105 protein-coding genes, 4 tRNA genes, 3 rRNA genes and 3 pseudogenes (2 of these 115 running past the window's edge) are annotated in these 115,343 nt (G+C 40.7%); 74 read left to right on the plus strand and 41 right to left on the minus strand.

The genetic code is table 11. The features are described 5' to 3' along the window. From EGS71_RS13685 to EGS71_RS13715, 7 genes are all read left to right on the plus strand, one after another. Positions 1–1,441 carry the 3' portion of a CoA-acylating methylmalonate-semialdehyde dehydrogenase gene (locus EGS71_RS13685; protein ID WP_001092389.1) on the plus strand. 77 nt of this gene lie to the left of the window's left edge, so the window shows 1,441 of its 1,518 coding nt (coding positions 78–1,518); its start codon lies off the left edge, out of view; its stop codon occupies positions 1,439–1,441. Between the two features lie 11 nt (positions 1,442–1,452). Continuing rightward, positions 1,453–2,343 (plus strand): 3-hydroxyisobutyrate dehydrogenase, encoded by an 891-nt coding sequence (gene mmsB / locus EGS71_RS13690; RefSeq protein WP_001017303.1) that lies wholly within the window; start codon positions 1,453–1,455, stop codon positions 2,341–2,343. Positions 2,344–2,424: 81 nt separating this feature from the next. Beyond that, the gene (locus tag EGS71_RS13695; RefSeq protein WP_002009580.1) at positions 2,425–4,074 is read left to right on the plus strand and encodes an AMP-binding protein; all 1,650 of its coding nucleotides are present in this window, start codon (positions 2,425–2,427) and stop codon (positions 4,072–4,074) included. Between the two features lie 11 nt (positions 4,075–4,085). After that, positions 4,086–5,213: an acyl-CoA dehydrogenase family protein gene (locus EGS71_RS13700; protein WP_001160766.1), complete on the plus strand. Its 1,128-nt coding sequence runs from the start codon at positions 4,086–4,088 to the stop codon at positions 5,211–5,213. Positions 5,214–5,234: 21 nt separating this feature from the next. Further along, positions 5,235–6,008: an enoyl-CoA hydratase gene (locus EGS71_RS13705; RefSeq protein ID WP_001198683.1), complete on the plus strand. Its 774-nt coding sequence runs from the start codon at positions 5,235–5,237 to the stop codon at positions 6,006–6,008. Between the two features lie 12 nt (positions 6,009–6,020). After that, positions 6,021–7,046: an enoyl-CoA hydratase/isomerase family protein gene (locus tag EGS71_RS13710; protein ID WP_001091040.1), complete on the plus strand. Its 1,026-nt coding sequence runs from the start codon at positions 6,021–6,023 to the stop codon at positions 7,044–7,046. Positions 7,047–7,165: 119 nt separating this feature from the next. After that, the gene (locus EGS71_RS13715; RefSeq protein ID WP_001193285.1) at positions 7,166–8,518 is read left to right on the plus strand and encodes an MFS transporter; all 1,353 of its coding nucleotides are present in this window, start codon (positions 7,166–7,168) and stop codon (positions 8,516–8,518) included. A gap of 93 nt (positions 8,519–8,611) precedes the next feature. Here the strand turns inward: EGS71_RS13715 and abaI are convergent, their stop codons facing one another. Then, complete coding sequence (abaI, locus tag EGS71_RS13720; protein WP_000387874.1) at positions 8,612–9,178, minus strand: acyl-homoserine-lactone synthase AbaI; 567 nt, start codon at positions 9,176–9,178, stop codon at positions 8,612–8,614. A gap of 63 nt (positions 9,179–9,241) precedes the next feature. Beyond that, positions 9,242–9,658 (minus strand): DUF4902 domain-containing protein, encoded by a 417-nt coding sequence (locus EGS71_RS13725; protein ID WP_000253661.1) that lies wholly within the window; start codon positions 9,656–9,658, stop codon positions 9,242–9,244. Positions 9,659–10,416: 758 nt separating this feature from the next. Here EGS71_RS13725 and abaR point away from each other — a divergent pair. The 9 genes from abaR (at position 10,417) to EGS71_RS13770 (ending at position 27,286) form a co-directional block, all read left to right on the plus strand. Beyond that, positions 10,417–11,133, plus strand: a complete 717-nt coding sequence (abaR, locus tag EGS71_RS13730) for a LuxR family transcriptional regulator AbaR (RefSeq protein WP_000446790.1) — start codon at positions 10,417–10,419, stop codon at positions 11,131–11,133. 605 nt (positions 11,134–11,738) lie between these two features. Beyond that, entirely contained in the window at positions 11,739–13,628 is a 1,890-nt protein-coding gene (locus EGS71_RS13735; RefSeq protein WP_000290082.1) for a fatty acyl-AMP ligase, read from the plus strand. A gap of 50 nt (positions 13,629–13,678) precedes the next feature. Beyond that, positions 13,679–15,454 carry an acyl-CoA dehydrogenase gene (locus EGS71_RS13740; RefSeq protein ID WP_085944006.1) on the plus strand — a complete coding sequence of 592 codons (1,776 nt, stop codon included), beginning with the start codon at positions 13,679–13,681 and terminating at the stop codon, positions 15,452–15,454. Next, on the plus strand, positions 15,451–15,711 hold the full coding sequence (locus tag EGS71_RS13745; protein ID WP_001030690.1) for an acyl carrier protein: 261 nt from the start codon (positions 15,451–15,453) through the stop codon (positions 15,709–15,711). The genes EGS71_RS13740 and EGS71_RS13745 overlap by 4 nt, the downstream gene beginning before the upstream one ends. Next, the gene (locus tag EGS71_RS13750; protein WP_025464948.1) at positions 15,708–19,667 is read left to right on the plus strand and encodes a non-ribosomal peptide synthetase; all 3,960 of its coding nucleotides are present in this window, start codon (positions 15,708–15,710) and stop codon (positions 19,665–19,667) included. Before EGS71_RS13745 ends, EGS71_RS13750 begins: the two co-directional genes overlap by 4 nt. Positions 19,668–19,691: 24 nt before the next feature. Next, positions 19,692–23,342, plus strand: coding sequence for an outer membrane lipoprotein-sorting protein (locus EGS71_RS13755; protein WP_025464949.1), 3,651 nt, complete (start codon positions 19,692–19,694; stop codon positions 23,340–23,342). Next, a complete protein-coding gene (locus tag EGS71_RS13760) occupies positions 23,339–24,610 on the plus strand; it encodes a DUF1302 family protein (protein ID WP_002009472.1) in 1,272 nt (423 codons plus the stop codon). The genes EGS71_RS13755 and EGS71_RS13760 overlap by 4 nt, the downstream gene beginning before the upstream one ends. A 53-nt stretch (positions 24,611–24,663) precedes the next feature. Further along, a complete protein-coding gene (locus EGS71_RS13765; RefSeq protein ID WP_002009535.1) occupies positions 24,664–26,529 on the plus strand; it encodes an alpha/beta fold hydrolase in 1,866 nt (621 codons plus the stop codon). Then, positions 26,522–27,286 (plus strand): 4'-phosphopantetheinyl transferase family protein, encoded by a 765-nt coding sequence (locus EGS71_RS13770; protein WP_001286031.1) that lies wholly within the window; start codon positions 26,522–26,524, stop codon positions 27,284–27,286. The genes EGS71_RS13765 and EGS71_RS13770 overlap by 8 nt, the downstream gene beginning before the upstream one ends. Before the next feature lie 94 nt (positions 27,287–27,380). On the opposite strand, the gene EGS71_RS13775 is transcribed toward EGS71_RS13770, so the two are convergent. Both EGS71_RS13775 and EGS71_RS13780 read right to left on the minus strand, forming a co-directional pair. Next, positions 27,381–27,456 (minus strand) — tRNA-Gly (locus tag EGS71_RS13775). Between the two features lie 45 nt (positions 27,457–27,501). Continuing rightward, a tRNA-Gly gene (locus EGS71_RS13780) sits at positions 27,502–27,577 on the minus strand. 230 nt (positions 27,578–27,807) lie between these two features. Here EGS71_RS13780 and EGS71_RS13785 point away from each other — a divergent pair. The 5 genes from EGS71_RS13785 to EGS71_RS13805 all read left to right on the plus strand — a co-directional run bounded on the left by EGS71_RS13785 (position 27,808) and on the right by EGS71_RS13805 (position 30,642). Next, the gene (locus EGS71_RS13785; protein ID WP_000051227.1) at positions 27,808–28,116 is read left to right on the plus strand and encodes a BolA family protein; all 309 of its coding nucleotides are present in this window, start codon (positions 27,808–27,810) and stop codon (positions 28,114–28,116) included. An 11-nt stretch (positions 28,117–28,127) separates the two neighbouring features. Then, the gene (locus EGS71_RS13790) at positions 28,128–28,520 is read left to right on the plus strand and encodes a SirB2 family protein (protein WP_000338675.1); all 393 of its coding nucleotides are present in this window, start codon (positions 28,128–28,130) and stop codon (positions 28,518–28,520) included. A 76-nt stretch (positions 28,521–28,596) separates the two neighbouring features. Next, positions 28,597–29,439: a ParA family protein gene (locus EGS71_RS13795; protein ID WP_002009601.1), complete on the plus strand. Its 843-nt coding sequence runs from the start codon at positions 28,597–28,599 to the stop codon at positions 29,437–29,439. Between the two features lie 10 nt (positions 29,440–29,449). Then, the gene (locus tag EGS71_RS13800; protein ID WP_000677531.1) at positions 29,450–29,836 is read left to right on the plus strand and encodes a hypothetical protein; all 387 of its coding nucleotides are present in this window, start codon (positions 29,450–29,452) and stop codon (positions 29,834–29,836) included. Between the two features lie 215 nt (positions 29,837–30,051). Continuing rightward, on the plus strand, positions 30,052–30,642 hold the full coding sequence (locus EGS71_RS13805; protein WP_000573143.1) for a LysE family translocator: 591 nt from the start codon (positions 30,052–30,054) through the stop codon (positions 30,640–30,642). A gap of 7 nt (positions 30,643–30,649) precedes the next feature. Here EGS71_RS13805 and EGS71_RS13810 read toward each other — a convergent pair whose 3' ends face one another. Next, on the minus strand, positions 30,650–31,291 hold the full coding sequence (locus tag EGS71_RS13810; RefSeq protein ID WP_000421340.1) for a DedA family protein: 642 nt from the start codon (positions 31,289–31,291) through the stop codon (positions 30,650–30,652). A 193-nt stretch (positions 31,292–31,484) separates the two neighbouring features. Between EGS71_RS13810 and EGS71_RS13815 the strand changes: the two genes are divergently transcribed. Next, entirely contained in the window at positions 31,485–31,922 is a 438-nt protein-coding gene (locus EGS71_RS13815) for a DoxX family protein (RefSeq protein WP_000483007.1), read from the plus strand. Positions 31,923–31,980: 58 nt separating this feature from the next. On the opposite strand, the gene EGS71_RS13820 is transcribed toward EGS71_RS13815, so the two are convergent. Further along, positions 31,981–33,198: a DUF445 domain-containing protein gene (locus EGS71_RS13820; RefSeq protein ID WP_169518027.1), complete on the minus strand. Its 1,218-nt coding sequence runs from the start codon at positions 33,196–33,198 to the stop codon at positions 31,981–31,983. 387 nt (positions 33,199–33,585) lie between these two features. Here EGS71_RS13820 and guaA point away from each other — a divergent pair, with 387 nt between their 5' ends. The 7 genes from guaA to EGS71_RS13855 all read left to right on the plus strand — a co-directional run bounded on the left by guaA (position 33,586) and on the right by EGS71_RS13855 (position 39,413). Then, entirely contained in the window at positions 33,586–35,154 is a 1,569-nt protein-coding gene (guaA, locus tag EGS71_RS13825; RefSeq protein ID WP_000210748.1) for a glutamine-hydrolyzing GMP synthase, read from the plus strand. Between the two features lie 65 nt (positions 35,155–35,219). Next, complete coding sequence (locus EGS71_RS13830) at positions 35,220–36,008, plus strand: aminoglycoside nucleotidyltransferase ANT(3'')-IIa (RefSeq protein ID WP_001279068.1); 789 nt, start codon at positions 35,220–35,222, stop codon at positions 36,006–36,008. A gap of 222 nt (positions 36,009–36,230) precedes the next feature. Continuing rightward, positions 36,231–36,758 carry a PadR family transcriptional regulator gene (locus EGS71_RS13835; RefSeq protein ID WP_001249795.1) on the plus strand — a complete coding sequence of 176 codons (528 nt, stop codon included), beginning with the start codon at positions 36,231–36,233 and terminating at the stop codon, positions 36,756–36,758. Positions 36,759–36,818: 60 nt separating this feature from the next. Then, a complete protein-coding gene (locus tag EGS71_RS13840; protein ID WP_000809281.1) occupies positions 36,819–37,124 on the plus strand; it encodes a DUF3861 domain-containing protein in 306 nt (101 codons plus the stop codon). 156 nt (positions 37,125–37,280) lie between these two features. Beyond that, entirely contained in the window at positions 37,281–38,228 is a 948-nt protein-coding gene (locus EGS71_RS13845; RefSeq protein WP_000069626.1) for a pirin family protein, read from the plus strand. Beyond that, on the plus strand, positions 38,225–38,632 hold the full coding sequence (locus tag EGS71_RS13850) for an OsmC family protein (protein WP_000127662.1): 408 nt from the start codon (positions 38,225–38,227) through the stop codon (positions 38,630–38,632). Before EGS71_RS13845 ends, EGS71_RS13850 begins: the two co-directional genes overlap by 4 nt. Before the next feature lie 112 nt (positions 38,633–38,744). Continuing rightward, positions 38,745–39,413 carry a glutathione S-transferase gene (locus EGS71_RS13855; protein ID WP_000626445.1) on the plus strand — a complete coding sequence of 223 codons (669 nt, stop codon included), beginning with the start codon at positions 38,745–38,747 and terminating at the stop codon, positions 39,411–39,413. A gap of 43 nt (positions 39,414–39,456) precedes the next feature. On the opposite strand, the gene EGS71_RS13860 is transcribed toward EGS71_RS13855, so the two are convergent. Together EGS71_RS13860 and argS are read right to left on the minus strand one after the other, a co-directional pair. After that, positions 39,457–40,083, minus strand: a complete 627-nt coding sequence (locus EGS71_RS13860) for an SPOR domain-containing protein (protein ID WP_000467262.1) — start codon at positions 40,081–40,083, stop codon at positions 39,457–39,459. A 153-nt stretch (positions 40,084–40,236) separates the two neighbouring features. After that, entirely contained in the window at positions 40,237–42,027 is a 1,791-nt protein-coding gene (gene argS, locus EGS71_RS13865) for an arginine--tRNA ligase (RefSeq protein WP_001090288.1), read from the minus strand. 495 nt (positions 42,028–42,522) lie between these two features. Between argS and EGS71_RS13870 the strand changes: the two genes are divergently transcribed. Then, positions 42,523–44,220, plus strand: a complete 1,698-nt coding sequence (locus EGS71_RS13870) for an NAD-dependent malic enzyme (protein ID WP_000623101.1) — start codon at positions 42,523–42,525, stop codon at positions 44,218–44,220. Positions 44,221–44,264: 44 nt separating this feature from the next. Here EGS71_RS13870 and EGS71_RS13875 read toward each other — a convergent pair whose 3' ends face one another. Continuing rightward, a complete protein-coding gene (locus tag EGS71_RS13875; protein WP_000126814.1) occupies positions 44,265–45,185 on the minus strand; it encodes a Dyp-type peroxidase in 921 nt (306 codons plus the stop codon). Between the two features lie 157 nt (positions 45,186–45,342). Between EGS71_RS13875 and EGS71_RS13880 the strand changes: the two genes are divergently transcribed. Beyond that, positions 45,343–45,969 (plus strand): LysE family transporter, encoded by a 627-nt coding sequence (locus EGS71_RS13880; RefSeq protein WP_000058352.1) that lies wholly within the window; start codon positions 45,343–45,345, stop codon positions 45,967–45,969. Between the two features lies 1 nt (position 45,970). Here EGS71_RS13880 and znuB read toward each other — a convergent pair whose 3' ends face one another. Genes znuB through EGS71_RS13895 form a run of 3 tightly spaced genes read right to left on the minus strand, consistent with a single transcriptional unit; the run spans position 45,971 to position 48,042 of the window. Next, a complete protein-coding gene (gene znuB / locus EGS71_RS13885) occupies positions 45,971–46,780 on the minus strand; it encodes a zinc ABC transporter permease subunit ZnuB (protein WP_000970829.1) in 810 nt (269 codons plus the stop codon). A gap of 3 nt (positions 46,781–46,783) precedes the next feature. Next, entirely contained in the window at positions 46,784–47,572 is a 789-nt protein-coding gene (gene znuC, locus EGS71_RS13890; RefSeq protein ID WP_001112013.1) for a zinc ABC transporter ATP-binding protein ZnuC, read from the minus strand. Further along, positions 47,545–48,042: a transcriptional repressor gene (locus EGS71_RS13895; protein ID WP_000093118.1), complete on the minus strand. Its 498-nt coding sequence runs from the start codon at positions 48,040–48,042 to the stop codon at positions 47,545–47,547. The genes znuC and EGS71_RS13895 overlap by 28 nt, the downstream gene beginning before the upstream one ends. Positions 48,043–48,169: 127 nt before the next feature. Between EGS71_RS13895 and EGS71_RS13900 the strand changes: the two genes are divergently transcribed. The 10 genes from EGS71_RS13900 to EGS71_RS13945 all read left to right on the plus strand — a co-directional run bounded on the left by EGS71_RS13900 (position 48,170) and on the right by EGS71_RS13945 (position 56,345). Continuing rightward, positions 48,170–49,009, plus strand: a complete 840-nt coding sequence (locus tag EGS71_RS13900; RefSeq protein ID WP_000490202.1) for a metal ABC transporter solute-binding protein, Zn/Mn family — start codon at positions 48,170–48,172, stop codon at positions 49,007–49,009. Positions 49,010–49,178: 169 nt separating this feature from the next. Next, positions 49,179–49,577 (plus strand): ATP synthase subunit I, encoded by a 399-nt coding sequence (locus EGS71_RS13905; protein ID WP_000084237.1) that lies wholly within the window; start codon positions 49,179–49,181, stop codon positions 49,575–49,577. Between the two features lie 104 nt (positions 49,578–49,681). Then, on the plus strand, positions 49,682–50,557 hold the full coding sequence (gene atpB / locus EGS71_RS13910) for a F0F1 ATP synthase subunit A (RefSeq protein ID WP_000718586.1): 876 nt from the start codon (positions 49,682–49,684) through the stop codon (positions 50,555–50,557). 84 nt (positions 50,558–50,641) lie between these two features. Further along, positions 50,642–50,887, plus strand: a complete 246-nt coding sequence (atpE, locus tag EGS71_RS13915) for a F0F1 ATP synthase subunit C (protein WP_000424060.1) — start codon at positions 50,642–50,644, stop codon at positions 50,885–50,887. A gap of 38 nt (positions 50,888–50,925) precedes the next feature. Beyond that, on the plus strand, positions 50,926–51,396 hold the full coding sequence (locus EGS71_RS13920) for a F0F1 ATP synthase subunit B (protein WP_001024691.1): 471 nt from the start codon (positions 50,926–50,928) through the stop codon (positions 51,394–51,396). Positions 51,397–51,408: 12 nt separating this feature from the next. Continuing rightward, positions 51,409–51,945, plus strand: coding sequence for a F0F1 ATP synthase subunit delta (locus EGS71_RS13925; RefSeq protein WP_000818995.1), 537 nt, complete (start codon positions 51,409–51,411; stop codon positions 51,943–51,945). Between the two features lie 46 nt (positions 51,946–51,991). Next, positions 51,992–53,536, plus strand: a complete 1,545-nt coding sequence (gene atpA / locus EGS71_RS13930) for a F0F1 ATP synthase subunit alpha (protein WP_001186635.1) — start codon at positions 51,992–51,994, stop codon at positions 53,534–53,536. Between the two features lie 77 nt (positions 53,537–53,613). Beyond that, the gene (gene atpG, locus EGS71_RS13935; RefSeq protein ID WP_001284971.1) at positions 53,614–54,483 is read left to right on the plus strand and encodes a F0F1 ATP synthase subunit gamma; all 870 of its coding nucleotides are present in this window, start codon (positions 53,614–53,616) and stop codon (positions 54,481–54,483) included. A gap of 30 nt (positions 54,484–54,513) precedes the next feature. Continuing rightward, positions 54,514–55,908, plus strand: coding sequence for a F0F1 ATP synthase subunit beta (atpD, locus tag EGS71_RS13940; protein ID WP_000094481.1), 1,395 nt, complete (start codon positions 54,514–54,516; stop codon positions 55,906–55,908). A 17-nt stretch (positions 55,909–55,925) separates the two neighbouring features. Then, positions 55,926–56,345, plus strand: a complete 420-nt coding sequence (locus tag EGS71_RS13945; RefSeq protein ID WP_000224542.1) for a F0F1 ATP synthase subunit epsilon — start codon at positions 55,926–55,928, stop codon at positions 56,343–56,345. Positions 56,346–56,406: 61 nt separating this feature from the next. On the opposite strand, the gene EGS71_RS13950 is transcribed toward EGS71_RS13945, so the two are convergent. From EGS71_RS13950 to EGS71_RS13965, 4 genes and pseudogenes are all read right to left on the minus strand, one after another. Beyond that, positions 56,407–57,006 (minus strand): hypothetical protein, encoded by a 600-nt coding sequence (locus EGS71_RS13950; protein WP_000757144.1) that lies wholly within the window; start codon positions 57,004–57,006, stop codon positions 56,407–56,409. 145 nt (positions 57,007–57,151) lie between these two features. Beyond that, positions 57,152–57,696 (minus strand): annotated as a pseudogene (locus EGS71_RS13955) (glutathione peroxidase). A gap of 122 nt (positions 57,697–57,818) precedes the next feature. After that, positions 57,819–58,583: an AraC family transcriptional regulator gene (locus tag EGS71_RS13960; RefSeq protein ID WP_000786954.1), complete on the minus strand. Its 765-nt coding sequence runs from the start codon at positions 58,581–58,583 to the stop codon at positions 57,819–57,821. Positions 58,584–58,604: 21 nt separating this feature from the next. After that, entirely contained in the window at positions 58,605–59,819 is a 1,215-nt protein-coding gene (locus EGS71_RS13965) for an MFS transporter (RefSeq protein WP_000372838.1), read from the minus strand. Positions 59,820–59,955: 136 nt separating this feature from the next. Between EGS71_RS13965 and EGS71_RS13970 the strand changes: the two genes are divergently transcribed. Both EGS71_RS13970 and EGS71_RS13975 read left to right on the plus strand, forming a co-directional pair. Further along, the gene (locus EGS71_RS13970) at positions 59,956–60,606 is read left to right on the plus strand and encodes a TetR/AcrR family transcriptional regulator (protein WP_012300783.1); all 651 of its coding nucleotides are present in this window, start codon (positions 59,956–59,958) and stop codon (positions 60,604–60,606) included. Between the two features lie 105 nt (positions 60,607–60,711). Continuing rightward, entirely contained in the window at positions 60,712–61,632 is a 921-nt protein-coding gene (locus EGS71_RS13975) for a DMT family transporter (protein WP_000084546.1), read from the plus strand. 391 nt (positions 61,633–62,023) lie between these two features. Here the strand turns inward: EGS71_RS13975 and EGS71_RS13980 are convergent, their stop codons facing one another. From EGS71_RS13980 to EGS71_RS13990, 3 genes are read right to left on the minus strand one after another with little or no spacing between them, the layout of a single operon-like run. Then, complete coding sequence (locus EGS71_RS13980) at positions 62,024–62,593, minus strand: L-threonylcarbamoyladenylate synthase (protein WP_000633612.1); 570 nt, start codon at positions 62,591–62,593, stop codon at positions 62,024–62,026. Between the two features lie 50 nt (positions 62,594–62,643). Beyond that, positions 62,644–63,774, minus strand: a complete 1,131-nt coding sequence (gene dprA / locus EGS71_RS13985) for a DNA-processing protein DprA (RefSeq protein WP_002009557.1) — start codon at positions 63,772–63,774, stop codon at positions 62,644–62,646. 20 nt (positions 63,775–63,794) lie between these two features. Further along, positions 63,795–64,949 carry a LysM peptidoglycan-binding domain-containing protein gene (locus tag EGS71_RS13990; RefSeq protein WP_000755280.1) on the minus strand — a complete coding sequence of 385 codons (1,155 nt, stop codon included), beginning with the start codon at positions 64,947–64,949 and terminating at the stop codon, positions 63,795–63,797. A gap of 122 nt (positions 64,950–65,071) precedes the next feature. Here EGS71_RS13990 and def point away from each other — a divergent pair, with 122 nt between their 5' ends. The 4 genes from def to EGS71_RS14010 all read left to right on the plus strand — a co-directional run bounded on the left by def (position 65,072) and on the right by EGS71_RS14010 (position 68,477). Further along, positions 65,072–65,602: a peptide deformylase gene (def, locus tag EGS71_RS13995; protein ID WP_001196539.1), complete on the plus strand. Its 531-nt coding sequence runs from the start codon at positions 65,072–65,074 to the stop codon at positions 65,600–65,602. Positions 65,603–65,638: 36 nt separating this feature from the next. Next, complete coding sequence (locus EGS71_RS14000) at positions 65,639–66,067, plus strand: DUF2946 family protein (RefSeq protein ID WP_000231981.1); 429 nt, start codon at positions 65,639–65,641, stop codon at positions 66,065–66,067. A gap of 72 nt (positions 66,068–66,139) precedes the next feature. Beyond that, positions 66,140–68,221, plus strand: coding sequence for a TonB-dependent copper receptor (locus tag EGS71_RS14005; RefSeq protein ID WP_001120682.1), 2,082 nt, complete (start codon positions 66,140–66,142; stop codon positions 68,219–68,221). Between the two features lie 49 nt (positions 68,222–68,270). Beyond that, positions 68,271–68,477 carry a hypothetical protein gene (locus tag EGS71_RS14010; RefSeq protein ID WP_000182542.1) on the plus strand — a complete coding sequence of 69 codons (207 nt, stop codon included), beginning with the start codon at positions 68,271–68,273 and terminating at the stop codon, positions 68,475–68,477. A 69-nt stretch (positions 68,478–68,546) separates the two neighbouring features. Here EGS71_RS14010 and EGS71_RS14015 read toward each other — a convergent pair whose 3' ends face one another. Continuing rightward, positions 68,547–69,761 carry an oxygenase MpaB family protein gene (locus tag EGS71_RS14015; RefSeq protein WP_001177956.1) on the minus strand — a complete coding sequence of 405 codons (1,215 nt, stop codon included), beginning with the start codon at positions 69,759–69,761 and terminating at the stop codon, positions 68,547–68,549. Positions 69,762–69,848: 87 nt separating this feature from the next. Between EGS71_RS14015 and EGS71_RS14020 the strand changes: the two are divergent. The 8 genes and pseudogenes from EGS71_RS14020 (at position 69,849) to cysK (ending at position 78,196) form a co-directional block, all read left to right on the plus strand. Continuing rightward, a pseudogene (locus EGS71_RS14020) lies at positions 69,849–70,419 on the plus strand (TetR/AcrR family transcriptional regulator). Between the two features lie 519 nt (positions 70,420–70,938). After that, positions 70,939–72,474 (plus strand): 16S ribosomal RNA (locus tag EGS71_RS14025). Positions 72,475–72,533: 59 nt separating this feature from the next. After that, a tRNA-Ile gene (locus tag EGS71_RS14030) sits at positions 72,534–72,610 on the plus strand. 55 nt (positions 72,611–72,665) lie between these two features. After that, positions 72,666–72,741 (plus strand) — tRNA-Ala (locus tag EGS71_RS14035). A gap of 340 nt (positions 72,742–73,081) precedes the next feature. Next, a 23S ribosomal RNA gene (locus EGS71_RS14040) occupies positions 73,082–75,973 on the plus strand. Between the two features lie 184 nt (positions 75,974–76,157). Continuing rightward, positions 76,158–76,272, plus strand: a 5S ribosomal RNA gene (gene rrf, locus EGS71_RS14045). Together the 16S, 23S and 5S rRNA genes with 2 tRNA genes alongside form the textbook arrangement of a ribosomal RNA operon. A 176-nt stretch (positions 76,273–76,448) precedes the next feature. Continuing rightward, on the plus strand, positions 76,449–76,991 hold the full coding sequence (locus EGS71_RS14050; RefSeq protein WP_001159746.1) for a GNAT family N-acetyltransferase: 543 nt from the start codon (positions 76,449–76,451) through the stop codon (positions 76,989–76,991). 206 nt (positions 76,992–77,197) lie between these two features. Beyond that, entirely contained in the window at positions 77,198–78,196 is a 999-nt protein-coding gene (gene cysK, locus EGS71_RS14055) for a cysteine synthase A (protein ID WP_000102362.1), read from the plus strand. Positions 78,197–78,251: 55 nt separating this feature from the next. On the opposite strand, the gene EGS71_RS14060 is transcribed toward cysK, so the two are convergent. The 3 genes from EGS71_RS14060 to EGS71_RS14070 all read right to left on the minus strand — a co-directional run bounded on the left by EGS71_RS14060 (position 78,252) and on the right by EGS71_RS14070 (position 80,237). Further along, a complete protein-coding gene (locus EGS71_RS14060) occupies positions 78,252–78,860 on the minus strand; it encodes a lytic transglycosylase domain-containing protein (RefSeq protein ID WP_002018049.1) in 609 nt (202 codons plus the stop codon). A gap of 308 nt (positions 78,861–79,168) precedes the next feature. Further along, a complete protein-coding gene (locus EGS71_RS14065) occupies positions 79,169–79,735 on the minus strand; it encodes a flavodoxin family protein (RefSeq protein WP_000859327.1) in 567 nt (188 codons plus the stop codon). Positions 79,736–79,751: 16 nt separating this feature from the next. Beyond that, positions 79,752–80,237, minus strand: coding sequence for a DUF2938 domain-containing protein (locus EGS71_RS14070; protein WP_001098165.1), 486 nt, complete (start codon positions 80,235–80,237; stop codon positions 79,752–79,754). 81 nt (positions 80,238–80,318) lie between these two features. Here EGS71_RS14070 and EGS71_RS14075 point away from each other — a divergent pair, with 81 nt between their 5' ends. The 4 genes from EGS71_RS14075 to EGS71_RS14090 all read left to right on the plus strand — a co-directional run bounded on the left by EGS71_RS14075 (position 80,319) and on the right by EGS71_RS14090 (position 85,537). Further along, positions 80,319–80,723: a helix-turn-helix domain-containing protein gene (locus EGS71_RS14075; RefSeq protein WP_000350996.1), complete on the plus strand. Its 405-nt coding sequence runs from the start codon at positions 80,319–80,321 to the stop codon at positions 80,721–80,723. A gap of 147 nt (positions 80,724–80,870) precedes the next feature. Then, positions 80,871–82,130, plus strand: coding sequence for an esterase-like activity of phytase family protein (locus tag EGS71_RS14080; RefSeq protein WP_000039479.1), 1,260 nt, complete (start codon positions 80,871–80,873; stop codon positions 82,128–82,130). 214 nt (positions 82,131–82,344) lie between these two features. After that, on the plus strand, positions 82,345–84,723 hold the full coding sequence (locus EGS71_RS14085; RefSeq protein WP_000102052.1) for a YgiQ family radical SAM protein: 2,379 nt from the start codon (positions 82,345–82,347) through the stop codon (positions 84,721–84,723). A 313-nt stretch (positions 84,724–85,036) separates the two neighbouring features. Next, positions 85,037–85,537 (plus strand): DUF2726 domain-containing protein, encoded by a 501-nt coding sequence (locus EGS71_RS14090; protein WP_000291528.1) that lies wholly within the window; start codon positions 85,037–85,039, stop codon positions 85,535–85,537. 146 nt (positions 85,538–85,683) lie between these two features. Here the strand turns inward: EGS71_RS14090 and EGS71_RS14095 are convergent, their stop codons facing one another. The 5 genes from EGS71_RS14095 to creB form a co-directional block, all read right to left on the minus strand. Continuing rightward, entirely contained in the window at positions 85,684–86,037 is a 354-nt protein-coding gene (locus tag EGS71_RS14095) for a RidA family protein (RefSeq protein WP_000116122.1), read from the minus strand. 75 nt (positions 86,038–86,112) lie between these two features. Further along, positions 86,113–86,316 (minus strand): hypothetical protein, encoded by a 204-nt coding sequence (locus EGS71_RS14100; protein WP_000285049.1) that lies wholly within the window; start codon positions 86,314–86,316, stop codon positions 86,113–86,115. Positions 86,317–86,372: 56 nt separating this feature from the next. Next, on the minus strand, positions 86,373–87,767 hold the full coding sequence (creD, locus tag EGS71_RS14105; RefSeq protein ID WP_001253829.1) for a cell envelope integrity protein CreD: 1,395 nt from the start codon (positions 87,765–87,767) through the stop codon (positions 86,373–86,375). A 75-nt stretch (positions 87,768–87,842) separates the two neighbouring features. Further along, positions 87,843–89,309: a two-component system sensor histidine kinase CreC gene (gene creC, locus EGS71_RS14110; protein WP_000021645.1), complete on the minus strand. Its 1,467-nt coding sequence runs from the start codon at positions 89,307–89,309 to the stop codon at positions 87,843–87,845. Between the two features lie 3 nt (positions 89,310–89,312). Then, a complete protein-coding gene (creB, locus tag EGS71_RS14115; RefSeq protein ID WP_002009395.1) occupies positions 89,313–90,035 on the minus strand; it encodes a two-component system response regulator CreB in 723 nt (240 codons plus the stop codon). A 177-nt stretch (positions 90,036–90,212) separates the two neighbouring features. Between creB and EGS71_RS22790 the strand changes: the two are divergent. Beyond that, a pseudogene (locus EGS71_RS22790) lies at positions 90,213–90,275 on the plus strand (hypothetical protein); the annotation flags it as partial. 58 nt (positions 90,276–90,333) lie between these two features. Here EGS71_RS22790 and dinB read toward each other — a convergent pair. The 4 genes from dinB to EGS71_RS14135 form a co-directional block, all read right to left on the minus strand. Beyond that, positions 90,334–91,389, minus strand: a complete 1,056-nt coding sequence (gene dinB / locus EGS71_RS14120) for a DNA polymerase IV (RefSeq protein WP_001226143.1) — start codon at positions 91,387–91,389, stop codon at positions 90,334–90,336. Between the two features lies 1 nt (position 91,390). Beyond that, positions 91,391–92,149 carry a GH25 family lysozyme gene (locus EGS71_RS14125; protein ID WP_000163492.1) on the minus strand — a complete coding sequence of 253 codons (759 nt, stop codon included), beginning with the start codon at positions 92,147–92,149 and terminating at the stop codon, positions 91,391–91,393. 77 nt (positions 92,150–92,226) lie between these two features. Then, positions 92,227–93,618: a multidrug transporter subunit MdtD gene (gene mdtD / locus EGS71_RS14130; RefSeq protein ID WP_000994601.1), complete on the minus strand. Its 1,392-nt coding sequence runs from the start codon at positions 93,616–93,618 to the stop codon at positions 92,227–92,229. Positions 93,619–93,826: 208 nt separating this feature from the next. Further along, positions 93,827–94,450 carry a TIGR00730 family Rossman fold protein gene (locus EGS71_RS14135; RefSeq protein ID WP_001089658.1) on the minus strand — a complete coding sequence of 208 codons (624 nt, stop codon included), beginning with the start codon at positions 94,448–94,450 and terminating at the stop codon, positions 93,827–93,829. A 326-nt stretch (positions 94,451–94,776) separates the two neighbouring features. On the opposite strand from EGS71_RS14135, the gene EGS71_RS14140 reads away from it, so the two are divergent. The 6 genes from EGS71_RS14140 (at position 94,777) to EGS71_RS14165 (ending at position 103,350) form a co-directional block, all read left to right on the plus strand. Further along, positions 94,777–96,369, plus strand: coding sequence for a TerC family protein (locus EGS71_RS14140; RefSeq protein WP_000575778.1), 1,593 nt, complete (start codon positions 94,777–94,779; stop codon positions 96,367–96,369). Positions 96,370–96,440: 71 nt separating this feature from the next. Then, positions 96,441–96,908, plus strand: a complete 468-nt coding sequence (locus EGS71_RS14145) for a YchJ family protein (RefSeq protein WP_000194004.1) — start codon at positions 96,441–96,443, stop codon at positions 96,906–96,908. 45 nt (positions 96,909–96,953) lie between these two features. Beyond that, positions 96,954–97,598, plus strand: a complete 645-nt coding sequence (locus tag EGS71_RS14150; RefSeq protein ID WP_000927792.1) for a trimeric intracellular cation channel family protein — start codon at positions 96,954–96,956, stop codon at positions 97,596–97,598. 82 nt (positions 97,599–97,680) lie between these two features. Beyond that, positions 97,681–99,000: an MFS transporter gene (locus EGS71_RS14155; RefSeq protein WP_000366687.1), complete on the plus strand. Its 1,320-nt coding sequence runs from the start codon at positions 97,681–97,683 to the stop codon at positions 98,998–99,000. A 153-nt stretch (positions 99,001–99,153) separates the two neighbouring features. After that, positions 99,154–101,373, plus strand: a complete 2,220-nt coding sequence (parC, locus tag EGS71_RS14160; protein WP_000202253.1) for a DNA topoisomerase IV subunit A — start codon at positions 99,154–99,156, stop codon at positions 101,371–101,373. A 297-nt stretch (positions 101,374–101,670) separates the two neighbouring features. Further along, a complete protein-coding gene (locus EGS71_RS14165; protein WP_000411991.1) occupies positions 101,671–103,350 on the plus strand; it encodes a long-chain-fatty-acid--CoA ligase in 1,680 nt (559 codons plus the stop codon). A gap of 38 nt (positions 103,351–103,388) precedes the next feature. Here the strand turns inward: EGS71_RS14165 and EGS71_RS14170 are convergent, their stop codons facing one another. Continuing rightward, positions 103,389–103,772 (minus strand): hypothetical protein, encoded by a 384-nt coding sequence (locus EGS71_RS14170; protein WP_001187001.1) that lies wholly within the window; start codon positions 103,770–103,772, stop codon positions 103,389–103,391. Between the two features lie 106 nt (positions 103,773–103,878). On the opposite strand from EGS71_RS14170, the gene EGS71_RS14175 reads away from it, so the two are divergent. Both EGS71_RS14175 and ppa read left to right on the plus strand, forming a co-directional pair. Further along, entirely contained in the window at positions 103,879–104,277 is a 399-nt protein-coding gene (locus tag EGS71_RS14175) for an MAPEG family protein (protein ID WP_000546045.1), read from the plus strand. Positions 104,278–104,404: 127 nt separating this feature from the next. Continuing rightward, positions 104,405–104,932 carry an inorganic diphosphatase gene (ppa, locus tag EGS71_RS14180; RefSeq protein ID WP_000122443.1) on the plus strand — a complete coding sequence of 176 codons (528 nt, stop codon included), beginning with the start codon at positions 104,405–104,407 and terminating at the stop codon, positions 104,930–104,932. A 106-nt stretch (positions 104,933–105,038) separates the two neighbouring features. Here ppa and EGS71_RS14185 read toward each other — a convergent pair whose 3' ends face one another. Further along, the gene (locus EGS71_RS14185; protein ID WP_000910009.1) at positions 105,039–106,355 is read right to left on the minus strand and encodes an OprD family outer membrane porin; all 1,317 of its coding nucleotides are present in this window, start codon (positions 106,353–106,355) and stop codon (positions 105,039–105,041) included. Between the two features lie 697 nt (positions 106,356–107,052). On the opposite strand from EGS71_RS14185, the gene EGS71_RS22795 reads away from it, so the two are divergent. Together EGS71_RS22795 and EGS71_RS14190 are read left to right on the plus strand one after the other, a co-directional pair. After that, positions 107,053–107,223: a hypothetical protein gene (locus EGS71_RS22795; protein ID WP_002009550.1), complete on the plus strand. Its 171-nt coding sequence runs from the start codon at positions 107,053–107,055 to the stop codon at positions 107,221–107,223. A gap of 56 nt (positions 107,224–107,279) precedes the next feature. Then, positions 107,280–108,092 (plus strand): TorF family putative porin, encoded by an 813-nt coding sequence (locus EGS71_RS14190; RefSeq protein ID WP_000975212.1) that lies wholly within the window; start codon positions 107,280–107,282, stop codon positions 108,090–108,092. Positions 108,093–108,134: 42 nt separating this feature from the next. On the opposite strand, the gene EGS71_RS14195 is transcribed toward EGS71_RS14190, so the two are convergent. The 3 genes from EGS71_RS14195 to EGS71_RS14205 form a co-directional block, all read right to left on the minus strand. Continuing rightward, on the minus strand, positions 108,135–109,013 hold the full coding sequence (locus EGS71_RS14195; protein ID WP_000772980.1) for a dihydrodipicolinate synthase family protein: 879 nt from the start codon (positions 109,011–109,013) through the stop codon (positions 108,135–108,137). Positions 109,014–109,028: 15 nt separating this feature from the next. Further along, positions 109,029–109,805 (minus strand): aldolase, encoded by a 777-nt coding sequence (locus EGS71_RS14200; protein WP_000845034.1) that lies wholly within the window; start codon positions 109,803–109,805, stop codon positions 109,029–109,031. A gap of 192 nt (positions 109,806–109,997) precedes the next feature. Next, positions 109,998–110,702, minus strand: coding sequence for an IS6-like element IS26 family transposase (locus EGS71_RS14205; RefSeq protein WP_001067855.1), 705 nt, complete (start codon positions 110,700–110,702; stop codon positions 109,998–110,000). A 281-nt stretch (positions 110,703–110,983) separates the two neighbouring features. Here EGS71_RS14205 and glnH point away from each other — a divergent pair, with 281 nt between their 5' ends. Genes glnH through EGS71_RS14225 form a run of 3 tightly spaced genes read left to right on the plus strand, consistent with a single transcriptional unit; the run spans position 110,984 to position 112,672 of the window. Next, the gene (gene glnH / locus EGS71_RS14215; protein ID WP_001275039.1) at positions 110,984–111,736 is read left to right on the plus strand and encodes a glutamine ABC transporter substrate-binding protein GlnH; all 753 of its coding nucleotides are present in this window, start codon (positions 110,984–110,986) and stop codon (positions 111,734–111,736) included. Positions 111,737–111,788: 52 nt separating this feature from the next. Further along, positions 111,789–112,445 carry a glutamine ABC transporter permease GlnP gene (gene glnP / locus EGS71_RS14220; RefSeq protein ID WP_001008622.1) on the plus strand — a complete coding sequence of 219 codons (657 nt, stop codon included), beginning with the start codon at positions 111,789–111,791 and terminating at the stop codon, positions 112,443–112,445. Continuing rightward, positions 112,442–112,672 (plus strand): hypothetical protein, encoded by a 231-nt coding sequence (locus tag EGS71_RS14225; protein ID WP_011977796.1) that lies wholly within the window; start codon positions 112,442–112,444, stop codon positions 112,670–112,672. Before glnP ends, EGS71_RS14225 begins: the two co-directional genes overlap by 4 nt. Before the next feature lie 153 nt (positions 112,673–112,825). Here EGS71_RS14225 and EGS71_RS14230 read toward each other — a convergent pair whose 3' ends face one another. Beyond that, entirely contained in the window at positions 112,826–113,641 is an 816-nt protein-coding gene (locus tag EGS71_RS14230; protein WP_000018326.1) for an aminoglycoside O-phosphotransferase APH(3')-Ia, read from the minus strand. A gap of 129 nt (positions 113,642–113,770) precedes the next feature. Here EGS71_RS14230 and EGS71_RS14235 point away from each other — a divergent pair, with 129 nt between their 5' ends. Continuing rightward, positions 113,771–114,475, plus strand: a complete 705-nt coding sequence (locus EGS71_RS14235; protein WP_001067855.1) for an IS6-like element IS26 family transposase — start codon at positions 113,771–113,773, stop codon at positions 114,473–114,475. Between the two features lie 33 nt (positions 114,476–114,508). Here EGS71_RS14235 and EGS71_RS22475 read toward each other — a convergent pair whose 3' ends face one another. The 3 genes from EGS71_RS22475 to EGS71_RS14250 all read right to left on the minus strand — a co-directional run. Beyond that, entirely contained in the window at positions 114,509–114,658 is a 150-nt protein-coding gene (locus EGS71_RS22475) for a hypothetical protein (protein WP_000529370.1), read from the minus strand. 72 nt (positions 114,659–114,730) lie between these two features. Beyond that, on the minus strand, positions 114,731–115,030 hold the full coding sequence (locus EGS71_RS14245) for a hypothetical protein (RefSeq protein ID WP_001095006.1): 300 nt from the start codon (positions 115,028–115,030) through the stop codon (positions 114,731–114,733). Positions 115,031–115,097: 67 nt separating this feature from the next. After that, positions 115,098–115,343 carry the final stretch of a universal stress protein gene (locus tag EGS71_RS14250; RefSeq protein ID WP_000034564.1) on the minus strand. 606 nt of this gene lie beyond the right edge of the window, so only the last 246 of its 852 coding nucleotides appear in the window; its start codon lies off the right edge, out of view; it ends in the stop codon at positions 115,098–115,100.

Raw genomic sequence — 115,343 nt, forward strand, 5'->3', positions numbered from 1 at the left:
AGAATGGCAAGACATTGTTAACCCTGCAACTCAGGAAGTGATTGGCCGCGTGCCTTTTGCAACGGTTGAAGAAGTCGACGCTGCTATTCAAGCTGCACAAGATGCTTTTGCTTCGTGGCGCCAGACCCCAATTCAGGCACGTATGCGCATCATGCTCAAGTTACAAGACTTGATCCGTGCCAACATGAAAGAAATCGCACAAGTATTGACGGCTGAACAAGGTAAAACCTTGGCAGATGCCGAAGGTGATATTCAACGTGGTCTAGAAGTGGTTGAACATGCCTGCTCAGTTGGTACTTTACAAATGGGTGAATATGTTGAAGGTGTAGCACGTGGTGTAGATACGTATACCTTGCAACAACCTTTGGGTGTCTGTGCGGGTATTACGCCGTTTAATTTCCCCGCCATGATCCCGCTTTGGATGTTCCCAATGGCAATCGTGTGCGGCAATACTTTTGTTTTAAAACCTTCAGAACAAGATCCATTATCGACCATGATGTTGGTTGAGCTTGCGATTCAAGCAGGTATTCCGGCAGGTGTGCTGAACGTTGTGCATGGCGGTAAAGAAGTGGTTGACCGTTTGTGTACCCATAAAGACATTAAAGCAATTTCATTTGTAGGTTCAACAGCGGTTGGAACACATGTTTATAACCTTGCAGGGCAGCATGGCAAACGTGTGCAAGCCATGATGGGTGCAAAAAACCATGTAGTTGTGATGCCGGATGCCAATAAGGAACAAACCTTAAACGCTTTAGTAGGTGCAGCATTCGGTGCAGCGGGACAACGTTGTATGGCATTGTCGGTTGCAGTGATGGTTGGTGACAGTAAACAGTGGATTCAAGAGTTAGTTGAAAAAGCCAAAACACTAAAAGTAAATGCAGGTCATGAACCAAATACTGACATTGGTCCAGTGATTTCAAAACGTGCCAAAGCGCGTGTAATTGACTTGATTAATAGCGGTGTTGAGCAAGGTGCAGAGTTACTACTCGATGGTCGCAATGTTCAAGTACAAGGTTATGAGTCAGGTAACTTTGTGGGCGCGACGATTTTTAGTGGTGTAAATACCGACATGCGTATTTATAAAGAAGAAATCTTTGGCCCGGTACTTTCAATTATTTGTGTCGATACACTCGATGAAGCGATTGCACTTATCAATGCCAACCCATTTGGTAACGGTGTAGGTCTATTCACACAAAGCGGTGCCATTGCACGTACTTTCCAAAACCTTATTGATATTGGTCAAGTCGGTATCAACATTCCAATTCCTGTACCAGTGCCTTTCTTTAGTTTTACCGGTTCAAGAGGCTCAAAACTAGGTGATTTGGGGCCATACGGTAAACAGGCTGTGCAGTTCTATACTCAAACCAAAACGATTACCAGTCGCTGGTTTGAAGATAGCCATGAAGTTGGCGGTGTAAATACAACCATTAGTTTACGTTAAGGGGATCACGGATGAATATCGCCTTTATCGGTCTAGGGAATATGGGTGGCAGAATGGCCCAAAACCTACTAAAAGCCGGACTCAAAGTTTATGGTTACGACCTCAGTGAAGTCGCGATTCAGCACTTCGCCGAGGCAGGTGGTGTGGTTTGCGACAGCCCACAGGACGCAGCTAAACAAGCAGATGTAGTCATTACCATGTTGCCTACGGCGAAGCATGTTAAAGAGGTTTACTTAGGCGAAAATGGTGTCTTGGAAGTGCTAAAAGCAGGTAGCTTATGCATTGATAGCAGCACTATTGACCCGCAAACCATTAAAGACATTGCTGCTGTTGCACATAGCAAAAATATTAAAATTTGTGATGCACCAGTTTCTGGTGGAACCATTGGTGCTCAAGCAGGAACCTTAACCTTCATGGTCGGTGCTGATGAACAAACCTTTAATGAGGTGAAACCTGTGCTCAGCCACATGGGCAAAAATATTGTTCACTGTGGTGATGTCGGTGCAGGTCAAATTGCCAAAATCTGCAACAACCTGATTTTAGGAATTTCAATGGCTGCGGTGGCCGAAGGCATGGCACTCGGTGTGAAGCTAGGCATTGACCCACAAGCATTGGCAGGTGTAATTAATACTTCAAGTGGCCGTTGCTGGAGTTCGGATGTGTGTAACCCATGGCCACATATTAATGAAAATGCGCCCGCATCTCGAGGCTATCAAGACGGTTTTGCGACACAGCTAATGCTAAAAGATTTAGGACTCGCTGTAGAAGCCGCAGGCCAAGTGAAACAGCCGGTTTTATTAGGTGGCATGGTACAACAGCTTTATCAGCAAATGTGTATGCGTGGTAATGCTCATCTCGATTTCTCGAGCATTATTCAGCAATACCTGCCACAAGAGGCATAACGGTAAAGCCAAAGGATGGCTTTAAACGAATAAATCAAACCCTGTCGTGAATAACAACAAATCCGGACTGAGGGAAAAGATATGATGGATTATCAAAATGCTGTACAGGCTTTCGATTTGGAAAGCACTGCTAAACAGATGTTGTCAGGTTCACTCGATGCACTGAACGCATGTTATGAATGTTGTGATAGACATGCAGATGGCGACAAGATCGCGCTGTACTGGCAAGGAAAAGACGGTCGCAAAGAACAATATACCTTCCGTGAACTAAAAGAATGGTCGAGTCAGTTTGCTAACTTTTTAAAATCACAAGGTGTGAAAGCGGGAGACCGTATTTCAGGCTTATTGCCAAGAACACCTGAACTGATCGTGACCATTTTGGCGGCTTGGAGAATTGGTGCGGTGTACCAACCCCTATTTACTGCCTTTGGTCCCAAAGCGATTGAGCACCGTATTCAACTTGCTCAAAGTAAGCTGGTGGTGACTGATATGGGTAACCGTAGCAAGCTCGACGAAATTGAAAAGTGCCCTGCAATTATGACAGTGGCCGACGCACAAGGTACTCCGCTTAAAGCAGGTGATTTTAATTTCTGGAATGAAGTGAAGCAGCAGTCCGATCAATGTGATCTGGTGATGCGTAACATCCAAGATCCTTTCTTGCTTATGTTTACGTCTGGCACTACAGGACCAGCGAAACCATTGGAAGTGCCACTAAAAGCACTGATTGCTTTTGGTCGCTATATGCAAGATGCCATTGGTTTAACCGAAGAGGATTCATTCTGGAATATTGCAGATCCGGGTTGGGCGTATGGGTTGTACTATGCGATTACTGGACCGTTATTTTTAGGCCATGCCACTTTGTTCTATGAAGGCGGTTTTAGTACCGATAGCCTATGCCAAATTGTGAAAGATTATAAAGTTAACAACTTGGCAGGTGCACCAACCGCTTACCGCATGATGATGGCAGCTGACCCAGCACAAATGGCGCCGTTAAAAGGACAATTCCGTGTGGTGAGTAGTGCAGGAGAGCCGCTAAATCCGGAAGTAATTCGTTGGTTTAAACAAGTCCTTGATACTCCAATTTATGACCACTACGGGCAAACTGAAGTAGGCATGGTGGTGTGTAATCATCATGGTTTAAAACATGAAATTCATGCTGGTTCAGCAGGTTTTCCAAGTCCGGGCTATCGTGTTGCGATTGTTAATGAACAAGGTGAAGAGCTTCCGCCAGACACACCGGGAATTTTAGCAGTCGACATTAGCCAGTCTCCAATGATGTGGTTTGGTGGCTATAAAGAAAGTCGAAAATCGCCATTTGTTGGTTATTACTATTTAACGGGTGATACTGCCGAACTCCATGCCGATGGCAGTATGAGCTTTGTCGGCCGTAGCGATGATGTGATCACCACATCAGGCTATCGTATTGGACCTTTTGATGTGGAAAGCGCACTACTTGAACACGACGCTGTGATTGAAGCCGCAGTAATAGGCGTGCCTGATCCAGATCGCACTGAAGTGGTTAAGGCTTTTGTAATTTTAGCTGCGGGCGTACAACCTTCAGATGCGCTTGCTGAAGAACTCAGCCAGTTTGTTAAAAGACGACTTTCTGCTCATGCTTACCCACGATTAGTTGAATTTGTGAGTGAATTACCTAAAACTCCAAGTGGCAAAATTCAGCGCTTTTTATTGCGTAATCAAGAAATTGCTAAACAACAAGCTAAAGCAGGGTAAAGGAAATAATAATGCAATTTACCGAAGAACAATTACTCATTCGTGATATGGCGAAAAGTTTCGCCCAAGAACAAATCAAGCCTAATGCCAGTGATTGGGATCGAGATGGAACTTTTCCAAAAGAAACTCTGACTCAAATGGGACAACTCGGTTTTATGGGAATGCTTGTTTCAGAGGAATGGGGTGGTTCAGACACGGGTAACTTAGCCTATGTACTGGCACTCGAGGAAGTTGCAGCAGCGGATGGTGCAACCTCGACCATCATGAGTGTACATAACTCGGTTGGTTGTGTGCCTATTTTAAAATTTGGTACCGACGAGCAAAAAGAGCGTTTTTTAAAACCTTTGGCACAAGGTGAAATGATAGGAGCTTTTGCCTTAACCGAACCGCATACTGGCTCAGATGCAGCAGCCATCAAGACCCGTGCGGTAAAAGATGGCGACGATTACATTTTAAATGGTGCCAAGCAGTTTATTACCTCGGGTAATAATGCTGGCGTCATTATCGTGTTTGCTGTGACCGATCCGAGCGCAGGAAAAAAGGGGATTAGTGCATTTTTAGTCCCACGCGAGACACCGGGTTATGAAGTGATTCGCGTTGAAGAAAAACTGGGTCTGCATGCTTCAGATACGTGTCAGATTGCTCTGACAGATGTACGCATCCATAAAAGTCTCATGCTGGGTAAAGAAGGTGAAGGCCTGAAAATTGCTCTCGCCAATTTAGAAGGTGGACGTATTGGTATTGCTGCACAAGCAGTCGGTCTAGCACGTGCGGCGCTCGAAGAAGCAACTCGCTATGCCAAAGAGCGTATTACTTTTGGAAAACCAATTTTTGAGCATCAAACCATCGCGTTTCGCCTTGCTAGCATGGCAACAGAAATCGAAGCAGCGAGACAATTGGTTCACTACGCTGCACGCTTAAAAGAAGCAGGTCAACCGTGTTTGAATGAAGCTTCAATGGCCAAGCTATTTGCTTCAGAAATGACTGAGCGAGTATGCTCGAGCGCGCTACAAGTGTTTGGTGGCTATGGCTACCTGAGAGACTTTCCAATTGAACGTATCTATCGTGATGCCCGTATTTGCCAAATTTACGAAGGCACCAGTGATATTCAACGTTTAGTGATTGCACGTAGTCTATAAAATCAGAACAAGGAATAAATAATGCAGTGGCAAAGTATTTTATTAGAAAAGCGTAATGGGGTTGGACTGATTACATTAAATCGCCCTCAAGCACTCAATGCCTTAAATAGTGAATTAATTAGTGAAATTAATCAGGCATTAGATCAACTCGAAAAAGACCGCGAAATTGGCTGTATCGTATTGGCAGGCTCAGAAAAAGCTTTTGCCGCAGGGGCTGACATTAAAGAAATGGCTGATTTGGCATTTCCCGATATTTATTTAGATGACTTTTTTCATCTTGCAGACCGTATTGCACAGCGCCGTAAACCTTTAATTGCTGCGGTGAGTGGCTATGCATTGGGTGGTGGCTGTGAATTAGCACTCATGTGTGACTTTATTTATTGTGCTGATAACGCCAAGTTTGGTTTACCCGAAGTCACTTTAGGGGTAATTCCGGGTATTGGTGGGACACAGCGTTTAACCCATGCCATTGGTAAAGCTAAAGCAATGGAAATGTGCCTTACCGCTCGTCAAATGGGTGCAGTAGAGGCAGAACAAAGTGGTTTGGTTGCACGTGTGTTTAGTAAAGAAGAATTACTTGAACAAACCTTGCAAGCCGCTGAAAAAATCGCAGCACGGTCTTTAACTGCAAACATGATGCTCAAAGAAACCATTAACCGAGCTTTTGAGGTGAATCTCACCGAAGGTTTACGTTTTGAACGCCGCATGTTCCACTCCATTTTTGCAACTGCGGACCAAAAAGAAGGCATGCAGGCATTTGTTGAAAAACGGCAGGCAAATTTTAAAAATCAGTAAGAGATCAATAAAATGAATACAGAAAATCACTTAATGATTGAGCGACAAGGTAAGCTTGGTGTGATCACCTTAGATCGTGTGACTCATCTCAATGCATTGTCGCTAGATATGATTGAAGGAATTGGCGCCCAATTGGAGTTGTGGCGAAATGATGCTGCTGTTCAGGCGATCTTAATCAAATCAAATAGCCCAAAAGCCTTCTGTGCAGGTGGCGATATTCGCTATCTCTACGACAGTTATAAAAATGGCACAGCCGATTACAAAGGCTACTTTAGTGCCGAATATAAAATGCTCAATACACTGCGCGAATATGAAAAGCCAATCATCGTTGTGCTTGATGGCTATGTATTAGGTGGTGGTTTTGGCTTGGCTCAGGCGTGTCACATTGTGGTAAGCAGTGAAAAGTCCAGATTTGCCATGCCTGAAACAGCGATTGGTTTTTTCCCGGACGTTGGCGCAACTCATTTCCTGTCTCGCCTTGATGATATTGGCGTTTATATGGCAATTACGGGTGAGCAGATCAGCAGTAGTGATGCGCTCTATCTCGACTTAATTGACTACCATGTGCCAAGCGAGCAGTTACAAGCTTTACAAGACGCTCTCGTCGAAGCGCCAAGCTTAAGCAAAGAGGGAATTGAACACATCATTACCCGATTTATTACTCGTCCTGCCGAAAGTGAGCTCAAACAGTTGGCAGAAGGTATCCGTAAACACTTCGGATATCAGCATTTAGATGAGATCGAACAAAGCCTTGAAAATGAAAAGGATGAGAGCTTAAAGACTTGGGCGAGTAAAATGCTTAGTATTTTGCAGCAGCGTTCATTTATTGCCAAACAAACCAGCTTGAAACTGCAACATTTAGGCCGTGGACTTTCACTACAGCAGTGTATGCAGCTTGAGCGTGACTTACAGGATATCTGGTTTGAGCATGGTGACTTTATTGAGGGCGTTCGTGCGCTCATTGTTGATAAAGATAAACAACCACGGTGGCAAGAACGTAATCCTGAGCTGGAACAAATTTTAGAAAAACTAAGCTAAACCATTTTTCAAACATATAAAAAGCTTAAGGAGATCAAGCGAGACCTGAACATGCTTATGGTCAGGACAGATCATAAGCATAAAAAGACAAAACAAGAAAATCTAAAAAGGACATTACGATGCAAACAATACATGGAAACGGTTCACATCCTAAAAAGTCGTTACATCGATTAGCAGGCATCTCTAGCATGGTCGGCACCACGATTGAGTGGTATGACTTTTTTGTTTATGGTGCAGCAGCAGCCCTCATTTTTAACAAACTATTTTTCCCAAATCTGGACCCACTTACAGGTGTGCTTGCAGCATTTGCAACCTATGCTGTTGGGTTTATTGGGCGGCCTTTAGGTGGTTTAGTCTTTGGCCATTTCGGTGACAAGATTGGCCGTAAGTCAATGTTGTTGCTAACGCTGATGCTCATGGGGATTCCAACCGTACTGATTGGCCTCTTACCGACTTACGAGTCAATTGGATATTGGGCGGCAATTGGCTTGGTGATCTTGCGATTTATTCAAGGTATGGCCATGGGCGGTGAGTGGGGCGGTGCCGTGCTTATGGCAGTAGAACATGCACCCGAAGGTGGTAAAGGGTTTTGGGGAAGTTTGCCTCAAGCCAGTACCGGTGGGGGCTTAATGCTCGCCTCAATCGCACTAGGACTGGTGTCGTTATTACCTGAGCAAGCATTGTTTAGCTGGGGCTGGCGTTTACCATTTCTTGCCAGCATTATTTTACTGGCAGTGGGTTGGTATATTCGTGTAAAAGTGCCTGAGTCACCAGATTTTGAAAAAGTAAAACAACAGTCCGAAGAAGTCAAAGTTCCGGCTTTTCAGGTTTTTAAAAATCATCCAAAGCAACTCATCACTATTATTTTGGCGAGAGCTGCTGAAAATGCATGGTTCTATATTGCTTCAACTTTTACGCTAGCTTACACCACCACACAATTAGGTATTCCACGACAAGACATTTTGTTTGCTACCATTTGCGGTGCAGCCGTGATTTTATTTATGACGCCGTTATGCGGACATTTGTCCGATAAAGTCGGTCAACGCAATATGTTTATGTTTGGACTATGTGTATTGGCACTTTATTCTTATCCATTTTTTAGCATGCTCAATACCAAAGATCCGGTACTGGTCTGGACGGCAATTGTTTTGGCAATTGGTGTAGTGTTCCCGATTATGTATGCGCCACAAGCTCAGCTTTTTGCGCGTCAATTTCCTGCTGAAATTCGTTATAGCGGTATTTCGATTTCGGTACAGTTGGCAGGTGTTTTGGGTGGTGGTTTAGCCCCTATGATTGCCACTAAACTGCTCAGTATTGGGCAAGGCAATCCATATTTAATTATGTTTTATATCGGAAGTATGGCTGTAGTTGCGATTATATCGACATCATTTATGCCGCGCGATTGGAGCTATAAAAAGGATGAGACTTATTATAAGAAAGCAAACTTAAATCTAAAAACCAAGATTGATTGATATTGCACTCATCTTGCTCGGTCATATGTATAGATTGCTATGTAAAAAATAGGACTCATGCCCCGCGGATAGGCATGAGTCCTATATAAGAAATTAGATATCAATCAAGCATGCAAACATCGAATATCCATCAATCGTCATTGGTGGACCTGCACGATGGGCACGAAAACCCGCAGCACGTAATAAACGTTCTACTCCAAGAGGAGAAGTCGTAATGAGTTGTTTTGCGCCTTGTTCTCTTGCAAAATTAATTGCTTCTTGCAGAATTGCAATTGAGACAGGTGATGACACAGCCTGACTGGTAGAGGAAGGCGGATTTGAAAAATCTACGGCTGAAAACCTTGATAATTCCCAAATTTCTGGTGAGCAGGGAATAGGCATTCCATTGAGAAGTTGGGGAAATATTTCCCCGAGTAAATAGGGCTGTGTGGTGGGTAGTAGTCTGGCACAACCAATGATATTGGATTCTCTGTCTTGAGCCACGACATAAGCTGTATCGACTTTATCAAATTGATCTAGTTCTTCATTGTTTGGACAGTTCAACTCCCAACCCAAATATTCAACAAATACCCTGTAGCGGTAACTTTTAAATTTGGTATATAGGCCTTCTGAAAAATTGTTTTGAAATCCAGCAATAATATTCATTACAAGTGCTTCCACTTATTTTTCAAGTGACTTTACTGAACAGCTGGAAAGGTGGTAACTGTAAGAATTTACAGGTTTCTAAGAGAAGGTTTGACTTAATGAAGACTCGGTTAATGACGTATTGATTTGGGCATAAATAAACGGTTCCCAGAACAAAGTATCTATTTTTTTCTCGAGTAATGTTTCATTAATATCAAATCCGATATCCATACCAGATACGTCAACAATCATGATATTGCTTCGAGGTAACCCTACTCGTTTTACGGTAGTGATGCCATTATTCTCAATGAGTTCCCAATCCCATCCGGTACTTAAAGCTGGAGTTTGTGAAGTTGCCCATTCAGTAAAACCATAATAGAAAATTTGAGACGCTTCAGTATGTCTAGATTCAACGGTAGAGATGATATGTTGGAGAGGATAACTCATGAGTTGGTTTTCGTTCATTCGAATAAAACCATCTGTTGAGATAGAGAAATGAGGGGGTATGCTAACCATGCTACCTGCTTAAGTACCCTAAATTAAGATTTAATGAATAAATAACATAAATTTTTGCCAATAAAATACTGTTATATTTAACAGGTTAACTGTAATTTGTTAGCACATCTTTAAGCTCTTCTTATTAGAGAGATTTTTAGATAAAAATTATTTTTTTAAAGAGAATCCTTCGATGGAGCTTATTAGATAGTCAATATTGCTACTACTTAAATACTAATTATAAGTATGAGGATTTTTACTTTAATTGATTGGTTTTTAAAGTATTATAATTATTTTTAGTTTTTATATATAAAAACTAAGAAAATTGGAGATATCGAATAATTGATAGACAATATTATTTAATTAAATTAATAAAAGCATACTATAAAAATTAAGTAGTCGACCTCTTTATAAATTAAAAAAATATATATTTTGGAATAAAATGCATCGTGTAAATTTTAATTTTTAAAGCATAATCTGCGCATTAAATATAACAACCTTGAAAGCTTTCAGACATCTAGTTTATCTGAATAATTTGCAACCATTCCGGGCTTAAAAGTGTTGTTAATTGGATGATGAATTCAAAATCTTTTATTGAGAGCTCTAATAGAAGAGTAGGCGCCGAAAATATATTTAGCAACTTCAGAATCTTTTAGTTTTTTGAAGGACTTTATGGAAATTACGGTAAAAGATTAGACCTACACTTCAATTTGATTGCTTGGATTCTCAATATGCAACCGAATAAAAAATAGTCTGTGAATGGAGTCTAATGAGAGCAAATGGAAAGTTGGCAAGAGGATTTATTATCAGCATTTTTGGTGGTAAAAAATGAATACCAGTTGTTTGAGATCGTTAAATCTACCGCATCAAGGCTCGGATTTGACTATTGCGCTTATGGTATGCAATCACCCTTATCTATTGCTGAACCAAAAACAATTATGTTGAATAATTATCCAGAAGCATGGCAGAAACGTTATGTGGAACGGCAATATGTGAAGATAGATCCAACTGTGCAGCATTGTATGGTATCACTTCAACCTCTTGTTTGGTCGAGTCAATCTGCAAAGACACAGGCAGAAAAAGATTTTTGGGAGGAGGCGCGTTCTTATGGTTTAAATGTCGGTTGGGCTCAGTCAAGCCGTGATTTTATTGGGACCCGAGGAATGCTAACACTGGCAAGATCCAATGACCAGTTATCAGAAAAAGAGCAAAAAGCACAATATACGAATATGTACTGGTTGACTCAAACAGTGCATTCCAGCATTGCTAAAATAGTAAATGATGTAGAGTTTGCTAAATTCAATCTTTATTTAACGAACAGGGAAAAAGAGGCGCTACGTTGGACTGCCGAAGGCAAAACGTCAGCAGAAATAGCTCAGATTCTTGGAGTAACTGAAAGAACCGTAAATTTCCATCTCAGTAATTCCATGCAAAAGTTAAATGTAAATAATAAAATTTCAGCAGCTATTCGAGCTGTAATGCTAGGGCTTTTGTAGAGATTATAAATAACATAGGAATTTAATATTAAAATTAAAAGAAATAAATAATTTTAAGATTTATATGATTGATTTACATTGGTTAAATATTTTAAATTTAAGGAAATATAATAAATTAATTTTCAATATTAAAATAAAATATCCATTTATTTGCTTTTATATTATATTCATAAGTATCTATATAAATATAATAATCTAATTTTTAATTTATATTATTTTTTATAAAGTTTTTAAAACTATTTAATCTAGAGTTAAAAATAATAATAAAGAAACTGTTTAAGAGTAAAAACCTTCAAAATCTTGGCTTGTGCGTATCTAAATTAAGAATAGGTGAGACGTTAATTTTAAATAATGATAAGAAATTAAAAATATATAACTGAACAAAAAATGATTCATATAAGGGATTTAGCTTCTTAATTTTCGATAAGAGACCACTAACCTGTAAACACTTACAGGTGTAATAATTAACACTCATGCATAAAATATAATGTGAATTTATATTTTAAATAAAAAGTATATTTATTCTTTATTAAGAAACCTAGCAAGAAATGTCGTTTCTGAATTAGCAGATTTTAAAGGTTAATTATAATTAATCGGAGTAAGTTATGGCTGTAATGTATACGGATAATATCATTGCAACTTTGGAATCCCACGCAAAATTAAATGGAAATAAGATCGCTTTTGAGTATTTGGGACGCCAGTCTGGTGGTATTCAATCTCTGACATATGCAGATTTGAATGAGCGAGTTCAACATCAAGCCCAAATATTAATGAATATTGTAGACAGTGGTGACCGTGCCGTATTGCTGTTCGAACCTGGGTTGGACTTTATCGTATCGTTCTTTGCCTGTCTGAAAGCTAAAATTATTGCAGTACCAGTCAGCTTACCGTTTAACCGTAATGGTTTTTCTAATATTTTGAATATTATGAATGACTGTGAGCCTAAGATTGTACTCACGACAAAAAAGATTCTTGAGCTCGCAGGTCTTATCACACTAAAAGCTCAAAATGAAAATTTGATATTACATGCTGTTGATGCCGAATTGCAGCGTGACTTGGTGGAAAAGGATTTTCCGCTTATTACTGAAAAAGATATCTGCTTCCTTCAATATACCTCAGGCTCAACAGGCTGGCCTAAAGGCGTAATTGTTACTCATAAAAATATTATGGCCAATGAGGTCATGATTGCTGAAGCTTTTGGTACACAACCAGAAGATGTTGGCCTGACGTGGCTGCCTGTTTACCACGATATGGGGTTGATTGGCTCGGTTTTGCAAACCGTATATGTGGGACTGACTTGTTATGTCATGTCGCCGCTGGACTTCATTCGAAAACCTCTTAAATGGCTACAATTTATTAGTGAAAAAGGCGTCACGATTAGTGGTGGACCAAACTTTGCCTATGAATTGTGTCTACATCGCATCACTGATGAGCAGGCTGCAGCGCTTGATCTAAGCCGTGTGCGTGTGCTGTTTAATGGTGCCGAGCCGATCAAGGCCCATGTTATGCAACGCTTCATGGAAAAGTTCAATACACAATCAAGGCTCCGACTTGATACTTTCTTGCCATGTTATGGCTTGGCAGAAGTGACGCTCTTAGTCAGTGGCGTAACTGGCCCTCTCAATGCAATTTCACTTGATCGTGACAAGTTAAATGCCCATTTGGTACAGACCAGCCAAGATCAGACAGCCGTGCAAGTAGTGAGTTGTGGCAAGATCTCTAAACATATTGATTGTCGTATCGTTAATCCTCATACCCGTAAAGAGGTGGCGGCTCATGAAGTCGGTGAAATCTGGTTAGCAGGTGAGAGTGTCACTGCAGGTTACTGGCAAAAGCCGGAAGTTAATCAGGAAACTTTTGAAGCAACGATCCTTGATGAGGCGGGACAACCTAGCCAAGTACACTACTTAAGAACGGGTGATATGGGCTTTATCAAAAACGGAGACCTTTATATAACCGGCCGCCTTAAGGATGTGATTATCATTCGTGGCAAAAACTATTATCCGCAAGATATCGAATGCTCTGTTGAAATGGCACATCCTGCTGTTCGTAAAGGTTGTGTTGCGGCAGTGAACTTTGCTGATTCTGAAGGGGTTACGGTTGTACTTGAGATTAAGAAAAAGTCCTTAGATAAGACACTTAATTTTGAAACCATCAGAACTCAAGTTAAAGAACAAGTGGCGGCTGATATTGGCTTGCCTGTAGACGGTGTCTATTTACTGCACCAAGGCCGAATAAATAAGACCACTAGCGGCAAAATTAGAAGAAGAAAAATTAAAGAGCAGATCGAACGCGGTCAACTGGTCTGTTTAACCCATCCAAACCGTAGAACGGTGATTGCTCGAAACTATGTCAAGAACGGCTTAGACGTCATCCGTGATCGTGAGCAGCGGGGGCAGCTGATTCGTTATAGCTCCAATCTACTCAACTCAATGATCAAGGAACGTGAAGTACGCACGCTGATTTTTAATCGTCTGAAAAGTGCTTTGTTTTAACCCTTATCTTTTAAATCCTTGAGTGAAAATCCATGTCACTTACGTCCAATTTGCGGCAGTTTCAATCTGCCGCTCGTCTGGAGCAAATTTTAGGCTCCGTACATGATACCAATAATGATTTTTCTTGGTCCGCAGCTATCGAGCGTGATGAGAAAGAGCAATATCCACAGCGAGCTGTTGATTTTCTGAATGCGGTGGGTATGAACCGTTTCTATGTGCCTTCAGAGCTTGGAGGCCGTATGGAAATTGGTGAAGAGTTGTTATATCTGCATCGCGTGTTGGCACGACGCGATCTGACCATCAATTCGACCTATAGCACGAATGCTTGGTCTGTGATCGTATGGATCGGTGGTAATGCGAATCAATGCCAAAACATCGCTAACCGAATTTTAAGTGGTGCTGCTCCAGCATTAGCTTATAGCGAGAAAGCGCATGGTGCTGACCTGTTATCTAGTGAAGTGACTGCGCAACCTTCCGACAGTAAGTACGTCTTAAATGGCGAGAAATGGTCGATCAATCGCGCCACTCTAGGTGACTCTTTAAGTCTAATCGCTAAAACGTCAAATGATCGTGGACCCCGTAGCCTGAGTGCATTCTGGCTCGATAAGCGTCATATGGCTTCTAAAGGTACGTATAGCCTGAACCGCCTGCCAACAGTGGGCATGCGTGGTTTAGATATCAGCGGTATTGGTTTTAATAACGCTGAAATTCATAAAGATGCCCTAATCGGTGAAGAAGGCCAAGGATTAGAGCTTGGGCTTAAGACGCTACAGGTAACACGTGCATATTGCAGTAGTTTCTCTCTAGGTGCCGGCGATACGATGCTACGCATCGCAACCGAGTTCGCGATTGAACGCGAGTTATATAACAAAAAAGTAATAAGCATACCGTTGGTACGTGAGCAACTCGCTACAGCTTATGCCTACCTTTTAGCGGCTGAGGTGTTATCACTTGTTGGTGCGCGAGGGTTACACGTTTGTATCAATCAGTTCAGTACATGGTCACCAATCGTCAAGGTACTGGTACCTGAATATGTAGAGTCGCTTGCCAAAATCACATCCTCAGTGCTTGGGTCACGTTTTTTCTTAAGAAATGCATATGCAGATGGAATGTTCCAGAAAGCATTCAGGGACCATCTGATTGTCAGTGTGTTTGACGGTAGTAGCACCGTCTGTCTAGACAGTCTGAGTTTTCAGCTCAAATCTGCCAATAAAGGGCGCAGTAAAAAAGCCGACCATCTCAATCAAGCTGAAGCGAAAGCACGCTATCGCCAGTTATATGACTTACAGGTAGAGACAGGTGCTATTGATTTCCGTGAGCTTGAGATTTTCAACCGAGATGGTGACTTGGTGATGGAGTCACTCGAAACAATCATCGAAATGCTCAACGACTCTAATGTCACAGTTGGGTTGTCTGCTGAGACGCTAGCTACGCTACATGAGCGAGCAAACCAGCTTCTTGTTGAACAGCGTTCATTGGATCAAAAAATTCAGGACTACTTTTCAAATTCTGAGCAAAGCAAGGAGTTTGAAACGATGCGCTTCAGTCTTGCCCGTAACTATGCCGAGTTATTCGCTCGTATTGCTGTGTTGGGTTTCTGGGTTTTTAACCGCCATGGTTTAAGGCCTGCTTTACAGAATGGTGCATGGCTGATCATTTTCTTAAATGCTGCTGAAGGGCAGACAGCTCCTCCTATGACGTCACTACGTGAAAGCACATTGGCAGATCTGCTGGACCGAATTTCAACCAATCACATGTTATCTGTCATCGATTTTGCACTGGCACCGCGTGATGCCAAACCGGTTAAAAAGGAGATTACCCCATGAATAAAGATAAAGCTTACTGGAGCGCAATCATTCGTACGCTAGTCGCTAAAGAGATGCGCGTAGAGCCTGAGACGATTGATCCAGATCAAAAATTTACCAGTTATGGTCTTGATTCGATTGTTGCTTTGTCTGTGTCTGGGGATTTAGAAGATCTGACGAAATTAGAACTTGAGCCAACACTATTATGGGATTACCCAACAATCAATGCGTTGGCTGAATATCTTGTTTCTGAGTTGCAGCAGGGAGTTGCTTCATGAACAACCTTGCACGACTAGAACCGGAAGTTCTGTCGCGTCATGCGATTTCTGCAGAGCAGCTTGGCATTTGGTATATCCAGCGTTTTGAGCCAACTTGCAGTGCCTACAATATGGTGGTGGCCTTTGATGTGAAGGTCAACCAACCATTAGGTAACAAGCCAATAGAAATACTAGAAGCGGTAATGCATGATTATCCGCTACTGCGCGTAAGCATGCCAGCCAATGATCAGGGAATTGAGCAACTGATCTGGGATCGCGTGTATCCGAATATCATCTTTTCTGATGCTCGTCATATTGAAGCTTCTGATTTGACGCAATTGGTTGAGCAAGACACCAAGCAGCCGTTTGACCTGACTCAGCCACCGTTATGGCGTATTCATTGTTATGAATGCGGTCAAAATCATTATGTGATCGCATTTGTGATTCATCATGCGCTCATGGATTTTTGGTCAATTGGTCTATTGCTGCGAGACGTTAGCAAACGTTTTGGACTCGTTGCAGAGTCGGATGCAGTGAACGGAATCGAGTTTGCACAATATGCCGATAAGCAGCAGAGCAGCGTGATTGATGATACTGATGAGAGCTTAATTTTCTGGAAAAATGCACTGATGCATGCACCACATGTGCATAGCATTCCGCTTGATTATCCTCGTCCAGCCGTACAGCATCATAAAGGTAGTTCACTGGTTTTCCGTGTGCCTGAGTCAGTGTCATCTGGTCTTGTAAACTTAGCAAAAAATTATGAGATCACATTGTTCGGGCTTGTGCTATCTGGCTTTTATATTTTGCTGCACAAACTCTCTAATGAAAATAATCTAGTGATTGCTACACCCGTAGCAGGTCGACTTGAACGTTCTTTACGTAATGCATTGGGGCAGTTTGTCAACACGATTGCTATTCACATGGACATCGATGCTGATCAGACTTTACGTCAATTTACGCAACAGGTTCAGGAACAATTAAGACAGAGCCTTAAGCATCAAAAAGTTGCCTTTTCTAGAGTAGTTGAAGCTGTCTCACCAAAACGTGATGGCAGTATTAATCCATTGGCTCAGATAGGAATGTTCTGGGAACGTCTAGGTGGTATGGATGAGTTTAAAGAACTACTCCTACCAATCCAGACTCCGGCCACTTTAGTTGGACAAGATTTGACATTAGGAAGTTTTCCGGTTCGCCAGCAAGAAGGACAGTTGGATATTACGCTGGAAATGGGCGGTGAATATCAAGGTGAACTCGTTGGCGTATTGAAATACAACACGGATCTATTTTCTGCGCAGTCTGCCGAGAATATGGTGCAACTGTTGCAAGCTGTACTCGCAGAGATGGTGGCCCATCCTGAACGCAAGATTGTTGAGCTAGATATCGCTCCTGATTATAAAGATGGTATCCAGTTCGAGGCCCTCCGTGGAAAGGTGACTGATTATGCTCAGCATGATCTACTTGGAATGATTCTAAAGCAGATTGAAGAGCGTGGTGAAAATCATGCTTTAACCTCAAACGATCATACGATTAGCTATCGTGACTTAGGTCAATATATTGCTGGTATTGCTGAATATTTGCGTGCACACGGCATTACACGCGGTGATCGTGTAGGTCTGATGTTAGATCGCACGGCGTTATTGCCAGCAGCAATCCTTGGGATCTGGGCGGCAGGTGCAGCTTATGTGCCACTGGATCCTAATTTCCCAACTGAACGTCTACAGAACATCATTGAGGATGCTGAACCTAAAATCATCTTAACTCAAACCGAGTTAAGGGATGCTCTTAACGTTTCTGTGCCTCGCTTAGATATCAATCAAGCTGGTGTTGTGGCACTTGAACAGGTGCGCGAGACGCTTGCCTTTGGCGACATTGCTTATGTGATGTACACATCAGGCTCGACAGGTAAGCCTAAAGGTGTCCGTATTGGGCATCCTTCAATTATCAATTTCTTGCTATCTATGAATGATAGATTGCAAGTAACGACTGAAACTCAGTTGTTAGCAATCACCACGTATGCATTTGATATTTCAATTCTTGAATTACTCATTCCGCTGATGTACGGCGGTGTGGTGCATGTTTGCCCACGTGAGGTATCACAAGATGGCAATCAATTGGTGGATTATCTAAATGCTAAGTCTATCAATATTCTGCAGGCAACACCGGCTTCTTGGAAAATGCTCTTAGACAGCGAGTGGAGCGGCAATGCGGGATTGACAGCACTCTGTGGAGGCGAAGCGTTAGATACTATTCTGGCAGAAAAACTGCTAGGTAAAGTTAGCTGTCTCTGGAATGTCTATGGACCGACCGAAACTACAGTGTGGTCTAGTGCAGCTCGTATCACCGATGCAAAGTATATTGATTTAGGCGAACCATTGGCGAATACCCAGCTTTATGTCCTTGATGAAAAGCAGCGTTTAGTTCCACCAGGCGTTATGGGTGAGCTTTGGATTGGCGGTGATGGTCTGGCAGTTGATTACTGGCATCGCCCTGAACTGACAGATGCCCAATTTAGAACATTGCCATCTCTACCAAATGCCGGTCGACTCTACCGTACAGGGGATAAAGTCTGCCTGCGTACAGATGGACGTTTGACTCATCATGGACGTTTGGACTTTCAGGTCAAGATCCGCGGATTCCGTATCGAACTAGGTGAAATTGAGAATGTTCTCAAACAAATCGACGGTATTACAGATGCAGTAGTGCTGGTTAAGACCACAGCTGACAACGACCAGAAACTGGTGGCATATGTAACTGGACAAGAGCTTGATATTGCCGGTTTAAAAAAGACCCTGCAAATCCATCTTCCAGCTTATATGGTGCCAAGTGCGTTTATCCGATTGGATGAGTTTCCAATGACGGCCAACAATAAGTTGGATCGTAAGGCATTTCCTGAGCCGATTTTTGAGCAGAGCAATGATTATGTTGCACCGCGTGATCCGATCGAAATCGAGCTGTGTACTACCTTTGAACAGATCTTGTCGGTCAAGCGAGTTGGTATACATGATGATTTCTTCGAACTAGGTGGGCATTCACTATTAGCTGTGAAGCTTGTTAACCATCTTAAAAAGGCTTTCGGTACCGAACTGTCAGTTGCCTTGTTGGCACAGTACTCCACTGTGGAGCGTCTGGGTGAGATCATTCGCGAAAATAAAGAAATTAAGCCATCGATCGTAATTGAACTACGCCGTGGAACCTATGAACAACCGCTGTGGCTGTTCCATCCAATTGGTGGCAGTACCTTCTGTTATATGGAGCTTTCGCGTCATCTCAATCCGAACCGTACCTTACGTGCTATTCAGTCTCCTGGACTGATTGAAGCCGATGCTGCGGAAGTGGCGATTGAAGAAATGGCGATGCTCTATATTGCTGAAATGCAAAAGATGCAGCCTCAAGGCCCTTATTTCCTCGGTGGCTGGTGTTTCGGTGGGGCGATCGCATATGAGATCAGTCGTCAGTTGCGTCAAATGGGGCAACAGGTCACAGGTATTGTCATGATCGATACCCGCGCTCCAATTCCAGAAAATGTGCCTGAAGATGCCGACGATGCCATGCTTTTGTCTTGGTTCGCCCGTGATTTGGCTGCACCTTATGGCAAAAAGTTAACGATCCCAGCGCAATATTTGCGTGAATTGAGTCCAGATCAAATGTTTGATCATGTACTTAAAGAAGCTAAAGCCATTAATGTTCTGCCTCTCGATGCTGATCCATCAGATTTCCGACTTTACTTTGATACCTATTTGGCGAATGGCATCGCACTCCAAACCTATTTCCCAGACCCTGAAGATTTTCCAATTCTTTTGGTTAAGGCCAAAGATGAGCAGGAAGACTTTGGAGAAAGTCTAGGTTGGGATCAACTGGTCAAAGAAACGTTTACACAAGTGGATTTGCCTGGTGACCATTCATCAATTATGTACGCTGAGAATGTCGTGGCTGTAGCCCAGACCATTGATCAGATGTACCCAATTCCTACATAAGAAATATAAGAAGGTAGAACAACTATGGTGACCATAGAACATGCTTTCCTCATACCGGCCAAGATTGACAAGGTTTTCACTTACCTTGCAAACCCGGCCAATGATGCAGGTTGGCAATTGTCGTGTAAGCATTCTGAATTGCTAGATAGTACTCCGCGTGTGGGTAGTAAGTACGAAATCGGTTTTAGCTTTATTGGTCGTGAAATGTCCTTTAAAGGTGAAATTACACATCTGGTACCGAACGAATTGTATGCGTTTAAAGTAGTGGAGGGGCCCTTTCACTACACAGGTACTTACCGTTTCAAACCACATCCGGAAGGTACGTGGATTGAATGGGTGTTTGAAGCTGAACCAGGTAGTTTTTTTGGTGTATTGCCGCCAGCACTGCTAAAAAAGATGGTGCTCGCCCAGTTCAAAAAAGATGTCGACAATCTTCAAGCATTGGCTCAGAAGGGTGAAGCCTATGAGTCAGTTGGCAATGAAAATAAACCAACTCTCGAAACCAATAGACCACCTCATAAGACTCAACAAATGATGGAGAGATACGCGCGTTGGATTCTTAGCCACCGCCGTATTGTCTTGACTGTGGTGATGCTCTTAACACTTGCTCTGGCATATCTGGCATCTGGTGTAAAAATTATTATTGACCCAGATGCACTTGCACCTAAAGGGCATCCTTACATCACCTCGACCAAGCTGATTGAAAAGAAATTCGGCTCCAAATATATGGTCGTGATTGGTATTACTCCGAAGCAGGGTGATATTTATCAGCCGCAAGTATTGGAGAAAGTCAAACGCATTACCGAAGAAGTTGACAATGCACCGGGCGTGGTCCGTTCCACCATGATGAGTTTGGCTGCACGTCAGGCGAAAGGTATCGAGGCGAATGCAGAAGGGTTCGATGCCAAGAAACTATTGCCGAGTAGTTCAGTCACTCAGGAGGATATCGATCACCTGAAAAAACTGCTGGCACTGAATCCAACCTATATGAATTCAGTGGTATCTAAAGATCAACAAACTGCTGCGATTTTGCTTGAGCTTGAGGAAAGTCCAGAGGGCTTCCAGAAAATGATGGGCCCGATTAATAAAATCGTAGAAAGCGAACAATCTAAAGATATGACCATCAGTGTCGGTGGCAATCCTGTGTATCTGGATAAAGCTGAAGACTACTCTAAGCGTATCAATATCTTGTTCCCGATTGCCGTATTGGTGATTGGTTTATTGCACTTTGAAGCATTCCGCAGCAAGCAAGGTTTGATTCTGCCACTCGTTACAGCTTTGTTGGCTGTGGCATGGGGTATGGGCATGATGGGCTTGTTCAAACAGCCAATGGATATCTTTAACTCGCCTACGCCAATTCTGATTCTGGCCATCGCGGCAGGGCATGCCGTGCAGTTGCTCAAGCGCTACTATGAAGATTTTGATCGCCTGATTGCTCAAGGGATGGAGCCTAAAGCTGCCAATAGCGAAGCTGTAGTGCAGTCTTTGGTTCGTGTTGGTCCGGTTATGGTGTTGGCTGGTGGTATTGCAGCGGCTGGATTCTTCTCTCTGTTGACCTTCAACATTCCAACGATTCGTTCATTTGGTATTTTTACAGGAGTCGGGATCATCAGCACGCTGGTGATTGAGATGACTTTTATTCCGGCACTCCGCTCAATGTTGCCACCACCTTCGGTTGTGAAGGTCAAACGCAAAGGCTTGCCAATTTGGGATTGGATTCCAAACCGTATTGGTAATGTCATTTTGTCAGTTCGTCCGCGAATGATGTTAATGACTGCGATTGCGGCAATGAGCATCTTCCTTGCTATTGGCACGAGCCGTATTGTGGTGGATAACGATAGCCGTAATTTCTTCTCTCGTGACTTACCAATGCAACAGGACGACAGATTTTTAAATCAGTCTCTTGGTGGCACAAACAGCCTTTACATTATGGTTGATACGAAGGTTCGTGATGGTATTGAAAACCCTGAAATCCTAAAAGCGATTGATAATACAGAAAAGTTCGCAAACTCAATTCCAGAGGTCGGTAAAACCATCTCTATCGTGGACTATATCAAACGAATGAATCAGGCAATGAATGCCGATCAACCACAGGCATTTCAGGTTCCTGCAACCAAAGACGTTGTTGCTCAGTATCTGCTGTTGTATTCAATGTCTGGTGAGCCGACGGATTTTGATTCATACATTGATACCACTCAGCGCTATGCCAAGATCACGATTCTTCTGAAAACTGGCAGTAATCATCGCATTAAAGAAATCCTTGAGTCGCTAAAAACGTATATGGCGGGTCAATTGGGCGATAAAGCTGTAGTAAGTTTTGGTGGTGATGTGACGCAAACCATTGCCTTAACTGAAACCATGGTTCACGGCAAGCTCATGAATATTCTACAAATTTCATTTGCCGTATTCTTTATTTCAGCACTGGTCTTCCGTTCGATTTCAGCTGGACTGATTGTTCTGACTCCACTTCTGTTCTCAATTCTTGCCATCTTTGGCGTGATGGGCTGGCTCGACATTCCGCTCAATATTCCGAACTCACTCATCTCGGCTATGGCTGTAGGTATTGGTGCGGATTATGCCATCTACTTCCTCTATCGCTTGCGTGAAATCTTGCGCGAAGAAGGCGGCGATATCAAAGATGCTATCCGTAAAACCTTAAGTACTGCTGGTAAGGCTTCTCTTTTTGTCGCGACTGCGGTTGCTGGTGGGTATGGCGTATTGTCCTTATCACAAGGCTTCCACGTCCATCAATGGCTCGCGATGTTTATTGTGATTGCGATGCTTTTCAGTGTATTTGCAACCTTAATTATGGTACCTACAATGATTCTAATATTAAAACCTCGTTTTATCTTTTCTTCAAATAAGAAGAGCGTTCCTGTTGCACAAACTGTGGTGACAAGCCTTTTGTTGGGTACAGCGCTCACAATGTCGATGCCTAAAACATCTCATGCAGATGAAGTTCAAGATATTGTTAATCGTAGTGATGATGCCTCTAAGTTCTTGTCTTCAACAGCTAGCGCCAAATTTATTTTGACCTCTAAAAATGGCGAGCAACGTGTACGTTTAACTAAAAATATGACCAAGCTTGCTGGAAATACTCAGAACAACATGCGTTTGACTGAGTTTATCTCGCCAGCAGATGTCCAAGGAACCACGACGCTGTTAATTGAAAATGCAAAAGGCAGCGATAGTATGTTTGTCTATTTGCCTGCATTGAAAAAAGTACGCCGTCTTGCATCAGCGAATAAGGGTGATGCTTTTATTGGTACGGACTTTAGTTATGGTGATGTCCTTGGCTATAAGCTCAGTGACTGGAAATACACGAAACTTGCAGATGGCAAATTTAATGGCAAAGATTGCTACATGATTGAAGCAACACCAATCAATAATACGGTGAAGAGTGACTTTGGTTATAGCAAACGTCGTATGTGCATACTCAAAGACAACTTTGTTACAGCAACCATCGACATTTGGGATACAGCAGGCAAACCATTAAAACATATTGAGTTCACGGATATCCGTCCTTACGGTAAAGTGAAACCAAGATGGCAAGCCATGAAATCTATGGCGAAAAATCTGCAAACTCAACATATGACACATGTAATCGTCAATGATTTTGCGGCAGAAAAAACCTTGTCCGATAAGCTTTTCTCACAGCAGAGTCTTGAGAAATGACGCAAGGTGCCTATTGGGTATTTGTCTGCTGCAGTAGCTTTATGCTACTGCAGCATACTTATGCAGATGACAGCGAAATGAGTTTTGTGAGCCAAAACTCAGCTAGATTCGATGTGTGGTCATCAGATCGTGATTTAAGTTCGTTAAAAAACATTGGGCAAGCAAGTTTCTGGTCCAATGGTACACTCAAATTTAACCCTGCATTTAAGCTGCATTACGACATAGTGGTTTCAGACGAAACGGACCACACTGTAAACCCAGATCAGGTGAGTAAGGTAAATCGTAACTTACGTGAGTTGTATGCCTCTTATAACTGGGATCAGACCGTCTATGTCGATGTTGGTCGTCAGATTGTCGTCTGGGGGAGAGCGGATGGAATTAACCCAACGGATAACCTATCGCCCCGTGACTATACGCGTCTAGTACCAGACGAGACAGATCAACGTCTAGGAAATGATGCACTCAAATTGACGTATATCCCTGAATCTGGAACCAATAAGTGGACTGCATTGTGGTATCCGCGTAGTCGTTCAGATGTAATTCCATTGCGTCAGATTGCTGGTGTTCAGTATGACATAGACCGTAAGAGCCGTCCTGCATTTGCAATGCGTTGGGATTATTCCGTAGATGGTCTAGATGTAGGGGCATCCTATTTTTCAGGATTGGATCACATGCCTGATCTATCACTACAGTCGTTATCTCCAACAGGGGCAACATTACAACTGAAAAATAACCCTATGTCTGTCTATGGGTTTGATTTCAGTTATAACCATAACGATCTCGTATGGCGCGGTGAAGCTGCATATACAAAGACTGACTCGAATGGTAGTGAAGATCTTACCCATAAGAAAAATAATTTAACTGTAGTTATGGGGCCGGAATGGTCATTAAAAAATTCTACGCTGAGTTTAGTAGGCGTGTACAAGCATACAGAAGACTTTAAATCTGCCGATAGCCTAACAAATCCATTAGTGAGAGAAGTCTACCGTTATCAGCAAACAATCAGTGACCAGTATCAACAGAATCAGTATGGGGCTATGCTGCGTTATGCACTTAACCTAATGAATGACAACCTAAAGTTAGAGTTTACAGGATTCTATTTTGCACCAGAGCCTAATGAATTGTTGAGAGTACGTATTAACTACAACCTCAATGATCACTGGCAGTTGAATGCAGGCGGAGATCGCTTCTGGGGCAGAAATGATACGGTACTAGGACAATTTAGAGATAACAGTCTGGTGTATGCCCAGGTTCGATATAACTTTTAAGATAACTCGCTTCAAAACAATGCTGGAGTGCCCAGCACCTAATAAGGTGATTTATGGATAATTTAAATAACGCAAAAAAAGATAATTTTTCACGGAAGACCATATTAGTAACAGGTGCAGCAGGTTTTATTGGCAGCAGATTGATCGTTGAACTTCTGCGTGAAGGTCATCAGGTGATTGCTGCGCTGCGTAATGCCGCAACCAAGAAAGATAAGCTATTAGGTTTCATTACAACCCAAGGGCTGGCTGATCCATCTATATCTTTTGTTGAATATGATTTAAGTCGCGATTTTAAGCTGGACTCTCTATTATCGGACGCCCAGACAAAAATTCATGTAATTTATCATCTCGCAGCATCATTTAATTGGGGCATTAGCAAAGCTGAAGCTGAGCGTACCAATATTAAGTCAGGGCTGGCGTTAATTGAATGGGCTGCAACATTGAAGCAGCTTGAGCGATTTATCTGGATTGGCGGGTATCGTGTGGCTGCGCCGCCGCAAGAATCGGCTGATGAGTTGTATTGCAAACATGGTGGTTATGAGGCTTCAAAAATTCTAGGACATCAAGCTTTCATTGAGGCCTGTAAGCGTTTAAATGTGCCATGGACTGCAATAAATCCGGCGACAGTCATTGATGGTTTTTATAATTATGGCGATATGCAATATATTGGTATTGCGGACATGATTGATAAGCTCTATCAGGGACGTTTACTGGCATTACCAGGTGGTCGTGACACATTCCTACCTCTATGCAATATGCAGTATATCGTGAGCTTTTTGATCCGAACGATGTCTTATCCTGAAACTATTGCTCAGGAATATATGCTGCTTGATCCTGCGACACCCAAATTTCATCGTCTAGTTCACCTAGCTGCTGAGCATTTGGGAGTTAGCTCACCACATTTACAAATACCTAAAGTTTTGCTCGAGAAATTACCAGAGGTATTACTTGACGGTTCTAAAGAGCAACTTTCTTTCATTTCTACCGAGCACTACCATGTTGCTGGGGCAGAGGCGATGGCGGCGAAGATGGGCATCGCAGACCTGATCAGTATCATGCCTTATTTTTCTCGCTGGATTGATCGCTTGGTGTTTACACGTTTTGGTCGTATGCAAGTACCAACACCTAATTCTTTTAGCTATCAGAACCGCTATTGGACAGAAATCTATACTAAACAGCCAGTTGGATCAGAAAAAGCTTCTGCATTATTTTTACACGGCATTCCATTTGATAGTGCATGTTGGTCTCCAATCATCAATAAAATTACTTATGATCAGGTCGCTATGATGGACTTACCGGGACTTGGGCGTTCAGGTAGTTATGAAATGATGGAAGATAATAACCATCAATTTATTGATACTGCGGCAGAGCTTTTGGCACCAAATAGTGTGGTGATTGCCCACTCATTAGGATGTCTTTTTGCATTAAATCTTGCAAAGAAATATCCAGATAAAGTTGCACGCCTTATCCTTATATCGCCTTATTTTGTTCAGGCACAGGCTGCAAAAATGTTTCAGATACAAGCGATATCTAAACTCATTTTCCGTTTTGTGCCGAAAAATGTGATTGCTAAAGATTTACATCCAGAGGGGCAACAAAATCTGTCAGTGAGATATGCGATGGATTCACTACGCCGCATGTCAGTGTCTAAGCATATTAGTGAGTACATGCACCACATTAATTTGCCGCAGCAGCGCGCAGCACAGACAGCTTTGCTTTCTGAGCTTCGATCTAAAATCGAGATTATTGTGGGAGAGAAAGATCCAATTGTTACTCCAATCAGTCCTGAGATTCCTGTACATATCATCGCTGGCGCAGGTCATAATCCACACGTTACCCATGTAGAAGCGGTTTATGATTACCTTACACCGGTTCTGACAAAGTACATCAGCACTACAGCACAGCTTAGTGATGTCTGATGTAGCGAACGTACAGGTTTATGTTTGCCCAATTTCACGGGTACCAAACAACCATCTCATATTGAGTCATTATCTCAGCTTTCTCAATGCGACAGAAAAGCTGAGATATGATCAATATCATTCTCATGCTGCACGACTTTTCTTAATTTCTCGTGTGTTAATGAAGTTTGTTCTATCAGATAAGTTGGGTATCTTGCCTCATGAGGTCATCATTCAATTACAACCTAACGGCAAACCTTTTGTACGAGGCAATAAGGCTATTTATTTTAATCTTAGTCACTCTGCGGACCTTATTGTCTTTGCTGTGACAGAAAAAGGAGAAATAGGAGTCGATGTCGAAAGAATGAACCATGAGTTCGAATGGAGGCGTGTCGATAGCGTGTTAGCGCCAAGTGAAATTGAATGGATTCAGCAAAATGAATGGACTAATCCAACTAGTGTATATCAACGTTTTTTTCAAATATGGACCTTAAAAGAATCCTATATTAAATGTACTGGTGAAGGAATGAGCCGTCATTTAAAGAAGCTCAACTTTCATGTATCTCCTGAACATATACAATTTTGCGATTTAACCAATAATGATGTTCAAAGAACCGAGCAGTATCATTTTAAAAGTTATATCTATAATTATAGTTTTATCTTCTCCCTATGTTTACAGCAGAGTCATTGCCTAGAAAGCTTTAATATAGATTGTTTTCAATTATTACCTTATATATCTACACATCGAATAACTCTAGAACCTTGCGAACATAACTAACTTAAATCAAGGCAATGAGTGATTTTGAAATTCTAAATATATAAACAGATCAAAAGAAAAAGGCACTTACCTTCCGATAAGTGCCTTTTGAATTTGGAGCGGGAAACGAGACTCGAACTCGCGACCCCAACCTTGGCAAGGTTATGCTCTACCAACTGAGCTATTCCCGCATGTATGAGCAGTTTTTACTAAAACTTTCTCAAAAAAAACCAATCTGGAGCGGGAAACGAGACTCGAACTCGCGACCCCAACCTTGGCAAGGTTATGCTCTACCAACTGAGCTATTCCCGCGTGCCGCTTATAATACATTAAGCAAAACAAGGGTCAATAACTTTATGCAAATAATTATGCTGATTGCATAAAATAAAAACAGAATTGAGTATTTAGAGTTATTTTTATTGATAAGTTGCCGAATAAATAGACATTTTGTTTGCAGTCAAAGCGTACAAGAGCAACTTTTGTTTATGTGTAGACAGGGTATACTAGGTCTAAATATACGAATAATCGTAAAAGGAAAAGCTATGAGCCTTGAGCAACAGTTGATTGAACGGTTACAGACCCTTGCACCTAGCCATTTAGAAGTCATTAATGAGTCTGCCGGCCACGGTGGTTATTTTCCTGGTAAAGAATCCCACTTTAAAGTGATTGTGGTGAGTGAAGAATTTAACGGCTTGCGTTTGGTTCAGCGTCATCAAAAAGTTTATGCCTTGGCTTCTGATTTAATGAATCCAGGACAAATTCATGCTTTAGCAATCCACGCTTATTTACCAAGTGAGTGGCAAGGTCAAGCGCCAGCAAGTCCAGAATGTGCACATGCACCTAAAAACTAAGGGCTTAGTTTATGGATGCACATTTACTCACTAAAATTATCCATATGACTGCGGTAGCAGCCGCACTTATGGTTTTTGTATTACGCGCTTCTACACTATTTATTGGTGTACAAGGTGAACAACCTAACCCAGCAGGGCGTAAAGCTTTAGTTGCTTTACAGCATTTGTCATTTACCGTGGTTTTCATTACCGGAGCAATTTTACTGGTGATGAAGAACTTTCAGGTACAGCCATGGTTCTACGCTAAAATTATCTTATTTTTAGTGCTCTTATCATCTTTAATGAAAGCCTTTAAAAAGGATGACACTATTTTGCTAGCTCAGCGCCGTGCGGGTTTGGTCATTAGTGCAATCGCATTTGTTGCCATTATTATTCTGGTGATAGTGAAACCTGTTTTTGCTTAATTGTTCTACATTCTTTGCCTTTTTGCGTAAGCTCTAGGTTAAACTGCATACAGTAAAAAAATATGTAGAGGGAAACATGCTAACTCGTGTGGTGTTTAACCAAAAAGGCGGTGTAGGGAAATCAAGTATTACTGTAAATTTGGCTGCCATTAGTGCCAAACATGGCTTAAGGACCTTGGTTATCGATCTTGATCCTCAAGCCAACTCAAGCCAATACCTTTTAGGTGAAGAAGCAACATACGCTGCTGATAAAGCAGTTTTAGAACCAAATATTGAAAACTTCTTTGAATATGTGTTGGGAAATAATCAACAAAAAGGTTTAATTGGGAACGCACTGGGCTCAATTCTAAAAGCTCCACGCAACAAAGATCTCGACAGTTTTGTACACTCTACATCCTTTGCAAAATTAGATGTGCTTCCGGCTAGCCCTACGCTCGGTGCTCTTGAGCATGCACTTGAAAGCAAACATAAAATTTATAAATTGCGTGACTCTATTCAAAGCTTGGTTGGGCGCTATGACCGCATTTATATTGACACACCTCCAGCCTTTAACTTTTTCACATTGTCTGCATTAATTGCAGCAGATAAGGTCCTGATTCCTTTCGACTGTGATGTCTTTTCAAAGCGTGCTTTACAAACATTGATTGAAAATGTTCTCGAAACGCAAGATGATCATAATGATCGCTTGGAAATTGAAGGAATTGTGGTGAATCAGTTCCAGTCCCAAGCAAAACTACCTCGGGAAGTGGTTCAACAGTTAAAAGATGAAGGGTTACCAGTGCTCAATAGCATGTTACCGCCTTCGATTTTGATGAAAGAATCACATCAGAAAAATTTACCTTTGGCTCACTTAGCGCCAGAACACAAATTGACTCAGTCTTATGAGGCATTGTTCAGCGAAATTGAACCAAAACGATAAGAGAAAAATGATGAAAGGCTTATATATTGTGCCTTTGGCAGCGGCCACTTTACTATTGAGCGCTTGTGCTACAACGGTAAAACCGACTTATGTGTCTCCGACGCAGTATCAATCTTTGAGTTGCCAGCAACTACAAAGTGAATATAACCGTATTCAACAATATATCGACAATGGTGTACAGACACCAAAAAGTACAGGTATGGGTGTTGGACTTGGGCTTGGCGGCGGCTGGGGACGAGGCGGTTGGGGATTCGGCCCATCCATCTCTGTCAATATGGGACAATCTTCTTCAACCAAAAACACCGAACTTTCACGTGTATTAGGTCAACAAGAAGCCATTGTTCAGGCTGCTCAGTTTAAGAATTGTCCAATTATTGTTCGGAAAAAGACGAATTAATCATCAGTCTTGCATCACAATATGCTAACTAATTGCATATTGTGATGAATAAAGTTTAGCAAAATGTTTCATAATAAAATTATTATAAATCAATAATTTTTTAAAGATAAGCCTTAGAATAACTTGTATTCTTTCTAATCAGAATACGCTCTAAACTTGCTATATTTTGCCCATTTCGTTTAATGTTGCCGCATCTTTACTAATGTGGAAATTATATGATTGAGAGCTGGTTTTTTGTATTAGCAATGTTGGCTGTTTTACTTATTCCGGGCCCGACAAACGCATTACTTGCAACCGCCGCTCACTCACAAGGGTTATCTAAAACATTCTGGCTTATTCCAATGGAATGGTTGGGCTACGCTTATGGCATTAGTTTTTGGGCGGTGTTCATTCATTTGGCAGATCCGGTTTGGCCTGCACTACTGCTTATTTTGCACATCACTAGCGTATTATATGTATTCTGGATGGCATTCCGCTTATGGAAAACCACGCATTTACAACAATTTAGCCAAAATCATCGTAATATTCGCCCACGTCAATTATTCTTCTCAACTTTAAAAAATCCTAAGTCTTTACTTTTTGCCGCAGGTATTTTCCCCGCTGAAACATGGAATTCGCCTGAAAATTTTCTCATGGTTCTGGCTGCTTTTACTTTAATTCTTATTCCAGCAGCAAGTTTCTGGATGTTTTTCGGACGTGCTTTATTGACAGGATCAATGAAAAAAATAAAGGCCGATCATCTATATAAAGGATCGGCCATGTTACTTATTTTATGTATGCTTCCGGTGGTATTCCGTTTTTTCTAATTGCTCTTTAAACGTTAGCTTTTCGGTTTTTTAGCTTTTGACGTATGAAGCCGATCACACCCGGTAAAATACTAATAATAATGATGCCAAAAATAAGGTGAGTAAAGTTATCTTTTACAAGTGGATGTCCACCGAAGAGATAGCCTAAAGTGACAAAAGAAGCTACCCAACAGAATGCGCCAATTATGTTATAAGTTAAGAAAAACTTATAATTCATGCTGCCAGCGCCAGCAACGAAAGGTGCAAAGGTACGAGCAAATGGAATGAAACGTGCAAAAATAATAGTCTTGCCACCATGACGGGCGAAGAATTCATGAGTCTTAATTAAATGTTGCTTATTAATAAAGCGTGAATTCATCTCAAATACACGTGGACCGATAAAACGTCCAATATGATAGTTCACTGTATCGCCTAAAACCGCGGCAATGAAGAGTAGAATGCCCAGTAACCAAGGGTCCATTGTGCCTGTAGAAGCCGCTAAAGCACCTGCTGCGAACAGTAAGCTGTCACCCGGTAAGAACGGCATAACCACTAAACCGGTTTCGACAAAAATAATTAAAAATAAAATGCCATAAATCCACGTCCCGTAATTTGTGATAAATTCGGCGAGATGCTGATCAACGTGTAGAATAAAATCAAGAAGTTCCATGAGATGATTAAGTGGTAAACCGTGCTCAAATCCTAGCAGTGAGCCTATAGAAAGTCAGTATAAAACATCAAAAATATACAAATTGATCATCCTATTTGTGCAACGATATATATGGATTTTGAGTATTTAATTATCAATGTCCCAAACCTAGAATGAGTTCATCAACAAATAAGCATTAAATAAAGGTGGCAATATGTTTAATCCAAATGTGGTGGTCAAAAATATCGTGACGCAACCAGGCGCAGACAGTTTTATTAGCCTTGTTGCTCGTCTTCTTATCGCTTATATCTTTCTTGCTGCTGGTTGGGGGAAAATTACCGGTTATGCAGCAACTGCAGGATATATGGAAGCAATGGGTGTTCCAGGTGGACTTCTACCATTAGTTATTCTGGTTGAGTTCGGTGGTGGTTTAGCGTTGTTATTTGGTTTCCAAGCACGTTTCGCAGCTTTTGGTCTTGGGATCTTTAGTATCTTAACTGCGTTCTTATTTCACCAAGGTGGGGCTGATGCAGCAGCACAATATAACAATGGCATCCACTTTATGAAAAATCTTGCAATGGCAGGTGGTTTATTTTTCTTGATGCTTCATGGTGCTGGACGTATTAGCCTCGACCATGCAATTGAAAAATAATATCTAAAGCAAAATAAAAACCGGATGATTCATTCATCCGGTTTTTTATATTTAAAAATTAAAGCATAAACTGGATTTGTAGCTCACCAACAACAAAACCAAGTACTGCGCCTACTGCAATGAGTGCCCACTCATCTTCTTTAAAGGCTGGACGTAGCATACCTTCAAATTCCGAAGGCGTTAATTTCTGCATACGCTCAATCAGGGTATTGCGAATATTCATGGCGTCTTCTGCATAAGACTCAACATATTTCATAGTCTCTGGAAGTTGCTGCATGATACGTTCCGCAACCTGAGTTTTCATATTCTGGTATTTTTCTCCACCAATTGCATAAACAACGAGGGGGCGGATTACACCTGCTTGCATGTCAATTTCCTGTTTGACATGACGGTTAACCAGCTCAATAACACGTGCAGAGTGAGTACCTGAAAACAACTCTTCCATCATATGGCGTGAAGTCAAAAGTTGTTTGGAAATTAAAGCTGCATAGTCAGCTGCCACTTCATTCTGACGTTTAATAAATAGACCTTGCCATGTATAGCCCAATATTTTTTTCGGATAGAGGGGTCTAAACATCATTTGTAGGGCAATCCAGTCACTAAAAAAACCTACAAATCCGCCAAACAGAGGTAGCATCCAAGGATATTTTCCTTGTGTGACAATCCAGCAGAGCATCTGGATTACACCAATACCAAAACCAAATACAAAACCAACGTTACTGAAAAACTTAAACTCTTGTTTGCCTACACGTTTAAAAATATTGTTCAGTAGGCGTTTGTCTTTAAGTAAATTACTAATGACCAAATGTTTAATATCAAAATATCGATTTACGTCACGTTGCACTTCACTCATGATGTGCTCGACAATTTCCGGGGCTTTTGATTGCACTCTGCGGATCAGTCTTTGGCGGGCAAACTCAGGCATGCCTTCCCATAAGCCTGGTTGATATTCTTGAGCAACCTCACGGGTAATATCTTCTGCTGCTGCCATTAATGGTTTTTCAATTTCTTTAGCAATACGCTTTGGGTCAAGGCGAGCAAAAATTTCTTCGGGCTTAATGAGCTTAGCCGTCATAAGCTCTACAGCAGTCGTTGCCATTTTTTCGGCTTTACGAGGCACAATACCTTGCCAGCCAAAAAACGGTTTAATACCTTTAAATTCAAGTGGTGAAAACATCATTTGAATGGCAATCACTTTAGTGACATAGCCAATTAAACCACTCATGAAAGGAATAGAGACATACAACCAAAAATGTTGCTGGAAATCTGCAATCATAGTTTGAAGCATTGTTGTTCCTTAGATTTCTATTGATTTTGATATGGGGCAACAAGCCATAAAAAACGGATAACTGTTTAAGGTCAGACAAATATCGCTTAATGGTATTTACCTTTCCATGGTAATGCCTGTTTTATCGGGTCATCTTAACATCAAATTCATTATGATGTTGCATAGAATGTGATGAATTTATCAATGTGCATGAAGTTCTAAAGTAACTTTTAGGGTATTGATAAATATAAATAAATAATATTTTATATCGATTATTCTAACTATTAAAATGATTCTAATATGAAAAAAATAAGATATATGATGATTTGCGGTGCGTCGAAGCGTGAAAAATGTTAAAATGGCGCGCTTAATTCTTTTGCCATTTAGTGGTTTGTCATGACTACCAATACTCAAATTACTGAAGATCGTATCCTGATCCTGGATTTCGGCTCTCAATATAGTCAGCTCATTGCACGTCGTGTACGTGAAGCTGGTGTTTACTCTGAAATGTATGCCTTTGATATGTCTGAAGAAGACATCCGTGCTTTTAAGCCAAACGGTATCATTTTATCAGGTGGACCTGAGAGTGTGCATGAAGAGGGCAGCCCTCGCGCACCGCAAGTGGTGTTTGAATTAGGCGTTCCAGTATTGGGTATTTGCTATGGTTTACAAACCATGTCTGAACAGTTAGGCGGTAAAGTTGAGCCGGGTACTGTACATGAGTTTGGTTATGCCGAAGTTGATATCGTTAAACGTGACCAACTCATTGGCAACTTACATGACCGCGAAAACCAACTACACGTTTGGATGAGCCACGGCGACAAAGTGAGCCAGATTCCAGAAGGTTTTACGATTACTGCAAGCACACCAAGCTGTCCAGTTGCTGCTGTAAGTGATGAAACACGCCGTTTTTACGGTGTTCAGTTCCACCCAGAAGTAACACACACGGCAAAAGGTGAAGAGCTACTTTCTAATTTCGTTCACAAAATTTGTGGATGTGGTGGCCTTTGGACACCTGAACACATCATCGATTTGCGTGTAGAGCAGTTACGTGAGCAAATTGGTAATGAGAAAGTACTTTTAGGTCTTTCTGGTGGTGTTGACTCATCTGTTGTTGCTGCGCTTTTACACAAAGCGATTGGTGATCAATTAACATGTGTATTTGTTGATAATGGTTTGCTTCGTTTAAACGAAGGTGACCAAGTGATGCAAATGTTTGCTGAAAACATGGGTATTCGTGTTATTCGTGCAGATGCAGAAGCGCGCTTCTTAAATGCTCTAGCTGGCGTTACCGATCCTGAAGCAAAGCGTAAAATTATTGGTCGCGAGTTTATTGAAGTATTTGCTGAAGAAGCACGTAAACTTGATGGCGTGAAATTCTTGGCGCAAGGTACAATTTACCCAGACGTAATTGAATCTGCTGCAAGCAAACAAGGTAAAGCACACGTTATTAAATCTCACCACAATGTGGGTGGTTTACCAGATGATTTAGCATTTGAATTGGTTGAACCTTTACGTGACTTGTTTAAAGATGAAGTACGTAAATTAGGTACTACACTTGGTTTACCGCACAGCATGATCTACCGTCATCCATTCCCGGGCCCAGGTTTAGGCGTTCGTATTTTGGGTGAAGTGAAAAAAGAATATGCAGATATTCTTCGTCTTGCTGATGATATCTTTATGCAAGAGCTTCGTGACAGCGGTTGGTATGATAAAACAGCTCAAGCATTTGCTGTCTTCCAACCTGTTAAATCAGTGGGTGTAGTCGGTGATGGCCGCCGTTATGCATGGGTGATTGCGCTTCGTGCAGTTGAAACAGTTGACTTTATGACAGCTCGTTTTGCACATTTACCATACGAATTGGTTGATAAAATCTCAACACGCATTATGAACGAAATTAAAGATGTATCACGTGTGGTATACGACGTGTCATCTAAACCACCAGCAACGATTGAGTGGGAATAATCAAATGAAAAGGCAGGATTAAATCCTGCCTTTTTTATATCTGTTTCTTCCGAAGGAGGTGAGAGTTGTCTGATTTCATTCAGTTAGAATATCTACAAGAAAAATTACAGCAACTTTTAGCGGAATCATTATTTGCAATCTATCTTTATGGTTCAGCTGTTGATGGTGGCTTAGGGCCAGAAAGTGACCTTGATGTTCTGGTCGTGGTTACTCAACCATTAACATCTGCTTTACGCGAGCAGCTTGCACGAGAATTACTAAAAATTTCACAGCCTGTTGGGGAATTACAAAGACCATTAGAAGTTACTATTTTATTAAAAGATGAGATTCAGTCTGGAAATTATCCTTTAAGTTATGAAATGCAGTTTGGTGAATGGCTACGTGAAGAACTTAAAGAAGGTGGAACATTAAGTTCGCAGAAAGACCCAGATATTAGTATATTGCTTAGAAAAGCGAGATCTCATCATACAGTTTTATTTGGTCCAGCTCTAAACCAATGGGCACCTGAAATTTCTGATCAAGAACTATGGCAAGCAATGTCTGATACTTATCCCGAAATTGTAGCTCATTGGGATGAGGATGCAGATGAAAGAAACCAGATTTTAGCTTTATGCCGGATCTATTTTAGTTTAGTCATGAAGGATATTGCTTCAAAAGGCAATGCAGCTCGATGGGTTATGCCTCAGCTTCCTCCTGAGCAGAAATTCGTATTGCAGCGGCTTATACAGGAATATAGAGGGGAAATCGGCAAGCAAAATTGGCAAGAGGAACATTATGCTTTGCAGCCTATTGTTAATTTTCTGAGTTCAAAAATTGAAGAGCAGTTTGAGCAGAAAAGAAATTTGATCACATAATAATTTTTTAGATTCTGGCTTTTTTTACCGACTTTACTAAACATACGGCTATATAAGAGTGCTTAAGCACTCTTTTTTTATTACTTAGTGTTTAAAGAAAATAATATTAATTTTAATAATTATCAAAGTAATAGGTTGGAGTTTATTACTTTTTCTTGATAAAAGATATATTAAGATATATCTTAATAGTTATAAATTGTGCGTATTAGAGAACCTCCAAAGATGAGACAACAATCACAACATCATTATGCTGAACATAATGACCATCATCACGGCCATCACCGTTCGGGGCGTCGTGGGAGACTTTTTGAAGCTGGACGTATGAAACTTTTAGTCCTTCATCTTATTCAGCAAAGTCCTAAGCATGGTTATGAAATTATTAAAGAAATAAGTGATTTGGTAGGCGATGGCTATACGCCAAGTGCAGGAACAATCTATCCGACTTTAACTAGCCTGGAAGAAATGAACCTCATTAACTTGCTAGATGTAGAGCGTAAACAATATCAAATTACGGAATTTGGGGAAGCTTATTTAAATGAACACCAAGACAAGCTAAGTGGGTTGTTAGAGAAATTGCGTTTGAGACGTGAAATTCACAGTAATGATCAATTAATCGAAATTCACCGTGCCATGGAAAACTTAAAAACAGCTTTACGTTTGAAATTGAATACCACTGAGTTGAAGCAAGAGCAGATCTATCAAATTGCTGAAAAAATTGATCAGGCTGCTGTTGCGATTGGGCGCCTATAGGTGGGTCTTAAACAGGTTGAAATTATCTAAAAACTATCAACTTTAATAGAGGGTTTATGTATGAAACAGCATCAATATCACGTTACGGTACAACATTTAAAAGATGCCAAAGGGGAAGTTTCTACTTATACGGAAAGGCTCGAGTTCTATACTGGTAATCATGACGATATTTTTGAGATTGTTGAAAAGTTAAAGAAAGCAGAATTTTTTGATGATCAAACCACAAAGTCTTTTGCAGTCGGTCTAAAGTTATTTAGTGAAGTCATGTTAGAGAATCGAGACCATCCATTGTTTCAAGAATTCTTGCCACAGTTTGGACAATTTATGAAAAATTTAAAACAACAAGTTAAGACCCAATCACCTTAAGTTGGCCATATCCCTTTAGATTTTCGATTATTAAAAATTGATTGTCTCATTCATAGCACCCTGTGTATTACTAAAAGACTATATTGAATAATGAGTGTATTGTTAAGATCAGTATAACGACTCATTGCACAAGCATAGGTAAAAGAGAGTAATATCATGAGCAATAATAACGATTACGATATTTCGGATTCAAAGGATTGCGAAAAATTTGCCAATCAATTTATTCAGGAATTTCCAATTCGCTCTGCCGAAATTGGACAGGGGACGGTGATTAAGCGGGCTTTACCTAGTCGACAAAAACGAATGATTGGGGCATGGTGCTTTTTAGATCATGCAGGACCAGTAACATTTCCTGCCGGCAATGGTTTGGATGTAGGACCTCATCCACATATTGGTTTGCAAACCTTCACTTGGATGATTGAAGGGACCATGATGCATACAGATAGTTTAGGGTCAAAGCAATTAATTCGTCCTAAACAAGTTAATTTAATGACAGCGGGACATGGTATTTCTCATACCGAGGTTGCACCTGATACTGAAACTCAAATGCATGCGGCACAGCTCTGGATCGCATTACCGGACCATAAGCGCAACATGGATCCGAAATTTGAACATTATCCCGATCTTCCTGTTGTTGAAAAAGACGGTCTGGAATTTACTGTACTGGTGGGTGAATATTTAGAGACGACTTCTCCAGTTGTGGTTCATACACCGTTAGTAGGGGTTGATCTCATTGCTACCCAAGATACTAAAACACGTATTCCACTAAATCCTGAATTTGAATATGGTTTTATGGCATTAGATGGCGTAGCTCATGTGAATGGCCATGAACTTACTGCTGACAATATGGTTGTATTAGATACAGGTTTGAACGAAATTGAGATTGAAGTAAAGAAAGGGAACCGTGTGCTATTAATCGGTGGTGAACCTTTTGAAACTCCGATCTTATTATGGTGGAATTTCGTTGCACGTACGATGGACGATTTAAAAGAAGCACGTGAGCAATGGGTTAATCATGACGTGCGTTTTGGTGAAATTCCAGATTATGTGGGTGCCCGCTTAGAAGCACCAGTTCTTCCAGATCAAATGAGAGCATCAAAATGACAGCAGTAATTGCGAGCAGTAAAGCAAAGCCTCTTGCAGAACAATGGAAAGGTGAAATTACCAGCGGCCGTCATCAATACTTTTGTGATGAGCCTGAAAAGCTAGAAGGGCATGACCAAGGGCCTGCACCTTATGATTTGCTTACCGGAAGTCTGGCAGCATGTACACTTATTACTTTAAGAATGTATGCAAAACATAAGGGTTATGATTTTGGTGAGTACTCGGTTGAAATTGATTTTCATACCAATCGAGAGCATGAAGAACATATCGAGCGTCGTATTGTTTTTAAAGAACTTCCAAACGAAGAACTTCAGCAAAAAATCTTAACCATATGCAGTAAAACCCCAGTCACTAAAACTTTGTTACGTAGTTTAGACATTCATACTGTGCTTGTTACAGCATAAAAATGCTATTTTGTTGCGGTGGATGATTTATATCCATCCCAAAAATGGAATAAAACAGCATGATCACATGCTGTTTTTTATGTAAAAAAGAAAAATAAAAGTAGGCAATACCATGATTAGTGTACACCACCTGGAATGTTCGCGATCGTTTCGGATTTTATGGGCTTTAGAAGAGTTAGGCTTGGATTATGATATTCATTTTTATCAACGTCTTCCGAACTATTCAGCACCAGAAACATTGAAATGTATTCATCCGCTTGGCAAGGCACCTATTTTGACAGATGATGAGCAAGTTATCGCAGAATCGGCCGTTATTTTAGAGTATTTGCAGCAGCGATATGATCAAAAACAGCAGTTTAAACCTAAGCAAGCTCAGGATTTACAGCAGTATATTTACTGGATGCACTATGCCGAAGGCTCACTTATGCCGTTATTAGTGATGACTTTGGTCATGAACAACGTCAATAAACATGTACCTTGGCTAATTCAGCCTGTAGCAAAGAAAATTACAGAAGGGGTTAAAGCAAATTTTGTTCGTCCACGTATGAAAGATCATATTAGTTTTTTAGAAAATTATTTGGCTGAGCATGAATATTTTGCAGGAGACTTTTCATTTGCAGATATTCAAATGAGTTTTCCACTAGAGGCTCTACAGTCACGTCTTCAAGGTAAATATCCGCATATTCAAGCATTCTTACATCGGATTCAGCAAAGACCAGCTTTTCAAAAAGCGAGACAGAAAGGTTTAGGGTCAAACGAAAGAAATTGTGCTGATATATAAAAGAAAAGGAACAAATATTTGTTCCTTTTTTATTGCTTAATCTTTATCTGCGTTTAATCACGATAGAGTCAATACCGCTATGCTGCAATGTTTGTTGAGCAGCGAGAGCAGCTTCTTGAGTGTCATATGGACCAGAAATAACACGATACCAAGTTTTTCCATTCTCAGAGCTTTTAATTACATCAGCCGATAAGCCATTTAAAATGATTTCTGCACGTCGAGCATCTGCTTGATCGGGGTCAGTATAGCTTCGAACTTGTAAAATATAATTTGGTTGTTGAGGTATAGCAGCTGTTGAGTCAGTCGTGTCGTCAGTGCTTACACTTGCAGGTTCAGAAGCGGCAGGTTGAGCTGTACTAGGTGCTTCTACAATCATGGCAGTACCCTGATTTTTACTTTCTGGAATTGCCTGTTCCGGAATAGGAGTGACCTGCTGTTGAGGCAATAGATCATAAAAGCGGTAATCTTTATTGGTTTCTTCTTCTTTATAGTGCTCAGAAGTAATCTGGTTTTTTGAGGAAACAGGTTGCCACGGTTTCCAAAGCATGAGCATTACTGCGATACATAAGACCGCTAAAATAGCGACAAGTGTCCCTAACCATTTAGGAATTAAAGGCTTTTTAGGCTTGTTAGGTCTTTCAGATACACCGCGTTGCGTTTTGCCAAACACGTGGATTATTCCTCTGTATTTTGATTGTTTTATTTCGAGTTTAGTTCTCGTTTACTTTAAAACATCGCTTCGCATAGATAGATTTCCTTGCAAAGCGTTATTTCTTACAACATGAAGGGGTATATGGCTTTGACCAAACACCCCAACACTAACTTACATGGCTTCAGGTGCAGAAACACCGAGTAATTCTAAGCCATTGCGCAATACTTGCTGTACATTGATTGAAAGTAATAAGCGTGCTTGTGTAAGTTCAGCATCATCACTTAAAACTTTGTGTTCATTGTACCAACCGTGGAATAGCGCAGCTAATTCTTTTAAGTAGTTACCTACTTGGTGTGGTTCATATGCATTAGCAGCACGTAACACAACGTCTGGATATGCAGCCAGTTTAGCAAGAATTTCAGTTTCTGCATCAAGTGATAAACGTGCAGCATGTGAACGAGCAGCACTTACTTCAAATTGTAAGCCAGTGCTTGCTGCTTTTTCTAGCATACGGCAAATACGTGCATGAGCGTATTGAATATAATACACCGCATTGTCTTTACTTTGTGAAACAGCAAGGTCAAGATCAAAGTCAATGTGTTGTTCACTTTTACGCATCACGTAGTAGAAACGAGCTGCGTCATTGCCGACTTCTTTACGCAAGTCACGTAAAGTCACGAACTGACCTGAACGAGATGACATTTGAACCATCTCACCACCGCGCCATAAGCTTACGAACTGAACTAAAAGAACGGTTAATTTTTTCGAGTCATAACCCATTGCATCAATCGCAGCTTTTACGCGAGAGATATAACCGTGGTGGTCAGAACCCCAAATATCAACAAGGTCAGTATAACCACGTTGTAGTTTATTTAAGTGATATGCAATGTCAGATGCAAAGTAAGTCGTTTGACCATTACGGCGCTTCACAACACGGTCTTTTTCATCACCAAATTCAGTCGATTTAAACCAGATGTTGCCATCTTTTTCATATAAGAAGCCGCGTTGATCAAGTGTTTCTAACGCTTCGACAATTTTTGCGCTAAGAGATGCTTCACTAAACCATTGATTAAAGGTTACGCCGAAGTCAGCAAGGTCATCTTTAATATCATCTAAAATGGCATGGAGTGCGGCTTGATGGAATACGCGGTAGCCTTCACCTAATAATTGTTGTGAGTTGGCAATAAGACCGTCAATGTGTTTTTCTTTATCACCAGATAATACGACTTTGTTGCCTTCGCTATCTAGCTCTTCAGCATATTGCACGTCTTCTGGTACATCTTTATAAACATTCGCAACTTCACGAACGTAAGCATCGCCATCTTTATCAATGATGCCTTGTGCGATTTCTTTAACGTAATCGCCTTGATACGCATTTTTAGGGAATACAAGGTTTTGTCCAAGTAATTCCAAATAACGTAAATAAGTAGAAGTCGCCAAAATATCCATTTGACGGCCAGCATCATTTACATAATATTCGCGATCAACTTTAGCACCTGTTGCTTCAAGCAAGTTTGCAACAGTCATACCATAAGCAGCCCCGCGGCCATGACCTACGTGTAGGCTAGACGTCGGGTTTGCAGAAACAAATTCAACTTGAATCTTTTTAGCTGCATTTGATTGGCTACGACCAAAGCTTTCTTTTTGAGCTTGAATCTGGTCAAGAATTGCAAAACGTTGATCTGCATTTAAAAAGAAATTGATAAAACCAGGGCCTGCAATTTCAGCTTTGCTGATGTCTGCAACTTCTGGTAGCGCTGCTAGAATTTTCTCAGCTAAATCGCGTGGTTTCATACCAGCAGCTTTAGAGCCGATCATGGCAATATTAGAAGCAAAATCGCCATGGCTTCGGTCTTTGGTGCGTGTTAAATTGCTTGAATTATTCCAATCCGAAGGAAGCACACCTTCTTGCTGAAGGGTTTGCACTGCATGGTCGAGAGCTGCTTGTATTGCCGTATTCATATCAATCGAAAATAGATGTCGCAGAAAAACGTCAAATATAGCAAATTTCCTATGAGTTAGGGGAGTGCATTTAACGCTTTCATTTAATTTCTTTCTTGAAGTTTCATGGAACTATTTTTTTTGTAAATATTAAAAAATAAAATTAGTAAAATTCTAAAAACAAGTAAATTCAAGCTTTCTATGCAATATTTTTGAAATTATAAGATAGTAAAACACTTGGTATTTTTTATGAAAATGTAATACAGGACAAAAATATAAGATTCTAAGCCAGATATAGAGTTAAGAAAGAATAGATTTAAAAAGATGAAAAATCTAAGTAATTAATTTTTAATATTAATTTTGTTATATGTTTTTTCTAAATAGTATTCAATTTCAATATCACAGTTTAAAATACCTATTTTGTATTAAATAGTCTTAAGCTTACGCATACAACGAGCTTTAGAGAGTGCTGAAACTGTACTTTTCTGAGTTCTAAGCTGGAAAATGAGATAGGCAATGATATCAGGTCACCCAAGTAAACATCCCCTTTATATCCCTTATGCAGGCTATACACTTTTAGAGTTACCCCTTTTGAATAAAGGGTCCGCTTTCACTCAAGAAGAAAGAAGTAACTTTAACTTACACGGGTTACTTCCACATATTATTGAAACTATCGAAGAGCAAAGCCAACGCTCTTATCAGCAATATTGTGCTTTCAATGATGATATTAATAAGCACATCTATTTACGTAATATCCAAGATACCAACGAAACTCTGTTCTACCACTTAATTGAAAATCATCTTGAAGAGATGATGCCAATTATTTACACGCCAACTGTGGGGGAGGCATGTCAACGTTTCTCTGATATCTATCGCCGTCATCGTGGTGTTTTCATTTCATATCCAGATCGTGATGTGATTGATGATATTTTGCAAAACGTTAATAAAAATAATGTCAAAGTCATCGTGATTACAGATGGTGAACGTATTTTAGGTCTTGGTGACCAAGGCATTGGCGGTATGGGTATTCCAATTGGGAAACTTTCGCTGTATACCGCATGTGGTGGTATTAGCCCTGCTTACACATTGCCAATCACAATCGATGTAGGGACGAATAACCCTCAATTATTAAATGACCCGATCTACATGGGATGGCGTCAACCACGTATTAGTGGTGATGAGTATTATGACTTTGTAGATATGGTGATTGAAGCTGTAAAGCGTCGTTGGCCAAAAGCGCTCATCCAGTTTGAAGATTTCGCACAAAAAAATGCGATGCCACTTTTAGAAAAATATCGCGATAAAATTTGTTGTTTCAATGATGATATTCAAGGAACAGCAGCGGTTTCTGTTGGTAGTTTAATTGCTGCAAGCCGTGCAGCAGGTAAACAATTAAAAGACCAAACAATTGCTTTCTTAGGTGCAGGTTCAGCTGGTTGTGGTATTGCAGAGCAAATCGTTGCACAAATGGTTTCAGAAGGACTAACCGATGCTGAAGCACGTGCTCGTGTTTACATGGTGGATCGTTTTGGTTTGATCACTGAAAATCAGCCAAATCTATTAGACTTCCAACGTAAGTTAGCTCAAAAAGCTGAAGTAGTAGACCAATGGGGCAATATTGAAGAAGTGATTTCACTGCTTGATGTTGTTAAAAATGCCAAGCCTACAGTATTAATCGGTGTTTCTGGTCAGCCGGGCCTATTCACCGAAGAAATTATTAAAACAATGGCTGCCAATTGTGAACGACCAATTGTGATGCCGTTATCTAACCCGACTTCGCGTGTAGAAGCAGTACCGGCGGATATTGTGGAATGGACTGAAGGTAAAGCATTAATTGCAACGGGTAGCCCATTTGCACCTGTAAATCATCACGGCAAGCTTTATAATATTTCTCAGTGCAACAACTCATACATCTTCCCTGGTATTGGTTTAGGTGTAGTAGCATCAGGCGCTAAACGCGTTACAGAAAACATGCTCATGGCATCAAGTAGTGCTTTAGCAGACTGTTCACCGTTGCTGAAAGATCCACAAGCTGATTTATTGCCACCTTTGGGCGAAATTCAACAAGTGTCTAAAGTGATTGCATTTGAAGTGGCAAAAGCTGCAATGGCAGATGGTGTGGCTGTAACCATTAGTGATGATTTGCTTAAGCAGAAGATTGATCAATCGTTCTGGAAACCAGAATACCGTAAATATAAACGTATTCCTTTCTAAGAATGAGAATGTGAAAAGAGGAGCTTAACCTCCTCTTTTTTCTTTTAAGCCTCTAAAATTTCTTCTAATAATTCTTCACTTGGTGCAAAGTAATATGCCCCGTCAAGTGGTGTCACGAAGTGCAGTAAGCGGTCATGAATGCCATCCCCACTTGTACCAAACATGCGCTTTAACATCGCATCAATAATGCTCAGGTCTTTAGTGTAAGCAATAAAGAATAAACCTTGATCACCTCGACCGTCACCATAAGGTAAGCTGTGACGTAGGATTTCCATTTCTTCGCCTTCCTCATCTTCAACGACAGTACGAGCGACATGGGCATTTTCCGGTTTAACATCATCATCTAATTCAATAGATTCAAGCTTGGTACGGCCCATGACATTTTCTTGTGCATCGACTTTAAGTTTTTTCCATTTTTCTAAGTCATGTGCATAGCGCTGCGCAAATATGAAACTACCATCTGCAAATACTCCAGCACTTTCTGGGAGGAGAGCGGTTTCTGCGCGGTCATCTGGAAATTGAGGGTTTTCAGTACCATCTATAAAGCCAGTAATATCGCGACCATCGAAGTAACGGAAGCAAACACGCTCATCCAGAACCTCAACTTTATCTTTAATCCCTTCAAAAAATGCTTGGCTTAATGCAAAACAGATATCAGAACGCATACTGGCAATGTGAATAAGCACATCAGCTGGTACGACTGGCATATTGAATGCGCCATTTTCTGGTTCAAGTTGTTTAAAACCAGCAGGAGATTGACTGTAAAGTTGCTTCCAAAGTTCTGGACCAAAAGCGACTGCTGTCTTAATTTGTGCGTCTGAATGTTGAGTAATGAGACGGTCACGTGTTTCGAATAAAGTTTCGAGTTGTTCTTTTAATTCAGCAATTGTTAAATCTTTTAAACGAAGAACAATAAAACGGGCATGATCAGATGGTAATGGCAAAATGACAGATTGAGCAGTCATTAGAAGATCTCTCCTCAATTATAATTTAGTATGAGCTTCAATTATTGTGCCTGATGCGAAGAGCCGTTAGTAGTCTATTTATTGATTTTATTGTTTGAATTATCGCCACGATAGTTTTATAAAACGGTATAATTCCACTTTTATTATCTATTTCGCTATGTCTTTGCAAGTTTGGTTTGCTTATATGTTGGCCTGTTGGGTCATTAGTATTTCTCCGGGAGCAGGGGCAATTGCTTCTATGTCGAGCGGCTTAAATTATGGCTTTAGACATGGCTACTGGAATGCAATTGGCTTGCAAATCGCCTTGTTAATTCAAATCATGATTGTAGCGGCGGGTGTAGGTGTTCTATTCGCAACGACCCCGTTGGCTTTTCAGGCGGTTAAGTGGTTTGGGGTAGCTTATTTATTGTATTTAGCCTATTTGCAGTGGACAGCACCAGTAAAAGATATAGAAATTCAACACGAAAAAAAGGATAAATCTGTTTCTGCTCTGCTATTCAATGGATTTGTGGTCAATATCAGTAACCCTAAAGCGATTGTATTTCTATTGGCAGTTTTGCCTCAGTTCTTAGATTTAAGCAAACCCCAATGGATACAATACCTGATTATGGCAGCCACTATGGTTACGATTGATTTGATTGTAATGGCTGGTTATACAGGGCTAGCTTCAAAAGTTTTAAGATTGCTACGTTCTCCTAAGCAACAAAAATATTTGAACCGTGGTTTTGCTGTCATGTTTAGTTGTGCAGCGTTATTGCTAAGTACGGTCCATCAAGCAGCCTGATTTAGGCCGCTTGAGTTTGATTTTTGATTTTTTGAACCATAAAGATAAGTGCAAAACTTAAAGCCATACATAAAACAATACTGAGGCCAGTCGAGATATTAAGTGCTGCGCTTGACCATAGGCCAACACTGACACCGAGTTGAGCTAAAACAAAGGCCCAAATAACCATCTGCTTTGGTGAGTGAGCGAGTAGTCGAGCGCTCAACGCTGGAATAACCAGTAGTGCCCCCATTAAAAGTGAACCTACTGCACGTAAAGCTAATACTGTAAATAAGGCTAGCAGTAACATAAAAATGAGACGCTGCCATTTCGCATTTACCCCTTCACTAATTGCAATGTCTGGATCAATGGCAATTTGAATTTGTGGTTGCCAATAGTGATAAAGAATGGCGAGTGATACTGCAATAATTAATGTAAAAATAGGCAGATCTGGCCAGTCAATACTCAGTAAGTCACCAAACAAATAACTTAAAAGCTCCGGTCTTAAACTTGGAACATGTTGAATAAACAGGAGGCCACTACATAGTAATGTTGCTGAGCATAGGGCAAGCAAAGCATCGTTCGGTAAACGATTGTCATGTAGTGCCCATAAAATAGCGACTAATAAAATTGCAGTACCTGCTACGCCAAGCCAGAGAGGAAGGCTTAAAGCACCAGCAATTGCTACCCCAAGTAAGGTTCCATGTGCCATGGTGTCTGCAAAAAAAGACATACGTCTCCATAGCATGAGACAACCAAGTGGTGCAGTCAAAAAGACTAATAAGGTTCCCATAATCCATGCGGGTAACAATAATTGTAACCATTCCATCATGGCTTAAGCTTCCGGTTCCGGGTGAATGTGAGGTCTGCTATTGTGAGGGCAGGGGTGTGCAGCGTCACCATGCGCACAGTGATCATGATGATGTTGATAGAAAACTCGCTGAGTACCGAATATTGCTTGGTATTCAGGATGTTGCTGAATACTTTCTGGTAAGCCGCTACAGCATATATGCTTGTTTAAACAAACAACGCGTTGAGTTCCCTGCATGACCCACTGTAAATCATGGGAAACAATTAAAATGGCACAACCATAACGTTCCGGCAGACTACGTACATATTCATAAAGCTCAGCTTCTGATTGAATATCTAAGCCTTGCATAGGCTCATCAAGAACGAGGATATCTGGCTTTCTAAGTAAAGCACGTGCTAGCAGTACACGTTGGCGCTCTCCACCAGAAAGTTGCTGAACTTTTGATTGTTGTAGTTTGGCAATACCGGTGTCTTGAATAATTTCCTGACGAAGGGCAGGGCTACACTTTTCCAGATCTAATAAATCTTGTACCCGTAAAGGAAGACTATGAGATGGATTAAATTTCTGAGGCACATAAGCCATTTTTAGTTTTTTATTGCTTATGACGCGTCCACTACTTGGCTTTAAAATACCAAGTAGAACTTTAATTAAAGTTGATTTACCTGCGCCATTAGGACCAATTAAGGTCACAATTTCATTTTCATGCAGAGCAAAATCAACTTTTTTTAATATATCCCGCTGATCACGATGAACAGAGACCTGTTCAAGTTGAATCAAAACAGGATTTAGCGAGCTGTGCGGCACTGCTGGCATTTCCCCGAAATTTCTATAATGCTGTGTTGTGCTGCGAAATCATCTAAAGCTGCAAGTTGGTCAAGTTGTTGGGTTAGACCTTGTGAAGATGCTTCTTTAACCGTGTGACATTCGGTACAAATCAGGAATGCAGCCTGATGACCTTCACGTGGGTGACAGCATGGTATGTAAGCATTAATAGATGTTAAGCGATGAATAAGACCCTTTTCTAATAAAAAGTCTAAAGTTCTATAAACAGTAGGAGGGGCGGCAGGTCGATCTGTTTGACTTTTAATACGTGCTAATAAGTCATAGGCACCCATAGGACCTGAAGCATTTAAAATGAGTTCAAGAACTTCTTTACGCAAAGGCGTAAGGCGTGCGCCGACCGCAGTACATAAAGTTTCTGCTTCAGCTAAACGACTTGCGACATTATGGTGATCATGTACACCATGCAAAGAATCATGATGTTCATGCATGCAAGAACTCATAGACATAACCTCAAATTTTTAATGGAATATTAGCATGAAGCGGTGCTTCATTCGATTAATCTTAGGTATTTTTGTAACTTTGTTATATTATAACATGCTTCGAGCTATTACTAATTGATGGTCTGTCATGTTCCGCGTTTTTGTTTTCAGTCTGTTCTCTCTTATGAGTACGTTAGGTTGGAGTCAGGGTTTGGTTGTCTCTACGCACCCAATCTATTTGATTGCAAAAGAAATTACCAAAGGAGTTGAAGAACCCCAGTTATTGCTTCAAGGGCAAAGTGGGCATGATGTACAGTTAACACCGGCACACCGTAAAGCAATTAATGATGCTTCTTTAGTGATCTGGTTAGGAAAAGCTCATGAAGCTCCGCTCAACAAATTGCTAAGTAACAATAAGAAAGCAATTGCTTTGTTAGATAGCGGTATTCTTTCTATTTTGCCGCAGCGCAATACACGTGGGGCTGCTTTACCAAATACTGTGGATACGCATGTTTGGTTAGAACCAAACAATGCAGTACGTATTGGCTTTTTTATTGCAGCTTTACGATCACAACAGCATCCTGAAAACAAAGCGAAGTATTGGAATAATGCGAATACATTTGCACGAAATATGTTGCAGGCGGCTCAAGCTTACGATAGCTCAAGCAACGGTAAACCGTATTGGTCTTATCATGATGCTTATCAATATTTGGAGCGTTCGCTAAACTTAAAGTTTGCGGGTGCCTTAACGGATGATCCGCATGTAGCTCCTACAGCGGCACAAATAAAGTACCTTAATGATAGTCGACCAAAAGCTCAGATGTGTTTACTTGCAGAAAGTTTTACAACAAAAGGGCAATATCAAAAACTGGGTAGTATTATCTTCCAACCCGTTGATGAAAGTATGAATAATGAAGATAATTTTGTAACAGCATGGAAGAAACTGGCGATAAAAACTGATAAATGTGTATTAAATACGCAAAAGTGAGATAAAAAGTAAACAAAGGCTGACTGTAGCGTCAGCACCACCTGTCACGAAAAACCCCGACTAAAGTCGGGAAAAGATTGCATGTTCAGGGGTGTAACTCTATAATGCCTGCGATTAAAAGCGATCATCAGCTAAACTTGTCAAGCATTTATGCTGTGAGTGGATAAAAATGAGCCAAACTAGTCGCTTGATTGACCGACGATTAGCAAAAGCTTTGGTCTTCTTACAAGCATGCATGATCCCTGTTTCCGCACTTGTGGCGTGGAGCATAAAAGACATGACAGCAGCATTAAGTGCGGCACTTGGTGCATTGGTCTGCTGGCTTGCTACGAGCTATTTTGCGTGGCAATCCTTCAGAACGGCAGGTGCGAGAGCATCTAAACAAGTGCTGTCTAACATGTATAGGGGCATGTTAGGCAAATTTGCAATCATGATCGTTGGATTTATTTTGATTTTGAGCAATGTTAAACCTTTATCACCGTTAGCATTGCTGTTTGGTTTTATTCTCGTTCAAGCGATGTCGTGGGTTGCTCCTTTTTGGGTGTCACGTCTACAAAAACGGGTATAGAAACAAGAAGAATTGAAGATTTTTTGGAGGGTGGCGAGATATCGACAGTACGCCGATGTTCGTTTCCCTTCTTTTTAGTAATTGACATTGACCAGGTGTGATTTATGGCTGCTGAAGAACATGCCCTCACTTCGACAGAGTATATCAAGCATCACTTGACCAATATGACCTATGGCAAAATGCCAGATGGTACATGGAAATTGGCTGAGACTGCTGAAGAAGCTCATTCGATGGGGTTCACTGCAATTCACTTGGATTCAATGGGTTGGTCAATTGGCCTTGGTGTGATTTTCTGTTTGTTATTTTGGATAGTTGCGAGAGCTGCAAATGCTGGCGTTCCAACAAAGTTCCAATCTGCAATTGAAATGATCATTGAGTTTGTTGACTCAAGTGTCCGTGATACTTTTCATGGCAAATCACGTTTAATCGCTCCACTTGCACTCACTATTTTCGTGTGGATTTTCCTCATGAACTTAATGGACTTGATCCCAGTTGACTGGATTCCTCAAGTTGCTGCATTTGTGGGTGCTAACGTATTTGGTATGGACCCTCACCACGTTTACTTCAAGATCGTTCCATCTACAGATCCAAACATTACCCTTGGTATGTCTTTATCTGTGTTTGTACTTATCTTGTTCTACAGCATCCGCGAAAAGGGTGTTGGCGGTTTCGTAGGCGAGTTGGCACTTAACCCATTTAACCCAAGTAATCCAGTTGCAAAAGCGTTGCTTATTCCAGTGAACTTGATTTTGGAATTGGTAACATTCCTTGCTCGTCCTATTTCATTGGCTCTCCGACTATTCGGTAACATGTATGCCGGTGAGTTGATCTTTATCCTGATCGCATTATTGCCGTTCTGGATTCAATGGGCGTTATCTGTGCCTTGGGCGATCTTCCACATTCTTGTAATCACGTTGCAGGCATTCATCTTTATGATGCTTACCATCGTTTACTTGAGCATGGCAAGCGAAAAACATTAATGGTATTGCCTAACTGTCAAACGATGGTTGGGCTGAATTTTTTTAATTTAATTTGGTAATAACCTAACCTCTGAGGAATTTTTCATGGAACTCACTTTAGGTCTAGTTGCAATTGCATCTGCTATCTTGATCGCTTTCGGTGCTTTGGGTACTGCGATTGGTTTTGGTCTTTTGGGTGGTCGCTTTTTAGAAGCTGTTGCTCGTCAACCAGAATTAGCTCCACAACTTCAAACTCGTATGTTCTTAATCGCGGGTCTTCTTGATGCTGTGCCTATGATCGGTGTTGGTATTGGCTTGTTCTTCATCTTCGCTAATCCATTTGTAGGTTAATCAGCTTAATTCCTAAATCCACTATTTGAGGAATTGCAATGAATATCAACCTCACATTGATTGGTCAAGCGATTGCGTTTGCGTTTTTTGTCGCATTCTGCATGAAGTTTGTTTGGCCACCACTAATCAATGCGATTAGTGAGCGTCAGCGCAAAATCGCTGATGGCTTAAATGCAGCAGAAAAAGCGAAAGCTGACCTTGCCGATGCACAAGCGCAAGTAAAGCAAGAGCTTGATGCGGCTAAAGCACAAGCGGCTCAATTGATCGAACAAGCGAACCGTCGTGCAGCGCAATTGATCGAAGAAGCTCGTACTCAAGCTGCGGCTGAAGGTGAGCGTATTCGTCAACAGGCTAAAGAAGCTGTTGATCAAGAAATCAATTCTGCTCGCGAAGAATTACGTCAACAAGTAGCTGCCTTGGCAGTAACTGGTGCAGAAAAGATCCTGAACCAACAAGTTGATGCAGAAGCTCATAACGCCATGCTGTCTCAGCTGGCTGCTAAACTTTAAGCGAGGCGAATTATGGCTGAACTCTTGACGTTGGCACGTCCGTATGCCAAAGCAGCATTTGCTTATGCTTCTGAGCAAGGTGCAACAGACAATTGGTCGAATGCGTTACAAGTGCTCAGTGCTGCGGTGCAAGACGAAGCATTTTCCGCTTATTTAAATCGCCCTGAACTTACTCCTGCGGAGCAAGTGAAGCTTTTTGCTAAAGTTTTAGGTGAAGATCAGTCTCAAGCAGTGTCTAACTTTTTGACACTTCTTGCAGATAACGATCGATTAGTGTTGTTACCTGAAATTGCAGCAGAATATGAACAGCTTAAATCACAGAATAACAACAATGTGGATGTCGTGATTGAATCGGCTTTCCCGTTAACTGCTGAACAAGAGCAACTGTTGAAATCTGCTTTAGAAAAGCGTTTTAACAGCACAGTAACTGTTTCAGTTGAAGTTAAACCTGAGCTTATTGCAGGTGTTGTAATTCGTGCAGGCGATCAAGTGATAGATGATTCTGCGCTTAACAAGCTTGAAAAAATGCGTACTCGTCTTCTTGCATAATGCAAATGATGAAGACTGAACTAATAAAAGATTGAGGAATAGCGCAATGCAACAACTGAATCCATCCGAGATCAGTGCGCTCATTAAACAGCGTATCGGAGATCTGGACACCAGCGCGACCGCTAAAAACGAAGGTACCATTGTTATGGTATCCGACGGTATCGTGCGTATTCACGGTCTTGCTGATGCAATGTACGGTGAAATGATCGAATTCGACGGCGGCTTATTTGGTATGGCACTGAACCTAGAACAGGATTCAGTGGGTGCCGTTGTTTTAGGTAACTACCTAAGCCTTCAAGAAGGTCAAAAAGCTCGTTGTACAGGTCGTGTTTTAGAAGTTCCAGTTGGTCCTGAACTTCTTGGCCGTGTCGTAGATGCTTTGGGTAACCCAATTGATGGTAAAGGCCCAATTGATGCAAAATTAACTGATGCTGTTGAAAAAGTAGCACCAGGTGTAATTTGGCGTCAATCTGTAGACCAACCTGTTCAAACTGGTTATAAATCAGTTGATACCATGATTCCTGTGGGTCGTGGTCAGCGTGAGTTGATTATTGGTGACCGTCAAACTGGTAAAACAGCAATGGCGATCGATGCGATTATCGCTCAGAAAAACTCTGGCATTAAATGTGTATACGTTGCGATTGGTCAAAAACAATCAACAATTGCAAACGTTGTACGTAAGCTAGAAGAAACTGGCGCTATGGCGTATACAACTGTTGTCGCTGCTGCGGCTGCTGATCCTGCTGCAATGCAGTATTTAGCTCCGTACTCTGGCTGTACAATGGGTGAATACTTCCGTGACCGCGGTGAAGACGCTCTTATCATTTATGATGATTTATCTAAGCAAGCTGTTGCTTACCGTCAAATTTCATTGCTTTTACGTCGTCCACCAGGTCGTGAAGCGTATCCAGGTGACGTATTCTATCTTCACTCACGTCTTCTTGAACGTGCTTCACGTGTATCTGCTGAATACGTTGAGAAATTCACTAATGGCGCAGTAACTGGTAAAACTGGTTCTTTAACTGCATTACCAATTATTGAAACTCAAGCAGGTGACGTATCTGCATTTGTACCAACAAACGTAATTTCGATTACTGACGGTCAGATCTTCTTAGAAACATCATTATTCAACGCAGGTATCCGTCCTGCTGTGAACGCGGGTATCTCTGTATCTCGTGTTGGTGGTTCTGCTCAAACTAAGATCATCAAAAAATTGTCTGGTGGTATTCGTACCGCTTTAGCGCAATACCGTGAATTGGCTGCGTTTGCTCAGTTTGCTTCTGACCTTGATGAAGCAACTCGTAAACAACTTGAACATGGTCAACGTGTAACTGAGTTAATGAAGCAAAAACAATATGCTCCTTACTCAATTGCTGACCAAGCTGTTTCTGTTTATGCATCTAACGAAGGCTATATGGCTGATGTAGAAGTTAAGAAAATCGTAGACTTTGATGCTGCGTTAATTGCTTACTTCCGTTCAGAATATGCTCCGTTGATGAAACAAATCGATGAAACTGGTGACTACAACAAAGACATCGAAGCAGCAATCAAAGCTGGTATTGAAAGCTTTAAAGCGACTCAAACTTACTAAGTTCAGTTTTAGTTAAGTTTGGTTCACGGATCAACCTTCGGAAGCTCGAAAGGGCTTTCGAATACTAGGTTAAGCGTATGGCAAATTTAAAAGAAATTCGCGCCAAAGTAGCTAGTATCAAGAGCACGCAAAAGATTACTCGCGCGATGCAAATGGTAGCTGCTTCAAAAATGCGTCGTGCGCAAGAGCGCATGGCTCAGGGCCGTCCGTATGCCGATAATATGCGCCGTGTAATTGCTCACTTGGTACAAGCAAACCCTGAATACAAACACCGTTATATGGTGGACCGCCCAGTTAAGCGTGTTGGTTACATCATTGTATCTTCAGATCGCGGTTTGGCAGGTGGTTTGAACATTAACTTGTTCAAGAAAGTTGTGCAGCATGTCAAAGCACAACAAGAGCAGTCAATTGAAGTTCAATTTGCTTTGATTGGTCAAAAAGCGGTTTCGTTTTTTAAGAATTACGGCGGTAAAGTGCTGGGTGCAACCACTCAAATTGGTGATGCCCCTAGTTTGGAACAGTTAACTGGCTCAGTGCAAGTTATGCTTGATGCATTTGATAAAGGCGAATTAGATCGTATCTATCTCGTATCAAATGGTTTCGTCAATGCAATGACACAAAAGCCTAAAGTTGAGCAACTTGTTCCTTTAGCACCAGCAGAAGAAGGCGATGACCTCAACCGTACTTATGGTTGGGATTACATCTATGAACCAGAAGCAGAAGAATTGCTAAATGGTTTATTAGTTCGCTATATCGAGTCTATGGTTTATCAAGGTGTGATTGAAAACGTCGCATGTGAGCAATCTGCACGTATGGTCGCAATGAAAGCAGCGACAGATAACGCAGGTCAGCTTATCAAAGACTTACAACTCATCTATAACAAGCTGCGTCAAGCCGCGATTACTCAGGAAATCTCTGAGATCGTTGGTGGTGCCGCTGCCGTTTAACATTATTAAGTTTGAATTGAGGAGACAGCAATGAGTAGCGGTCGTATCATTCAGATCATCGGCGCGGTTATCGACGTCGAGTTTGAGCGCACAAGCGTTCCAAAGATCTATGACGCTCTCCAAGTTGACGGTACTGAAACTACTTTAGAAGTTCAGCAACAACTTGGTGATGGTGTTGTTCGTACCATCGCAATGGGTTCTACAGAAGGTCTTAAACGTGGTCTTACTGTAACTAGCACAAACGCACCGATCTCTGTTCCAGTTGGTACAGCCACTCTTGGCCGTATCATGGATGTTTTAGGTCGTCCTATCGATGAAGCAGGTCCTGTTGCGACTGAAGAACGTTTGCCGATTCACCGTCAAGCGCCTTCTTATGCTGAACAAGCAGCTTCTACTGACCTTTTAGAAACTGGTATTAAAGTAATTGACTTACTTTGCCCGTTTGCGAAAGGTGGTAAAGTTGGTTTATTCGGTGGTGCTGGTGTTGGTAAAACCGTTAACATGATGGAATTGATCAACAACATCGCGAAAGCACACTCAGGTTTATCTGTGTTTGCTGGTGTTGGTGAGCGTACTCGTGAAGGTAATGACTTCTATCACGAAATGAAAGATTCTAACGTTCTTGACAAAGTAGCAATGGTCTACGGTCAGATGAACGAGCCACCAGGTAACCGTTTACGCGTAGCGTTAACTGGTTTGACTATGGCTGAATACTTCCGTGATGAAAAAGACGAAAACGGTAAAGGTCGTGACGTATTATTATTCGTCGACAACATCTACCGTTATACACTTGCAGGTACTGAAGTATCAGCATTGTTAGGTCGTATGCCATCTGCGGTAGGTTACCAACCTACACTTGCAGAAGAAATGGGTGTTCTTCAAGAGCGTATTACATCTACTAAATCTGGTTCGATCACTTCGATCCAAGCAGTATATGTACCTGCCGATGACTTAACAGACCCATCGCCTGCAACTACATTTGCTCACTTAGACGCAACAGTAGTATTGAGCCGTGACATCGCATCTTCTGGTATCTATCCAGCGATCGATCCACTTGACTCAACTTCACGTCAGTTAGACCCATTAGTTGTTGGTCAAGAGCACTATGAAATTGCGCGCGCAGTACAAAACGTATTGCAACGCTATAAAGAGCTTAAAGACATCATCGCAATCTTGGGTATGGATGAGTTGGCAGAAGAAGATAAATTGGTTGTTTACCGTGCGCGTAAAATCCAACGTTTCTTCTCTCAACCATTCCACGTAGCTGAAGTATTTACTGGTGCTCCTGGTAAATTAGTACCACTTAAAGAAACGATTCGTGGCTTTAAAGGTCTATTAGCTGGTGAATACGATCACATCCCAGAACAAGCGTTCTATATGGTTGGTGGTATTGACGAAGTGATTGCTAAAGCTGAGAAACTCTAATTTAAGGAGATCATCTCATGGCGACTATGCAATGTGATGTCGTAAGTGTTAAAGAGTCAATTTACTCTGGCGCAGTGACGATGTTAATCGCGAAAGGTGCAGGTGGTGAACTTGGTATTTTGCCAGGGCATGCTCCACTTGTAACCTTGCTTCAACCGGGCCCGATTCGTGTTCTGTTGGAAAATGGTACAGAAGAAATCGTCTATGTATCTGGCGGTGTTTTAGAAGTTCAACCTCATGTTGTGACGGTTCTTGCAGATACTGCAATCCGCGCTGACAATTTGGATGAAGCTGCAATTTTAGAAGCACGTAAAAATGCTGAACAATTGCTTGCAAACCAAAAGAGTGATTTGGACTCAGCTGCTGCGTTGGCTGCCTTGGCAGAAACCGCTGCACAGCTTGAAACTATCCGTAAAATCAAAAACCGCGCTCAATAAGACGCGGTTCGAGATTGAAAAAGCCACCGAAAGGTGGCTTTTTTTATTGCTAAAAAGAAAATTAAGAATCAGTTTTTGAATCTGATTTTTCATCTCCTGCCATAATCATAGCAGCGAGCTTGACCATATCCATTTGGATGGTATTAAGTTGCTTTTCAATTTGGTCGAAATTAATTTGCTCTAATTTCCCATTTAATAAAGGCATGCTTAAAGCTTGCTGGTTTGCCTGTAGTAGGCTTTGACGGATATTTTCAACTTCCTGACTTCTGATATCTAAACCAAGCAAAGCTTGGTTTAAACCTTCTAACTGTGCTTTCAAAGTCGTCACAGTTGTTTTTAGCTCATGCTGATCTTTATCTTGAATGGCTTGTTCAACGTCAAGTTGAGTGTCCTTGAGCTTTTCGATATAGTCGCCAGCCTTTAACTGTAAGTTAGCGGCATCACGAACGATATAAAAAACATTACCATTTTTTAATTCAGTTTTATTTTGTGTAGCTGTGATTTCTTGTTGAGAGTCATCAGCTTGTTCTGATATTTGATCGTTAGTCTGAACGGATTCTTGTTCCTTTGCATGGTCTTGTGCCTGATCACATCCAAGTAACAACATACCTGAAGCAAAAATCACAAATGGGAAAAATGCACCTTGTAAAACTTTTTTCATAACTACAAACAATACCAACTGAAGCAAGTAGGTACTATATGCATAAAATATGTAGAAATAAGGTATTGTTGCAAATGAACAACATTTTGAGTAGACAATAAAAAAGGAGTGCTATAGCACTCCTTTTATTAGTTTGATGCAAAAATTATTTAGCTAATTCCGCTTCAACTGCTTTTACAATTTGTTCATCGTCTGCTGTTAAGTTAGGAGCAAAACGCGCAACAACTTCACCATTTTATTTACTAGGAATTTCTCGAAGTTCCATAACACTTCAGGGGCCGGGTTAGTAGGAATACCTAAACCTTCTAAGCGCTCACGAAAAGGACCTTCTCCAATACGTTCTGGTTGAGCTGTTGTTAGCACTTGATAAAGTGGATGTTTATCTTCGCCAGCTACAGAGATTTTAGAGAAAAGTGGGAAATGAACATCGTAGTTTAATGAGCAGAACTGTTGAATTTCTTCATCCGAACCAGGCTCTTGTTCTTTAAAGTTGTTTGCAGGGAAGCCTAAGATTTCAAGACCTTGATCTTTCTTTGCTTGATACAGCTTTTCTAAACCTTCGTATTGTGGAGTTAAACCACATTTAGACGCTGTGTTTACGATTAATAAAACTTTCCCTTTATATTGGTCAAGGTCAACCGTTTCGCCTGAAATAGCTTTTACTGGAATATGATATACAGATTGAGTCATGAGTCTTTCCTGAAGATTGTAATTGATATCAAGTAACGCATTTGTTTTAACTGCTATTCTTGAGTAGTGCAATAATATTCGTGTTCAAAAAATAAAAAGATATACAAAAGCAGTTTTACTATCTAATTATTTCTGATTTGAACAGGTGTTTGGCCTGTATATCTTTTAAAAAATTCGATAAAACTTGAGCTGTGTTGATAACCTAAATCGTATGCTAGGCGTTTAATCGGTGTTCCTTGACGGATCTGATGAATGGCGTAAACAATTTTGGCTCGATTACGCCATTCGGATAGTGAAAGTTGTAGTTCTTGTTGGCTTAAGCGTAATAAATGACGATCACTGACAGAAAAGTTCTGAAGTAACTGCTGTAAAGAGAGATTAAAAAGTAATGGATCTGAAAGCTTTTCTAAAATTGGTAGTAAAACAGGATGCCGTGTTTGTGGTAAATAATGAGAATAGGCGGGTGCTTGTTGTAATTGATCGAATAAAACCTGTAAAAGATGTTCTAAATATTCAGGCTTTTCCGTTTGTTTTTGCTGTTCCAATATTTGTAAAACTAAGGTCCGAAAAAAGGGCTGAATACTAAAGCATCGGCAGATATCTCCTAAAATAGAGCAAAGCCGAGGGTGTAAACGAATGCAGATATAATGAATTTCATGATCGATATGGGTAGATTGATGAACCGTTTGAGGGGGAATCCAAAGCCCATAGCTTGGAGGAGACAAGTATATTTGCTCTTCTACCTGTATTTCTAAAATACCATTTAAACTAAAATTAAAATCTCCCCATAGTGAAGCATGAGGACGAACAATATCTTCTTTTTCGTATAGAAATTCATGAACTTCTATACTCTCTAATAAAGAAAATTGTTGGTCCTCATTTTTCATGGGTCTACTCTAAGTAATATTCTAATTTTCACATGTTGCTTTGGGATTGTTTAAACCTTTGGCTAAGGTAAATGTACTAATTAAAGCTAAGGCAACGAAGCTTAATACCCCATAAATTAAAGTATTTTCATTAAAATGATCAACTACATAACCACCTAATAATGATCCTGTAGCAATCATGACTTGGAACATACCAACAAAAAGCGGCATACCTTTTTCTACAGCATGAGGTGCGTGTACAAACATCCAAATATTGGCAGAGGTAGGGAATGCGCCAAATGCGAAGCCCCATAATGCAGTAAGGACAATGGCACCAAACTCATGGATAGCAAAGATTGGGAAGCCAAAGAATACAATGGCAAAACATGTTCCAACGAAAGCTAAGGTATACCGAACATTTAAATTACCACTGTACCCTGCAAATGCATTTCCAAAAATACCAGCTATTCCATAAAGCAATAATAATGAGCTAATAGTTGTCCCATTAAACCCGGCTACATTTTTAAAGAAAGGGGCTAAATAACTATATGCACAGAAGTGAGCAAGCCCAATTAATAAAACAATAAGCATGCCGCTACGTGCTTTAGGTGTGCGTAATAATGCAGGTAAATCACGAATATGTATTGCTGACTCTGGTAAAAGTTTTGGTAAGAAAATAAGCTGAAGCACTAATACAACAAGACCGATAGCAGCTGTAATTCCAAAGGCACTGCGCCACCCATAAAACTCACTTAACCATGTTCCAATCGGTACACCTAGTACAGTGGCGAAAGTTACACCAGCCATTACTACAGCAGTTGCTTTGGCAATAGGTAAATTTGCAGGTGCTAGCTTACCGCTTAAGGCAATTGCTGTTGCCCAGAAGCCACCAATTGAAATCCCTAAAATCAAACGGCTCAACAATAGAACATGAAAGTTTTCTGCAAAAGCCGTAATGGTATTGGCAATCACCATAATAGCAGTCAGTAAAATAAGCACATAACGGCGGTCGAGTTGCTTTACTGAAACGGGTAATAGTGGGGCTGCAATCGCTGCCATAATGCCGGGTACTGTAATAATAAGACCTGCTGTACCTACAGAAATGTGTAAATCGGCTGCAACGCTATTTAAGACACCAACAGGTAAAAATTCACTCGTTACCAAGGCAAAGGCTGCGATGGCAACAGCCAAAATAGCAAACCAGCTCCCTTGTGTGGAAGTCATGGGTCGTGCTTTAGAGGTAGTAGATTGGTCCATAAAGAAATCCTTACTTTGCTAAATTCGAAGTGAAGAAAGGCAAATTTATAATTAACTAACGATCATTATGAAAATAAAATAGTTGATAAAAAATTGAACGTCAATTAATTTAATAACGATTGTTATAAAAATAGATGTGATCTTTATGACAAATAGGCATGAAACAGATCTTGTTAATGAGGACACGTTAAAAAAGAAGCGTGGACGTCCTAAATGCTTTGATGAGCAGCAAGTGTTAGAGAAAGCTATGTTACTTTTTTGGGAACATGGCTATGAAGCCACCTCTATTAGTGATTTAACACATGCTTTAGAAATTACAGCGCCGAGCCTATATAGTGCTTTTGGCGATAAGGCAGGTTTGTTTTACAAAAGTATTGACTACTATCTCGCTCATGAAGCATGCCCTATTGAAACGATATTTTTAGAAGCAAAAACTGCAAAAATCGCTTTTGAGTTATATCTTTATGACAATGTAAAACGATTGGTTCAACCCAATAAGCCAGCAGGTTGTATGTTGGTAGTTGCTGCTATGAACTGTTCTGATGCCACACAAGAGGTACAGCAAAATCTTTTAGATAAGCGAATAAAGACCAAAGAAAAATTATTAAAACGTCTCGAACAAGGTGTAGAACAGGGCGACTTGCCTATTAGTGCCCCTCTACAAGAAATGACTGATTTTTATGCGACTGTTATTCAGGGGCTTACCATTCAGGCCAGAGATGGTGCAAATACCGAACAATTACATAAAGTGGTAGAACATGCCATGAAAGCTTGGACATTATTTTAAAAAATAAATGATGTCTTAAGTTCAATATCAATGTCGGAAATACGATATTTCAATTTATTAAGACATTCTTCAAAATAAAGTCTCTTTTGTAGTTGGTGTATTACTATGAGTCAGGTCATGAAATATCACAAATGGGCATTTATTTTTCCCATTCTGGCAGTACTGATTTGGTCTTTAAATATTGTAGTCACCCGCTATGTCTCGGACTATATTTCTCCGGTAAGTATTAGCTTTTATCGGTGGTTAATCGCTTTTATTATTTTGACTCCATTTATGTTTTTGTCTGTTTGGAGACAAAGACGACTAGTAATACCATATTTACCTAAGCTTGCTGTGTTAAGTGCATTTGGGATGGTGCTTTATCAAGGCTTAGCTTATACGGCTGCCCATTATACTAGTGCAACCAATATGGGGATTGTGAATGCATTTATTCCCATCTTTACGATCTTTGTTTCGCTTGCCATTTTAAAAGATGTGCCTAATCGCTTTGCAGTTTTTGGCAGTATTTTGTCTTTTGCTGGTCTGCTATACGTTATGTCCCAAGGAAATATTAATAAGCTTTTAAGTGGTGGCGGGCACCTTGGCGATGCATTGATGATTATTGCCGTATTCTTCTATGCATTTTATGGAGTTTTCTTAAAGAAATGGCAGCTCCCACTTCCAATTATGACAAGCTTATACGTTCAGATTGGGTTTTCCGTGCTGTTCCATCTTCCTTTAATTTTCTGGTTTGGTCTGGATGCCTTAAATGCACAAAATGCGCCAAGTGCAATTTATGCCGGTGTATTTGCTTCACTCATTGCGCCGCTAGTTTGGATGTTAGCCGTACAACAACTTGGGCCAAATAGAACCAGTATCTTTATGAATCTTGTGCCAGTGTTCACCGCCATTATTGCAAGTATCTGGTTATCTGAACAATGGACCATATATCACACCTTCGGCGGAATTATGATTCTGGTGGGCATTATCATGGCACAAAAGAAGGTTAATTCTAAAAAATCAGATCTTTTGCCAGAGCAAAATTAAGAATCATAAAAAAACTATGGCATATTTTTAAAAAAAGTGATGAAAATATGCCAGTTTTTTATCAATCTAAGCTTTTCTATATGATTTATAAATATATTTATGAAAAGATTGTGTAACATAAATATTAAAAAAGGCCAATAAAAATATTAATATAATTTTAATTCAACTGCTAAAAACGCCAAATTCCCTACACTTTTCATGCTTTTTTTAGAGAAATAATATATTTCTCACATTAAGTCTCTTGCCACATAATAGCGACCACTACGAAAGATGCTCTTTTAAGCAATTTTTCTTTCGTTCCAGAGATATCCAAACCCTCTGGATGTGGTATATACCCATCCTTTTTTATGCTCAGTTATCCCTATATAACTGAGCTTTTTTTTGTCTGGAATTAAGGACGTATCACTTCACCAGTTAAGGCGTTAATGATGCGGCTTGGCTGTTGGCTTTGGCCTAAATCACCATTGAGATAGTTTAATTGTGAACCAAAGTATTGGCAGGCATCTTGTAAAGAATGTGCAGGTTCTTGTCCACTAGGGTTGGCACTCGTCGATACAATAAAACCATGAAAAGCATTGCATAAAGCGACACATAAAGGATGTGTCGTTACACGTACTGCAACAAGAGGATGCTCGCCTTTAATCCATGAGGGGATGTGTTGATCAGCAGGTAATAGCCAAGTTGTGGCTCTTTCTGAGGGTTGATGGTTTGTCCAGCAATCAATAATTTCTTGCTGAGTAGTTTGCGGTAAGGAAGTTAGTAGATGTTCTACTTGACTAATATGTCCAGCCAATAAAATGACGCCCTTTTCAATAGGGCGCTGTTTCAATTCAAGAATTTTTTGAAAAGCTTGTTCATTAAATGGATCACAGCCTAGTCCCCAGACTGCCTCAGTTGGATATGCCAAAACTTGACCTTGTTGTAAACATTCGGCTGCTTCGGTCACTGAGGTCGTAATCATGGTAATTCTTTCCTTTCAATCAAACAGAATCGCTATTGTGCGCTCTAATACTAAGAACGACAACGTAAATACAGCCCTGATTGTTGCATACATAAACCGAGTAGTTCTAGTTCCATTAGTGAAGAGGTCAGTTCAGAAACTGGAATATTATGGTGAACTACAAGCTGGTCAATATTTTGTCCCACCCAGTCTAAAGACTGATAAAGGTCAATCAAATGCTCAGGAATTTCTGGAGTATTCGTATTAGCTTCTTCCGTTTGATTTTGTTGCTGACTTTGCCATTGGGTTGGTAAAGCAAGATCCTCAATAATCTGTTCAGGATGGTCGATTAAAATTGCACCTTCACGGATAAGTTGATGGCATCCTTGATGAAACTCGCTATAAATATGACCCGGAATCGCGAATACGGTTTTACCTTGTTCAGCAGCTTTATTGGCCGTGATGAGTGAGCCGCTTTTTAATGTCGCTTCTACCACCAAAACGCCTAAACTCAAACCGCTGACAATTCGGTTTCTCCGTGGAAAATGTTGTTGTAATGGTGGTGTACCCGGTAAAAACTCAGTAATAATGGCGCCGTTTTTAGCCAAAATATGTTCTGCAAGTTTTTTATTTTGAGCTGGATAAGTAGTGTCTAAGCCCGTACCCGTCACTGCAATGGTACGTTGATGAGTAGATGCACCTTGATGAGCGGCTTCATCAATGCCATAAGCCAGACCGCTACTAATGAAAAAGCCCTTTTCACTTAAGTAATAGGCAAAATCATAAGCGACCTGTCGTCCATGTGGGCTTGGCTTTCGGCTACCGACAATCGCAATTTGAGGTTGCAATAAAGCTTGCGCTTGACCTTTCCCAAAAATAATAGGTGGGTGATCTGTATAAGGAAGTAATTGAGTGGGATAGCCAGAGTCATCCGGCGTTAAAATAAAATCCGTATGCTGACGAACTTGTTGTACAAGTTGTTCAAACTGCGCTTGACCTTGGGGCGTTTGAAATTCGTTTACACGCTTTAAGTGATTAGCATGTAGCCCCAGAGAGGACCACTTTGCTAAACAATCAGGTTGAGTGGCTTTTTCACAATTTCCAAAATAATCAATAATTTTTTTAAAGCTGACTAAAGAGTGCTGCACCAAATACCACACTTTAAGTGTGTGGTAGTGGTGTGAAGAAAGTTGAGTGAGCATTGTAAAAGGTACATCCAGCATTAATCATTAAATTGAGGTGGCTGAATGCTTGAACCAACCTTAATTGGTAAATCGCTCTCTAAAACAAAAGCATAACTTAGCTGATCAAAAGTTCTAAAAACCATTAGACTGCCAATTTGTTGGCCAGGAAGTTGAATCACTTCTTTGGTTTTAGGGTCGCGAATTGATTCACCTTGTTGAGTAATATCAAAAACTTGACCTACTTGAATGCCCTGAGTTGTACCGCGATCCAAAGTCACTACACTATTTTTTGCAGCTCTACCAATTGAGCCCATGACACGAATAATCTTGCCACCATCCGTCACTTGCTTCGCATCTACTGGGTAAAATAATGTTGGCAAAGTAGCTTGTTCTTCAGGCATAACACGATCGCCACGACGTACTTCAGCGTTATAACTATCTGTTAGTTCTAATGTAGTAATATCTTTTTCAGAAGATACCGCAACACCTGAAGCAACCTGTAGTAGTTCAATCCCTAAACTATGCTTTTTACCTTTATTGTCTGTGAAATAGTAAGGTTCACCTTCTCGGTAGACTGCATAACGCTGCCCATTAATTAAGCCTTGTCCTCGTGCATAAATAGTCTGGCCTTTTCCTGCAAGTACACGTTGATCGGCGGTACCAACAATATAAGGTGTGTTGGTAATTGAATCGGCTGGTAAAATAGTACTGTTCTCTAACCACTGTTTAATATGTTCAAGTGGAATAACTGGAACGCTATTATTTAATGCTTCGACGCGAACTTGTGGTTGTAGGTTTGTGGTTTGACCTGTATAGCGGCGAATAATACCGACACAACCATCGCCCTCATCTTTACCGACTAAAGGACGCCCATCTAGGCTACATAATAGTAATCGGTCACCCGGATAGATCCAGTGTGGATTTTTAACATGTTGGTTGCTCGCCCAGATTTCAGGCCAACGCCATGGTTTATTTAGAAAATGTCCTGAAATATCCCATAAAGTATCCCCACGTTTTACAACATATACATTGGGTGCATTACTTTTAAGTGAGGGTGGATTATGGTTCGGACTGGTTGCATGAACCTCTGCTATCGTACCGATTGCGACACCTGTACAGAGCGCCAAGGCAAGTAAATGCTTCTTTATCCCCAAGGCATGAAAATTAACCATGCCGTTAAAAACCTTTTTCATTATGATAATTCCTAAAAATTATGTGTGCAGTTGCGTTATAATGGGCGGCTTACACACAATTTTTCGATGAAGTATTTCCTTCATTTGGTTTTTCAATCAATGGCATAAGTGAGGACGACAGTATGGCCTTATTACCTATTTTAAGTTTTCCTGATCCCCGTCTTCGTACCATTGCTAAGCCCGTTGAAGAAGTTACTGATGAAATTCGTCAACTTGCAGCAGATATGTTTGAAACCATGTATGCGGCACCAGGTATCGGTTTAGCAGCTTCTCAGGTCGATCGTCATATTCAGCTTATCGTCATGGATTTGTCTGAATCTAAAGATGAACCTATGGTTTTCATTAACCCCAAAGTAACTCCGCTGACTGAAGAGACGCAGCCGTACGAAGAAGGCTGTCTATCAGTGCCACAAATATACGACAAAGTTGATCGCCCGTCACGCGTGAAAATTGAGGCAATTAACCTTGAAGGTCAAGCATTTGAGATAGAAGCTGACGGACTTCTCGCTGTTTGTATCCAACATGAAATGGATCACTTAAATGGCAAATTGTTTGTGGATTATTTGTCACCACTTAAGCGTCAGCGTGCACGTGAAAAAGTCGAAAAAATTGTTCGCCAACGCGAACGTGAAAAAGTTGCGGTAAAACGTTAATATTTTTCAAACACCAATATAGTGTGGATGTGATTTTTGGTTTTTCGTAGTGGTTTGCTGCTTGCCTGTGCAGCAGTATTTTTACAGATTGCGGTATTTCTACAGCCGCTATTACCGAAGCAATATCAAATTGCTCCGGTCTGTGAAACTATTACCCGTGCTTTGCTTAAACCAAAAGCACAGACGGAAGCCATGTCACATGCCATGCACCATTCACATCACCAGCATCATATCGAACAGGCGCAAGTACCTGACCATCATGATCACCATGATGCAAACCATCAGTGTCAATATTGTACCGTTTATGCCAATTTGGTTTTACCACCTGAATTTGGCGTAAAAGAGGTGCTTGTTCGTATACAAGTTCGCTTAGTCGCGTATCAACAAGCTTTCCGGCATGTTTACTTTGCGCTACAGCGACTTTTCCTACTCCCGCAAGGACGTGCGCCGCCTCTATTTGCATAAATAAAAGCAATTTTTGTTGGGGTCTTAACTGACTTCGATATCACTTTATTTATGTTTTAGAGCGTATAAAAAATGCCACATTCTAAATTTTTACTACAACCTTTATGGGTTGCGATGCTTGCTGTCTCTCATTCGGGTCTAGTGTTTGCCGAATCAGAAAAAAATGATGCCGAAACCAACACACTTCATTCATTAGCACCTATTGTTGTTACAGCACAGCAAGGCAATGATGCAAATGGTCTGATCGTACACGCAGATCCAAAGCAACCGATTCAGCCAGTCCCTGCCACGGATGGCGCAGACTATCTGCAAAGTATTATGGGTTTTAATTCAATTCAAAGCGGTGGAACAAATGGTGATGTGACATTCCGAGGTATGTTTGGTTCACGTATTAAAATTCTAACGGATGGCACAGAGAACTTGGGTGCCTGCCCAAACCGAATGGATGCTCCAACTTCTTATATTTCACCAGAAAGTTATGACCGGATTTCTGTGATTAAGGGACCACAAACGGTTCAATATGCCAATACTGGTTCAGCTGCAACAGTTCTATTTGAACGTCAGCCTGAAAAGCTTACTTCTGAAAAACCCTATCGCGGTCAAGCGAGTGTCTTGCTAGGTTCATATGGGCGTATTGACCATAATATTGAAGCGGCTGTTGGCGATGAGAAAAAATATATCCGTTTAAATGCCAACCGTTCAGAATCGAATAGTTATCAAGATGGTGATGGCAATACAGTTCCATCAGCATGGAAAAAGTGGAATGTTGATGTAGCGCTTGGCTTTACTCCAGATGAAAACACGTGGGTCGAAATCACGGGTGGGAAATCTGATGGTGAATCGCTTTATGCTGGACGTTCAATGGATGGTTCTCAGTTTGCGCGTGAAAGTTTAGGGCTTCGTTTTGAAAAGAAAAATATCACTGATGTGATCAAGAAAATCGAAGGGCAGGTGAACTATAGCTATAACGACCACGTCATGGATAATTTCAGCTTGCGTGAATTTAATCCACAAGATGGTATGTCCATGCCAATGGCATCAAATGTTGCACGCCGTACATTGAACGCACGTTTAGCGATGACTAATGAGTGGAGTCAATGGAGCTTTATATCGGGTGTAGATACTCAAAATAATAAACACAGCTCACGCAGTAGTATGAGGAGTAACTACCTCAACCAACCTCGCGTAACGGATATGATCTTTCATTCATACGGAGCTTTTGGTGAACTCGGCTATCAATGGAACGATTTCAACAAACTGGTCACAGGTGTGCGTTTAGATCGAGTCACAGTTGAAGACGAACGCGCCAAATCAAAAGATTTTAATACGAAGCTTGAAAAGACTTTACCGAGCGCATTTGTTCGCTGGGAAAATCAACATCCTGAGCATGAGCTAAAAAGCTATATCGGTTTAGGTTATGTAGAGCGTATGCCTGATTATTGGGAGCTTTTCTCGCCTATACATGGTAATGCTGGCTCAACCAATACTTTTAACGGTGTGAATCCTGAGAAAACATTACAGTTAGATATGGGCTTCCAGCAGCAACATGGAGCTTTAAGTACATGGGCTTCTGCTTACGCAGGCTTAGTAGATGATTACATTTTAATGAGTTATCACCATCACCCAAGTATGGGAATGGATGGACATGGTATGAGCCATGGGATTACTGCGGGTGCTAAAAATGTCGATGCAACCATTGCTGGTGCGGAAGCGGGTATTGGATATCAATTTACCGACCATATTCAAGCAGATTTGAGTGCGATGTATGCATGGGGTAAAAACACTACAGATGACAAACCACTACCTCAAATTTCACCTTTAGAAGGTCGTTTAAATATTCGCTATGTGGCCGACAAATATAATTTTGGTCTGTTGTGGCGAGCTGTGGCTGAGCAAAACCGTGTGAGTCTACATCAAGGTAATATCGTGGGATATGACTTAAAACCAAGTAAAGGTTTCTCAACACTTTCTTTAAACGGAAGTTATAACCTTCGTAAAGATATTGATGTCTCAGTTGGCATCGATAACGTATTAGATAAGACCTATACCGAACACTTAAATAAAGCGGGTAGTGCAGGCTTCGGATTTGCGAGCGAAGAGCAGTTCAACAATATCGGAAGAAATTACTGGGTTCGTATGAGCATGAAGTTTTAATAAGCCGTAGTAAATGAACTGAAAATATTAATTTAATGAGAGAAATGAAATGACTAATAAATTATCGCCTGAACAGTCTTGGTGGGGATGGAAGTTACTTATTGTGGCTTCTATCTTGAGTGTATTGTTTATGATTATTTTTTACTTGGCCATCAACAATGAGCCTGACTACATGCCAAGTCAAAAAAAGAAGCAGATGATGGAGTCACATGAGCAAATGAATCACGCTGAAATGCATAGTTCATCAGCTCAATAAGGTTCTTAATAGTTGAAAATGGAAGTCTGGATAACGGGCTTCCATTTTTTGCTTTTTTAGATTCCAGAATTATTGATGCATACTTGCTAAGGTTTTTGCCTTACCTTGATTCTGATAAAGCGTTAAGCCAAGTTTTTGTATATTACGGCCTGATTTAGATAAAAACTTTTCAACTTTTGGTGAAAGCTTTGCGCCATTATAAAGTAGTAAATTACGCACAATTAAATAATAAGCAAACCATGAGGCAGATTGCTGAGGCAATCCGAGTAGTTTCATTCTTTTCTTACCAATAAAAAATTGGGTAAGTTCTAAATGTTGTCGATAAGCAAGTTTCTGCTGTAAAGAGCGTAAATGCAGATATTTTCTCTCAAAAGGTTCTTTCGACAAGCTCAATCCTAATTCAATACTGCTGTGATCGGAGCGAGGATGAGCAAACTGCATCCAGTAAAGTAACCTCCAACCCTCAGGTTCAGACTGAATAAGCCATTTTTCATCAATACCCATTAACCAACCAACATAACGCCAGAAATGTAAAAAACTCTTTGCCTCTTGTTTTGTTGGCCATATACCTAAAGCTCTAATACCGAGTAAAACGACACTGCTAAAAGCCAAATTAGTCATTGCTAAATCAAATTGATTAAGAGGAATTCCCCAAACCTCACTATCCCAACGGTCAGACTTTTTTAATTGCCGGCGAACGAGTGCATGAATAAAGCGAACATAAATCGTTGACGTAAAACCTGCACTCAAACGAGAAAGCCCTTGGGGTTCAGTAATATCCACCCACCATTTTGTGGTTTCTGCTAAACGTGTTCCCGCTTCTTTCTTTAATGCACCCGTTAAAATTAGGGGTTGATTAAATCCCGGATATAAATATCCCGCCATTAAGGATAAATCTCTAAGAATAAAACCATTATTTATTCCTAAACGATGGGTAAATTTAACAGCCTCATCGATTTGGCGCTGATCTAACCATTCAGGCTTTTGTTCAATGTAATTAAAGAAATTCTCTAACTCAGTAGGTATAGGCTCAGAGAGTTCATCACGGCCTTGAAATAATATCTTCTCAAAAATTATTCGGTGATCTTTGGGATTTTGCATAATCCAATCAATCACCTTGTCCATTTCAATATCCCCTTCATAAAGGGCATGTTGTAAAGACACATATTCCGTATAGCTTGGTTGTACTGGTTTTTCACAACAGATATTTAAAAACTGAGTAAAGAAATTACTGTCTTGCATGTCATTAAAAGAAGCAAGTCGAGTCGGGCTAATCATTTGCATATCGTTACTTACTTATTGAACTGAACAATAAATAGGCTAATATGAATAATTATTCGCATTCAATTCGCATTTAACGAATAAAAAACGATGAGAAAAGCCCCACAGCAACAGCGTTCAAAAATTATTGTTGATCATATTTTAGAGGCGACACAGCAGTGTATCGCCCAGTATGGATTACTACATACGACGACACCTAAAATTGCAGAGAAATCTGGAGTAAGTGTTGGGTCGATTTACCAATACTTTGAGAATAAAGATCAAATCATAGAAGAACTATTGCGCCGTAAAAGCGAATTATTGGGGCAACAACTTAAAGAATTAGTTATACAGGAAGGAAACATTCCTTTAGAGCTGCTCATTCCCTTAGCAATAGAGTTGGGATTTAATGCATTAAAAGCCGATCATGGATTTTTTATAGAAGTGTTGAAGCATTGGCATGGCTATAGTCATTCGCAAGCTGCTCAGATTTTAGAAAAGCATTTTTTTGAAGTAGGGTTATATACATTCAGTAGAAATCCTCATCAATGGGACTTCGAACAGGTGAAGCATAAGTCCTTTGTAATTATTAATAGTACGCTTTTTACGATGATGCGTTATGTAAGCCAAAACAATTTTCTTATCTCAGAACAACAACTTAAGCGAGAATTATCGAGCATGATACTGGCTTATTTAAGTCAAAAATAAAAAATTAAAATAATTATTGATATAAAACAAAGTCTTAATATTGGTGTTGATTTAAAAATAAACGCTCGAGTCATTAAATTTTAATTTTCGCTTGCAAAGGGATATTAATGGTCTATAATGCACATCCATCGGCGGTGATGCAGATAGAAACTTGTTGAAAAACAGTTACTTGTGATTAGATTGGTTGCTTTAAGCGATGAGTTTGATGGTAAGTTGGTTTAGAGACTAAGTTTTAAAAATATCGAAATTACCTGTTGACTTTTAAGAGATTAAGAGTAATATAGCCGACCTAGCTTGCTGGTGACGAACCAGTAAGAAGATCATTAAGAGAATTGAAGAACAACTTGTGTGGATTTTTACTGATTGATTAATCGAAATAATTTTCATTGATTGATTGGTTTAAATTACTCGAAGTTTATTTGAGCGAAATTTAAGTCAGTAATTGATGAGCCAGAATTGGTACCTTGTCTATAAATAAGGTACAAAATGATTTTAACTGAAGAGTTTGATCATGGCTCAGATTGAACGCTGGCGGCAGGCTTAACACATGCAAGTCGAGCGGGGGAAGGTAGCTTGCTACCGGACCTAGCGGCGGACGGGTGAGTAATGCTTAGGAATCTGCCTATTAGTGGGGGACAACATCTCGAAAGGGATGCTAATACCGCATACGTCCTACGGGAGAAAGCAGGGGATCTTCGGACCTTGCGCTAATAGATGAGCCTAAGTCGGATTAGCTAGTTGGTGGGGTAAAGGCCTACCAAGGCGACGATCTGTAGCGGGTCTGAGAGGATGATCCGCCACACTGGGACTGAGACACGGCCCAGACTCCTACGGGAGGCAGCAGTGGGGAATATTGGACAATGGGGGAACCCTGATCCAGCCATGCCGCGTGTGTGAAGAAGGCCTTATGGTTGTAAAGCACTTTAAGCGAGGAGGAGGCTACTTTAGTTAATACCTAGAGATAGTGGACGTTACTCGCAGAATAAGCACCGGCTAACTCTGTGCCAGCAGCCGCGGTAATACAGAGGGTGCGAGCGTTAATCGGATTTACTGGGCGTAAAGCGTGCGTAGGCGGCTTATTAAGTCGGATGTGAAATCCCCGAGCTTAACTTGGGAATTGCATTCGATACTGGTGAGCTAGAGTATGGGAGAGGATGGTAGAATTCCAGGTGTAGCGGTGAAATGCGTAGAGATCTGGAGGAATACCGATGGCGAAGGCAGCCATCTGGCCTAATACTGACGCTGAGGTACGAAAGCATGGGGAGCAAACAGGATTAGATACCCTGGTAGTCCATGCCGTAAACGATGTCTACTAGCCGTTGGGGCCTTTGAGGCTTTAGTGGCGCAGCTAACGCGATAAGTAGACCGCCTGGGGAGTACGGTCGCAAGACTAAAACTCAAATGAATTGACGGGGGCCCGCACAAGCGGTGGAGCATGTGGTTTAATTCGATGCAACGCGAAGAACCTTACCTGGCCTTGACATACTAGAAACTTTCCAGAGATGGATTGGTGCCTTCGGGAATCTAGATACAGGTGCTGCATGGCTGTCGTCAGCTCGTGTCGTGAGATGTTGGGTTAAGTCCCGCAACGAGCGCAACCCTTTTCCTTACTTGCCAGCATTTCGGATGGGAACTTTAAGGATACTGCCAGTGACAAACTGGAGGAAGGCGGGGACGACGTCAAGTCATCATGGCCCTTACGGCCAGGGCTACACACGTGCTACAATGGTCGGTACAAAGGGTTGCTACACAGCGATGTGATGCTAATCTCAAAAAGCCGATCGTAGTCCGGATTGGAGTCTGCAACTCGACTCCATGAAGTCGGAATCGCTAGTAATCGCGGATCAGAATGCCGCGGTGAATACGTTCCCGGGCCTTGTACACACCGCCCGTCACACCATGGGAGTTTGTTGCACCAGAAGTAGCTAGCCTAACTGCAAAGAGGGCGGTTACCACGGTGTGGCCGATGACTGGGGTGAAGTCGTAACAAGGTAGCCGTAGGGGAACCTGCGGCTGGATCACCTCCTTAACGAAAGATTGACGATTGGTAAGAATCCACAACAAGTTGTTCTTCATAGATGTATCTGAGGGTCTGTAGCTCAGTTGGTTAGAGCACACGCTTGATAAGCGTGGGGTCACAAGTTCAAGTCTTGTCAGACCCACCATGACTTTGACTGGTTGAAGTTATAGATAAAAGATACATGATTGATGATGTAAGCTGGGGACTTAGCTTAGTTGGTAGAGCGCCTGCTTTGCACGCAGGAGGTCAGGAGTTCGACTCTCCTAGTCTCCACCAGAACTTAAGATAAGTTCGGATTACAGAAATTAGTAAATAAAGATTAAGATCTTGGTTTATTAACTTCTGTGATTTCATTATCACGGTAATTAGTGTGATCTGACGAAGACACATTAACTCATTAACAGATTGGCAAAATTGAGTCTGAAATAAATTGTTCACTCAAGAGTTTAGGTTAAGCGATTAATCTAGATGAATTGAGAACTAGCAAATTAACTGAATCAAGCGTTTTGGTATGTGAATTTAGATTGAAGCTGTACGGTGCTTAAGTGCACAGTGCTCTAAACTGAAATGTTGAAGTTACTAACTTGTAGGTAACATCGACTGTTTGGGGTTGTATAGTCAAGTAATTAAGTGCATGTGGTGGATGCCTTGGCAGTCAGAGGCGATGAAAGACGTGATAGCCTGCGAAAAGCTCCGGGGAGGCGGCAAATATCCTTTGATCCGGAGATGTCTGAATGGGGGAACCCACCTACTTTAAGGTAGGTATTGCAACATGAATACATAGTGTTGCAAGGCGAACGAGGGGAAGTGAAACATCTCAGTACCCTTAGGAAAAGAAATCAATTGAGATTCCCTCAGTAGCGGCGAGCGAACGGGGATCAGCCCATTAAGTTATGTGTGTTTTAGTGGAACGCTCTGGGAAGTGCGAACGTAGAGGGTGATATTCCCGTACACGAAAGGGCACACATAATGATGACGAGTAGGGCGAGGCACGTGAAACCTTGTCTGAATATGGGGGACCATCCTCCAAGGCTAAATACTCCTGACTGACCGATAGTGAACCAGTACCGTGAGGGAAAGGCGAAAAGAACCCCTGTGAGGGGAGTGAAATAGATCCTGAAACCGCATGCATACAAGCAGTGGGAGCACCTTCGTGGTGTGACTGCGTACCTTTTGTATAATGGGTCAGCGACTTATATTCAGTAGCGAGGTTAACCGTATAGGGGAGCCGTAGAGAAATCGAGTCTTAATAGGGCGTTTAGTTGCTGGGTATAGACCCGAAACCAGGCGATCTATCCATGAGCAGGTTGAAGGTTGGGTAACACTAACTGGAGGACCGAACCCACTGTCGTTGAAAAGCCAGGGGATGACTTGTGGATAGGGGTGAAAGGCTAATCAAGCCTGGTGATAGCTGGTTCTCCCCGAAAGCTATTTAGGTAGCGCCTCGGACGAATACCATAGGGGGTAGAGCACTGTTTCGGCTAGGGGGTCATCCCGACTTACCAAACCGATGCAAACTCCGAATACCTATGAGTACTATCCGGGAGACAGACTGCGGGTGCTAACGTCCGTAGTCAAGAGGAAAACAATCCAGACCGCCAGCTAAGGCCCCAAAATCATAGTTAAGTGGGAAACGATGTGGGAAGGCATAGACAGCTAGGAGGTTGGCTTAGAAGCAGCCACCCTTTAAAGAAAGCGTAATAGCTCACTAGTCGAGTCGGCCTGCGCGGAAGATGTAACGGGGCTAAAACTATGTGCCGAAGCTGCGGATGTATACTTTGTATACGTGGTAGGGGAGCGTTCTGTAAGCCGATGAAGGTGTGTTGAGAAGCATGCTGGAGGTATCAGAAGTGCGAATGCTGACGTGAGTAACGACAAAACGGGTGAAAAACCCGTTCGCCGAAAGACCAAGGGTTCCAGTCCAACGTTAATCGGGGCTGGGTGAGTCGACCCCTAAGGCGAGGCCGAAAGGCGTAGTCGATGGGAAAATGGTTAATATTCCATTACTTCTGTGTAATGCGATGAGAGGACGGAGAAGGCTAAATCAGCCTGGCGTTGGTTGTCCAGGTGAAAGGAAGTAGGCATGTATCTTAGGCAAATCCGGGGTACTCTATGCTGAGATCTGATAGCAAGCTGTACTTGTACAGCGAAGTGGTTGATGCCATGCTTCCAGGAAAAGTCTCTAAGCTTCAGTTACACAGGAATCGTACCCGAAACCGACACAGGTGGTCAGGTCGAGTAGACCAAGGCGCTTGAGAGAACTCTGCTGAAGGAACTAGGCAAAATGGTACCGTAACTTCGGGAGAAGGTACGCTGTTGTTGGTGATGGAACTCGCTTCCTGAGCTGACGACAGCCGCAGAAACCAGGCCGCTGCAACTGTTTATTAAAAACATAGCACTCTGCAAACACGAAAGTGGACGTATAGGGTGTGATGCCTGCCCGGTGCTGGAAGGTTAATTGATGGGGTTAGCGTAAGCGAAGCTCTTGATCGAAGCCCCAGTAAACGGCGGCCGTAACTATAACGGTCCTAAGGTAGCGAAATTCCTTGTCGGGTAAGTTCCGACCTGCACGAATGGCATAATGATGGCGGCGCTGTCTCCAGCAGAGGCTCAGTGAAATCGAAATCGCTGTGAAGATGCAGTGTACCCGCGGCTAGACGGAAAGACCCCGTGAACCTTTACTGCAGCTTGACACTGAACTTTGACCTTACTTGTGTAGGATAGGTGGGAGGCTTTGAAGCTGGAACGCTAGTTCCAGTGGAGCCGTCCTTGAAATACCACCCTGGTAATGTTGAGGTTCTAACTCTGTCCCGTGATCCGGGACGAGGACCGTGTCTGGTGGGTAGTTTGACTGGGGCGGTCTCCTCCTAAAGAGTAACGGAGGAGTACGAAGGTGCGCTCAGCGTGGTCGGAAATCACGCGTAGAGTATAAAGGCAAAAGCGCGCTTAACTGCGAGACCCACAAGTCGAGCAGGTACGAAAGTAGGTCTTAGTGATCCGGTGGTTCTGTATGGAAGGGCCATCGCTCAACGGATAAAAGGTACTCTGGGGATAACAGGCTGATACCGCCCAAGAGTTCATATCGACGGCGGTGTTTGGCACCTCGATGTCGGCTCATCTCATCCTGGGGCTGAAGCAGGTCCCAAGGGTATGGCTGTTCGCCATTTAAAGAGGTACGCGAGCTGGGTTTAGAACGTCGTGAGACAGTTCGGTCCCTATCTACCGTGGGCGCTGGAAATTTGAGAGGATCTGCTCCTAGTACGAGAGGACCAGAGTGGACGAACCTCTGGTGTACCGGTTGTGACGCCAGTCGCATCGCCGGGTAGCTATGTTCGGAAGGGATAACCGCTGAAAGCATCTAAGCGGGAAGCCTACCTCAAGATAAGATTTCCCTAGGACTTTATGTCCTCTAAAGAGCCGTTCGAGACTAGGACGTTGATAGGTTGGATGTGGAAGCATAGTGATATGTGAAGCTGACCAATACTAATTGCTCGTGAGGCTTGACTATACAACACCCAAGCAGTTGTATATGAAGCATCAATCGATTCTTAAATATGCAAGACAACTTGATTTAGTTATACCTCTAGCTAAAATGAACAGATAAAGTAAGATTCAATCAGCCCAGTCTGTTACAGATTTGGAAAACGCTTCGGCATTAAATAAGACCCAGGCAAGTATCCATAAACAGTTGTGCTGGCGACCATAGCAAGAGTGAACCACCTGATCCCTTCCCGAACTCAGAAGTGAAACCTCTTAGCGCTGATGGTAGTGTGGGATTACCCATGTGAGAGTAAGTCATCGCCAGCTCATTATTCTAAACACCCCAATCTCAAAAGAGGTTGGGGTGTTTTTTTATAGCAAGAAATCAATCAATAAAGAATTGTTTGAAGAATTATTAAAACTAAAATAATGGAATAAAGAATAATTTCATAATATTCCAATATTTGCTTAATCTATAAATAGTTCAAATTGAGTTTTCATCTATGCAGTTCAAAATTATCGCAGCCCAAGATCTAGATAGAAATCAACGTCATCAGATTGCTGAGTTATGTTTTTCTGCTTTTGATGAAGATCCTTGGACTCAATATGCTTTTATGCAAAAAGCTATTCATGTTGTCGGTATATTAAACAATCAAATTGTCTCGCATGCCTTATGGACGGATAGAGTTTTTACCATAAATGGTAGTTCCGATGTGAAAACTGCTTATGTAGAGTATGTGACCACTGGTTACACGATGAGAGGTAAGGGGATTGCATCACAATTATTAAAATATTTAGTAGAGACATTAACTCATCTGGAATATGGGCTTGCTGCATTACAACCAGAAGATGAAGCATTTTATGAAAAATTAGGATGGACTGTTTGGAAAGGAAATTTATTTATCAAACTAAACACTTGTAGTTATCTAACGGATGAGTATGAAATTATGCTATATCCTTTAAATATTCAGATGAAAGACCAGCTATCAAATAGTTCAGAAGAGGACACTATTTGTGCAGATTGGCGAGAAGGTGAACTTTGGTAGTAATTATGCCTGGGCTTTAATGCTGCAGCGAAAGTTTACTTTAGATTGGATGCTATATATTTTAAGTATTTGATTTTACTATTTTTATATCTTTTTATTTTTAATGTAAATTCCATTTTTTATTTTACTTCACTTTTTCTACTTTTCTGTTTAACTGACAAGCCTATAATGATTCAGAATCATTCCAAATCTAATAAGGATATAACATGTCTACTGATCCACAATTCCCAACACCCAATAATTTAGGTATCGCAGTATATTCCAATAATGCCGAAGCTATTGGTAATACACCTTTAGTACGTATTAACCGTTTGATTAAAACGGGCGCAACCGTATTAGCCAAAATAGAAAGTCGTAACCCAGCTTTTTCTGTGAAATGCCGTATTGGAGCGGCACTTATTGCAGATGCGGAAAAACGTGGTGTGCTAAAAGAAGGCATGCATATTGTTGAACCAACCAGTGGTAATACTGGTATTGCATTGGCGTTCGTAGCGGCGGCAAAAGGTTATTCCATTACTTTAACTATGCCTGCAAGTATGAGCCTTGAGCGTAGAAAAGTGTTAAAAGCACTCGGTGCTAATTTAGTCCTAACCGAACCAGCGAAGGGAATGAAAGGTGCAGTTGATGAAGCTGTACGATTAGCAACTGAACAGCCAGAAGTTTATTTCTTGCCACAACAGTTTGAAAACCCAGCTAATCCACAAATTCATGTTGATACGACTGGACCAGAAATCTGGCAAGCAATAGGTGGACAAGTTGATATCTTGGTAGCTGGTGTAGGTACAGGAGGTACGATTACGGGTATTTCTCGTTATTTTGAACAAGTTCAGAATAAGCCATTGTACTCAGTAGCAGTTGAACCTGCTGAGTCTCCAATTATTACTCAAACAAAAAATGGTGAGAACATTACACCCGCACCGCATAAAATTCAGGGAATTGGAGCAAATTTTATTCCAAAGAATCTTGATTTAGATTTGGTTGATGAAGTCTTACCAGTGAGTAGTGAAGAAGCAATTCAATGGGCGAGAAAGTGTGCCACCCAAGAAGGTATTTTAGTGGGTATTTCAAGTGGTGCTGCATTGGCAGCAGCGGCTAAAATTGCAGAACGTCCTGAAAATGCAGGTAAAACAATTGTTGTTATTCTTCCAGACAGTGGGGAACGCTATTTATCTTCTGTTTTATTTGAAGGTTTATTTGACGAATAAAATTAACCATATAAAAAAGCCCATTAATAAATGGGCTTTTTTATTTAATCTTAATTTATAAAGCACTTTTTAAAGTTTTCTGATGACGTTTCACAGATCGAGCATATTTTTTTGCTTTGTGTCGTGTCCAGAAACTTCGTTCATATCCTGTTGGACCAACATTATAATATGCTGTCGCTTTGAACCAGCTATCTGCTGTCTGATAGTAATGATTTAAAATATAAGCACCACATTGGATGTTGGTAGATTCATCATACAAGTTACCAGCACAAGTTTGTTGCCAATAACTGGGAATAATTTGTGTTAACCCAATAGCCCCGGTGGGAGAGCGAGCATTACTATTATAGCTAGACTCTTGCCTGATCACGGCTGCCAATAAAAGCGGTGGAACATTATATCTATCAGCGCTTTGAATAATCATTGGAGATAGGCGATTCGCTGTACTTGGCGGAACGGAATAAGCTTTTTGTAAGCCAGACGAAAGCTTACTTGAGCGCCAAGAAAATGAACCGCTATTAGGGCCTAAACTTGTACATCCCGTCATTATTGTCATCAACGCAATAATAAAAAGTTTGAGACTAAGGCGCTGTAATTGTGATGGTGCAAAATGATCTTGAGCTAAAGATGAGGTAAGCAAAATACAAAACCAATAATCAAATTTCAAATGAAATGATGGTATTCAGCCGTATTTATTGGATCAATATAAGTTCTGTTGCTCAGCCCAAGCAAAAAGTAAGATTTTTGTATTATTGAAATGAAAAAAACCCGACATCCTGTCGAGGTTTCTTCGTATTCAGCTTTATGTAGCTAACTCCTGTCAACTACCGCTTCCTGCGTTCTTATTCTTCTTCAATGAGACTTCCTGTCTCTCTATGATTTATATGTTATGAAAAAATACTTAAGTTGAATATCCGTTAATGACCCCAAATTTTGTACGTTTTAACTTACAGACGTTCTTTTTCAACTATGGAGTTAAGTCCCTTGATAAGCATTTAAGGTCAATGCAAAATTTTCACCAAATTGTTGAGCAGTTTTAATATCTCCCTCATCAAAACCATCTGCATTACTAGCATGTTCAGCCTGAGCCATTAAACCTGACCATGAACCGAGTCGGTTAGCTGCTTGTGTATAGGCAACACCTTGATGCTGTTCTGGTAGAATTGGGTTACCTACCCATAACATGCCGTGTTGCATGCAAAAAGTAAAAATTGAAATTAGTGTGGATTGTTTATCACCAGCAGGAAGAGATGAAACGGTAAACCCAGCTGCTAATTTCCCTTTAAAACTTTGTTTTTTCCATAATGGTCCAGTTGCATCCATGAGCTGTTTTAACTTGGAAGATACACCACCTAAATAAGTAGGAGATCCCCAAATTAATCCATCATATTGGATAAGAATTTCTGGACGCTCGATAAGATCCTCGGCATTGAGTAAATCTGCTTTAATATTGTGATGGCTCAAGACGCCAATTTGAATTTGCTGAGCAATAAATTGGGTGTGGCCTTGGCGACTATGGTAAATAATGGCAACAGTTTTCATGGAAATTTCCCTTTATTTAAATTTGAAATAGTTTTGCAGTGAGATATAAACCACAGCCAAAAACACTATGGTTCAGCAAACTTTTCAGACAGTTCAAAAAAGGGTGAGGTGTTTTTGATGAGGCAAAACCACTACCCATAGCTGGTTGCATAATAAAAAAAGGAATGAGAACGGTGACCAAACCAAACAGTAGTGCTGAGTAAAACTGAGGGTGGTCGAGCCAAACTGAACCTACGATTAAAAGAAAGTTCAATGCAAAGATAATTCCGACACTATAGTGAGCAATCCAGCCTAATAAATATTCCCCCTTCATTGGAGGACTTTTAGCAATAGAATGATGGACAAGTTTTCCTTGAAATATCCAGCCCACCCAACGTCCAAGAAAGGCAAAGTTTAAAGTCGGGATCTTAAATATTTTTAGTATTAACAGCCATATATCCATAACGATGGTTGCACCAATACCAAGACATAAAGCTTGAAAGAACAGAGTGGATGTATTCATTTTTACACCTTGCTTTTATACGTATGAAACGTGATAAATTTATTGTGCAAGTTAAAGTTCACTTGAAGTCAAGAGGGTATTATGGATATTGGTGAAGTCGCTAAGAAGGCAAAAGTCACAACGGCTACCCTACGTTTTTATGAAGAGAAAGGGCTAATTAAATCGATAGGGCGGCAAGGCTTACGTCGACAATATGGCAAACAAGTAATTGATCAACTGGCATTAATTGCTTTAGGTCGTGCTGCAGGATTTTCTTTAAATGAAATTGCCACAATGTTTAGGCAAGATGGTAAGCCTGATCTTGACCGTCAAAAACTAAAAGATAAAGCTGAACAATTAGAGCAAATGGCAAAGCGATTGCATTTTATCAGCCAAGGATTAGAACACGCTGCTGTATGTCCTGCTGAAAATCATATGGAATGTCCAACTTTCCAAAAATTTTTAAAAGCAGCAATTGCTGGAGAATATCAGCCAACAAAACTTTAATTAGCTTTACTAATAAGTTCAGTTTTCTATTGGGTGCTAAACAATAGGCTTGTCATATTTTCGCCATAAAGATTTCATATTTTTGAAGCAAAAACTTCATACAAGCTTGATTAAATTTGCTTAATTTTTTACCAACTGTATAAAATCATGAGCAAAAAAACTTTAATCGCATTATTATGCTGTGCCAGTTTAGGATTGACGGCATGTAACGATGATAACGATCAAGATCAAACTTCGCCTACTGAAAACGTTACCGAACCAACTCTAATTTCTTTTGCTAAGTTACCTGTAGAAACTTATGCTGCTGGACCAGACTCAGGGGCATATGTGAAAGGTGCAAATGGAATTTATCCTCCGTTTAAAGGTCAACCTGTACAGGGATTTTCTGCAGCATTAAAAAATGAAGATGGCAGTTATATGGCAATGGCCGATAACGGTTTTGGCACTCAAGATAATTCATCAGACTTTTTACTTCGTATTTATAAAATAAAGCCTGATTTCAAAAATAAAACTAAAGGCACCGGTCAAGTTACTGTGCAAAGTTTTATCCAACTGCGTGATCCGAATAAATTAATTTCATTTAATATCATCAATGGTAATACACCTGAGCGTTTATTAACGGGTGCTGATTTTGACCCAGAGTCAATGCAACGTACTAGCGATGGTACTTATTGGATTGGGGATGAGTTTGGACCTTATTTACTTCATTTTTCAGCGGATGGTGTGTTATTAGATGCACCGATCGCTTTACCAAATCCATTAAATCCGGCTCAAGAATTACGTTCACCACAAAATCAGTTTAATAAAGCGCAAATTAATTTTGTAGAGCCTTTGGTTCAACAAAGTGGCGGTTTCGAAGGAATGGCGATTTCACCAGATGGACAATATCTCTATCCGCTTATAGAAAAGCCAATTAAATCAATTCGGGAAACAGAAAGACAGTTGCTGATTTCTCAATTTGACCTGAAGAAAAAAGCGTATACAGGAAAATATTATTGGTTCCAGTTAGACAGTAAAGCAACCAATATTGGTGATTTTCAACTCTTTAATGATAAAGAAGGGATCATTATTGAACGTGATGCCACGCAGAATAATTTAGGTGGCTATAAAAAATTAATTCGTATTAAATTAAATGAGTCAGGCCAGCTGGTCAGCCGCGAAGACTTAGTCGATTTAATTAAAATTGCTAACCCGAATATGTTGTATGGCACAGCTAGAGCAGGGGATATTGGTACGGGACAGGTTTTTGCCTTCCCATTTGAAACCATTGAAGATGTAATTATTGAAAATGGTACAACACTGACGGTTTTCAATGATAATAACTTCCCTGGGTCGACGGGACGTAATGCAAAGTTGGCCGATGATAACGAGATTATTCAGATTCGTTTACCAAAAGCTCTCTTCTAATTCATATAAATAAATGAGTTCGATCTGCGGCGGATTTTATTCCGCCGTATTTAATCTAAGAATAAAATATTGAGTAAACTTTAATCAAATTAATTTCTATATTGTTGTTTTCGCGTGTTTTATAAACAAGGAAAATGAATGAAATTCATGTTAAAATGATCGGCTTTCATCTTTAGATGTCTCTCCTCCATCTGCTAGCCGAGATTCGCAAGCCATGTCTACCGCTTATACTATGCAAACTGCGCCAAAAGCGTTGTTTGATTACGACAAATATTGGGCGTCGTGTTTTGAACCAGCGCCATTTTTGCCGATGTCACGAGAAGAAATGGACCAACTCGGCTGGGATGCGTGTGACTTTATTTTAGTCTGTGGCGATGCTTATATTGATCATCCATCATTTGTATCGGGTGTGATTGGACGGGTATTGGAAGCGCAAGGTTTCCGTGTCGGTATTATTGCACAGCCAGACTGGACCAATGTTGAAAGTTTCCGTGTATTGGGTAAGCCAACGATTGCTTGGGGAGTGACTGCGGGCAATATGGATTCGATGATCAACCGCTATACGGCAGATCGTAAAATCCGTTCGGATGATGCATATTCTCCTAATAACGAACCAAATAAACGTCCTGACCGTGCGGCAACGGTTTATTGCCAACGTTGTCGTGAAGCATTCCCAGATGTACCTGTACTATTAGGTGGTATTGAGGGTAGTTTACGTCGTATTGCGCACTATGATTATTGGTCAGACAAAGTCCGTCGTTCAATTTTGATGGATTCAAAAGCTGATATGCTTATGTATGGTAATGGTGAACGAGCCATTATTGACGTGATGCACCGTTTGGCTAAAGGCGAAAAAATCCACGAGATTACAGATGTTCGTGGTACAGCATTTATTATTAATAAACATAACAAAGCGGCTAAAGCAAAATTTGTTGAAATTGCCAGTAATGATGTAGATACGATTGGGCGTGTTGACCCAATTATTAACCCATATGTCATGACTGAAGATATTGATGGTTGTGAAATCGAGAAAGATAAAGGCAACACACTAGCTCAGTATCAAGGTTTTCAAAAAGAAATTGTTGCAAATCCGATTGTACGTGAAGGCTACCAACTTGATGAAAATACTCAGATTGTTCAGCTAAAGCCTGCTCAGTCAAAAGCGATTAAACACAAGTTACCTCCGCGAGAATTGGCTGTAATTCGTTTACCTTCTTTTGAAGAAGTGGCAAATGATCAAGTGCTTTATGCACATGCAAACCGTATTTTGCACCTTGAAACCAACCCGGGTAATGCACGTGCTTTGGTTCAACGTCATGGTGAGCGTGATGTCTGGATCAATCCACCTCCAATTCCTCTAACCACAGAGGAAATGGATTATGTATTTGATTTGCCATATGCACGTTTGCCGCATCCTGCATATGGAGATGCGCGTTTCCCTGCATTTGATATGATCAAATTCTCGGTCAACATTATGCGTGGCTGTTTTGGTGGTTGTACATTCTGTTCGATTACAGAACATGAAGGCCGTATTATCCAAAACCGTTCGGAAGATTCGATCTTACGTGAGATCGAGAAAATTCGTGATACAGCGCCGAACTTCACCGGTATTATTTCAGACTTAGGTGGTCCAACAGCAAACATGTACCGTTTGCATTGTAAAGATCCTGAAATTGAGAAGAACTGTCGTAAACCTTCTTGTGTATATCCGGGTGTTTGTCAAAACTTGCATACCGATCATGCACCTTTAGTACAGCTTTATCGTAAAGCACGTGCGATTAAAGGGGTGAAGAAGATTCTGATTGGATCGGGATTACGTTATGACCTTGCAGTATTGAATCCTGAATATGTCAAAGAGCTGGTACAACACCATGTTGGCGGTTATTTAAAAATTGCACCAGAGCATACTGAACAAGGCCCTTTATCTAAGATGATGAAACCGGGTATTGGTACGTATGACCGTTTCAAACAAATGTTTGATCGCTTTAGTAAAGAAGCAGGAAAAGAGCAATATTTAATTCCTTACTTTATTGCTGCACACCCAGGTACTTCTGATTATGACATGATGCATCTTGCGATCTGGCTGAAGAAGAATGGTTTCCGTGCCGATCAGGTACAGACGTTCTACCCATCACCGATGGCAACTGCGACAACCATGTATTATTCAGGGAAAAACCCACTCGCAAAAGTGGCGCGTTACACTGAAAATGTAGACATTGTAAAAGGTGAAAAACGCCGTCGTCTGCACAAAGCATTCTTACGTTACCACGATCCAAATAACTGGCCATTACTTCGTGAAGCACTTAAAGAAATGGGCCGTGCTGATTTAATTGGTAATTCAAAGCAACATTTAATTCCAACTTATCAACCGAAAGGGGCGGAAGGAGAATATAAATCTGCACGTAAGAAGAACTCGACTGTTGCGGGCGATTCAGTGAAGCGTTCAGGTCAAACAGTTCAAAATAAAAATCAGCATAAACGACCGCAAAAAGGGCAGGTACTGACTCAACATACGGGTCTACCACCTCGTGAGACAGGTGAAAAGAGACCATTTGGTGGTAAAAGTAAACCAAAATCAAAAGCTCGTGGATAACGATAAAAAAGGCTCTGTTTAAGAGCCTTTTTTATTTTTAAAGTGAGTGGATAAATCATATGGTGAGATTTCTGAGCATTTTTTATGTAAAAAGTGTAATGAAAAATGATAAATCCTAAAAATCTGACGAGCTGCACTTGATTGTTGCTGAGTCTGTGTTTATAAATAATGTGAGGGTGGCTAAATTTAAGCCAAGCTTGATAACTACAAGTGAAATTACTAAGTGAACCTTTTAAAGAACGGCTGTGTCGTTATCAATTAAAACAAAGCGTGATCTAGCAAAATCATTATAAAAAACTTAAAGGATGGACCCATGTACTATTTAATTACAATCTTATTACTATTTTTGACCGTTGTTATGGCGGCGAAAAGCCTCTCAAGAAAGCATCAACAAGACAGTGCTTTAAAGCGCCGTGCCGTGTTAAGTAGTCATGAACAAATGACATTAACTCGTTTACAGACAGTATTGCCTAAATTTACTGTGTTAGCTCATGTTTCATTTGATGCATTATTAACAACGAAATATGCTCACACTCGTCGCAAATATCAAAATATGACAGCTGACTTTGTTGTGCTTGATCAAAATTATCAGGTTGTTGTAGTGGTTATGCTTGAAGAAAGTGGTTTACGCCGAGCACATCAACAATATGAGCGCCGTTTATTACAGCTTGCGGGCTATCGTGTATTAAGTTACAGCACTGTGCCAGATTATCATGAGTTAAGAAGAGACTTATTGACCCCTGAATCAGAGATGGCAACTTTACATGCAACGCCTCAGCTAGAAAGAATTTCAAATGCTTTTGTAAAGTCTTAAAAATTAGGTCTTACAGTGATTTAATTTTAAGCCTCATTAAATAAGATTTTAAAAAATGCTGATATTATCAACTTTAAAAGTATAAAAACTGAGCAATATCGATCATGATCTTGCTCAGTTTTTTTATTAATTAAAATTAATAAGAATTAAGGAAGTACCGCAACAACGGTCATTTCTACAAGTACATCAGGTGCATAAAGTTTAGATTCAACACAAGTACGAGCAGGTGGATGCTCTTTGCTAATCCACGCATCCCATACTGTATTCATGGCTGCATAGTCCTTATCAATATCCTTTAGAAAAATCATGACAGACAGGATATGACTTTTGTCGGTTCCGGCTTCAGCAAGTAAGCGATCAATATTGTCCAAAGTTTGTTGAGTTTGCGCTGTAATATCCACACTGGTGTCATCAGCGAGCTGCCCTGCTAAATGGACTAAATTACCTGAAATCGCCACTTCACAATATCTTGAAGTTACGTGTAAACGCTGCACAGACATAAGTTTTACCTGATATAAAAACGATAGAAAAGATTGTACTTGATACAATTCTAATGCAGTGTAAATTTCTTTAAATTAGGCTGAAAAAGTTTCTATTTCCATTAATTTACGCTGTTTGAAAATAAGAATAGAGCGATATTGTGGGCAAACAATAATATTACCTAAATTTAAAAATTGGATTTTGGCGCGCCGAAGCTGATTCAAGCAAGCTGCAACGGAGCTTTGATTTGGACACAATTGTTTGAGTTGACTTAAAGCTGATTTGGTCGTTTGATACATGGTAAGATCCTAATTTAAATATAAAAATTTAACTTTATCCGATAGATTTAGATGCGCTATTGTTCGGACTGATACCAATTAACATGGCGTGTGATGTACATGACACATGCAATTAGTATGAACGAAAGAATAGAGCCAAAAAGGAAGGTCTTGCCGCTGGATTGTAGTAATAGATACATCATGCCGTATAAAGCACTGAGCAAAACACCGAAGAGTATAGCGGCTTTAAAACCTTGAACGACGAAGTATAAATACCAAGTAATCAAGCCAATACATGCAACTGCCGCAACGAGGTAGGCTAGGCCAAAAGCATAATATTCACTTATAGATAAAAGCAAAACAAAGAATACACCTTGTGCCATAGCCACCAGAGCGTACTGAATAGGATGAATTTTAAGACTTTTCAATACTTCAAATAAGAAGAAGCAACCAAAGGTAATAATGATCACCATAATGCCATATTTGATGGCACGATCAGTTCGGGTATAAATATTAACGGGTTCTAAAAACTGCGTTGAAATACCAGAAATGTTGTTTGAAGATGTATTTGAAGCAGCATAAGCAGCGTCAACATTACTGATCAGATTGCTTTGAGTATTTACAGCTTGGTAAAAACACTGACTATTTGCACAGGTTGAGAGACGATCTAAATTACGTTTCCCTAAAGCAATATTTTTCCAGTCAGCTTCAAAGAATTGTTTTTTGCTCAGTTTCTTAAAAGGCAAACTTTGACCATCGTATTTGACATCTCCCCAATTGCCTTTAGCTTGGTAGGTCATCTCGTAACTGGTTGGAACAAAGGCAAATTCGCTTAAACCTTCTAAATCAAATTGCAGACTAAAGCTAAAACCTTTTTGCAATTTTAGGATCAGTTCAGGATATTGCTTGCTGGTGATATGAAGAAGATCAAAGCCATGTTGACCTTGGCTTTGTGCAGAAAAGTCAAATTTATAATTTTTTCCATCAATATTAAATATTGGTTTGGTATTTAGACCGCGAGCATCTTGGATAGGAAAAATGATTTCAGCTTGATCCCAAAGATAGTTGCGTTGTGATTCAAGCATTTTGCCTTTAAATACACCTTTACCTAACATGTGATTTTGATAGCTAATTGCTTTATACATATTGCGTTTGTAAGTGTTATCAGAAACTTTAAACTGAGCTTTCCAGTCCGTTGATTCTGCCCCTAGGGTGACAAATAATGTTTGGATACAAGCGTAAGTTTTCTTTTGCTCATCGGTACATATGGTTTGAACTTGATAAGGGATTTTTAAATATGGTGCGATCACTTGTTGGGGGCGAATTTGTTCTTTTGCAATGTCTTGAATTACTTGTTGTTGATAGCTTTGGCGTTCATCTACCAAGCTTGAAATAAAAAAGAGGCCAATATAAAAAATCAAAATTAGGAATAAAACCGCTCCTATTTTAAGATTGATAAAGTTTCTACGCATAGTGGATTCCATTGTCATTCTGATATGACCAGTGTCTCGAATCGATATGCGTTTTAAATGAGTTGCAGTTGAAGCTTATGTGAAGTTTTGATGAAGTAAAATTTTTAGCAATACCCCCGATTTGTGTTGCTTTAAAAAATCCAAATAATTTTCAGAGATATTTTGAATAGTGATATGACCTTGGTGCTGTTGGATAATCTGCTGCACGATACTTAGTCCGATACCTGTACTTCTTTGCTGGTTATGCGGACGTGGTAATGAAAAATAGGTTTCAAAGACACGATTTAAGGCATATTCAGGAATGGCTTCACCTTCATTGAATAACAGAATTTCAATGCCATCAGTGACAGTATTTTTCCTGACTTGAATGGTGAGAAGACCTTGTTCAGAGCAAAAGTCTCTTGCATTATCTAAAAGATTATTGATGGCTTGTTTAAGCCAAAATGGATCAGCATAGATTATGTAATGCTCAGGAAGATTCACCTCTAATTGGAGATGTTTAATTTGGAGAGCACTGTGTTGTTGTATCAAACAATCTCGAATCACTTTTGATAAATCAATATTTTGAAACTCTAAAACATGCTGATTCTTCTCTAAACGTGTGAGCAATAGCATACGTTCAATTAAAGATTGTAAGCGATGACTTTGCTCAACAATATGTGCAGCAAATTGTTGTTGATCTTCTAAGGGCAGATCATCTTGTAATAGTTCTGCACTGGCCTGAATCGCCGTGAGTGGACTTTTCAATTCATGGGTCAGAGTATTTACATAATTTTCGACATAAGCACGATCTTCGAGTTTCTCTCGCATTTCACTGAGCGCCTGAGTCACTTGGTTCAGCTCTTTTGCAGAATAAAAAAATGGAGCTTGATTGACAGGTGCTAGTGCTTGAGCATAACGACGTACTTTATCAATACTGTGTCTTAACCAATATGCCACCATGCTTGCAAGTAATAAGCTGAGTGCAGCGATCCACAGCGCTTGATAAATCAGTTGACGTTCTGCACGTGTAATATAAGGTTGCACGGATTGATTTGGTTTACCAATACTGACTACACCTATTAATTGGTGTTTGTAGATAATCGGCGCAGCGATATACATTACACTGCTGTTTCGGTCATAAGGTGTGGTTGCAGTAGAACGTGCACCGTACTTACCTTGTAGGGTTAAATAAACATCATTCCATTTTGAATAATCTTGCCCAATGGCTTGATCTTCTGAGTCGTAGATTACTATGCCGTGCTGATCTGTTATATAAAGCTGTTGATTAATTTCATCTTTTTTATGCTGCCAAATTGTAGCATTCAGTTGGCGAGATAATGCTGCTTGAATTTTTTGATCAAATTCGGGCGTACTAACTTGTTTTTGTGCTACATCCTCTGCAATCAGTTGGGCAATAATATTGGCATTTTCAGCAAGTGTATCTTCGACCACTTGGCGGACATTTGGTTTGACCTGTTGGTTTAATGTATAAGCAATAAAGCTTAGGCTCAGTACCACCACTAAGCTAAAGAAAAACCAAATGCGGATAAAGATGGACATTGATTAACCTAACTTCACTAGACTGTATCCGAACCCTCGATGCGTCCGAATAGGATCATTATCAGGGGTAATTTGTTTTAGTTTTTGCCTTAAACTTTTGATATGCGTATCGACTGTGCGTTCTAAGCTATGCTCAGGATGTTCCCAAATATGATCCATTAATTGCTGACGGCTAAAGACTTGTTCAGGATGTTGAATCAACAAAAATAACAATCGATATTCATAACGCGTCAGTTGTAATGATTTTCCATGATATTGAATTTGCAAAGATTGTGGATTGCATGACCATATCGAGCATGGAGCAACTATTGCAGCCTGAGAGATTGGATTTTGACTTGAATTACTTTGTATTTGTACTTCCATTCTACGCCAAATGGCTTTAATTCTAGCCACAATTTCCCTTGCACTAAAAGGCTTTGTACAATAATCATCTGCGCCAATTTCCAAACCGACAACTCTATCAATTTCATCATCTCGTGCCGTAAGAAATAATAAAGGTGTTTGAGATTTTTGGCGTAGTTGTTTGCAGACTTCAAAGCCGTTAAGATCAGGTAAACCGATATCTAAAATAATAAAATCAAAAGCTTGTTCTGAAAGATATTGTAATGCTTGAGTCCCCGTATTTGCCCAACTGACATTCCAGCCTTCACGTTCAAGCGCATAACGTAGAGGAAGGACAATAGCAGCTTCATCTTCAATACATAAAATTTGTTTAGGGCTCATCATGGTTAACTAATTAATATGTTGTAATTTTATTGAGTTAGTTTAACGGAAGATGCGGTAGAGAAATGCTGTAATATTAATTTTTTATAATTCTTTATAAGATAAAGGGCACATTTGTGCCCTGTAATATTCGGATTTGGTCGTCACGCCAATCACAGGACGATATGCCGAAAGTAAAGGTTGCTTTGGCATGTTGCAAATACATGGGTAATGAATATGCGCTGATTAGATTACTTCAAACTTTAAGTAAAAGGGAACTGTTTTTGTTTAAAACTTGTTCTTTTGTATAAAAAAACAACACTTACCATAAGGATAACTGAAAGTCGTCAGCTTTAGTTTGTAATTGATAAACTCCAATACCAATGAGCCGAAATTGGAAGTTTTCGGGAATATGCATCTCATTTAAAAGTAAGAATAAAACTTGAATCAGGTCTTGTTGAGAATGAATTGGGTTTTTAAAACTTTTACTGTGTTGCAAAGTCTGGAAATTCTTAAGTTTGAGCTTAATATTTACGCCTCGGGCATTCAGTTGCTTTTTCTCTAAACTTTGCCAGACTTTTTCGGCTAGACCATGCCAGTAGGGTTGGCACTGAGCTAAAGTAAAGTCACTATCAAATGTGGTTTCTTTTGAAATTTGCTGTCGGGCACGTTCAGCTTGAACGGGCCGGTTGTCGATGCCTTGAGCATATAAATAAAGCTGTTGGCCATATTTACCAAAGTGGTGAACTAAAACAGCTTCTTCAATTTTTTGTAAGTCGCCTAGCGTATGCAATTCAAGCTGTTGGAGCTTTTCTTGGGTAACTTTGCCTACTCCTGGAATTTTCTTTAAGGGTAAGCCCTGAATAAAACTGGCTACTTGAGAAGGTTTTATAACAAACAGGCCATTCGGTTTATTCCAGTCGGACGCAACTTTTGCCAAGAATTTATTAGGTGCTACACCAGCCGAGGCTGTCAGTCCGGTTTGCCTGAAAATATCTTCCCGAATATGCATAGCCACTTCGGTCGCACTCGCGATTTGTTTTAAATTTTCAGTGACATCAAGATAGGCTTCATCTAAAGATAAAGGCTCAATAAGAGTGGTGTATTGTTGAAAGATACTATGAATTTGAGCCGAGATGGCACGATATTTTTCGAAATTTGGCTCAATAATAACAACTTGAGGGCATAGTTTTCTTGCTTGGCTCATGGACATGGCAGAGCGTAAACCAAACTCACGGGCAGGATAAGAAGCAGCTGCAATTACGGCGCGTGGGTGATGTGATGAAATAACTACTGGGAGATGCCTTAAATCAGGACGCTCTCGCAATTCGACCGATGCATAAAAGGCATCCATATCGATATGAATGATTTTGCGCATATTATTGTGCTTTCACGATGCCTTGCTGCTGTAAAAATTGATGCCATTCTTTGACTGAACCCTCGTAAACATTTAAGTCTACTGGCTTTGTCATGCCTTCAATTTTACCTTGATTACTATGCTGCCAAAAGAGCCATTTTCGCTTGTCTTTCAGCTCAGGTTTCCCTTCGTAATCTCTGACCCAAAGAGGTGTATTAGGGAAACTACCTATTAATACAATGTGGTAAAAAGTTTTGGAAATATAAAAGATAGGCTGTTTACCATAATGATGCTTTAAGCTGTCATGCATGATGCCTATTTCTTTAAGTAATTGTTCTTTGGTATGAGAATTAATACAGTTGCTGTCATATTCCAGATCAATAACGGGAGGAAGGGCATCAGCTTTGTTGGGTACGGTTGAAATAAAATTTTCAGCTTGTGTTTTACCATCACGACATAAACGGTAAAAATGATAAGCCCCGACATGAAAGCCATGTTCGCGTGCTTTTAACCAGTTTTCTTGAAATTTTGGATCTTTATAATCACCGCCTTCAGTCGCTTTTAAATAGACGAACTGAAATTTTTGGTGTGATATTTTTTTCCAGTTGATATTTTCTTGATGGTGAGAGACATCAAAGCCTTGAATTGGGTAATCTTGAGCAATAGCTTTTTGCTGGTAGAACAGACCGAAGTAGGTGAGAACCCCCATAACACAAGCTAAAACAATCCCAATGAGGGTATTGTAGCGTGGTGCAGAAAAGGTTTTTGCCAGCTTGGTCATGCAAAACTCAGTATTAATATGAAGTTCACATCATAGCGTGATTCGCGAGCGAGAAACCACGCTAAAAATGCAACTGCTTACACAGGCGTATTTTTGGGTATTTGCCAAAAGATCAGTGCGGTAATGATATTAATACAGCCTAAACAAATGAGGGTGACATGGAAGGCAGTTGTCACATGTGCTGTACCATAGTAATCGGTAAATACATTAATGAGTGTACCTGCCAGTGCAACACCAATACTCATTGAAAGCATCATAATCATTGATAAGAAACTATTACCGCTACTTGCATCTTGTTGAGGCAAATCTTTTAAGGTAAGTGTATTCATTCCCACAAATTGTAATGAGTTTAATGTACCAAATAAGAAAAAGTGTAAGGCTCTAAACCAAGTTGGGGTGTCGACAGTCATAATGGCAAAAGAAGCAATACATAGACCAACTAAAGTTGTGTTAATTAACAGAAAGCGGCGATAACCCATTTTCTGAATAATCGGTCTAACAATAGGCTTGGAGAAAAGCGACCCTAACACTAGCGGAATCATCATTAATCCCGCAATGAATGGCTCAAAACCAAAAGCGACTTGTAGCATGAGTGGTAAAACAAAAGGTAAGGCATTACCACCAAAGCGGGCAAAGAAATTACCTAAAATACCAATCGCGTAAATCTTGTTTCTAAAGAGTCGGCTACGGAACAATGCATTTTGATGCGTATGTGAATGGTAGGCATACCAAAGGGTTGCGATTACCCCGACCACTAATAAAGAAATACTAAACCATTTGGAATACTCAGGTGAGGCAAGATGTTCAATACCCAAAGACCAGCCAATCATTGCGACGACTAAGAGCACAAACCCAATAAGGTCAAATGTTTTAACGGTAGGCTCTTTTACATTTGGCATGACCTTTAATGTCATTAATATGCCCAATACTCCCATTGGAATATTAATAAGAAAGATCCAATGCCACGTTGCAACTTCAACGAGCCAACCACCTAGTGTTGGACCAGCTAAAGGGCCTAGTAAACCTGCCAGACTCATGAGACTCATGGCTGCCAAAAATTGAGTTCGGGGAATAATTTTTAAAAGTGATAAACGACCAACAGGGAGTAATAACGCACCCCCAACACCCTGAATGACACGGAAAAATAAAAGCTGATTTAGGCTTTGAGAAAGACCACAACCTAAGGAAGCAAGCGTGAAAATTATGATTGCTGATAAAAACGTATTTCTAACACCAAAACGGTCAGCCAACCATCCACTTAAAGGAATACAGGCCGCTACAGATAAAACATAAGCCACCACTACGCTATGCATACGTAATGGATCTTCATTTAAATGGTGTGCCATTGCAGGAATGGCAGTATTTACAATTGTTGTATCTAATGCCTGCATAAAAAAGCCAATGGAAACCAAAAGAACCAATAGGCGATATTCGGGTTGCAAGGCTTGATGGGTTGGCGTGGCATTCATAACATTTAAAAATTAACGTTTTCGCCTAGTGTAAAACAAATTGAATTTAAAAAAAGTAAGTCAATGTTGAATAAACGCTTTGTAAGTTTAACTTCTATTATTTAGAGCAACTATATAACCGGACTTTCAAGTGAATGATTATAAAATGAGTATAAATAGATAAAATAAAAAAAGCGGAAGAATCCGCTTTTTTGTTGAGGTAGAGAGCTTAAACAACAAATCTCTTTGGCATTTTTAAGTTTTTAATGACGTTATAAATTTGGTCGATTTCTTCACATACAATTAATTTAGCTCGATGCTGAAGAGGAAGGAAACCTTCTTGTACAGCATGGTCTAACTGAGCAATTAACGCATTATAAAAACCATTTACATTATATAAAATCATGGGTTTTTGGTGCTGGTTGAGTTGACCCCAAGTCGCAATCTCCAAAATTTCTTCGAATGTTCCTAAACCGCCAGGTAGCGCGATAAAAGCACTCGCGCGCTCTGCCATCATGGCTTTACGCTCATGCATGGTTTCTACCACATGCAACTCGGTCAGTCCTGCATGCGCCACTTCATAATCAAGCATAAATTCAGGAATGACCCCTACAGCTTCTCCACCATGTGCAAGTACACTTTCTGCGACTTGTCCCATTAAACCAATACTGGCACCGCCGTAGACCAAACCAAAACCTTGTTCAGCAATTCCGCTGGCTAATTCAATTGCCTTTTCGCGATAAATCGGGTTATTTCCTGCTCGTGAGCCACAATATAATGCAATAAGAGGTTGTGTTGTTTTTACAGATGTTATTGGTGAATCATTTACTGCCATTGTTAATACGCTATTCATTGCTTTATTTTCACCTTATCACGTTCATATTTCTTGTCTACACTAAGCAAAAAATATGACAACTTTATAAGCAGTTTTATAGGAAAGATTCATGTTTTGTATGGGTTTGGTGAATACATATAATGATCAAATAAAAATGATGAATTTATGTTAAATCTTGCCTATACTGAAAATTCGTTTAACAACATATGAACAAATATGGGTAGTGGTTGTAGTCGCTCCGTTTTAATTTCTTGTCCTAAAAAAACATTATTCCCCCTTTGTCTAGGCATGCCTTTTGCGTTGCCCAATAAAGATAAAATCCACCCAGCACAGGAGCAGGATCAATGATCTTTGAATGGATGTCTGATCCGTCTGCTTGGGTAGGCCTAGCGACATTAATTGTTCTTGAAATCGTACTAGGGATCGATAACCTCGTCTTTATTGCCATTTTGGCTGAAAAGTTGCCACCAGAACAACGTACTAAGGCACGTATAGTGGGTTTAATACTCGCTTTGGGAATGCGTCTTATCCTCTTAGCTTCAATTGCTTGGGTCGTGACACTCACCCAACCACTTTTCCATATTTTTAGCCATCCATTCTCTGGCCGCGATTTGATTTTATTGTTCGGTGGTGTGTTCTTGCTCTTTAAAGGCACCATGGAATTGCATGAGCGGATGGAAGGTAAACAACTTCATAAAGAAGATAATCCTGTTCATGCTGCGTTCTGGATGGTCATCGTTCAGATTGTTGTACTTGATGCCGTATTCTCATTAGACAGCGTAATTACTGCTGTAGGTATGGTGAAAGAGCTGTCAGTCATGATGGTTGCTGTTGTGATTGCTGTGGGTATTATGCTGTGGGCTTCAAGACCCCTCATGGACTTTGTCAATAAACACCCAACAGTGGTTATTCTATGTCTTGGCTTCTTGATGATGATTGGTTTTTCTTTGGTGGTGGAAGGTTTTGGTTTCCATATTCCGAAGGGTTATTTATATGCTGCGATTGGTTTCTCGATTTTAGTCGAAATGATCAACCAAACCATGCGTCGCAACCAAGAGAAGCTAGTGACTACTACAGATTTACGTTATCGCACAGCTTCTGCGGTTTTACGTATGTTAGGCAGTAAAAATAGCGGTTCTACTTCAGACGCTCAAACGGCTGATAAAGAAGATGTATTGGCAACTCAAGCTTTTGCTGATGAAGTCTTTGATGAAGAAAATGGCGCTTACCATAGTGTGCTTGTACAAGGTGTACTTGGTTTATCTGAACGTCCAGTAAAGTCAGTGATGACACCAAGACCTGAGCTTGAATGGATTGATTTAGACGAAGAACCAGAAGTTTTAAAAGAACGTTTAATGTCGATGACACATTCACGTTTAATTGTTGCTCGTGGTGAACTTGATAATATTGAAGGTATTGCGCTTACACATAAAGTTTTAAATGGCTTTATTGAAACAGGCGTTATCGATTTTCAAAAGCACTTACGTGAGCCAGTTATTGTGCATGAAAATGCTCAAGTGCTTATGGTGATGGAGCAATTACGTCAGGCTCCTTTACAAATGGCGATTGTTCTAAATGAATATGGTTCAATTGAAGGTATTGCCACACCAATTGATATTTTAGAAGCAATTGCGGGTGAGTTCCCTGATGAAGACGAACTAGATGCAGCAGCAGAAAGTTTGGAAGACGGTTCGTTAATACTTGAGGGTTCAACCGATATTCGCCATGTATCGCTTTTACTTGGTCGTGACTTAGTTGATGAAAGCGAACAATATTCTACTTTATCGGGTTATTTGTTATTCCATTTAGGTCGTTTACCTGAAAATGGTGAAACTGTTGAAGCGGATGGTTATCGCTTTGAAGTTGTAACCATGGAAGGCCATAAAATCGAGAAAGTTCATATTGTTTCTATCGAACAGGATGAATCGAAAGATTAAATTGCGTGTCAGATTTAGAAACATCATAAAATAGCTCAACTTTGAGCTATTTTTTATTTGAGAAGTACCAAATGACCCAACAAACTTGTCCATGCGGAAAAGGCAGCTATGCAGAATGTTGTGAACCTTTACATTTAGGCACAACAAAAGCACTCACCGCAGAGCAGCTTATGCGTTCACGTTATAGTGCATTTGCATTGCAGCAAATTGATTATATTGTGCAAACGACGGCTTTAGGTCAGCAAACTGCTCTTGATAAAGAGGCTATTGCGGAATGGAGCAAACAAAATCAATGGTTGGGTTTAGAGGTGGTTAACGCCAACGAAAAATTAGATAAAACCCATGCACAGGTAGAGTTCAAGGCCCATTATCATGATGGTAAAAGCGCTCAAATTCATCATGAAGTTTCACATTTTGTATTTCATCAGCAACAATGGTTTTTCCTTGATCCGACGGTCGATATGCAGGTCACCATGAAACAACCTTGTATATGTGGTTCAGGAAAAAAATTTAAGCAATGCTGTGCACAATTCCTATAACTTTATCTTAAAATACGCCCACCGTTTGGCCTGAGGGAAAGGGCAATGTTACTCACCGTTATTTATATTATTGCGATTACTGCCGAAGCCATGACTGGTGCATTGTCTGCTGGGCGACGGAGTATGGACTGGTTCGGTGTTGTACTAATTGCCTGTGTGACGGCCTTGGGTGGTGGCTCTGTGCGTGATGTACTACTTGGACACTATCCTTTAACGTGGGTAAAACATCCTGAATATTTAGTTTTAACGTGTTGTGCTGCATTTGTTACCATCGTTATTGCTAAATGGATGCGTCATTTACATAACATTTTCTTGGTGCTCGATGCTTTAGGTCTAATTGGGTTTACGATCATTGGTTGTCAGATTGCCTTACAGATGGGGCATGGTTTTGTCGTGTCGGCTGTAGCAGGCGTTTTAACGGGAGTTTCGGGTGGTATTTTACGTGACATCTTATGTAACGATGTCCCGTTTGTTTTCCGCCGTGAGCTGTATGCGAGTATTTCTTTTGTTGCAGTTATTTGTTATTGGGTCTGTCTAGACTTAGGTTTGAGTTTAGAACTTACCGTTATTTCAACCTTAGTATTTGGTTTTACGCTTCGTTTAATTGCCATTTATTTTGGTTTGGAAATGCCTAAATTTATTTATAAAGATGATGATGCAGAGTCGGCTTCTTCAACCGACGAACATTAATCATGCAGAATTTCATGTGGGCATGATATAACAATTCTATATATGGTCTTGTCCACTTATTCTTTCCAGTAGAGTTAATCCTATGGATCTGGTTTCACGTATACAAAATCTTCCAATTGGCAAATTTCACTACACGCTTTTATGGGTAGTGGGTTTAGGCTGGATGTTTGATGCGATGGATACCGGCATTATCGCTTTTATTATGACAACCCTTGTTAAAGACTGGTCATTAACACCAGTTGAAAGCGGTTGGATTGTCAGTATTGGCTTTGTAGGCATGGCTATAGGTGCAGTTTGTTCTGGTGCCTTGGCAGATCGTTTTGGCCGTAAAACTGTATTTGCGATGACAATGGCAATTTATAGTATTGCGACTGCGTTATGTGCTTTTGCCCCTGATCTAAAGTGGCTATTAATTTTTCGGTTTATTGTTGGGTTGGGGCTAGGTGGTCAATTACCTGTAGCAGTCACGCTGGTCAGTGAGTATGTGCCTGCTCATGTTCGTGGAAGATTTATCGTTCTACTTGAAAGTTTTTGGGGATTAGGCTGGTTGGTTGCTGCGCTCATTTCTTATTTTATTATTCCTAAATTTGGTTGGCATATTGCCTTTCTTATAGGCGGTCTTCCACTTATTTATATTTTAGTGATTTGGAAAAAAGTTCCTGAGTCGATACCGTATTTGATTAACCGTGGTCGTATTGAAGAAGCGCATGCACTGGTACAAAAACTAGAAGCCGAAGCATGTGTGCAAATTGTTCACCATATTGAAGTCGTGCCTGTGGCGATGCGACAAAAAGTTTCATTTAAACAGCTCTGGAGTGGTCAATTTGCTCGTAGAAGTTTAATGCTCTGGCTAATCTGGTTTGGCATTGTGTATTCCTATTACGGCATCTTTACGTGGTTGCCGAGTTTATTGGTGAAACAAGGCTATGACATTGTCAAATCATTTGAATATGTATTGCTTATGATTTTGGCGCAGTTACCGGGCTACTTGGCGGCTGCTTGGTTTGTCGAGCGTTTAGGTCGAAAAATTACACTTGCCGCATTTATCGGTTTTTGTGCTTTGTCGGCATATTTCTTTGGACAAGCCGACAGTGTAAATAGCATTATGTTCTGGGGCTGTCTCATGTCATTCTTTAATTTGGGTGCATGGGGAGTGTTATATACCTATACACCAGAACAATATCCGGCCAATATTCGGGCTTTCGGGTCAGGCTGGGCATCGGCAATGGGGCGTATCGGTGGAATTGTCGCGCCAATGGTCGTGACACATATGATGGTTGCTAAAAACGGCTTTAATCACGTTTTTATGATGTTTACTGTGGTTTTACTTGCCGTAGCTTTAGTGATTTTGATATTAGGTGAAGAGACTCAAGGTAAAAGGCTAGAGTCAATTGGGCTATAGTTTTTGCCTAACTTTATAGCAAGTAACTAAAAATATAGAGAGATAAGACACAATTTGACGCTCAGGTGACAGAGTCCCCCTTGTGTCTGTAACATAGCCCACTTAGCATAATACACACTTAAAATAACGACTGATTTGGAAGATAAGCTGACTATGACCAGCCTTGCGCATCATGCGACAGAAAACCGCTCTGTAGCCGAATTTACTGAACAGGCTTACTTGAATTATGCCATGTACGTCATTATGGACCGTGCATTGCCGCATATCAGTGATGGCTTAAAGCCCGTACAGCGCCGTATTGTCTATGCTATGAGCGAGCTAGGCTTAAAAAGCAGTGGCAAGCCAAAAAAATCAGCGCGTACAGTGGGTGATGTACTTGGTAAATACCACCCACATGGTGACTTGGCATGTTATGAAGCCATGGTACTCATGGCTCAGCCATTTAGTTACCGCTATCCTTTAATCGAAGGTCAGGGGAACTGGGGTTCACCAGATGATCCTAAATCTTTTGCTGCGATGCGTTATACCGAAGCCAAACTCTCGGCTTATAGTGAATTATTGCTGAGCGAATTAGGTCAGGGCACTAGCGAATGGCAAGATAACTTTGATGGTTCTTTAAAAGAACCGATCACTTTACCTGCACGTGTACCTAATATTCTTCTTAATGGTACGACAGGTATTGCTGTCGGGATGGCAACTGATATCCCGCCACATAATTTGCGTGAAGTTGTAAAAGGCACAATTGCTTTAATCCGTAATCCGCAAACCTCGGACGAAAAATTAGCTGAATATATTCCGGCTCCGGATTTACCAACCAAAGCTGAAATTATTACCCCGCCAGAAGAATTACTCAAAATCCAGACCACTGGTCGTGGTAGTTACCGTATGCGAGCGGTATATACCATTGAGAAAAATGAAATCGTAATTACTGAGCTGCCATATCAAGTCTCTGGTTCTAAGGTAATTACTCAAATTGCTGACCAGATGCAGGCTAAAAAGCTGCCATTAGTCGTTGATGTGCGTGATGAATCGGATCATGAAAACCCGACACGACTCGTGATTGTACTGCGCTCTAACCGTATTGATGCGGAAGCAGTAATGAGTCACTTATTTGCGACCACCGATTTAGAATCAAGCTATCGTGTCAATTTAAACATGATTGGCGAAGATGGCCGTCCTCAGGTGAAATCAATTCGTCGTATTTTGCTTGAATGGATCGAGATCCGTAAAAAAACGGTAACTCGTCGTTTGCAGTACCATTTAAACCGTATTGAAAAGCGCCTGCATATTTTGGCAGGTCTTTTAATTGCTTATCTCGATATTGATACAGTCATTCGTATTATTCGTGAAGAAGACCAGCCTAAGCCAGTCTTGATGGAACACTTTAATATTGATGAGATACAGGCCGAGGCGATTTTAGAGCTTAAATTACGTCATTTGGCAAAGCTTGAAGAGATGGAAATTCGTCATGAACAAGATGAGCTTTCCGCGAAAGCTGCCATTATTCGTGAACAACTCGAAAATCCTGAATCTTTAAAAAATTTGATTATTGGCGAATTAAAAGAAGATGCGAAAAAGTTCGGTGATGAGCGCCGTTCTCCAATTGTTGCACGTGCTGAAGCGGTTCAAATTAAAGAACAGGATTTAATGCCAGCTGAAACGGTAACAGTCGTGTTGTCTGAAGCAGGCTGGGTTCGTGCGGCAAAAGGTGCGGATGTGGATGCTGAAAATCTGAACTACCGTGCTGGGGACCAATATTTAAGTCATGCTGTCGGGAAAACCAATCAGCGAGTTTACTTCCTTGATGAAACAGGGCGCAGCTATGCCTTGCCAATTAGTAACTTACCTTCAGCGAGAGGCTTGGGGGATCCATTAAGTTCTAAATTATCACCAGCAAGTGGCGTATCGTTTATTCAGGTTTATTTAGATGATGATGAGTCTGAATTGATTGCTGCAAGTTCGGCAGGTTATGGTTTTAAAACGCAAACCAAACAATTAGATACCAATGCGAAAGCCGGTAAGACATTCTTGACGGTTCCGGATAAAGCAAAGGCTTTACCACTCATTTCTGCCCAAAACATGACGCATTTGGCTGTACTGAGCTCAGCAGGGCGTTTGTTAATTTTAGATTTGGTAGAACTACCAAATTTAAATAAAGGTAAAGGTAATAAGTTGATACAACTTGAAGGCAAAGAGCAAATTTTATCCATGACAACCCTGAACTTAGATGAAATAATTCAGGTGGTTGCAGGTCAACAACATCTCAAATTAAAAGGTGATGATCTACAAAAATACATGGGTAAACGTGCTTCGAAAGGTCAGCTCTTACCACGTGGATATCAAAAAGCAAATAAACTGTTGATTCAGAGATAAAGCTAGCGTCTGGCAACATAAATACGCTATATATGGCAACATGTTCAAGCAATGAACTGAACTTGTTGGTATTGAATAATGATTAAAAGGGCAGCAATTTGGAGTACGTAATTTGTACTCCATGCAAAAAATTTGGCAGGCTTAAATTGTCAAAACTTCTGTCTCATAATCTTGTTCGAAAGTGTCATGAATGTGCCAATAAGTTTTAAATATGTTCTGGCACCAAGAAGCTAAAGAATAGCTGGGGCATTGAATAACAGTTATTACTAAGGATTACGAATCGGAGATAATGGCATTATGGAAAAGATTTGGTTTGCAGAATACCAAAAGACAGGGATTCCAGAAACAGTAGCATTGCCTGCAGAAAATACCTCACTTGTTGATATTTTTGAGCGTAATTTCCAAAAATTTGGTTCTCGTGATGCCTTTATCTTTATGGATAAAGCCATGTCATTTAACGAGTTGGAGCTTGCAAGCCGTAAGTTCGCGACCTATTTGCAAAATTTGGGGTTAGCAAAAGGTACGCGTGTGGCAGTAATGATGCCAAACGTGCTGCAGTATCCTGTAGTGGCATTGGCAGTCTTACGTGCAGGCTTGGTTTTAGTGAATGTTAACCCACTATATACTGCGCGTGAACTTGAGCATCAGTTAAATGACTCAGGTGCAGAAGTGCTCGTTATTATCGAGAACTTTGCAAGTGTTTACCAAAGCATTTTGGGTAAAACTCCAGTGAAGCATGTAGTTGTTGCTTCTGTCGGAGATATGCTAGGTACACTGAAAGGTACTTTGGTGAACTTTGTTTTACGTAAAGTCCGTAAACAAATTCCAGCTTGGAATATTCCTGGGCATGTTAAATTTAACAGTGCATTAAATAAAGAAAATCCAAGCAATTATAAACGTCCGACTTTAACTTTAAGTGATACTGCCGTGCTTCAATATACCGGTGGTACAACGGGTGTTTCAAAAGGTGCTGAGCTGACTCACCGCAATTTGGTTGCCAACCTTTTACAGTGTGATGGTATTTTCCAAAGCAAATTCGGTGCAAACGATGGTGCTAAAGGCGATCGTATTGTTTGTGCATTACCGCTTTACCATATTTTTGCGTTCATGGTTTGTGCGATGTACGGTATGTACAAAGGGCAGGCAAATATCTTAATTCCGAACCCGCGTGACTTACCGGCTGTGATTAAGGAATTACGTAAATATCAACCTTCTTTCTTCCCTGCAGTAAATACATTATTTAATGCCTTGGTGAATAATGAAGAGTTCAAGCAACTTGACCATAGCAACTTAAAAATGGCGATGGGCGGTGGTATGGCAGTTCTTCCATCTACAGCAGAAGCTTGGAAGAAAATTACTGGTACAACTATTATTGAAGGTTATGGCTTATCAGAAACTTCACCAGTTGCAACTGCGAATCCACCTGCATCTACTGAATTTAGCGGCACCATTGGTATTCCATTACCGTTAACTGAGGTTGCAATTTTAGATGATGACGGAAAAGAAGTACCTTTGGGTGAACAAGGGGAGATCTCAATTCGTGGTCCTCAAGTCATGAAAGGCTATTGGAATCGTCCAGATGAGACTGCTAAAGTCATGACAGCAGATGGTTTCTTCCGTACCGGTGATATTGGTGTAATGGACAGCCGTGGATACGTCAAAATTGTAGACCGTAAAAAAGATATGATTTTGGTTTCTGGCTTTAACGTTTACCCAAGTGAAATTGAAGAAGTGATTGCTAAACATCCAAAAGTATTGGAAGTTGCTGCAATTGGTGTTCCAGATGAAAAATCAGGTGAAGTGCCAAAACTCTTTATTGTGAAAAAAGATCCAAGCTTAACTACAGAAGAAGTTTTGAACTTTGCTAAAGAAAACTTAACAGGCTATAAACGCCCTCGTTATGTTGAGTTTATGGATGAATTACCAAAATCAAATGTAGGCAAAATTTTACGTAAAGATTTACGTAAGCCTGCGTAATGATGAATAAAAAAGCGCCGTAAGGCGCTTTTTTTATTTTAATGGTTTTTCATAAACCAACGATCTACATAAGGACGACCAATTCCGACCATACCAACAAAAACTAACATGGTACCGAGCTGTAGACGTAAGTGAGTTACATCAAGTTGACCATAACTGAGGTAATTATCTACAAGACAATATATGGTAATCACAATGAGCCAGTGCCACAAAGGAAGTCTTTTTACACCCACAGCAATAAAGGTCACTGTTAAGATCACGAAGGTACCCAGTGTAGATTGCCAATTAAAATTCGCACAAATTACACTCAGTAAAAAAGCGACGATCGGTAATACAATTTTGAATATACGATCTACCTGAAGCTGGTTCTTCTTTTGCTTTTCTAAGACCTCGAACAATTCTTTTTGATCAGGTTGTTGCATACATAGCCCTATAAATCAGTGATGACATGCGGTTGCATAAAATTTCAGGTAAAAACGATGAGTTATGATAGCATGATCAACAGTATTTTCAGTGATGGATGGCACTATGCACGGCATCAGCAGCATTATCTATATTATTTTAGTGGCATGTTTGCTGCCATACGCATTTACCGTGATTGCAAAATTTACCGGTGGTTTTCAGCCCGTCGATAATCAGAACCCAAGAGACTTTCTTGCTAATACAAAGGGTATCGCTGCTCGGGCAAATGCAGTACAACAAAACAGTTTTGAAAGTTTACCTTTATTTTTAACAGCTATTTTGATGGCTGAATATATGGTGGTTCCTGAATACTTTATTTTAAGATTGGGCTGGGCCTATATTATTTTACGTGTGATTTATGGCATTTGTTACTTAAGCAATTGGGCAACTTTACGCTCTATTGTCTGGTTTTTATCATTGTTATGCCCAATATTCTTGTTGATCGTGACAATTAAGTTGACTTGAGTGTCATTCTGTCACCATTCATATCAACTTTCGCGTGTGCGCATTGTATAATCGGCATCATTTTGATGATATCCACGTTATAATCGAGTGGATTTTACATCTGACTTCATAACGAAAGAGTATTGATATGAGTTACAGCAATATCCCAGCAGGTAAAGATGCACCAAATGACATCTATGTCATCATTGAAATTCCTGCAAATGCAGCGCCAATTAAATATGAAATTGACAAAGATTCTGATGCATTGTTTGTAGACCGTTTCATGGGTACAGCAATGTTCTATCCAGCAAACTACGGTTATGTACCAAATACTTTGTCTGAAGATGGTGATCCATTAGACGTACTTGTTGTAACTCCACATCCTGTTGCTGCCGGTTCTGTAATTCGTTGCCGCCCAGTGGGCAAATTAAACATGGAAGATGACGGTGGTATCGACGCGAAATTAATCGCTGTTCCACACGAAAAATTATCTCCGCTTTACAAAGATGTTCAGGAATATACAGATCTTCCTCCATTGTTGATTAGCCAAGTTGAGCATTTCTTCAGCCACTATAAAGATTTAGAACCAGGCAAATGGGTGAAAATCAGCGGTTGGGAAGGTGCTGACGTTGCTAAAGCGGAAGTATTGAAAGCAATCGAAGCTGCTAAAAAATAAGCTCTAATTTTTAAGCCTAGAGTGTCGCAATTGATATTCTGGGCTTAATAAAAAACCTACCTGTGTGACCAGAGGTAGGTTTTTTTATGCTTGATAAATCTGTGAATTAGAATAATTTCACAGGAATATCTAAGAAAATACGCCATTCATTGGTATCACCGATGTAAGCGCCTTGGTAAGCATCACTTGCACGGTAGTAAGAGTTACGAATACGAAGGCTTGCATCTTTAGCAAAACCACTTTGAACTGTGTATTTCACTTGGTTAAAGAATTCGCGTTCTTGAGCATCATCAGTTACATTTCTAACCTTGATGTCCCAACCATATACAAATGCAGTGGTCCAGTTTAAACCAGGTAATACGCCTAACTTGCCAAAATCAACATTGTATTGAATTTGAGCAGATTTCTCGTGGTTACCGATGAAATCAGACATATAAGAGTTTGGCAAATAAATACTTTGGAAACCATCAGCATTTTGGCCATAGTCGTAACCAACATTACCAGTGTTTTGTTGATATGCTAACATCACACTATGTGGACCAGTCGCATAAGTTCCTGAAATAGCCCAAATATTATTGGTCTTTTCTTCGCCAGCTATACCATCTGCAGCATAATTTGGTGCTACAGTTCCAGTTGCTGAATAAGTGTGTGCATTTGCATCAAACTTAGTATGGTATCCACTAAAATCATAAGTTAATGAACTGTCATTTGCTAAAGGTTGTTTAAAGTTAACATTAGCATAATGGCGTTCAAGAGCATTTTTGCTGTCTAAGCCATAATAAGATGCATTTAAGTTATCATTAAACTTATATTTAGCACCCCAAACAATTGCACGGTCAAGACCTCTGCCAGAAGCATCCGCATCGGTATTGATTTGGTCAGACATTTGGTCTTTAGTAAATTTACCAGCAACAACCTCAAGGTTCTTGATTTCATGGCTAGTTAATAAAGTACCTGTGAAGTATTCAGGAACCATACGTCCTGTATTACTTGCAAGGACTGGTAAGTCGAGTACTTGAGTACCGTAACGTACTGTTGTATTTGAGAAACGTGCTTTTACGCTGCCACCACCACGAGCCCAGTGGTCGTAAGCTGAACCATCGTTGTGTTTTGGAATCATTTGGTTTCCAGCGTTTTTGTTTTCGCCAATTTTAAATGATCCGTCACCAACAACGCCTACACCGAAACCAACGATACCAGGGGTAAAGCCAGATTCGATACTTACAATTGCTGATTGAGCAACTGAGCTGGTATCTTTCGCGCCCTGTTTTTTGTCACGAGTTAGATAACCTGTACGGAAGAGAATAGAACCGTTCGCATCTTCAACAAATCCTTTTGCCTCACTTTGCTCGCTTGCCTGAGCTGAGGAAATTATTGCCGCAGAAATGAGAACTGCTAATGTAAGTTTTTGTGCTTTTAGCATATTTAAAGAACCTCATAAAAACGATAAATCCTGTGCCTTGTTATTGTTCAGGGCCTAGGATTTCCATCAATTGTATAAGTAATCTATAAAAAAGATATATTTTTGTTCATTTTATTTTATATATGCTATGCAGGATTTGATTAATGTGGTAGGGGAGTTTAACTGAATTTATTTTTAAATTTTTATAGTTAATTTATTGTTTAAAATGAAAAAAGTAATTTATTTTTTAGTTGAATTTTACCATTTTTTCTTATGTGAAAATTTTAAAAATACTTGATTTTTGTGTTCAATTTTTACTCTTTTTTGTTTGATATGTTTACTTTTTAATCTCTTCTTAAGCAATTTTCTTGAGCAATTTCTAGTAATCTCACTCTATATTGTTACTTTATAACATTTTTGTATCAAAAAATTGTTTAAAACAGAGACGAAAGCAACGTCAGAAAACCCCTAGACTCTATCGATCAAATTTAGTGCGATAATTTGCATGAAATTTGTGCAATTTATTTTTTATTTATATTTTCGTGTGGAAAAAGCCCAAAATGGTTCATAAATAAAAATAAGGGTTAAATAAAGAGGCTCTGTACTAATAAATTTATGGAGTTTTTATCTCTTTATATAGAAATGAAATAGAGACTTTACGCTCTACCATTCAATACTACCGATCTCGGCTTGTTTATTTCCGATAAGGTGTTTTCTCATGTTTTCTTTATATTTTACGCAAACAAAATGTTCATACTTTATTGTTATATATAAAAATAATTATTTAAGAGATTTTTATTTTTCGCGTTATATAAGTTTTTTAGTCTCTAAATTAATGAAGTGTAGCGATACCAAATATGAACTTGGCACAGCAATTGCTAAAGCTTAAGTAACAAAATTTGTTTAAGTCATATAAATCGTGCGTTCATTGTGGGGGAGATCAAAATGATGAAGTTTGCACTTAAAGCAGTAACATTCGGCGTACTCACGGCAGGTTCAACCATGGTTATGGCTGAAGATGCTCCATCTTTTTACGGCATCACCGCAACTGGTAGTGTGGCTGCTACTACAGATTATCGCTTCCGTGGTATTACGCAGTCTTCAAATAATCCAGCTATTCAAGGTGGCTTCACTTTCTCTCATAAGTCAGGTGCTTATGTTGCGCTTTGGGGGTCAAGCGTAGACTTTAATACACCTGGTGTTTCAACTGAAACTGATATCTCGTTAGGTTATACCAACACCTTAAAACTGTCAGATACACTTGCACCGACTTATGATGTTGGTGTGATCCGTTATGGTTACATTGGCTCTGACTCAAAATTCACTAATCCATACAATGGTGACACTGGTTTTGACTTTACCGAGTTTTACGGAAAATTAACGTTTGCAGATTCTTTATTTAAAGGTGATGCCCTTAGTGTCGGCGTGAATTATTCTAATGATTACTGGGGCCACTCTGACGAGTTCTGGTATTTTAACGTAGGTTATTCGGCACCAATTGCAGACACAGGATTTACTGGACTTGCTTCAGTTGGTTATAACAAGCTTAAAAACAAAGATTCTTTACTGGTAGTTGCAGGTGGACCAGGTGAAGATGATAGCTATATTGATTATAAAGTCGGCGTAAACTATAACATCTTGGGTATTGTTGCTGAGCTAGATGTTGTCGGTACAGATATTAGTACTTCTGGCATGACTGATGCTCAGAAAAAACCTTATGACACAGGTTTAGTGTTTAGTTTAACTAAAACATTCTAAGTTGGGGTTTTAAAAAAGCGGGTCAATAAACCCGCTTTTTTATTAGTTTTCTATTTCAGAAAGTAGTTGTTTTAACTGGTTAAGCTCAATATCCGTGGCTTTGGTCAACGGCTTGCGTGGTGCTCCTGCAGCGACACCTTTTAGTTGTAAACCTGCTTTAATCGTTTTAGGCAGACCACCACTTACAATAAAGCGTAATAGAGGAAGCTGCTGATAAAATGACTTCTGGGCTTGTTCCAATTCACCATTTTTTACATATTCAATGAGCTGTTGAGGTCCTTGACCTAACAGATTGGGTGCTGCTGTACACCAACCGCTTGCTCCTGCGCATAAAGCTTCTAAAGCTAGAGGGTTACAGCCGTTATAAAACGGAAGTTCACCTTTTGATAGCTCATAAATTTTATGCATGCGCTGAATATCGCCGCTGCTTTCTTTTACCATCATAATATTTGCAATGTTGTTAAACATGCGCACGATTAATTCAGGAGACATATCAACACCACTGGTCGCGGGGTTGTTATAAATCATAATTGGTAGAGTAGTTTCTTGGGCAATTGCTTGATAATATTCAAAAATCTCTTGGTCTGTTAGCTTCCAATAAGATACAGGAATCACCATAAGTGCATCTGCACCATAGCTTTGCGCGACTTGGGCTTTTTTGATGGCTTGATCAGTGGTGAGTTCTGAAATCCCAATAATGACAGGTACGCGGTTATTAATGCTTTCAATTGAAGTTTTCGCGACTAAGCACCATTCATCCCATTCAAGATAAGCGCTTTCACCTGTACTGCCTAAAGGTGCAATCGCGTCGCAGCCATTTGCAATAAGCAAATCCAGCATTTGTTTTAGAACAGGAAGATTAATGGTGTTGTCATCAGAAAAGGGCGTAACAGGGTAGCCAATAATGCCGTTTAATTTCATGGTCGAGGTCTCTTTTTAAATACAGTCAGAATGTTTTTTCAAAGCTTTACGTGCGTAGTAAGCAAAGTTCACTTTGTTGCGTTTATCGGTAGACACCCAATCATGGGCTTCTGCTGCCAAAGCGTGGGGGATAGGCTGGATTTGTCCGGCAGACATGGCTAGCAGTTGCAGTTGAGCTGCACGTTCAATTAAAAGCGCCAAGTTGCAGGCTTCTTCAATGGTTTTTCCTGTGACCAATTGACCATGATGAGACAACAAAACAGCGCGGTTTTTACCCAGAGCAGAAGAAATCAAAATACCTTCTTCATTACCTACAGGAACTCCCGGCCAATGACCTACAAATGAGCAGTCTTCGTAAAGTGCGCAAACGTCCATTTGGGAAATCATAAGCGGAATCTGTAGCATCGACAGGGCCGCTACATAGGTAGGATGCGTATGGATAATACAGTTCACCTCTGGGTGTTCTTTATAAATCCATGTGTGGAAACGGTTGGCTGGGTTTGCCATGCCTTCTTGATTGATGGGTTCTAAGTCCTGATTCACCTCAAGCAAGTTTGAAGCAGTAATTTCATCAAAACCTAAACCGAAACGTTGAGTAATAAAGGTTTCTTTATTTTCACTACGGCATGTAATTTGACCCGCTAACCCAGCGTCATGCCCATGATCAAATAAAATACGGCAAGTCAGTGCAAGCTTTTGACGGTCTGTTAAATCTAAGTCGCTCATCCACTTTTGCATGTCTTGCTGTGCGTGTTGCATCAAGTCGTGTTTGTTTACAGAAGCAGTCTTCATCTCTTCTCCAGTCCAGTTGACCAAATTAAGTAGGTGAAGGCAGAATAGAAAATAGCTGGATGGATCAATACATCCAGTTTTTATAAGTTATATGGTCCAGATGGGGCGAATATGCTAAGACCTTGGCAAATACATTTCCGGGCACTGTTGCAAAGTTAGCGATGAGGCAGCCTTTTGTCTTATTCAAAGGCCTTACATTTCAAAAACTCTGCTTACCAGGCGCATTTCGCCCAGGGGATCACCATAATAAAATGCTGAGGCCTGGCCTTTGCGTAGTGCACGCATCACCTCAATACCTTTGATGGTGGCGTAAGCCGTCTTCATGGATTTAAATCCCAGCGTGGCGCCGATTATCCGTTTCAGTTTGCCATGATCGCATTCAATCACGTTGTTCCGGTACTTAATCTGTCGGTGTTCAACGTCAGACGGGCACCGGCCTTCGCGTTTGAGCAGAGCAAGCGCGCGACCATAGGCGGGCGCTTTATCCGTGTTGATGAATCGCGGGATCTGCCACTTCTTCACGTTGTTGAGGATTTTACCCAGAAACCGGTATGCAGCTTTGCTGTTACGACGGGAGGAGAGATAAAAATCGACAGTGCGGCCCCGGCTGTCGACGGCCCGGTACAGATACGCCCAGCGGCCATTGACCTTCACGTAGGTTTCATCCATGTGCCACGGGCAAAGATCGGAAGGGTTACGCCAGTACCAGCGCAGCCGTTTTTCCATTTCAGGCGCATAACGCTGAACCCAGCGGTAAATCGTGGAGTGATCGACATTCACTCCGCGTTCAGCCAGCATCTCCTGCAGCTCACGGTAACTGATGCCGTATTTGCAGTACCAGCGTACGGCCCACAGAATGATGTCACGCTGAAAATGCCGGCCTTTGAATGGGTTCATGTGCAGCTCCATCAGCAAAAGGGGATGATAAGTTTATCACCACCGACTATTTGCAACAGTGCCACGGTTATTACAGCTTTCTTTCAATGATCATGAACGGCGCGCAGACGCCAGTACCCGACACCAGGGATTTTATTCTTCCCGCATAAATAATTCGCACGCCTTCATTTTTATATCGCGTGCGAATGTAGGGATACTGTTTTTATTCTCAACGCCAATATCAGTTTTAGGGTATTGCGCGAAAACTCCTGTCTGCTGTCTTAATTACGCTGAGGATTATTATGTCTGCATTATTGAAAAAATTAAAGATTACCCTGACACTGGTTGCCTGTTCGGCGAGTTTTGCCGTCATGGCACAAGATAAATTATTAGTCGGTGTGGATACCGCCTTCGTTCCCTTTGAATTTAAGCAAGGCAATAAATATGTTGGTTTTGATATCGATTTATGGGAAGCCATTGCGAAGAAAATGAATGTCAGCTACGAATTACGCCCTATGGATTTTGGCGGTTTAATTCCTGGGCTGCAATCGCGTAATTTAGATGTGGCAATGGCCGGGATCACCATTACCGATGCCCGCAAACAGGTCGTTGATTTCAGCGAGGGTTACTACGATGCGGATCTCTTAATGGCGGTGAAAAGTGGTGATAATTCCATCACCAAATTCAGCGAACTGGCCGGTAAAAAAGTGGGGCTGAAGCAGGGCACCGCCGCGGCCAGTTTTATGAAATCCAAATATAAAGCCAACTATGTCGAATTCCCCAATATTGATAACGCCTATCTCGACCTGCAGGCAGGCAATCTGGACGCGGTCGTTCACGACTCCCCGAACGTGCTCTACTACGTGAAAACCGCAGGTGGCGGTAAGGTTAAATCGACCGGGGAAACGGACAGCATTCTGCCGCAGAAATACGGTTTTGCCCTGCAGAAAAACAGCAGCCTGACGCCGAAGGTCGATGCCGCGTTAAAGGCATTACGCGCGGATGGCACCTACGACAAGATTTATTTCAAATGGTTTAACAAGCAACCTAAATAATCCCCGCCGGGCCGGGTAACCCCGGCCAGAACCGAGAGTAATAGACCGCATTATGAATTTCGAAACGAAATATATATGGGAATCCCTGCCGCTATTATTACAGGGGCTGCAGCTGACAATATTGATCTCTATGGTCGGTTTGGCGGGCGGCTTTATCATCGGTCTGCTGGCAGGAATCTGTCGTGCACTGGGAGGCGGTATTGCGAAAACGTTATCATTAATTTTTGTCGAATTGATTCGCGGTACGCCAATTATGGTACAGGTGATGTTTATCTATTTTGCCTTGCCAATGATTCTGCCTGTTCGTATCGACCCTATCACGGCCGCGATGGTCACCATTATTATTAACTCCGGCGCGTATATTGCGGAAATTACGCGCGGCGCAATTTTGTCCATCAATAGAGGATTTAAAGAAGCCAGTCTGGCGATGGGATTATCGCAGCGCGCAACGCTATGGCATGTGATTATGCCGCTGGCCCTGCGCCGCATGATCCCGGCGTTGGGCAACCAGTGGATTATCAGCATTAAAGACACCTCGCTGTTCATTGTTATCGGTGTCGCGGAATTAACGCGGCAGGGGCAGGAGATCATCGCCGGGAACTTCCGTGCCCTTGAGGTCTGGACAGCGGTAGCCCTGATTTATCTTGCCGTCACCCTGTGCCTGAGCTTTCTGCTGAAGCAACTGGAGAAAAGGATCCATATTTTATGAGCATGGTTGAATTTAGCGCGGTCGCTAAACATTTCGGCACCACCCAGGTGCTGCACGATATCAATCTGAAAATTGATGCCGGTGAATACCGGCTGGCTGCCGACGATCCGGATGAGGAGAACACCCTCGCCACGGCAGTTTTCACCCTCGATGCCAACCACGTCAGGTGGCAAATTTTCGACATTAACCGCGACGATGCTAAATTTCAGGGAGAAGTGCGTGGGTGAGATAGCCGGTCGTCAGTCATAAAGGGCAGGGTAGTACCGTTGGCCCGGCGTTCGATAGTACCGTCCGGATACTGCCAGATATCGGCGTCCAGGGAGATGTCCTGAAGCGCGGTGTCCGGAATTTCAGGTTTGTGTCTCTACAAAGACTAACTATCAGAAAAACTCATCGAGCATCAAATGAAACTGCAATTTATTCATATCAGGATTATCAATACCATATTTTTGAAAAAGCCGTTTCTGTAATGAAGGAGAAAACTCACCGAGGCAGTTCCATAGGATGGCAAGATCCTGGTATCGGTCTGCGATTCCGACTCGTCCAACATCAATACAACCTATTAATTTCCCCTCGTCAAAAATAAGGTTATCAAGTGAGAAATCACCATGAGTGACGACTGAATCCGGTGAGAATGGCAAAAGCTTATGCATTTCTTTCCAGACTTGTTCAACAGGCCAGCCATTACGCTCGTCATCAAAATCACTAGCATCAACCAAACCGTTATTCATTCGTGATTGCGCCTGAGCGAGACGAAATACGCGATCGCTGTTAAAAGGACAATTACAAACAGGAATCGAATGCAACCGGCGCAGGAACACTGCCAGCGCATCAACAATATTTTCACCTGAATCAGGATATTCTTCTAATACCTGGAATGCTGTTTTCCCGGGGATCGCAGTGGTGAGTAACCATGCATCATCAGGAGTACGGATAAAATGCTTGATGGTCGGAAGAGGCATAAATGCCGTCAGCCAGTTTAGTCTGACCATCTCATCTGTAACATCATTGGCAACGCTACCTTTGCCATGTTTCAGAAACAACTCTGGCGCATTGGGCTTCCCATACAATCGATAGATTGTCGCACCTGATTGCCCGACATTATCGCGAGCCCATCTATACCCATATAAATCAGCATCCAGGTTGGAATTTAATCGCGGCCTCGAGCAAGACGTTTCCCGTTGAATATGGCTCATAACACCCCTTGTATTACTGTTTATGTAAGCAGACAGTTTTATTGTTCATGATGATATATTTTTATCGGCACTGTTGCAAATAGTCGGTGGTGATAAACTTATCATCCCCTTTTGCTGATGGAGCTGCACATGAACCCATTCAAAGGCCGGCATTTTCAGCGTGACATCATTCTGTGGGCCGTACGCTGGTACTGCAAATACGGCATCAGTTACCGTGAGCTGCAGGAGATGCTGGCTGAACGCGGAGTGAATGTCGATCACTCCACGATTTACCGCTGGGTTCAGCGTTATGCGCCTGAAATGGAAAAACGGCTGCGCTGGTACTGGCGTAACCCTTCCGATCTTTGCCCGTGGCACATGGATGAAACCTACGTGAAGGTCAATGGCCGCTGGGCGTATCTGTACCGGGCCGTCGACAGCCGGGGCCGCACTGTCGATTTTTATCTCTCCTCCCGTCGTAACAGCAAAGCTGCATACCGGTTTCTGGGTAAAATCCTCAACAACGTGAAGAAGTGGCAGATCCCGCGATTCATCAACACGGATAAAGCGCCCGCCTATGGTCGCGCGCTTGCTCTGCTCAAACGCGAAGGCCGGTGCCCGTCTGACGTTGAACACCGACAGATTAAGTACCGGAACAACGTGATTGAATGCGATCATGGCAAACTGAAACGGATAATCGGCGCCACGCTGGGATTTAAATCCATGAAGACGGCTTACGCCACCATCAAAGGTATTGAGGTGATGCGTGCACTACGCAAAGGCCAGGCCTCAGCATTTTATTATGGTGATCCCCTGGGCGAAATGCGCCTGGTAAGCAGAGTTTTTGAAATGTAAGGCCTTTGAATAAGACAAAAGGCTGCCTCATCGCTAACTTTGCAACAGTGCCCTTTCTTTTGGTAAGCCTAGTTCAGCTAGAACTTCTGCTACACTTCTTTCAGTTCCATAAAAATCATCTTTTTGTTCTTGAGCTTGCTTTACTCTTTGCTCAAGTGTACCCCTTTGTTTAGCTTGTCCCATTTATTCAACCTTTTGGTTTACAAATATATTGTTTAAGTTTAGAACATTAATGTCTAGTTTACGACCTGATTGTCAAACTACAAATGCATAACGTAGAACAATCACATTAAGGCAATCGCCTATCAATTGAGTAGGCATATCGGATATATCATCTAAATTGATAGATGTTCTTAAATGACAATCACACAAAAAAAGTTTAATAATTTCAGAATGTTCATTATTTGCTATAACCATCTCTGTTAATTTTAAAAGAGAATCTACGCCTTTTCGATAAGCTTGTTCATGAGATACACCAAAGTATGAGGATATTTTTAACAGCACATTTTCGGAACAAGAAACATTTAGAGTTGGGCTTATTAACATCGTATTCATATTTATGATTCCTTTTATAACTTATTAAAAATAAAGGGATAGATCAAAATTCTACCCCTTCATGAAATTATCGTAGTAACAGGACTGGTTTATTAGCGCTTGTGATCACTTTTGTGGTGGTGCTGCCAATAAAAAATTGACGTATCTTTGAATGACCATAAGCCCCAACCACAATCAAATCGATTTGATGCTGTTCAGCGTAATTGATAATTGCCTTATCAACTTCACCATCCAACGTATTCGAGGTGATATTAAAACCTTGTGATTCAAGTTGCTCTTTTGCCCAAGAGAGCTGATTTTGCATTTCACTATT

The sequence above is a fragment of the Acinetobacter sp. FDAARGOS_559 genome (assembly GCF_003940475.1).
GTDB classification, from domain to species: Bacteria; Pseudomonadota; Gammaproteobacteria; order Pseudomonadales; family Moraxellaceae; genus Acinetobacter; species Acinetobacter baumannii.

What these genes read in the sequence shown, in the direction of transcription:
- mmsB (WP_001017303.1), top strand. Translation starts at nt 1,453, where the DNA reads ATGAATATCGCCTTTATCGGTCTAGGGAATATGGGTGGCAGAATGGCC.
- EGS71_RS13695 (WP_002009580.1), top strand. Translation starts at nt 2,425, where the DNA reads ATGATGGATTATCAAAATGCTGTACAGGCTTTCGATTTGGAAAGCACT.
- EGS71_RS13700 (WP_001160766.1), top strand. Translation starts at nt 4,086, where the DNA reads ATGCAATTTACCGAAGAACAATTACTCATTCGTGATATGGCGAAAAGT.
- EGS71_RS13705 (WP_001198683.1), top strand. Translation starts at nt 5,235, where the DNA reads ATGCAGTGGCAAAGTATTTTATTAGAAAAGCGTAATGGGGTTGGACTG.
- EGS71_RS13710 (WP_001091040.1), top strand. Translation starts at nt 6,021, where the DNA reads ATGAATACAGAAAATCACTTAATGATTGAGCGACAAGGTAAGCTTGGT.
- EGS71_RS13715 (WP_001193285.1), top strand. Translation starts at nt 7,166, where the DNA reads ATGCAAACAATACATGGAAACGGTTCACATCCTAAAAAGTCGTTACAT.
- EGS71_RS13725 (WP_000253661.1), bottom strand. Translation starts at nt 9,658, where the DNA reads ATGGTTAGCATACCCCCTCATTTCTCTATCTCAACAGATGGTTTTATT.
- abaR (WP_000446790.1), top strand. Translation starts at nt 10,417, where the DNA reads ATGGAAAGTTGGCAAGAGGATTTATTATCAGCATTTTTGGTGGTAAAA.
- EGS71_RS13735 (WP_000290082.1), top strand. Translation starts at nt 11,739, where the DNA reads ATGGCTGTAATGTATACGGATAATATCATTGCAACTTTGGAATCCCAC.
- EGS71_RS13745 (WP_001030690.1), top strand. Translation starts at nt 15,451, where the DNA reads ATGAATAAAGATAAAGCTTACTGGAGCGCAATCATTCGTACGCTAGTC.
- EGS71_RS13750 (WP_025464948.1), top strand. Translation starts at nt 15,708, where the DNA reads ATGAACAACCTTGCACGACTAGAACCGGAAGTTCTGTCGCGTCATGCG.
- EGS71_RS13755 (WP_025464949.1), top strand. Translation starts at nt 19,692, where the DNA reads ATGGTGACCATAGAACATGCTTTCCTCATACCGGCCAAGATTGACAAG.
- EGS71_RS13760 (WP_002009472.1), top strand. Translation starts at nt 23,339, where the DNA reads ATGACGCAAGGTGCCTATTGGGTATTTGTCTGCTGCAGTAGCTTTATG.
- EGS71_RS13765 (WP_002009535.1), top strand. Translation starts at nt 24,664, where the DNA reads ATGGATAATTTAAATAACGCAAAAAAAGATAATTTTTCACGGAAGACC.
- EGS71_RS13770 (WP_001286031.1), top strand. Translation starts at nt 26,522, where the DNA reads ATGTCTGATGTAGCGAACGTACAGGTTTATGTTTGCCCAATTTCACGG.
- EGS71_RS13785 (WP_000051227.1), top strand. Translation starts at nt 27,808, where the DNA reads ATGAGCCTTGAGCAACAGTTGATTGAACGGTTACAGACCCTTGCACCT.
- EGS71_RS13790 (WP_000338675.1), top strand. Translation starts at nt 28,128, where the DNA reads ATGGATGCACATTTACTCACTAAAATTATCCATATGACTGCGGTAGCA.
- EGS71_RS13795 (WP_002009601.1), top strand. Translation starts at nt 28,597, where the DNA reads ATGCTAACTCGTGTGGTGTTTAACCAAAAAGGCGGTGTAGGGAAATCA.
- EGS71_RS13800 (WP_000677531.1), top strand. Translation starts at nt 29,450, where the DNA reads ATGAAAGGCTTATATATTGTGCCTTTGGCAGCGGCCACTTTACTATTG.
- EGS71_RS13805 (WP_000573143.1), top strand. Translation starts at nt 30,052, where the DNA reads ATGATTGAGAGCTGGTTTTTTGTATTAGCAATGTTGGCTGTTTTACTT.
- EGS71_RS13810 (WP_000421340.1), bottom strand. Translation starts at nt 31,291, where the DNA reads ATGGAACTTCTTGATTTTATTCTACACGTTGATCAGCATCTCGCCGAA.
- EGS71_RS13815 (WP_000483007.1), top strand. Translation starts at nt 31,485, where the DNA reads ATGTTTAATCCAAATGTGGTGGTCAAAAATATCGTGACGCAACCAGGC.
- EGS71_RS13820 (WP_169518027.1), bottom strand. Translation starts at nt 33,198, where the DNA reads ATGATTGCAGATTTCCAGCAACATTTTTGGTTGTATGTCTCTATTCCT.
- guaA (WP_000210748.1), top strand. Translation starts at nt 33,586, where the DNA reads ATGACTACCAATACTCAAATTACTGAAGATCGTATCCTGATCCTGGAT.
- EGS71_RS13835 (WP_001249795.1), top strand. Translation starts at nt 36,231, where the DNA reads ATGAGACAACAATCACAACATCATTATGCTGAACATAATGACCATCAT.
- EGS71_RS13840 (WP_000809281.1), top strand. Translation starts at nt 36,819, where the DNA reads ATGAAACAGCATCAATATCACGTTACGGTACAACATTTAAAAGATGCC.
- EGS71_RS13845 (WP_000069626.1), top strand. Translation starts at nt 37,281, where the DNA reads ATGAGCAATAATAACGATTACGATATTTCGGATTCAAAGGATTGCGAA.
- EGS71_RS13850 (WP_000127662.1), top strand. Translation starts at nt 38,225, where the DNA reads ATGACAGCAGTAATTGCGAGCAGTAAAGCAAAGCCTCTTGCAGAACAA.
- EGS71_RS13855 (WP_000626445.1), top strand. Translation starts at nt 38,745, where the DNA reads ATGATTAGTGTACACCACCTGGAATGTTCGCGATCGTTTCGGATTTTA.
- argS (WP_001090288.1), bottom strand. Translation starts at nt 42,027, where the DNA reads ATGAATACGGCAATACAAGCAGCTCTCGACCATGCAGTGCAAACCCTT.
- EGS71_RS13870 (WP_000623101.1), top strand. Translation starts at nt 42,523, where the DNA reads ATGATATCAGGTCACCCAAGTAAACATCCCCTTTATATCCCTTATGCA.
- EGS71_RS13875 (WP_000126814.1), bottom strand. Translation starts at nt 45,185, where the DNA reads ATGACTGCTCAATCTGTCATTTTGCCATTACCATCTGATCATGCCCGT.
- EGS71_RS13880 (WP_000058352.1), top strand. Translation starts at nt 45,343, where the DNA reads ATGTCTTTGCAAGTTTGGTTTGCTTATATGTTGGCCTGTTGGGTCATT.
- znuB (WP_000970829.1), bottom strand. Translation starts at nt 46,780, where the DNA reads ATGATGGAATGGTTACAATTATTGTTACCCGCATGGATTATGGGAACC.
- znuC (WP_001112013.1), bottom strand. Translation starts at nt 47,572, where the DNA reads ATGCCAGCAGTGCCGCACAGCTCGCTAAATCCTGTTTTGATTCAACTT.
- EGS71_RS13895 (WP_000093118.1), bottom strand. Translation starts at nt 48,042, where the DNA reads ATGAGTTCTTGCATGCATGAACATCATGATTCTTTGCATGGTGTACAT.
- EGS71_RS13900 (WP_000490202.1), top strand. Translation starts at nt 48,170, where the DNA reads ATGTTCCGCGTTTTTGTTTTCAGTCTGTTCTCTCTTATGAGTACGTTA.
- EGS71_RS13905 (WP_000084237.1), top strand. Translation starts at nt 49,179, where the DNA reads ATGAGCCAAACTAGTCGCTTGATTGACCGACGATTAGCAAAAGCTTTG.
- atpB (WP_000718586.1), top strand. Translation starts at nt 49,682, where the DNA reads ATGGCTGCTGAAGAACATGCCCTCACTTCGACAGAGTATATCAAGCAT.
- atpE (WP_000424060.1), top strand. Translation starts at nt 50,642, where the DNA reads ATGGAACTCACTTTAGGTCTAGTTGCAATTGCATCTGCTATCTTGATC.
- EGS71_RS13920 (WP_001024691.1), top strand. Translation starts at nt 50,926, where the DNA reads ATGAATATCAACCTCACATTGATTGGTCAAGCGATTGCGTTTGCGTTT.
- EGS71_RS13925 (WP_000818995.1), top strand. Translation starts at nt 51,409, where the DNA reads ATGGCTGAACTCTTGACGTTGGCACGTCCGTATGCCAAAGCAGCATTT.
- atpA (WP_001186635.1), top strand. Translation starts at nt 51,992, where the DNA reads ATGCAACAACTGAATCCATCCGAGATCAGTGCGCTCATTAAACAGCGT.
- atpG (WP_001284971.1), top strand. Translation starts at nt 53,614, where the DNA reads ATGGCAAATTTAAAAGAAATTCGCGCCAAAGTAGCTAGTATCAAGAGC.
- atpD (WP_000094481.1), top strand. Translation starts at nt 54,514, where the DNA reads ATGAGTAGCGGTCGTATCATTCAGATCATCGGCGCGGTTATCGACGTC.
- EGS71_RS13945 (WP_000224542.1), top strand. Translation starts at nt 55,926, where the DNA reads ATGGCGACTATGCAATGTGATGTCGTAAGTGTTAAAGAGTCAATTTAC.
- EGS71_RS13950 (WP_000757144.1), bottom strand. Translation starts at nt 57,006, where the DNA reads ATGAAAAAAGTTTTACAAGGTGCATTTTTCCCATTTGTGATTTTTGCT.
- EGS71_RS13960 (WP_000786954.1), bottom strand. Translation starts at nt 58,583, where the DNA reads ATGAAAAATGAGGACCAACAATTTTCTTTATTAGAGAGTATAGAAGTT.
- EGS71_RS13965 (WP_000372838.1), bottom strand. Translation starts at nt 59,819, where the DNA reads ATGGACCAATCTACTACCTCTAAAGCACGACCCATGACTTCCACACAA.
- EGS71_RS13975 (WP_000084546.1), top strand. Translation starts at nt 60,712, where the DNA reads ATGAGTCAGGTCATGAAATATCACAAATGGGCATTTATTTTTCCCATT.
- EGS71_RS13980 (WP_000633612.1), bottom strand. Translation starts at nt 62,593, where the DNA reads ATGATTACGACCTCAGTGACCGAAGCAGCCGAATGTTTACAACAAGGT.
- dprA (WP_002009557.1), bottom strand. Translation starts at nt 63,774, where the DNA reads ATGCTCACTCAACTTTCTTCACACCACTACCACACACTTAAAGTGTGG.
- EGS71_RS13990 (WP_000755280.1), bottom strand. Translation starts at nt 64,949, where the DNA reads ATGAAAAAGGTTTTTAACGGCATGGTTAATTTTCATGCCTTGGGGATA.
- def (WP_001196539.1), top strand. Translation starts at nt 65,072, where the DNA reads ATGGCCTTATTACCTATTTTAAGTTTTCCTGATCCCCGTCTTCGTACC.
- EGS71_RS14005 (WP_001120682.1), top strand. Translation starts at nt 66,140, where the DNA reads ATGCCACATTCTAAATTTTTACTACAACCTTTATGGGTTGCGATGCTT.
- EGS71_RS14010 (WP_000182542.1), top strand. Translation starts at nt 68,271, where the DNA reads ATGACTAATAAATTATCGCCTGAACAGTCTTGGTGGGGATGGAAGTTA.
- EGS71_RS14015 (WP_001177956.1), bottom strand. Translation starts at nt 69,761, where the DNA reads ATGCAAATGATTAGCCCGACTCGACTTGCTTCTTTTAATGACATGCAA.
- EGS71_RS14050 (WP_001159746.1), top strand. Translation starts at nt 76,449, where the DNA reads ATGCAGTTCAAAATTATCGCAGCCCAAGATCTAGATAGAAATCAACGT.
- cysK (WP_000102362.1), top strand. Translation starts at nt 77,198, where the DNA reads ATGTCTACTGATCCACAATTCCCAACACCCAATAATTTAGGTATCGCA.
- EGS71_RS14065 (WP_000859327.1), bottom strand. Translation starts at nt 79,735, where the DNA reads ATGAAAACTGTTGCCATTATTTACCATAGTCGCCAAGGCCACACCCAA.
- EGS71_RS14070 (WP_001098165.1), bottom strand. Translation starts at nt 80,237, where the DNA reads ATGAATACATCCACTCTGTTCTTTCAAGCTTTATGTCTTGGTATTGGT.
- EGS71_RS14075 (WP_000350996.1), top strand. Translation starts at nt 80,319, where the DNA reads ATGGATATTGGTGAAGTCGCTAAGAAGGCAAAAGTCACAACGGCTACC.
- EGS71_RS14080 (WP_000039479.1), top strand. Translation starts at nt 80,871, where the DNA reads ATGAGCAAAAAAACTTTAATCGCATTATTATGCTGTGCCAGTTTAGGA.
- EGS71_RS14085 (WP_000102052.1), top strand. Translation starts at nt 82,345, where the DNA reads ATGTCTACCGCTTATACTATGCAAACTGCGCCAAAAGCGTTGTTTGAT.
- EGS71_RS14090 (WP_000291528.1), top strand. Translation starts at nt 85,037, where the DNA reads ATGTACTATTTAATTACAATCTTATTACTATTTTTGACCGTTGTTATG.
- EGS71_RS14095 (WP_000116122.1), bottom strand. Translation starts at nt 86,037, where the DNA reads ATGTCTGTGCAGCGTTTACACGTAACTTCAAGATATTGTGAAGTGGCG.
- EGS71_RS14100 (WP_000285049.1), bottom strand. Translation starts at nt 86,316, where the DNA reads ATGTATCAAACGACCAAATCAGCTTTAAGTCAACTCAAACAATTGTGT.
- creD (WP_001253829.1), bottom strand. Translation starts at nt 87,767, where the DNA reads ATGCGTAGAAACTTTATCAATCTTAAAATAGGAGCGGTTTTATTCCTA.
- creC (WP_000021645.1), bottom strand. Translation starts at nt 89,309, where the DNA reads ATGTCCATCTTTATCCGCATTTGGTTTTTCTTTAGCTTAGTGGTGGTA.
- creB (WP_002009395.1), bottom strand. Translation starts at nt 90,035, where the DNA reads ATGATGAGCCCTAAACAAATTTTATGTATTGAAGATGAAGCTGCTATT.
- dinB (WP_001226143.1), bottom strand. Translation starts at nt 91,389, where the DNA reads ATGCGCAAAATCATTCATATCGATATGGATGCCTTTTATGCATCGGTC.
- EGS71_RS14125 (WP_000163492.1), bottom strand. Translation starts at nt 92,149, where the DNA reads ATGACCAAGCTGGCAAAAACCTTTTCTGCACCACGCTACAATACCCTC.
- mdtD (WP_000994601.1), bottom strand. Translation starts at nt 93,618, where the DNA reads ATGAATGCCACGCCAACCCATCAAGCCTTGCAACCCGAATATCGCCTA.
- EGS71_RS14135 (WP_001089658.1), bottom strand. Translation starts at nt 94,450, where the DNA reads ATGAATAGCGTATTAACAATGGCAGTAAATGATTCACCAATAACATCT.
- EGS71_RS14140 (WP_000575778.1), top strand. Translation starts at nt 94,777, where the DNA reads ATGATCTTTGAATGGATGTCTGATCCGTCTGCTTGGGTAGGCCTAGCG.
- EGS71_RS14145 (WP_000194004.1), top strand. Translation starts at nt 96,441, where the DNA reads ATGACCCAACAAACTTGTCCATGCGGAAAAGGCAGCTATGCAGAATGT.
- EGS71_RS14150 (WP_000927792.1), top strand. Translation starts at nt 96,954, where the DNA reads ATGTTACTCACCGTTATTTATATTATTGCGATTACTGCCGAAGCCATG.
- EGS71_RS14155 (WP_000366687.1), top strand. Translation starts at nt 97,681, where the DNA reads ATGGATCTGGTTTCACGTATACAAAATCTTCCAATTGGCAAATTTCAC.
- parC (WP_000202253.1), top strand. Translation starts at nt 99,154, where the DNA reads ATGACCAGCCTTGCGCATCATGCGACAGAAAACCGCTCTGTAGCCGAA.
- EGS71_RS14165 (WP_000411991.1), top strand. Translation starts at nt 101,671, where the DNA reads ATGGAAAAGATTTGGTTTGCAGAATACCAAAAGACAGGGATTCCAGAA.
- EGS71_RS14170 (WP_001187001.1), bottom strand. Translation starts at nt 103,772, where the DNA reads ATGCAACAACCTGATCAAAAAGAATTGTTCGAGGTCTTAGAAAAGCAA.
- EGS71_RS14175 (WP_000546045.1), top strand. Translation starts at nt 103,879, where the DNA reads ATGCACGGCATCAGCAGCATTATCTATATTATTTTAGTGGCATGTTTG.
- ppa (WP_000122443.1), top strand. Translation starts at nt 104,405, where the DNA reads ATGAGTTACAGCAATATCCCAGCAGGTAAAGATGCACCAAATGACATC.
- EGS71_RS14185 (WP_000910009.1), bottom strand. Translation starts at nt 106,355, where the DNA reads ATGCTAAAAGCACAAAAACTTACATTAGCAGTTCTCATTTCTGCGGCA.
- EGS71_RS22795 (WP_002009550.1), top strand. Translation starts at nt 107,053, where the DNA reads ATGTTTTCTTTATATTTTACGCAAACAAAATGTTCATACTTTATTGTT.
- EGS71_RS14190 (WP_000975212.1), top strand. Translation starts at nt 107,280, where the DNA reads ATGATGAAGTTTGCACTTAAAGCAGTAACATTCGGCGTACTCACGGCA.
- EGS71_RS14195 (WP_000772980.1), bottom strand. Translation starts at nt 109,013, where the DNA reads ATGAAATTAAACGGCATTATTGGCTACCCTGTTACGCCCTTTTCTGAT.
- EGS71_RS14200 (WP_000845034.1), bottom strand. Translation starts at nt 109,805, where the DNA reads ATGAAGACTGCTTCTGTAAACAAACACGACTTGATGCAACACGCACAG.
- EGS71_RS14205 (WP_001067855.1), bottom strand. Translation starts at nt 110,702, where the DNA reads ATGAACCCATTCAAAGGCCGGCATTTTCAGCGTGACATCATTCTGTGG.
- glnH (WP_001275039.1), top strand. Translation starts at nt 110,984, where the DNA reads ATGTCTGCATTATTGAAAAAATTAAAGATTACCCTGACACTGGTTGCC.
- glnP (WP_001008622.1), top strand. Translation starts at nt 111,789, where the DNA reads ATGAATTTCGAAACGAAATATATATGGGAATCCCTGCCGCTATTATTA.
- EGS71_RS14225 (WP_011977796.1), top strand. Translation starts at nt 112,442, where the DNA reads ATGAGCATGGTTGAATTTAGCGCGGTCGCTAAACATTTCGGCACCACC.
- EGS71_RS14230 (WP_000018326.1), bottom strand. Translation starts at nt 113,641, where the DNA reads ATGAGCCATATTCAACGGGAAACGTCTTGCTCGAGGCCGCGATTAAAT.
- EGS71_RS14235 (WP_001067855.1), top strand. Translation starts at nt 113,771, where the DNA reads ATGAACCCATTCAAAGGCCGGCATTTTCAGCGTGACATCATTCTGTGG.
- EGS71_RS22475 (WP_000529370.1), bottom strand. Translation starts at nt 114,658, where the DNA reads ATGGGACAAGCTAAACAAAGGGGTACACTTGAGCAAAGAGTAAAGCAA.
- EGS71_RS14245 (WP_001095006.1), bottom strand. Translation starts at nt 115,030, where the DNA reads ATGAATACGATGTTAATAAGCCCAACTCTAAATGTTTCTTGTTCCGAA.